Genomic DNA, 113,154 nt, shown 5'->3' with positions numbered 1-113,154 from the left:
CGCGCCCGTCACGATCAGCAGGTCGTTCGACAGGGTAAAGCCGATCATCGCCGCCGCCCAACCGGAATAGCTGTTCAGCATCGACACCACGACCGGCATGTCCGCGCCGCCGATGCCCATGATCAGGTGATAGCCGATGAAGAACGCCAGCAGCGTCACCAGGATCAGCCAGAACACCGCCGGACCGACGCCGGTGAAATACAGCACCCCGATCAGCAGCGACAGCGCCAGCGCGCCCGCGTTCAGCATGTGGCCGCCCGGCAGCTTCTTGGGCTTGCCGTCGACGCGGCCCGCCAGCTTGCCGAAGGCCACGACCGACCCGGTGAAGGTCACCGCGCCGATGAAGATGCCCAGGAAGACCTCGATCTTCAGCATGGCGATCTCGGGGGCAGTCTTGTGGGCCAGCAGGGCCGCAAAACCGGTCAGTTCAGCCTCGAACCCTTCGGCACGCAGGCGCAGGACGCGCGACAGCTCGATCTGGGCGTTAAAGCCGACGAAGACCGCGGCCAGACCGACCAGCGAATGCATCGCCGCGACCAGCTGGGGCATCTCGGTCATCTGCACGCGTTTGGCGACCAGCCAGCCGCCGGTGCCGCCGATGGCGATCATGATCAGCGACAGCAGCCAGTTGCCCGCGCCCGGCCCGAACAGCGTCGCCACGACCGCAAGGCCCATGCCGACGATGCCGTACCAGATCGCGCGCTTGGCGCTTTCCTGTCCCGACAGCCCGCCAAGCGACAGGATGAACAGGACCGAGGCGACCACATAGGCCGCAGTGGTGAATCCGTATTCCATTGTCCCGACCCCTTACGACTTCTGGAACATGGCAAGCATGCGCCGGGTGACCATGAAGCCACCAAAGATGTTGACCGATGCCATCAGCACGGCCAGCGCGCCAAGGATCACGACCCAGGCCGATCCCGACCCGATCTGCATCAGCGCGCCCAGGATGATGATCGAACTGATCGCATTCGTGATGGCCATCAGCGGCGTGTGCAGCGAATGCGCCACGTTCCAGATCACCCGGAAGCCCACGAAACAAGCCAGCACGAAGACGATGAAATGCGACATGAAGCTGGCAGGCGCGATCAGCCCGATCAGCAGCACGACCAGGCCACCGCCCAGCAGAAGCTTGATCTGGCTGGCGGTCTCGGCCTTGAAGGCCGCGGCGTCGGCGGCGCGGCGTTCGTCGGGCGTCAGCTCCTTCTTCTTCTCCTTGGGCTTCTGCGCCGCGATGGCGGCGACCCTGGGCGGCGGGGGCGGCCAGGTCACGTCATGGTCATGCACGACCGTCGCACCGCGGATGACGTCGTCCTCCATGTTGTGGACGATGACGCCATCCTTCTTGGGCGTCAGGTCGGCCACGAAATGGCGGATGTTGTTGCCGTACAGCTCGGAGGCCTGCGCGCCCATGCGCGACGGAAAGTCGGTATAGCCGACGATGACCACGCCGTTGTCGGTGACGATGCGTTCGTCCGGCACGGTCAGGTCGCAGTTGCCGCCCTTTTCGGCCGCCAGATCGATGATGACGCTGCCCTGCTTCATCATGGCCACCATGTCGGCGGTCCACAGCTTTGGCGCGTCGCGTCCGGGGATCAGCGCCGTGGTGATGACGATGTCCATCTGGGGTGCCAGTTCGCGGAACCGGGCCAACTGCTTCTCGCGGAACTCGGGGCTCGACGGCGCGGCATAACCGCCCGTGGCGGCGCCGTCCTGCGCGGGTGCGTCGAAGTCCAGATAGACGAACTCGGCACCCATCGATTCGATCTGTTCGGCCACTTCGGGGCGCACGTCAAAGGCATGGACCTGCGCGCCAAGGCTGACCGAGGTGCCGATGGCCGCAAGACCCGCGACCCCTGCCCCCACGACCAGCACCTTGGCCGGCGGGACCTTGCCTGCCGCCGTCACCTGTCCGGTGAAGAAGCGGCCAAAGTTGTTCGCCGCCTCGATGACGGCGCGGTAGCCGGCAATGTTGGCCATCGACGACAGCGCGTCCATCTTCTGCGCGCGGCTGATGCGCGGCACCATGTCCATGGCGATCGCGGTGATGCCCTGGTCCTTGGCCTGCGCCAGCAGTTCGGCGTTCTGCGCCGGATAGAAGAACGAGATCAGCGTCTGCCCCGCCTTCATCTGGCCGATCTCGGCCGTGGTCGGCTGGCGCACCTTGGCCACCACGTCCACCGCATCGATCAGCTCCGCCGCGGTCTGGCAGACCGTCACGCCGGCACTGCGATAGTCGTCGTCAGCGAAACCAGCGCGCGCGCCCGCGCCGCTTTCCACGAACACGTCATGTCCCAGCTTGCCCAGATGCGCGGCGGTGGATGGCGTGATCGCCACCCGCGCCTCGCCCTCGAAGCTTTCCCTCGTTGCGCCAATCTTCATGGCTCTGATGCCCCCCGGTCTGGTGATCTTTCGTCGCAGACGTCATAGCATCGCGAAATATTGTTTCACAAGGCTACGCTGTCGCGACCGGCTCGGAAAGACCATTGCGGGGGCTTGGGAACAACCGGTCCAGCGCATGTGAAAATGGCCCGGATGCGGATGCATCCGGGCCGTTCCGTGACCTGACCGGTCGGATCAGTTGGCCGGGGCCGGGGTCGTGGTGGTCGCCGGCGCGGTGGTCGCAGGCGCCGCAGGGGTGGTCGCGGGTTCTTCGACGCTGACGGCGTCGTCAACAGCGTCAGCCGCACTGTCGGCTGCCTCTGCTGCGGCATCCGCTGCGTTCGATGCGGCCTCGCCTGCACCGTCAACGGCGTTGTCGATCGCGGTGCCGGCTGCGTCGACTGCGTTGCCTGCAGCTTCGACCGCGCTGTCAGCAGCGGCGCCAGCGGCATCGGCTGCGTCGGCGGCACCGGCGCCGGCGTCATCAGCGGCCTCGGACGCGCTCTCGGCTGCAGCCTCTGCTTCGGCTGCCGCGTTGTCGGCAGCGGCTTCGGCCTCGGACGCCGCGGCATCGACTTCGGGTTCTTCGGCGACGGCAGGGGCCGTTGTCGTCTCAGGGGCGGGTTCGGTGGTCGTCACCGTCGTGGTGTCACCTTCGACGACGGTCGTGTCATCAGCCATGAAACGCTGCAGCACGAAATAGGCCAGCGCCAGCGCCAGCAGGACACCGATGATCAGCGGCAGCGCGGACGACTTGCGCTCCACCGGCTCGACATAGGTTTCCTTGGGGGTGGTGCCGGGTTTCACGCGGTTCGGATCGTTGGGATCATAGCTCATGCAGGTCTCCGATTCAGACTGTATTTTGACCGGGTTAAGTCGCGAAGCTGTGGCGTGTGACCGTTCGGCTGTCAACCGCCAACGCCCGACGCCACGCCTTGCGAGCCGGCGTTCAGGCGATTAACACCGACTAAAGGCCGGGGTTCCGCTTGCGGCCGCATTTTTACGAAAGGCCGCTGACCATGTCCGTCGAGAAACCGCAGCCTGTCCAGCACCTTGCCGATTACCGTCCCTGGCCGTTCACCCTGTCACAGACCCGGCTGGACGTGACCTTGGCCCCCCGTGACACGGTCGTTCTGACCGAACTGGACCTGGAACCGTCGGACCAGCCGGTCGATCTGGTGCTGGATGGCGGCGCGGGGCTGCGGTTGCAGTCGCTGCGCATCGACGGGCTGACCGTGGATCCGGCCCACGTCCTTCGCGATGACGAGACGCTGACCATCCGCGCCGCCGCCCTGCCCCGCGTGCCCTTCACGCTGGCGACCGACGTGCGCATTGATCCGCAGGACAACACCGCCTTCGAGGGGCTGTATCTGTCGGGCGGCATCTTCTGCACCCAGTGCGAGGCCGAGGGGTTTCGCCACATCACCTTCTACCCCGACCGCCCGGATGTGATGACCACGTTCCGCGTGACGCTGCGCAGCGACCTGCCGGTGCTGCTGTCGAACGGCAACCCCGTGCGCGCCCAGGACGGCGTCGCGGAATGGAACGACCCCTGGCCCAAGCCTGCCTATCTGTTCGCGCTGGTGGCGGGCGATCTGGTGGCGGTCAGCGACAGCTTTACCACCCGGTCGGGGCGCGCGGTCGATCTGAACGTCTGGGTCCGTCCCGGCGATCAGGACCGCGCGGGCTTTGCGATGGAGAGCCTGATCAAGTCGATGCGCTGGGACGAAGACGTCTATGGCCGCGAATATGACCTGGACGTCTTTAACATCGTCGCGGTTGACGATTTCAACATGGGCGCCATGGAAAACAAGGGGTTGAACATCTTCAACTCGAAACTGGTGCTGGCCTCTCCGGATACCGCAACCGATGGCGACTACGAGCGGATCGAGGCGGTGATCGCGCACGAGTATTTCCACAACTGGACCGGCAACCGCATCACCTGCCGCGACTGGTTCCAGCTGTGCCTCAAGGAGGGGCTAACGGTCTTTCGCGACCAGCAGTTCACCAGCGACCTGCGCTCGGCCGCGGTCAAGCGGATCGAGGATGTGCAGACCCTGCGCGCGCGGCAGTTCCGCGAGGATCAGGGTCCGCTGGCCCATCCCCCGCGTCCCGACCGGTACGAGGAGATCAACAACTTCTATACCGCGACGGTCTATGAGAAAGGCGCAGAGGTCATCGGCATGCTGAAGCGGCTGGTCGGCGACGACGGCTATGCCCGCGCGCTGGACCTGTACTTCGACCGCCACGACGGCGATGCCGCCACCATCGAGGATTGGCTGAAGGTCTTCGAGGATGCCACCGGCCGTGACCTTGCACAGTTCAAGCGCTGGTACACCGACGCCGGGACCCCTGTTCTGACCCTGCAGGAAACCTGGCAGGACGGCACGCTGACGCTGGACTTCACGCAGCAGACGCCGCCCACTCCCGGCCAACCCGACAAGCCGGCTCGGGTCATCCCGATCGCGGTCGGCCTGATCGGCCCAAACGGCGACGAGGTCGCGCCGACCCGCGTCCTGGAGATGACCGAGGATCGGCAAAGCTTCAGCTTCGAGGGTCTGGGTGCACGGCCCGTCGCCTCGGTCCTGCGCGGGTTCTCGGCCCCCGTGATGCTGCAGCGGCAGATGGACGATGCGACGCGGGCCTTCCTGCTGGCCCATGACACCGACCCCTTTGCCCGGTGGGAGGCAGGGCGCGAACTGGCGCTGTCCGCGTTGACCCAGCTGGCGCGCGGAATGGATGCGGGCGACGACTACATCACCGCGATCGGCGCGCTGGCCGGCGATGCCGAGGCCGATCCGGCATTCCGTGCGCTGTGCCTGAACCTGCCCGGCGAGGAGGAGATCGCGACCCGTTTGGCCGCCACCGGCACCACGCCCGACCCCGATGCGATCCACCAGGCGCGCGCGGGGCTGGCCCGCCGCATTGCCATGGCGCATCAGGATCTGCTGGCGGAACTGTACGACACGATGACCCTGCCGGGCGCCTATTCCCCCGATGCGGACGCGGCTGCGCGCCGGTCGCTGCGCATCGCGGCGCTGGGGTTGCTGGGGCGGATCGACGGCGGCGACCGGGCCGAGGTGCTGTTCGGCATCGCGGGCAACATGACCGAGCGCATGGCCGCACTGGCCGTGCTGTTGCGCCTTGGCCGCGGCGACAGCGCGTTGCGGATGCTGCACGACGAGTTCGCCGACAACCGGCTGGTCATGGACAAATGGTTCGGAATCCAGGTCATGGCCGCGCCCCCATCTGACGCCGTCGCCATCGCGGAACGGCTGGCCGCGCGCCCCGATTTCGACTGGAAGAACCCCAACCGCTTTCGCGCGCTGCTGGGCGGTCTGGCGGCGAACCATGCGGGCTTTCACGCGGCCGACGGGTCGGGCTATGCATTCACGGCGGATTGGCTGATGTGCATGGATGCGGTCAACCCCCAGATCGCCGCGCGCATGTCCACCGCGTTCGAGACATGGCCCCGCTATGACGCCGCGCGCCGCGATCACGCGCGCAATGCATTGGAACGGATCGCATCTCTCGCGGGTTTGAGCCGCAATACACGCGAGATGGTCTCGCGCATGATCGCTGCGGGACGCTGAGGGGGACGCGATGGGCAAGCATGAGGAGGCCCGCGCCGAGATGCAGGCGCGCCTGGACCCGCTGATCGCGGAGCGGGCGCCCTGGCTGTTTTCGGGCCGTCCCCGCGATCGCGTGGCGCGGTGGGCGATGATGCATCTTCTGCGCTATCCCCGCACCGTCGATCTGGGCGCCGAGTTTCGCGACCTGCCCCCGGCCGAGATATTCCGTCGGATGAGCGACCTGATCGTCCGCGATCTGCAGGTCGATGGGTTGGAGCATATCCCCGCCACCGGCCCTGCCCTGATCGTGGCCAACCATCCCACCGGCATCGCGGACGGGATCTTCCTGAATGCGGTGATCTCGCAGCTGCGCGACGACGTGTTCATCTATGCCAACCACGACATGATCCGCGTCTTGCCGCAGATGATCGACATGATCGCCCCGGTCGAATGGCGGGTCGAAAAGCGCAGCCATGCCAAGACCCGCGCGACGATGGACTATACTCGCGACGCGATTGCGGCGGGCCGGATCGGCCTGATATTTCCGTCGGGCCGCCTTGCCAAGCGCACCGGCCTGACCCTGAACGAGCGTCCCTGGATGGCGAGCGCCGCAATGATCGCCCGCAAGTTCGACCTGCCGGTGATCCCGCTGCGCATCCGGGCGCGAAATTCGGCGCTGTTCTATCTGTTCGACAAGATCCATCCGACGCTGCGCGACGTGACGCTGTTCAACGAGGTGTTGAATAAGACCGGCCAACCCTATCGCGTGACCATCGGCGCACCGATCATGCCAGCGGACCTGCCGCGCAGCAGCGACGAGGCGATCCTGGCATTGCGGCAGGCCGTCCTGTCGCTGCCCACGCCGGGCAGCACCGCGATCCGCCTGACCCGCAGCCGCGGCGTCGCCCGCCTGACAGGAGCCCGGCGCCCCGTAGGCGGCTGATTGCGTCCCGCGACGGCCGGGGGGCCAGCCCCCCGGACCCCCCGCCCGGTGCCTCTGCCCGACGGGACGTCAGACGTCCGTCACGTCACCATGTCATCGCGATGGATCAATGCCGCCCGACCGGGATAGCCCAGGATCGTCTCGATCTGTGCCGAGTGATGACCGGCGATGGCCCGCGCTTCGGTTGCGGTATAGCGGATCAGCCCGGTCGCCAGACGCTGGCCGGCGTGGTCGGTGATCGCCACCGGATCGCCGCGCCCGAAATCGCCCTGCACCTGCGTCACGCCCGCAGGCAGCAGCGATTTGCCACGGCCAAGCGCCAGGCGCGCACCATCGTCCACGATGACCGTGCCCTTGGGCTTCATCGCGGCGATCCAGCGCTTTCGGGCAAGCTGCGGATCCGCCTCGGGCAGGAACCACGTAGTCCGGGCGCCCTGTGCAACGGCCGACAGCGGGCGGAGGACCGACCCCTCGGCAATCGCCATCGCACACCCGCCCGCCACCGCGGTGCGCGCAGCCATCAGCTTGGTCTTCATGCCGCCCTTGGACAGGCCCGACACGGGGTCGCCGCCCATCGCCTCGATCTCGGGGGTGATCGTCTCGATCACCGGCAGATGGCGGGCAGTCGGATCGGTCTTGGGGTTTGCCGTATAGAGCCCGTCGACATCCGACAGCAGAAGCAGTTGGTCCGCGCCGCAGGTCACGGCGATCTGCGCGGCCAGGCGATCGTTGTCGCCAAAGCGGATCTCGTCGGTGGCGACGGTGTCGTTCTCGTTCACGATGGGCACGACGCCCAGGCCCAGCAGGGTCTGCATCGTCGCGCGGCTGTTCAGATAGCGGCGACGGTCGGCGCTGTCCTCCAGCGTCAGCAGCACCTGTGCAGTGATGACACCATGGGGTGCCAGGGCCTCCTCATAGGCGCGGGCCAGGCGGATCTGGCCCACGGCCGCCGCGGCCTGCGCCTGTTCCAGCGGCAGCGCGCCGGAAGGCAGGCCCAGCACCCGCCGCCCAAGTGCGATCGATCCCGAACTGACCAGCACGACGTCGCAGCCTTGCGCCCGCCATGCGGCTACGTCATCGCACAGACCGCGCAGCCAGTCGCCGCGCAGGCCCTCGGGGCCGACCAGCAGCGCCGAGCCGATCTTGACGACCAGCCTGCGGGCCCCGCCAAGCTGCGGCACGCTCACGGCTGCCATGTCCCCTCGGGCGTTTCGGGGGCGACGGGGGCGCGCGAGGGCTCGATCTGGGTCCACAGCGCGCGCAGCACGTCGGTCACGCCGGTCCGGGCCACGCCCGACATCAGCATGACCGGATGGCCCAGTTCTGCCTCCAGCGCGGCGCGGCGCTCGGCGATCTCCTCCTCCTCCAGCGCATCGATCTTGTTCAGCGCGGTCACGCGCGGCTTCTTCATCAGCACCGGCGAATAGGCCTCCAGTTCCGTCAGGATGGTGCGCGCATCCTCGGCCACGGTCTCGGATGTGCCGTCCACCAGATGCAGCAGCACGTTCGACCGTTCGACATGGCCCAGGAACTGATCGCCCAGGCCCCGGCCCTCGCTCGCGCCCTCGATCAGACCCGGAATGTCGGCCATCACGAATTCGCGCCCGTCCACGCCGACGACGCCAAGGTTGGGGTGCAGCGTGGTGAAGGGGTAGTCGGCGATCTTGGGACGCGCGTTCGACACGGCAGCCAGGAAGGTCGACTTGCCGGCATTGGGCAGGCCCACAAGGCCCGCATCCGCGATCAGCTTCAGCCGCAGCCAGATGGTCCGCTCGACCCCCTCCAGCCCAGGATTGGCAGTGCGCGGGCTGCGGTTGGTCGAGGACTTGAAATGCAGGTTCCCCCAGCCCCCGTTGCCGCCCTTGGCCAACAGCACGCGCTGTCCGACCTCGGTCATGTCCGCGATCACGGTCTCCTCGTCCTCGTCCAGGATCTCGGTGCCGACGGGCACCCGCAGCACGACGTCGTCGGCGGACTTGCCGGTCATCTGGCTGCCCATGCCGTGCTGGCCGGACTTGGCAAAGAAATGCTGCTGATAGCGGAAATCGATCAGGGTGTTCAGCCCATCGACCGCCTCGGCCCAGACATCGCCGCCGCGGCCGCCGTCACCACCATCGGGACCGCCGTATTCGATGAACTTCTCGCGGCGGAACGACACGCAGCCCGCGCCACCCCCGCCCGAGCGGATATAGACTTTGGCGAGGTCGAGAAATTTCATGGGACAGCTCCTTTTGCCGGATGCCGATACGCCCTTGACGCCTGTGGCGCAAGGGTTCCGGGCTGGCAATGCCGGGATGCGCGCCTATGTAATGGTCAAAGGAGACCGCGATGATCCGTTTCGACAACAGCTATGCCCGGATGCCGCAAGGGTTCTTTGCCCGCGTGGACCCCACCCCCGTGACCGCCCCCAGCCTGCTTGCGCTGAATGGACCTTTGGCGGATCGTCTAGGGCTGGACCGCGACGCGCTGACGGTCGAGATGCTGTCGGGCAATGCCGTCCCGCAGGGTGCGGCGCCGCTGGCCCAAGCCTATGCCGGGCACCAGTTCGGCGGCTTCGTGCCGCAGCTGGGCGACGGGCGCGCCGTCCTTCTGGGAGAGATCGTGGCCCCCGACGGGGCACGTTTTGACATCCAGCTGAAGGGGTCGGGGCCGACGCCCTTCTCTCGTCGCGGCGACGGGCGGGCCTGGATGGGGCCGGTGCTGCGCGAATACCTGGTCAGCGAATTCATGGCGGCGATGGGCGTGCCTACGACCCGTGCGCTGGCCGCCGTCGCCACCGGCGATCAGGTGTGGCGCGAACAGGGCGGCCTGCCCGGTGCCGTCCTGACCCGCGTCGCCGCCAGCCACATCCGCGTCGGCACGTTCCAGTACTTTGCCGTGCGCGACCGCAAGGATGCACTGGCGGCCCTGACCGACCACGTGATCGCGCGCCACTATCCTGACGCGGACGGCCCCCTGGCCCTGCTGGACCGGGTGGTCGCCGCGCAGGCTGAAACGATCGCGCAATGGATGGCGCTGGGCTTCATCCACGGGGTGATGAACACCGACAACATGGCGATCTCGGGCGAGACGATCGATTACGGGCCCTGTGCCTTCATGGATGTCTATCACCCCGATACGGTCTTTTCCTCGATCGACCGCCAGGGCCGCTATGCCTGGGCGAACCAGCCCCAGATCGCCGTCTGGAACCTGGCCCAGTTCGCGACCTGCCTGATCCCCCTGATGGGAGAGGAGGAGGCCGCGGTCGAGGCCGCGACCACCGCCGTCCATCGCTTTGCACCGCTGTATCAGGCCGCATGGCTGCGCCGGTTCGGCGACAAGCTGGGCATCGATGGTGCCGCGAACCAGTCGCTGATCGAGAGCCTGCTGCAGATGATGGCCGAACAGCGGGCCGATTTCACCCGTGTCTTCGCGGGCCTGTCGGACGGGACCGCGCGCGACGAATTCGCCGACCCCGCGGCCTTCGACACCTGGGCCCGCGACTGGCAGGCGCTGTCGCCCGACACGACCGCGATGGTCCGGGCCAACCCGCAGCGCATTCCGCGCAACCACCGGGTCGAACAGGCGATCGCATCCGCCGTGGCGGGCGACATGGCGCCTTTCGAACGACTGTTCGACGCGATCACCCATCCGCGCGACCTGCGCACCGATTGGGCAGATCTGGCGCAGGCACCGACACCTGCGCAGGCGGTTCGCCAGACGTTCTGCGGCACCTGACGGGGTTGTGCGCGCCTGCCCCTTGCGCGTGACGCGGACCCCGCCAAGATCACCCGCAACGCCAGCTCGGATGGATTGATGCTGAAGATCGCAAGCTACAACCTGCACAAGTGCCGCGGGATGACCGGCCCGCATGCGCCGCTGCGCAACCTGGCGGTGATCCGGTCGCTGGACCCGGACATCATCGCCCTGCAGGAGGTGGATTTTCGCCTTGGCGCCCGCCCCGAGGCCCTGCCGCGCAACCTGATCCAGTCGGAAACGGGTCTGGTGCCTGCCGACATCTACGGCACGACCGAAAGCAGCCTGGGTTGGCATGGCCAGACGATCCTGATGCGCCCGCATCTGGCCGAACAGGCGGTGCTGCGCCGCTTGCCCCTGCCGGGTCTGGAGCCGCGCGGCGCGGTGGCCCTGCGCCTGCCGGGCCTGACACTGATCGGCGCCCATCTGGGGCTGGCGCGATCGTCGCGGCGCGCGCAGCTGGCCCGGATCACCGCGCAGGCCTCTCGGATCGCGGACGACCACATCGTGATGATGGGCGATTTCAACGAATGGCGCGACGACCGGGGCCTTGAATCGCTGGCCGGGTTCAGGGTCGTGGCGCCGGGACCGTCCTGGCCCGCACCCCTGCCCCGGCTGCGGCTGGACCGGATGGCCCTGTCCACGAACCTGCACGTCCTGGAAACCGGCGTCTTCAACGAAGCGGGCGCGCGCGACGCGTCCGACCACCTGCCGATCTGGGCGCGCATCCGCTTTCCGTGAAGATTGCGAAACCGGGCTTGCGGCGCTAACAAGGCGCCAAGCATCAACCGGAGTGCGCTTATGACCGCCATCATCGACATCTTCGCCCGTGAAATCCTGGACAGCCGCGGCAACCCGACCGTCGAGGTCGACGTGACCCTGGAAGACGGCACCATGGGCCGCGCGGCCGTTCCCTCCGGCGCGTCGACCGGCGCGCACGAGGCAGTCGAAAAACGCGACGGTGACAAGTCCCGCTATATGGGCAAGGGCGTGCTGGAGGCGGTGGCCGCCGTCAACGGCGAGATCGCCGAGAACCTGGTGGGCGAGGATTCGACCGAACAGCGCGCCATCGACATGATGATGTGCGAGCTGGACGGCACGCCCAACAAGGGCCGCTTGGGCGCCAACGCGATCCTGGGCGTGTCGATGGCGGTGGCCAAGGCTGCGGCGGATGCGACCAACCAGCCGCTCTACCGCTATGTCGGCGGCACCAGCGCGCGCATCCTGCCGGTCCCGATGATGAACATCATCAACGGCGGCGAACATGCCGACAACCCGATCGACATCCAGGAATTCATGATCATGCCCGTCGCCGCGGAGAACATCCGCGAAGCCGTGCGCATGGGGTCGGAAATCTTCCACACGCTGAAGAAGGAGCTGTCGGCGGCGGGCCTGTCCACGGGTATCGGCGACGAGGGCGGCTTTGCCCCGAACCTGTCCTCGACCCGCGACGCCCTGGATTTCATCCTGAAGGCCATCGAGAAGGCCGGCTATCGTCCCGGCGACGACATCATGCTGGCGTTGGACTGCGCCTCCACCGAATACTTCAAGGGCGGCAAGTACGAGATGAAGGGCGAGGGCAAGTCCCTGTCTCCGGCCGAGAATGTTGATTACCTGGCCGCGCTCTGCGACGCCTATCCGATCCTGTCGATCGAGGATGGCTGCGCCGAGGATGACTGGGACGGCTGGAAGATGCTGACCGACCGTCTGGGCGACCGCGTGCAACTGGTCGGCGACGACCTGTTCGTGACCAACCCCGTGCGCCTGGCCCAGGGGATCGAGCGCGGCTGCGGCAACAGCCTGCTGGTCAAGGTCAACCAGATCGGCACGTTGTCTGAAACGCTGGACGCCGTGCGCATGGCCGACCGCGCGGGCTATACCAGCGTCATGTCGCACCGTTCGGGCGAGACCGAGGACGCGACCATCGCCGACCTGGCCGTCGCCACCAACTGTGGTCAGATCAAGACCGGTTCGCTGGCCCGTTCCGACCGGTTGGCGAAATACAACCAGCTGATCCGCATCGAGGAAATGCTGGGCGCCACCGCCGAATACGCAGGTCGCAGCATCCTACGCTGACCCCTCAGTCCGGCCCCGCCTCGGGGCCGGACCTTGCCATCTGGCCCAGGGTCTGCAGCGCGGCGGCCAGCCTGTCGCGCGGCATCCGACAGTTCAGCGCGATGCGCACTCCCTGCACCTGCTCCTGTGCCGGTCCGCAGAAATCCGACGACGGGCGCACGATCACCCCCGCCGCCGCCGCGCGCGACGCGAAATCGGCGGCCGTCCAGGGCGCGGGCAGCGGCAGCCAGACCATCGGCACGCCGGCCTGACCCCGCGCATCCAGACCCGCCAACGCCTCCTGCGCCAAGGCGAGCCGGTCCGCCACCTGCGCCTGAACCTCGCGGGCGATCCGATCGCCATCGCCGGACCGCAGCAGCCGCGTCACCAGCCCGGTGATCGGCTGTGACAGGCCCATATGACTGTGCTGCGCGGCGACGCGCCCCGCCTGGCCCATCCCCTCGGGGCAGATCAGCACGCCGAAGCGCAGGCCCGCGGCGATGATCTTCGACAGGCTGCTGACATGCCAGACCCGCTCGGGCGCCAGGGCGCGCAGGCTGGGGGGCGCATCGGGGCGCGGGCTGGGCGCATAGCATTCGTCCTCGATGATCTGCAGGTCGTGGCGGCGGGCCACTTCGACGATGCGGCCGCGGCGGGCGGCCCCCATCGACGCCAGCGTCGGGTTCTGTGCCGAGGGCGTCAGGCACACCAGCCGCGCCCCCGTGGCGCGGGCGACGCGGTCCAGATCCTCGGGGATCATGCCCTGATCGTCCAGCGCCACCGCCTGTGTCTGGGCGCGCATCAGGCGTGCCGCGTGGGTGATGCCGGGATAGGTCAGCGCCTCGACCATGACCTGCGCGGGCTGATCCGCCAGGCACAGCGCCATGACCAGGGTGATCGCGTGCTGACCACCGTGCGTCAGGACCATGTCGTGGTCGGCCACCGTCCCAAGGGGTCGGACGGACATCCAGTCCAGCGCCGCGCCCCGGCAATCCTGGTCGCGGCTGAGCGGGGTGTAATCCAGGACCGACGCGTCCATGTCCGCCGCCATCGCCGCCAGATGCGTGGCCAGGACCCGTGCCTGACCGCAATCGGGCAGCTGCGGAATGCGCAGGTCGGCCGGGCCCTGCGGCGATGCGGGGTGGTCCAGGCTTTCGTACAGCAGCGGCTGCGGCACCGGGCGACGGGGGCGCGCCGCGGCGATGAAGCTGCCGCGCCCCACATGGCTTTCCACGACGCCTTCGGCGGCGGCCACCTGATAGGCCCGGGCGACGGTTCCGGTCGTGACCTTCAGCCGCCAGGCCAGGTCGCGCATCGGCGGCAGGCGCGTGCCGGGCGCCAACTGGCCCGACCGCGCGGCCTCGCGCAGGGCGTTGGCCAGGGCGCGGAACTTGGGTCCGGGCTGGCCGGTCAGGTCGGGCTGCCAATCCTCGATGCGCATCTGAGCCTCCTTGCCGCGACATCCCTGATAATGCGCCGTTTTTGCGGGCACAATCGCCTGTGTGCGGTTGCGCGACCGCATCAGGGCCGGCGGCGTGAAATAACTTTGGGGGATCGGTCTCAGAACACTCGACAGGCCTGAAAGCGGGGCTAAACTGTCGGCCATGCAGGGTGGGAAGTTGCGGGCCGAGGGGGCCCACCGACCCAAGCGGAGGAGACAGAATGAAAGATTCCAAAGCGTTGGACCGGCGGTCCTTCATCGCGCGGGCGTCCATCGGCGGTGCTGCGGCGGCAGCTGGCAGCGTGCTGGCCGCGCCCGCCATCGCGCAAGAGGCACCGCAGATCAACTGGCGCCTGGCCTCCAGCTTTCCCAAGTCGCTGGACACCATCTATGGCGGCGCCGAGGAAATCTCTCAGCGCCTGTCCGAGGCGACCGACGGCCGCTTCCAGATCCAGGTGTTCTCGGCCGGAGAGATCGTGCCGGGCCTGGACGCCATCAACGCGACCACGGACGGCACCGTCGAATGTTCGCATTCGGTAGGCTACTACAACTGGGGCAAGGACCCGGCCTTCGCCTGCGGTGCCGACCTGCCGTTCACCTTCTCGGCCCGCGCCAAGAACGCCTACAACTATCAGGGCGGCGGCATCGAGAACTACAACACCTTCCTGGAAAAGTACAATCTGGTCAGCTATCCGGGCGGCAACACCGGCGTGCAGATGGGCGGCTGGTATCGTAAGGAAATCAACTCTCTGGCCGACATGCAGGGCCTGAAGATGCGCATTTCCGGCCTGGCGGGCCGGGTCGTCGAGAAGCTGGGCGTGGTGCCGCAGCAGATCGCCGGCGGCGACATCTATCCCTCGCTGGAGCGTGGGACGATCGACGCGGCCGAATGGGTCGGCCCCTATGACGACAGCAAGCTGGGCTTCCAGAAGGTCGCGCCCTACTACTACTATCCCGGGTTCTGGGAGGGTGGCCCGACGGTCAGCTTCTTCGTGAACAAGGGCAAATGGGACGAACTGCCGGAGAACTACAAGTCGCTGTTCCGGACCTGCGCCCAGGCTACCGACCAGAACATGCTGGCGAAATACGACATGAAGAACCCGACCGCGCTTAAGGAGCTGGTCGGTTCGGGCGCGCAGCTGCGCTCGTTCAGCGAGGAGGTGCTGGCCGCATCCTTCGCCGCCGCGAACGAGGTCTATGCCGAGGTCTCGGCCGAGAACGAGTCCTTCAAGACGCAGTACGAGGCGATGCTGCAGTTCCGCGACGACTGGTACCTGTACCAGCAGACCGCGGAATACACGTTCGACACCTTCATGATGATCCAGCAGCGCAACGGCACCCTGGCCGTCGGCGGCTGATCGGACGACCCCATCGGAATGCGAAACCCCCGCGCAGGTGCTGCGCGGGGGTTTTTCGTTGGTGCATCGGGCCCGCGGTGACGGGCCCGCCCGTCAGTTCCCCGACAGGCCCGGAGGAGGCCCGCCGAAGCCCAGGCCCATTCCGCCGGAGGGTGCCGCCGCCTCGGGGGTCGCGGCTTCCGGCGTAGGGTTGGCCGGTGCGGGTGCGTCCGGGGCGGTTGCGTCCGGGGTCGGCGTCGCCGGAGCCGGCTGCTGCTGGCCGAAAGGCGATCCGCCCAATCCGCCAAGCGTGCCGAACCCGCCGCTGCCACCCTGCGGGGCCGCGCCGCCGCCGCCCAGCCCACCACCGAGGCCACCACCCAGACCGCCGCCAAGCCCCCCACCAAGGCCGCCGCCCATGGGGATCTCGATCCGCATGTTCGACGTGTCCACGACCGGTCCCTTGTAGTGCATGACCATGCCCGGGAACGCGATTACCGCCGCGATCATCAGGACCTGAAGCCCCACGAAGGGAACCGCGCCGCGATAGATGTTCAGGGTGGTGATCGGGTCCATGATCAGACCGGTGATCTTGTCCCGATAGGATTTCCGCGGCGCGACCGAACGCAGATAGAACAGCGCAAAGCCCACGGGCGGCGTCAGGAACGATGTCTGCATCGTCACCGCCAGGATCACCCCGAACCAGACCAGGTCGACGCCAAGCGCATTCGCCGCCGGGATCAGCAGCGGCACGATGACGAAGGCCAGTTCGAAGAAGTCCAGGAAGAAGCCAAGGATGAAGATGATGATGCAGGACACGATCAGGAAGCCCGTGACCCCGCCGGGCAGCGCGGTCAGCAGGTCGCGCACCCAGATATGGCCGTTGACCGAATAGTAGGTCAGCGAGAAGACGGTCGCGCCCAGCAGGATGAACATCACGAAGGCCGACAGCTTGACCGTCGACAGCAGCGCCTGGTTCAGCACGTCGAAGCTGAGGCGGCGCTTGATCGCCGAAAGGATCAGCGCGCCCATCGCACCCATCGCGCCGCCTTCGGTAGGCGTGGCGATGCCCAGGAAGATCGTGCCCAGCACCAGGAAGACCAGCGCCAGGGGCGGGATCATCACGATGATGACCTGCCGCGTCATCGGCGACAGCCAGCGCCCGCCCGTGGCACGGTCGGCGACCGCCAGGATCAGCAGGGCCACGACCGCCAGGGTCGCCGCCCAGATGGGCGCGTTCGTGACGCCGTTGGCGTCCATCCAGCGGCTGGCCAGCTGGAAGATCGCGACGGCCAGCACGATCACCACGGCCAGCGACCAGCCGCCGCCGCCCAGGCTGCGCGCCTCCAGCGGCAGGGCGGGCATGGCCTTGGGGCGCAGGATCGACAGGATCAGGACATAGACGATGTAGACGCCGACCAGCGCCAGCGCCGGGACCATCGCCGCCTTGTACATGTCGCCGACGGAACGTCCCAGCTGGTCGGCCAGCACGATCAGCACCAGCGACGGCGGAATGATCTGCGCCAGCGTTCCCGACGCCGCGATCACGCCCGTCGACAGGCTTTTGTCATAGCCGTAGCGCATCATGATCGGCAGAGAGATCAGGCCCATCGAGATAACCGAGGCCGCGACCACGCCGGTCGTGGCCGCCAGCAGCGCGCCCACCAGGATCACGGCATAGGCAAGGCCGCCGCGGACCGGGCCGAACAGTTGGCCGATGGTGTCTAGCAGCTCCTCGGCCATGCGGGACCGTTCCAGCACGATCCCCATCAGCGTGAAGAACGGGATGGCCAGCAGCGTGTCGTTCCGCATCACGCCGAAGACGCGGTCCCCAAGCGCCCCCAGCAGGTTCCAGCCCAGGTTCACCTGGTCGGACAGGGGCGTCAGGAACACCCCGAAGAAGAAGAACAGCAGCCCGTTGGCCGCTAGCGCAAAGGCGATCGGATAGCCGAACAGCAGGAACGCCACCATCGAGAAGAACATGATGGGGGCAAGGTTGTGGGCGATAAGGTCGATCACGGGCGGCGCTCCGGTTCATCGGTCTGGTCGGTGCGGCCCGTCAGCATCAGCCCGGCCTCGTGATTGGCGGCCTCGTTCGGGCCGGTGTTCTGGTGCGGATCGGGAATGATGCCGCGCATGACGGCGATCTTTTTCACGATCTCGGACAGGCCCTGGGCGAACAGCAGGCCAAAGCCCACCACCAGCACGCCCCGCGCCGGCCAGAGCGGCAGGCCGCCCGCGTTCATCGAGATCTCTCCGGTGCGGATGCTGCCCATCAGGGCGGGCCAGGTCAGCCACAGCATGACCGTGGTGAAGGGCATCAGGAACAGGATCGTGCCCAGAAGGTCGATCCAGTGCTGCACCCGGCGCGACCAGCGGCCATAGATCACGTCGATGCGGATATGTTCGTTCTCGAGCAGCGTCCACGCCGAGGCCAGCATGAAGGCCGCGCCGAACAGGTACCACTGCGCCTCCAGCCAGGCGTTCGACGACATGCTGAACACCTTGCGGACGACCGCGTTGACGGCGCTGATGACGACGGCCAGCAGGATCAGCCAGGCGACGCTGCGCCCGATCAGCGTCGTGACGCGGTCGATGCCGCGCGAAAGGGCCAACAGGCCGCTCATGATATGCTCCTCCCTCAAGGTACGGCCTTTGGCCGCAGTCCGGTTGACCCGGTCGTTCTGGCTGGCAGGATATGCGGCAAGCGGCCTGCACGGGTCAAGGTTTTCCGCCAGTTGACCCTAGGTCAGCGCGGCCATCCCGACCAGCGCCGCACATTCCGCAAGCAGCACCGACGCGCCCAACACATCGCCCGTCTGCCCGCCCAGCAGACGGCAGGCGCGGCGCGAGACCGCCACGACCGACAGCCCGACCAGCGCCATCGCCAAGGTCGCGGCCCCCGGTCCCGGCGCACCCAGCAGCAGCGCCAGAACGCCCGTCAGCGTGGCCGCCACCACCGCCCGGCGCGAGGGTTGTCCGGCCCCCTGACCCAGCCCGTCGGTCCGCGCCGGCGGCAGGGCACGCATCAGCATCACCGGTGCCACTCGTCCCGCCGCGGCCGCCGCGATCAGCGCCAGCGGTCCAAGCGCCGCCAGCGCCGCCACGCGGATCACGCCCGTCGCCACCAGCGCGGCCGCGCCATAGCTGCCGATGGTCGATTCGCGCATGATCCGCAGCCGGTCGGCGCGGTCCCGTCCGCCGCCCGCATCGGCGAAATCGGCCAGCGCATCCTCGTGCAGCGCACCGGTCAGCCAGACGGCCAGGGCGACGGACAGCGCCGCCGGCAGCAGGCCCGTCCCCATGATCCACAGGGGCACCCCGGCCAGCAGTCCCAGCACCGCCCCCGCCAGCGGAAAGGCCCAGGCCGCGCGGGACAGCGGCAAAACCTCGGGCGGCAGGAGGCGGCCAAGCGGCAGCCGCGTCAGGAAAACCAGCGCCAGGACGATCTGGTGCGACCTAGACAATCCCGGCCTCGGCAAAGGTCGCCATGCCGTTGTGGCACTCCAGCGCGGCGCGCAGCACCAGAAGGGCCACGGCGGCGCCGGACCCCTCGCCCAAGCGCATGTCCAGCGACAGGACGGGCTGCATCGCCAGCGACGCGATCACGCGTCGGTGCCCCGGTTCGGCGCTTTCATGGCCGATTAGGCAGTGGGACAGTGCGTCGGGATCATCGCGGGTCAGCACGGCGGCGGCGGCGGTGCAGATGAACCCGTCCAGGATCACCGGAATGCGCAGGTCCCGTGCACGGCGTACCGCGCCGCAGATGGCCGCCTGTTCGCGACCGCCGAACGCGGCCAGCGTGTCGTGGGTGCCGGTCACGGCGTGGCGGGCCAGCCCTTCCGTCACGACGCGGACCTTGGCGGCCAGCATCGCGCCCTGCGCGCCGGTGCCGGGGCCGACCCAGTCCTCGGCCCGTCCGCCAAAGGTCGCCGCCGCCAATGCGGCCGAGGTGGTGGAATTGCCGATCCCCATCTCTCCCAGCAGCAGGACCTGGGCGGTGGAATCGACGGCGGCGGCGCCCTGCGCCATCGCATGGTCGACCTCGGCCGACGACATCGCGGGGCCTTGGGTGAAATCGGCCGTGGGCCGGTCCAGATCCAGCGCGACGATGCCCAGATCGGCCCCCGCCACACGGCACAGCTGATTGATCGCCGCGCCGCCTGCACGAAAGTTCGCGACCATCGCCGCCGTCACCGCGGGTGGAAAGGGCGTGACGCCCTGTGCCGTGATCCCGTGATTGCCCGCAAATACCAGCGCCTGCGCGCGGTCCAGCGTGGGGCGGTCGGTCCCCTGCCAGCCTGCCATGAACACGGCCAGCGCCTCCAGCCGGCCAAGCGATCCGGCGGGTTTCGTCAAGGTGGCCTGGCGCGCGGCGGCACCGTCGGCAGCGGTCTGGTCAAATCGGGTCATCGGGGCTCTCTGCCATGGGTTTCAGGCGCAGGGGCATGCCGCTGACGGCCATCCAGACCTGGTCGGCCAGTGCCGCCACCGCCTGGTTCATCCGGCCGTGATCGTCGCGGAACCGGCGGGCCAAGGCATTGTCCGGCACGATCCCCTGCCCCAATTCGTTGCTTACCAGCACGACAGGACAGCATTGCTGACGTAACGTCACCGTCAATGCGCCGATATCCGCCGAACCCATGCAGTTCGACATCCACAGCGTCAGGCAATCCACAAGGCGCACGCCCTGTCCGTCGGTCGCGCGCAGCGTGCCGGCCAGATCCAGCGGTTCTTCGATGGTGCGCCAGCCCTGTCCGCGATCCTGTTGATGCGCCTTGATTCTTTCACCCATCTCGGTGTCGCGGGCCTGGGCGGTGGCGATATAGATGCGCGGCATTGCATGGCGCAGGACAAGCCGCTCTGCCAGGGCCGACTTGCCCGACCGCGCGCCGCCCGTCACCAGCGTGATATGTCCCCGTTGCGTCATGCGGGCCTGTTTTCCACAGGGCGGTCGGGTTGGAAAGCGCGAAACGCCGCTTGCCCACACCCGTGCTTTCACTAAACCTCGCGCCATTCCGGTGCGAAACGACACCGACAGACAACTTGGAGGAGTTGGGATGACCAAGCTTTTCGCGACGACCGCCCTGCTGACCGCGCTGGCGATGCCCGCTTGGGCCGTGCAGCCTGCCGAAGGCGAGACCCTGGCCGAGAACCAGACCTATACCTATTGGCTGCTGGACGCGATCAAGTCGCTTGACCCGGCCAAGAACACCGACGTCGAGGGTTCGGACGCGCTGCGCTCGCTGTTCGAGGGCCTGATGATAGAGGATGCCGCGGGCAACATGATCCCCGGCGTCGCCGAAAGCCACGAGATGTCCGAGGACGGCCTGACCTACACCTTCACGCTGCGCGACGCCAAGTGGTCGAACGGCGACCCGGTGACGGCAGACGACTTCGTCTATGCCTGGCAGCGTGTCGTCACGCCCGAGACCGCGTCGGAATACGCCTGGTACATGGAGCTGATGAACCTGCAGAACGCCACGCAGATCATCGCGGGCGAGATGGAGCCCGACCAGCTGGGCGTCGTCGCGCTGGACGACAAGACGCTGCAGGTCACGCTGACCACGCCCACCCCCTATTTCCTGAACACCCTGTCGCACACCACGACCTATCCCGTGCCCCGCGCGGTGGTCGAGGAGCATGGTGATGCCTGGGTGCAGCCCGCCAACCTGGTCGGCAACGGGGCCTATACCCTGGCCAGCCACAATCTGGGCGTCGAGATCGTCTTCGAGAAGAACCCGGAATACTGGGATGCCGAGAACGTCGTGATGCAGACCGTCCGCGGCGTGACCGTCAACGACAACAACGTGGCCCTGACCCGCTATCAGGCCGGAGAGCTGGACCGCGTCCAGATCCCCGCCGGCCAGTACCCGCGCCTGTCCGAGGCATCCCCCGAAGAGGCCGTGTCTGTCCCCTACGGCTGCTCCTACGCCTATGTGTTCAACCTGTCGGAGAAGGGCCCCGAGGCGCTGAAGGACGAACGTGTCCGCGAGGCGCTGGCCCTGTCGCTGAACCGTGAGGTCATCGTGGATCAGGTCCTGCAGGGCGGACAGGAGCCCGCCTACACCTGGACGCACTGGGCCATCAACGGCTTTGCCGCGCCCGAGGGCGGCATGAAGGACATGTCGCAGGAAGACCGCATGGCCCGCGCCGCCGAGCTGTTGGCCGAGGCCGGTTACGGTCCCGACAACCCGGTGCGCCTGCAGCTGCAGTACAACACCGACGACAGCCACCGCCTGCTGGCCATCGCGGCCCAGCAGTTCTGGCGCCCCCTTGGCATCGAGATCGAGCTGAACAACGTCGAATGGGCCGTCCATACCGACCGCCTGCAGAACCAGGACTTCGAGATCGCACGCTATGCCTGGTGCGCCGACTACAACGAGGCGACGACCTTCCTGGACTGGTTCCGCACCGACGGCTACAACAGCGGCAAGTGGTCGAACGAGGAATACGACAAGCTGCTGGTCGAGGCCCGCACGGCAGAGGACACCACGCCCCTCTATCAGCGCGCCGAGGAGATCCTGGCCGACGAGAATCCGGCGGTCTTCGTCTATCACTATGCCAAGGTCGACATGATCAACCCGGCCATCAAGGGCCTGCCGCGCGAGAACCTGCTGAACACCTGGTACGCCAAGGACCTGTACCGCGTCGCGGAATAAGCAGCCATCCTGACCGGGGGCCGGGGCGGCACGACCGCCCCGGCCCTGTCATTTTTCAACCATCCCGCAGGGAAGGCCCCACGCGATGTTCGCATTCATCCTGCGACGGCTGGCGGTGGCGATACCCACGTTGCTTCTGCTGATCGTCTTCTCCTTCGTCCTGATGCAGATCGCACCGGGCGGACCTTTCACGGGCGAACGCGCCCTGCCCCCGGCCGTCCTTGCCAACCTGGAGGCGCAGTACGGTCTGAACGATCCGCTGTGGCTGCAGATCTGGAACTATCTGGTCAACGTGGTCGTGCATTTCGACTTCGGCCCCAGCTTCGTCTATCCCGACCGCACCGTGAACCAGCTGATCGCCAGCGGATTTCCGGTGACGCTGACCTATGGCGGGCTGTCCTTCGTGGCCGCCGTCGTCGTGGGCGTGGCCCTGGGGGTGGTGGCGGCGATCTGGCACAACAGCTGGGTCGACTATCTGGCCGTGGGCATGTCCATCGGCGCGCAGGTGCTGCCGAACTTCGTGATGGCACCGCTGTTGGTGCTGGTCCTGACCCTGTGGTACGGGCTGCTGCCGGGCGGCGGCTGGAGCTTCAGCAATCCCAGCTTCTGGATCATGCCGGTGATCGCACTGTCGACCAGCTACATGGCATCAATCGCGCGGATCACCCGGTCGTCGATGCTGGAGGTGCTGGGCTCGAACCACATCCGCACGGCGCGGGCCAAGGGAATGCCCGAACACCGCGTCATCATCCGCCACGCGCTGAAACCCGCGATGCTGCCGGTGATCAGCTATCTGGGGCCGGTCTTCGTGTCGATGATCACCGGGTCGGTGGTGATCGACATCTATTTCTCGACCGGCGGCATCGGCAAGGCCTTCGTGGACAGCGCGCTGAACCGCGACTATGCCGTGATGATGGGCGTCACCATCCTGGTGGGCGCGCTGACCATCCTCTTCAACCTCATCGTCGACGTGCTTTACGCATGGATCGACCCCAAGATCAGGTACTAGGTCATGGTCATCGATCAATCCAAGATGCAGTCCCTGTCCGACCGTTTCGTCGAGGCAGAGGTCCGCGGCCGCAGCCCCTGGGCCGACGCGCGTCGCCGCTTTTTTCGCAACCGGGCCGCGATGCTGGGCCTGACGATCCTGGTGCTGGTATCGCTGTTCGCGATCTTCGGCGGCTATCTCGCCCAATGGTCGAACGAGGAGCTGGATTTCAGCGTCATGGGCCAGGTTGCCCAGATGGGTCAGCCGTCCATGGAAAACGGCCACTTCTTCGGCACCGACAACCTGGGCCGCGACCTGTATGCACGCGTCGTGCAGGGCACGCGCATCAGCCTGATGGTCGGCGTCGTGGGGGCGGCCATCGCCGTCATCGTCGGCACGCTCTATGGCGCGACGGCGGGATATGTCGGCGGGCGCACCGACCAGATCATGATGCGGACGGTCGATATCCTGATGTCGATTCCCTACATGTTCGTGCTGATCCTGCTGTTGGTGATGTTCGGGCGGTCCATGTCGATGCTGTTCCTGGGCATCGGCCTGATCTCCTGGCTGGACATGAGCAGAATCGTTCGCGGCCAGACCCTTAGCCTCAAGAACCGAGAATTCATCGAGGCCGCGCGCGCCACCGGCGTCTCGTCCTTCCGCATCATCATCCGCCATATCGTCCCGAACCTTCTGGGCGTGGTCGCGGTCTATGCGACGCTCTTGGTGCCGCTGATGATCCTGACGGAAAGCTTCATCAGCTTCCTGGGCCTGGGCGTTCAGGAACCTCTGACCAGCTGGGGCGCGTTGATCTCGGAAGGCGCAGGCACGATGAACTATGGCACGCTGTGGCAGCTGGCCTTCCCGTTGTTCTTCTTCGTCATCACCCTGTTCGGCTTCTTCTTCGTGGGCGACGGCCTGCGCGATGCCCTCGACCCAAAGGAGCGCTGAGATGGCCCTTCTCGAATTGCGCGACCTTGCGGTCCGCTTCCAGACCAACGATGCCGAGGTGCGGGCCGTCAACGACGTGACCCTGTCCGTCGATGCGGGCGAAACCCTGGGCATCGTTGGCGAATCCGGCAGCGGCAAGTCGCAGCTGTCCTTCGCGATCATGGGGCTGCTGGCGCGCAACGGCCGCGCCTCGGGCAGCGTCCTGTTTGACGGGCAACAGATCCTGAACGCCCCGCCCAAGGTGCTGAACCGCATCCGGGCCGAACAGATCGCGATGATCTTTCAGGACCCGATGACCTCCCTGAACCCCTATATGCGGGTAGCCGACCAGATGGCCGAGGTGCTGACCCTGCACAAGGGTCTGTCGAAACGCGACGCCGTCGCGCAGGCCGTGCAGATGCTGGACGCGGTCAAGATTCCCGATGCCAAGGGGCGCGTGCGGCTTTATCCGCATGAATTCTCGGGCGGCATGCGGCAGCGGGTGATGATCGCCATGGCGCTGCTGTGCCGCCCCAAGCTGCTGATCGCGGATGAGCCCACGACCGCGCTGGACGTGACGGTGCAGGCGCAGATCATGGCCCTGCTGTCGGACCTGCAACGCGATTTCGGCATGGCCATGATCCTGATCACCCATGATCTGGGCGTGGTCGCGGGGTCATGCGAACGGGTTGCTGTCATGTATGGCGGCCGCATCCGGGAAACCGGGCCGGTGCGCCCGATCTTTGCCGAACCCACGCATCCCTACACCCAGGGCCTTCTAGACGCGATCCCGCGTGTTGATCAGGACGATGAGGACCTGCGCGCCATCCCCGGCCAGCCCCCGAACATGAGCCGCCCGCCCTCGGGCTGCGCGTTCGAGCCGCGCTGCCCCTATCGCCGCGAAGGCTGTGCCAGCATCGACCCAGCCCTGGAGGTCTTCGCCCCCGGCCGCGCCCGTGCCTGCCACGCCCCCGTGGCCGAGGTGCTGGCCCGGCGCATGATCGACGACCCGCAGCCCGACCTGGCCGCGGCTGGTGACACCCCGCCGCCGGACGACCACCTGCCCGAGGGCGCCGTCGCCGGTGCTGGTGCGGCCGGCGCCACCCAGACCCCCGGATCGGAGGCCAAGCCATGAGCGATCTTCTGAGCGTGCGCGACCTGCGCGTGACCTTCCAGATCCGCCCCGAGGGCGCGATGCCCTGGACGCGCCCCAACCCGCTGCGCGCGGTGAACGGCGTCGATTTCGCCCTGGCGCCCGGAGAGACCCTGGGCGTGGTGGGCGAATCCGGTTGCGGAAAATCGACCTTGGCCCGCGCCCTGATCGGGCTGGTCCCGGCCACGGGCCAAGCCGAATGGATCGACGGCAAGGACCTTCTGGCGCTGACGCCCCGCCAGATGATGGCCTATCGCCAGGACATCCAGATGGTGTTCCAGGACCCGCTGGCCAGCCTGAACCCGCGCATGACGGTGGGCCAGATCATCGCCGAACCCCTGACCACGCATCGCCCCGGCCTGCCCCGCGCCCAGGTGCGCGAGCGCGTCAAGGCGATGATGGAAAAGGTCGGCCTGCTGCCCAACCAGATCAACCGCTATCCCCATGAATTCAGCGGCGGCCAGTGCCAGCGCATCGGCATCGCCCGCGCCCTGATCGTGGAGCCCAAGCTGATCATCTGCGATGAGCCGGTATCCGCGCTGGACGTGTCGATCCAGGCACAGGTGATCAACCTGCTGATTCGGCTGCAAAAGGATCTGGGGCTGGCGCTGATCTTCATTGCACATGACCTGTCGGTGGTGAAACATATCAGCGACCGGGTGATGGTGCTGTATCTGGGCAAGGTGATGGAGATGGGTCCGGTGCAGGCGCTCTATGCCGACCCCCGGCACCCGTATACGCAGGCGCTGCTCTCGGCCGTGCCGGTGCCGGACCCCACGATCGAGACCGCCAAGACCATCGTGCCGCTGGCGGGCGACCTGCCCTCTCCCATGAACCCGCCCTCGGGCTGCGTGTTCCGGACGCGCTGTCCGCGGGCGCGGGCCGAATGCGCGGCATCGGTGCCGCAACTGACGGTCGGCGACCATCAGGTCGCCTGCCATTTCCCCGGCCCCCTGACGGACGCGGAAATCGCCCACGCCCGCCGGACCGAGGCCGCCTGAGATGCCGCCCGACGCGCCCGCATCCCCCGATTATGCGGCGCGTTGGGCGGCGCTGAAGAACATCCCGCCCTTCCTGGTGATGGTCTGGCGGGCCAGCCCCGCGCTGACGCTGGCCATGGTGGCGCTGCGCCTGATGCGGGCGCTGATGCCGGTCGCGATGTTGTGGGTCGGCAAGCTGATCATCGATCAGGTCGTGGCCCTGTCGGCCGCGGCCGGGCCGGACACGCTGGCCGGCTGGTGGGACAGCGGGCTGGCGCATCCGCTGATCGGGCTGGTGGCACTGGAACTGGCGCTGGCGATCGCGCAGGACGTGCTGGGGCGGCTGGTCGCCTATGTCGATGCGCTGCTGCAGGAGAAGCTGGTCATCGACATCTCGATCCGGCTGATGGATCACGCGGCGGATCTGGACCTGGCCTCCTTCGAGGATGCCAGCTTTCAGGACCGCCTGGACCGCGCGCGGCGCCAGACGATGGGGCGCATCCCCCTGCTGAACCAGTTGATGCAGCAGATGCAGGACAGCGTCACGGTCATCAGCTTCGGCGTGGGTCTGGTGGTCTACAATCCATGGTTGGTGGTGCTGCTGGCGCTGGCGCTGATCCCGTCCCTGATGGGAGAGATGCATTTCAACGCCCGCACCTATGCGCTGAACCACGCCCGCGCCGCAGACCGGCGCGAACGCGACTATCTGCGCATGATCGCAGCCACCGCCGAGACCGCGAAAGAGGTCAAGATCTTTAGCCTAAGCCCTTGGCTGCGCGACAGATATCTGACGCTGGCCCGGCGGTTCTATCTGGAGAACCGGGTGATCCAGCGCCGCCAGCTGTCGGTGATGGCGGTGCTGACCGCGCTTGGCACGCTGGCCTATTACGCGGCCTTTCTGTGGATCATCGCGCGCACGCTGACGGGGCAGCTGTCCATTGGCGATCTGACCTTCCTGTCAGGCAGCTTCCTGCGTCTGCGCGGTTTGCTGGAGGGGCTGCTATCGGGGTTCTCCAGCATGGCGGGTCAGGCCATGTATCTGGACGACCTGTTCGATTTCTTCACCGCCCGCCCGGCCATCGCCAGCCCCGCCGATCCGCTGCCGGTGCCGGTGCCCATCGCGCAGGGCTTCCGGTTCGAGAACGTGGGCTTCCGCTATCCGGGCCGCGACGATTGGGCGATCCGAGGCATGACGCTGGACCTGCGCGCCGGAGAGACGGTCGCCCTGGTCGGAGAGAACGGCGCGGGCAAGACCACCATCGTCAAGCTGCTGGCGCGTCTCTATGACCCGGACGAAGGCCGCATCACGCTGGATGGGCGCGACCTGCGCGACTATGACCTGGACCAGCTGCGCGGCACCGTGGGCGTGATCTTTCAGGACTTCGTTCGCTATGCGGTGACCGCGGCGGAAAACATCGCCATCGGCCGGATCGACGCGCGCGACGACCGCCCCCGCATCGTGACGGCGGCCGAACGGTCCCTGGCCGATCAGGTCATCGCCAAGCTGCCCAAGGGCTACGACCAGATGGTCGGCAAGCGGTTCGCCCGCGGCTTGGGCCTGTCGGGTGGCGAGTGGCAGAAGCTGGCCATCGCGCGTGCCTATATGCGCGATGCGCAGCTACTGGTGCTGGACGAACCCACCGCCGCGCTGGACGCGCGGGCGGAATACGAGGTCTTTCTGCGGTTCCGCGACCTGACGCAGGGGCGGACGGCGCTGCTGATCTCGCACCGCTTCTCATCGGTGCGGATGGCCGACCGGATCATCGTGCTGGAGGGCGGGCGCGTTCAGGATCAGGGCAGCCATGCCGAGCTGGTCGCCCGGCCCGGCCGCTATCGCGAACTGTTCGAGCTGCAGGCCCAAGGGTACCGTTAAAGCACGGTCCCCAGCACGATCACCGTGATCAGCGCGATGACCGGGATCAGCACCGCGACCACGAAGATGTCTGGATAGCTTTTCTTGTGGGTCAGCCCGGTGATGGCCAGCAGCGTGATGACCGCGCCGTTATGCGGCAGCGCGTCGAACCCGCCCGAGGACAGTGCCGTGACACGGTGCATCAGCTCCATGCTGATCCCCTGTTCCTGGCCCATCGTGGCGAACTGTTCACCAAGCGTGTTCAGCGCGATGGACATGCCGCCCGAGGCCGATCCGGTGATGCCGGCCAGCACGTTCACCGCCACCGACAGCGACGCCACCGGGTTGTTCGGGAACAGGCCCAGCACGGCGTCGCGGATCAGCGCAAAGGCCGGCAGCGAGGCGATGACGGCGCCATAGCCCACCTCGGACGCGGTGTTGAAGATCGGCAGCAGCGACCCCATCGTGCCGGAATTGACACTCTCGCGCAGGTTGGCAAAGCGGCGCAGGTTCAGGCCGACGGCCAGCAGGATCGACGCCACCAGCGACACGATGATCGCCCAGATGCCGGCGACCGAGGACAGGGTCGTCTCTCCATAGCGCGGTTCAGCCAGATAGTCCGCGGACATGTTCGGGAAGACGAACCAGGTCAGAACCGCGTTCAAGACGATCACCGACACCACAGGCAGGATCGCCAGCGCGAAGGGCGGCAGGTCCGCATCCTCGGGCAGGGTCGCGTCTGCGGCGGTGACGGGGTGGTCGCCGTAGCCCTCGGCCCCGGCGGCGCGGGCGCGGCGGTTCAGCCACATCGTGCCGCCCGCCAGCATGATGACCCCGGCCAGCGTGCCCAGCAGCGGCGCCGCGAAGACGTTCGTGCCGAAGAACGGCATCGGAATGGCGTTCTGGATCGCGGGCGTGCCGGGGAATGCCGTCATGGTGAAGGTGAACGACCCAAGCGCGATGGCCGCGGGCAGCAGGCGCTTGGGGATGTCGGCGCGGCGGAACAGCGCGTTGGCGATGGGATAGACCGCAAAGGCCACCACGAACAGCGACACCCCGCCAAAGGTCAGCACGCCGCAGGACAGGACGACCGCCAGCACTGCGCGCTGAGCGCCCAGCCTGTCGACGATCCATTCCGCGATCGATCGCGCGGCGCCGCTGTCGGCCATGACCTTGCCGAAGATCGCGCCCAGCAGGAACAGCGGGAAGTAGGTGATGACATAGCCGCCAAGCGAATTCATGAAGACCTGGGTATAGGTCGCCAGAACCGGCAGGTCCCCGGACATCACCACCGCCAGCAGCGCCAGCAGTGGCGCCAGGATCAGCACGTTGATCCCGCGATAGGCCAGATACATCAGCAGTATCAGCGACAGAAATATTCCCAGCAGGCCCATGCGGCGTCCCTCTCCCGGTTGCAATGGCGCGCATGGTCTCACGCGCGGGACGCGCTGCGCAAGATGCTGCAGTGCAGAAAGTGGTCGGATGCTGGGGAAAGGTGGTACCGCCTCCCCGGCTTGAACGGGGGACCTCTAGATCCACAATCTAGCGCTCTAACCAACTGAGCTAAGGCGGCACAGGGCGGTTCTTTAGCCCCGTGTCCGCAGGGTTGCAAGCCCCGCTTGCCGTGAAATTGCGTCCGCGATACATAAAGTTTCACCGCGAAAGGACAAGCCATGGGCATCAACAGCGAAAGCGACATCACCGCGAACATCCAGATCGGCCCGACCGACCTTGGGATGGTGCGGATCTATGTGCAGGGAGAGGGCGTGGACCTGCCTATGGATTTCGACCCCGAAGAAGCGACCGAGATCGCCGAAGAGCTGATGGCCGCGGCCGAGGCCGCCCGCGCCATGGCCCAGGGCGGCAAGCCTAAGAAGCCCCGGCGATAAGCGCGCCCGGGTCGCACATCACCTGCAACCGCAGGGCTGCGGCCCGCGCAAAGTCGCGCTGCACCTTGGTGCGGCGCGGACCCGCCAGGCGATGTTCGGGGGCCATGCGGGTGATCTCGGCGCCGAAGGCATCGGCATGGATCAGGCCGGTGTCATCGGGCAGCAGATCGGTCGGAAAGTCGCAGTCGACCGCCCAGAAATACCGGTCGCACCAGTCAAGGTACCCCTGCCACTTGCGGTCGGCCTGAAAATCGGCGCGACAGCTTTTGCATTCGACGACCCACAGCTCTCCCTTTGGGCCAAGGCTGATCAGGTCGACGCGCAGGCCCCGGACGGGGGTGAACTCGGTCAGCACCGCGTGGTCGAGGCTTCGCAGCAGCCGCCCCGTGCCGCGCGCAAGGCGCTGGCCGGGCATGGCGGGCAAGGGGGACAGGTCGGACATGGGCGCAGGATAGAACGCAACCGGAACGTCCGCAACCCGCCTTGCCGCCCCCGCGCCCCCCGTATAGCGTCCGCGCGCATATCGCCAAAGGAGAGCATCATGACCGATATCAAGCGTCTGGAAACCGGCCCCCGGATGAGCCAGGCGGTCATCGCCAACGGTTTCGTCTTTCTGGCAGGCCAGGTCGGAGAGCCGGGCACCTCGGTCACGGACCAGACCACCGCGATCCTGAACCAGATCGACGCGCTGCTGGCGCAGGCCGGGACCGACAAGACCCGCATCGTCTCTGCCCAGATCTGGATGGCCGACATGGCGAAATTCGCCGAGATGAACGCCGTCTGGGATGCCTGGGTGCCCCAGGGCCACACGCCCGCCCGCGCCACCGGCGAATCCGCGCTGGCGACCCCCGACTACGCGGTCGAGATCATCGTCACCGCGGTCCTGTAATCGTCTGAACGACAGAGCGCGCCGCGCGCAGGCCCGGCGCCTCTCCCCCCTTGCCCAAGCGGTCCATGGTCAGGTCCATGGCGTCCAGCTGGGCACCCCGCTTTGCACGATTCTCCAGCGCGTCCTGCAGCGCCTGTGCCATGGGGCCCGGCTGGCAGCGGCTGCCCAGGAACTCGGGCACGGCGCGCGTCTCGCTGACCAGGTTGACCAGCGTGACGGTGTCGGTGCGCAGCAGCGCCCCCACGATCAGGCGCGACAGCGGCGCCATGTCATAGCCGATGACCATCGGAATGCGGTTGGCCGCCAGTTCCAGGCTGACGGTCCCCGACGCCGCCAGCGCCAGATCGGCGGCGGCAAAGGCCGCACGCTTCTCGTCCGGCTCTTCGATCACGATGGGGGCTGTGGGCCAGCGACGGATCATGTCGCGGACCATCCCGGACACGCCCGGAACCGTCGGCAGCACCACGCGGACTTCGGGCACGCGGTCCCGCAGGCGGATCAGCGCCTCGTCGAAGCGCGGGCCAAGGCGGGTGACCTCTCCGCGGCGCGAACCGGGCAGGCACAGGACCACCGGCGCGTCGGGCGCGATGCCATGGGCGTTGCGGAACAGCTGCGCCTCGTCCGGGCCGGCCACGTCGGCGGTGGCAACGGGATGACCCACGAAATCGCAGGTCATGCCCGCGGCCCGCATCAGCGGCGGTTCGAACGGCAGGATCGCCAGCACGTGATCGATCACCTGCGCCATCTTCAGCGCCCGCCCCGGCCGCCAGGCCCACACAGAGGGTGCGACGTAATGCACCGTCCGCAGGTCGGGACGCTGCGCACGGACCAGACGCGCGACGCGCAGGCCGAAATCGGGGCTGTCGATGGTGATCAGGACGTCGGGGGCGGCATCGATGACCGCCTGTGCGGTCTGCGCGATGCGGCGTTTCAGGTGGCGGTATTTCGGAAGGACCTCCCAGATGCCCATGATCGACAGCTCGTCCATGGGGAACAGGCTGGTCAGGCCAAGGGGGGTCATCGCGGGGCCGCCGACGCCCAGGAACTCCGCCTGCGGATCAAGCTGCCGCAGTCCCGCCATCAGCGCGGCGCCCAACTGGTCGCCCGAAGCCTCGCCCGCGATCAGGAAATAACGCATGCCGTGCCGCCTTGTTGCTGCCAAGTCATGGGTATTGGGACCGACGCGAAAGGGCCAGTCTTTTCAGTCCAGCCCGCCTGCCGCCCACAGGAACAGGCCCGCCGCCTGTGCACGGCGCACCATTTCCGGGCGGTCCAGCAGGATCACCTGTCCCGCCGCCCAGGCAATGCCGGCAAGTCCCGCCGATACGGCCTGATCCACCGTGTCGGGCCCAAGGGTCGGCAGGTCGATGCGCAGATCCTGTCCCGGCTTCGGCGCCTTGTAGAGGACGCCGCGGGCGCCTTTGGGATTGGGGCGCAGGTCGGCATGACGCGCCGCGAAATCCAGCATCGCGGCAGTGCCAGGCAGCGTTTCCAGTGCCAGACACAGGCCCTGCGCAACGACCGCCCCTTGACCCAGGTCCAGCGGCCCGGTCTGGGCCAGAATCCGCGCGGCCCGGCCCGCGTCCCTGCGATCTGCATCGGTCGGATCTCCGGTCAGGATGCCTTCCGCCGTAATGAGATCGGGCACAATTTCGATGACGGAACAAACCGTAAGGTCATTCTCCTCGAAAATGTCGAGGACCGTTCGCAGTGCCGCGTCATCGCCCGACTGCATGGCGGTCAGGATGCGGGGGACAAGCTGCGCGGTTCGCGGGTCGAACGCCTCCGGGTCCAGCCGCGGCCGCCGGATCGCGCCGGCAAAGACCACGCGGGTCACCCCTTTGGCATGCAGATCATCCAGAAACGGTACCAGACGTTCCAGCTGGAACGTCGTGGCGGTCAGGCCGTCCGGGGCAAAGCCCGGCAAGGCGAAGACCAACGGATCGTCCAGGCAGGCGGCAACGGCCGGGGCCAGGGCGCCCTGCCCCGCAATGATGGCGATCCGGCTCATTCGGGTTTCGGCGCCAGAAAGCTGCGGTCGGACGGGCCAAGGATAAAGTCCAGCACGTCGCGTTCCATGCCGGTCACCTGCGCCTCGGCACGCGTACGGGCCGTATCGCGGAAGGATCCGCGGCCCAGGTCGCCCAGCAGGGACCGCAGCGCCGCGATGTCGGACCGGGTCGCGCCGCGACGCTTCAGCCCGATCAGGTTCAGGCCGTCCAGGTGCCCGCGCGGCCCCTGGACCAGGCCATAGGGGATCACGTCGGCAGTCACCATCGTAACCGCCCCGATCATCGCGCCGCGGCCGATGCGGACCCATTGATGCACGCCCGACAACCCGCCCACGATCACGTCATCCTCCAGCACGCAATGGCCCGCGATGGCCACGCTGTTGGCCAGGATCACCCGGTCGCCGATCCGGCAGTCATGGCCCACATGGCTGGACGCCATGAACAGCCCGTCATCGCCCACGGTGGTGACGCTGCCGCCGCCGGCGGTGCCGGGGTTCATCGTCACGTATTCGCGGATGCGGTTGCGGGCGCCGATCTGCAGGCGGACGTCCTCGCCCTTGAACTTCAGGTCCTGGGGGACCTCGCCGATGCTGGCGAAGGGAAAGATCACCGTCCCCTCGCCCACCGAGGTGTCGCCAGTCACGACGACATGGGATTTCAGCTCCACCCCGTCCGCCAGCCGGACCTTGGGTCCGACCACGCAGAACGGGCCAATGCGCACCCCCGCGCCGATCTGGGCGCCGGGTTCGATCACGGCCGAAGGGTGGATCAGGGCGTCAGCCATCCTTGCGGGCCATCATCGCAGTATATTCCGCCGACGCGCACAGCTGGCCGTCGACCATGGCCTTGCCCTCGAACTTCCAGATCTTGCCGCCGCCGCGGATGGCGCGGCAATGCAGTTCCAGGACGTCGCCCGGCACGACCATGCGGCGGAACTTGCAGTTGTCGATGCCCATGAAATAGGTCTGCATTTCCTCGTCGATGACGTTCATGCTGATGCCCACCACGACGGCCGCGGTCTGGGCCATCGCCTCGATGATGGTCACGCCGGGCATGATCGGGTGGTTGGGGAAATGGCCCTGGAAATGCGGCTCGTTGCTGGTCACGTTCTTGATGCCCACGGCACTCTCGAACGGGACGATGTCGCGCACCTTGTCGATGAACAGGAAGGGATAGCGGTGGGGGATGATCCGCTTGATCAGCGACAGGTCGGCCTCGGTATAGGGGGCGGGATTGCGCGTGTCGTCAGCCATTTGCGTTCCTTGAGACGGTTTCGTCGGGGTTACCAACCGGGGGGCCGGATGGCAAGCGGGTCAGGCGGGACGGCGCCGCCCCTCGGCCAGCCAGCCGGTCAGGATCAGCCCCGCGATCAGCGCCAGCCATGCCCAACCAGGCAGCAGCGGCCGGCGGTCCAGGCCGGTGACGGTCGCGGCATCACGCGGGGTGACGCCGATCCAGGGGCCGCCCAGGCCATCGCCGCTGGCCGCCCGGCCCGCACGCGTCTGGCGCAGGTCCGGCACGCCGTCGGACAGACGCTGAACCGACCCGCCGCTGGCCTCGACCACGGGTGCCAGCAGAGGCGCGTCGGCCACCGTCTCCTCGAATTCGCGGGGCGCCGCGGGGCCAAGCGCCAGCACGCGGCGCATGTCGCCATCCGCAAGGCGGTACAGGCCGGGTTCGGGCGCGGTCCAGTCCGCGACGAACCGGCCCGGCCCGTCGGCGGCCAACGGGACCTGACTGATGCTGCCGTCGGGGGCGGTGACCTGCAGCGGCCCGGCGCTGTCCTGCATCGTGCGGCGGGTGAACCGCACGGCCAGACCGTCGCGGACATCCGCCAGCAGGGCCTCCTCCTCCAGCTCGGGCTCCTTCATCGACCAGTGGGCGATGCGGCGCAGCAGCTCCAGCTGCGGGCCGCCCCCCTCGAACCCGCGCCCCCACAGCCAGACCTGGTCCGAGGTCAACAACGCGACGCGCCCCTCTCCGACCCGGTCCAGGATCAACAGCGGCTTGTCCTCGGCCCCGGTCATGGCGACCTGGGCGTCGCCGGTGGGCGTCACCTCGGACAGGCGCAGCCAGCGGCCCCAATCGGGCGCGTCGGGATCGGGGCCGCCCAGGTCCGCGGTCACCGGATGGCGCCGCCCGTCATCGGTCAGGCGCGGCGTGAACGGCTGGTCGATGACGCGACCGGTGGGCCGAGCAGGCAGGATCGGCCCCAGAGGCGACAGGTTCAGGCTTTCGACCGACGCCATCTCGGGGCCGGCCGACACCAGGATCGCGCCGCCTTCCTCGACGTATCGGGCGATGTTCATGTAGTATTCGGGCGGCAGGATGCCCCGCACGCTGTAGCGGTCAAAGATGATCAGGTCGAAATCATCGATCCGTTCCAGGAACAGCTCGCGCGTCGGAAAGGCGATCAGCGACAGCTCGTCCACCGGTACGCCGTCGAACTTGTCGGGCGGCCGCAGGATGGTGAAATGGATCAGATCGACCGCCGCGTCCGATTTCAGCAGGTTGCGCCAGGTGCGCTCGCCCGCATGGGGCTCTCCGGATACCAGCAGCACACGCAGGCGGTCTCGCACCCCGTTGATGCTGATGGCGGCGGCGTTGTTGCGGTCGGTCAGCTCTCCGGGTGCGTCGTCCAGCGCGATCTGCACGACGTTCTGGCCGGCGTGGCCGGGCGTCACCGGCAGGGACAGGCTGGTGTTCAGCGGCACGGCGACGGTCTGCTCGTCCTCGCCGTCCACGGACAGGCGCAGGGTGACGCTGCCGGTGCGGCTGGCCTCGGGGACCAGGCCCTGATCCTCGACGCGCAGGCGGATGGTGACCTCCTCCCCGATCAGGCCAAAGGCCGGGGCCTCCTCGATCACCAGGCGGCGGTCCCAGTCCTGCGGCTGACCGGTCAGCAGCACGTGCAGCGGCGCCGCCATCCCCTGCGGCAGCATCTGCGGGTCGTGCAGGCGGCCATCGGTGACGGCGATCACCCCGGCCAGCCTGGCATCGGGTTCGGCGGCGATGGCGCGCGACAGGGCGGTCGCCAGCGCCGTGCCGTCATCGCTGTCGCCCACGGTCACGCGGCGCAGGTCGGTCCCGGGCAATGCGGCGATGCCCGCGGACAGGTCGTCCACCGCCTGATCGACCTGTGCGGCGCGCCCCGGCAGGGCTTGGCTGGCAGAGCGGTCATCCAGCAGGATCACGATGTCGGACAGGGCCGCGCGGGTGCCCAGCTCCAACGCCGGACCGGCCAGGGCCAGCGCCGCGGCCAGCCCTGCCAAGCCGCGCCATGCCCAGCCCCGCATCCCGCGCCACAGCGCGAAGGCCGCGACCAGCACCGCCAGCGCGGCCAGCATGCCGATGGCCCACCACGGCAGGGCCGGGTCGAACCGCAGCTGGGTCAGGGATGTCATGGTGCCAGGATCTCCTCGGTCCGCAGGCGGTCCAGCAGGGCGGGCACATGCACCTGGTCGGATTTATAGTTTCCGGTCAGCACGTACATGACCAGGTTCACGCCGAACCGAGCCGCCATCTCTCTCTGGCGGTCACCCTCCCAGCCCTGTCCGATGGGATAGGCGGCATAGCCGTCGGCGTTGACCGCCCAGGCCTCGGCCCAGGAATTGCCGCCGATGATGACCGGGCTGACCCCGTCGTTCAGCTGGCGGAACGGCACGCCGGCCTCGGCCTGGGACGAGACGGTCGGGGCCTCGGCCCAGACCGGATTGCCCTGCCAGCGGCCTGGAAAGTCGTCCAGCAGATAGAATGTCCGCGTCAGCACGTGATCATCGGGAATAGGCGCCAGGGGCGGGATGTCCAGCGGCGCGGCCAAGCGGCGCAGCGCCTGCGACATGTCGGGGCCGCCGACACCCGCGATGTCGCCGTCGCGGGTGTCGAACAGGATCATTCCCCCCGATCGCAGAAAGGCGTTCAGCCGCAGATAGGCCTGTGGTGCGGGCGCGGGCTGTGCATCGGTGATGGGCCAGTACAGGAACGTCAGCAGCGACAGGTCGTCCTGGTCCAAATCGATCCCGATCGGCTGTCCCGGCTCGACCGAGGTGCGACTGCGCAGCGCCTGCGACAGCCCGGTCAGACCCTGTTCGGAGGCCTGATCGATCCGCGCGTCACCCGTCACGACATAGGCCAGCGCCACGTCGGCCGCGGCCCGCATCAGATCGGGGTCCAGATCCTGCGCCTGCGCCCGCGGGCCCGGCAGCATCGCCAAAACAAGCGCGACCGCCGCCATGGCCCCTCGCCTGCGTCCGCGCCCCAGCCAAGCCGACCCGATGGCATCCAGCGCCAGCAGCAGCGCCACCGCGGCCAGCAGCGCGCCCTTCAGGTCGCGTCCCGGCGTGGCGGCGACGGCCTCGACCGTGGCACCGGGCCAGGTCGCCCGCACGAAGGGACCGCCCGCGTTCAGCGCCCGGCGCCGCTCGCCCGCCGCATAGATGCCCGCGGGGCGGTCGGGGCCCGTCCCCTGCGCCAGATCGGCGGCGGGCACCGGGGTCAGGCCCTGGGCCTCGGCGGGACGCCCGAACCCGTCCAGCACGGCCTCGGGCGTCCAGAAGGTTTGGGTCAGGTCCTCGGTCGCAGCCTCGGACGGCGACAGGCGGGCGGTTGCGACAAGGCGCTCCATCATCTGCGGGAACAGGCCCGACAGCGGCAGGTTCGACCATTCGGCATTGGCTGTCACATGGACCAGCACGACCTGCCCCTGGCCAAGCCGGTCGCGGGTGATCAGCGGCGTGTTGTCGGACAGCGACGCGATGGTGCGCCCCGCCAGATCGGGCGCGGGCTGGGCCATCAGCTGCGCGCGGACGGACACATCATCCGGCACGGGTAGGCCCGCAAAGGGACCGTCATCGGGGAACGGCGCCAGCCCGCGCGGGTCGCCCCAGGACAGCGCACCGCCGATGTCGCGCCCGCCCTGGCGCAGCGCCACGGGCAGCAGCGGTTCTTCGGCCAGGCGGTCGTAACCGGCCATGCGCGGCCCCGCAAAGCGGATCAGCAGCCCGCCTTCGGCCACCCATTGCGTCAGGTCCAGCGTCTCAGCCAGCTGCACCTGATCGGCCAGCACGATCACGTCGGGCGCGGTGTCCAGGACATCGCCCAAAGCGCCTTCGACCAGGTCGGTCGTGGGGGCCAGCGCCTGGCGCAGATAGTGGGTCTGGGCCAACAGCTGCTGGCCTTCGGCAAGCGGATCGCCGACCAGGGCCACCTTGCGGCGGCGCACGCGGTCATCCGCCAGAACGACCGCGCCGGCATGGTTTTCGGCCTCGATCTGAAAGCGGGTGATCCGGTTGCGCAGTTCGGGCGGCAGGTCGATCGCCACGGGGCGGACGGTCAACCCGTCGGCATCCGTCGCGTCGCCGGGCGTGAGGCTGGCCAAGGCGCGTTCGATCCCTTGCGGATCGGGGCCGATGGCCTGGATCGCCGGGGCGGCATCATCAACCGAGGTCAGCGTCAGCGACGGCGTGTCGCCCGACGCCAGCGCCAGCGTCCGCAGCGGACGCGCGGGCGGCACGACCGTCACCGGGCCGCGATCCGCCAGGGCCGCCAGCCACGCCGCGCGGTTCGGATGATCGGTCCCGTCCGCGATCCACAGCGTCGACAGCGACCCCTCCGGCGCATCGGCCAGCGCGGCGCCCGGATCGTCGGGCAGGCGCGTCGACCAGGGTTGCGGCTGCGCGGCGCGCAGGCCGGACAGCAGGGCATCGGCGGGCTGGAACGCCAGCGCGCCCTGTCCCCGTCCGTCGGCCATCAGCAATGCCGCGGGCCGGCCCGCGGCGGCGGCATCCGTCAGGGCGGTTTCGACGCGCGTCTGGCGGGCCGCCCAATCGGGCGCGGCGGCAAAGCCCGCATCCATCACGATCAGCAACGGCCCGTCGGCCGCGGGCTGCACCACGGGGCGCCAGACGGGCCCCGCAAAGGCCAGGATCGCCGCCGCCACCGCCGCCAAGCGGATCAGCAGCAGCCACCATGGCGTGCGGCTGGCGATGGGCGCGCGATCGACAAGCCCCGCCAACAGGGCGACGCCCGGAAAGATCACCCGCCGCGGCGCGGGCGGCATGGCGCGCAGGATCACCCACAGGACCGGCAGCGCGATCAGCGCGCCCAGCAGCCATGGCGCGGCGAAACCCAAGGGCCCCAGCAGCAGCATCAGCGCGCCCCCTGCCCCAAAGCCTGCCACAGCCAGTTCAGCGCCTGTGCGGGGTCGGCGTCCGTCAGATGCGTGCCGAACTGCCAGCCTGCCCGCCGCGCCTGCCCCTCCAGCCAGGCCTGTCGTTCGGCCAGCCGGGCCAGATAGGCCGCGCGCAGCCCGCCGGCATCGCGGCTGTCATGCCGCAGGCTGCCAGAGCGGAACTCGACCGCGCCGTCATAGGGGAAATGCGCCTCGTCCGGGTCCAGGATCTGGAACAGCAGGCCCGACAGGCCCAGGCCCGCCGCCTGCCCTAGCATGTCCGCAACCCAGCCCGGATCGGTCAGGAAATCCGACAGGATCACCACCCGCAGGTTCGGTCGCAGGGCGTGGGCCGGGGCGGCATCCTCGGCGGCGGTACCCGTGGCCAGCTGTTCCGCCAGGCGGTCGGCCTGCATGCGGCCGGCCCGTGCGGGTTGGCCCAGCAGCCCGACCTTTTCCCCCCCGCGCAGCATCAGCATGCCAAGCGCCAGCGTCAGGATCTGACCGCGTTCGGCCTTGGTCGGGCGGTCGGGCCCGCCGGTGAAATCCATGCCGGGCGCGCGCGACAGCCACAGGGCGGCGGATTGCGCCGTCTGCGCCTCGCGGTCGCGCACGAACTGGCTGTCGGACCGGCCGGACCGCCGCCAGTCGATGCTGCGCGCCCCATCGCCCGCGCCCGCGGGGCGGTACTGCCAGAAATCCTCTCCGGGACCGGCGCGGCGCAGGCCATGGGCGCCCGGGGCCACCATCGCGGCCAGCCGTTCGGCCGACAGGATCAGGCCGGGCAGATGCCCGGCGACCCCTTCGGCCCGCGCGCGCAGATCGGTGGGCGTCACGCTCATGCGGCGCGACGGGTGCCGATGCGGTCGTCCAGCAGGCGGCCGATCACCGCGTCGACCGTCTCTCCGCGTGCGCGGGCGGCGAAGGACAGCGCCATGCGGTGGCGCAGCACGGGCGCCGCCATCGCGGCCACGTCGTCCAGCGTCGGCGCATAGCGGCCGTTCAGCACGGCACGCGCGCGGCTGACCAGCATCAGCGCCTGCGCGGCGCGCGGACCCGGCCCCCAGGTCAGCGCATCGGTGACGAAGGACGCGGCCTCGGGTGCACCGGGGCGAGCGGCGCGGACAAGGTCCAGGATCGCCTCGACCACGGTCTCTCCCACGGGCATCTGGCGGATCAGGCGCTGTGCCGCGATCAGCTGGTCGGGGGTGAAGGCCGCGTGCGGGGTGTCATCCTCCAGCCCCGTGGTGGCGATCAGGATCTGGCGTTCGGTGTCGCGGTCCGGGTAATCGACGTCGATCTGCAGCAGGAACCGGTCCAGCTGCGCCTCGGGCAGCGGATAGGTGCCCTCCTGCTCGATCGGGTTCTGGGTGGCCAGGACGTGGAACGGACGGCCCAGGGGGCGGTGCTGGCCGCTGATGGTGACCTCGCGCTCCTGCATGGCCTGCAGCAGGGCAGATTGGGTGCGGGGGCTGGCACGGTTGATTTCGTCGGCCATCAGCAGCTGGGTGAAGACCGGCCCCTCGATGAAACGGAACGCCCGACTTCCGTCGGGCCGCGCGTCCAGGACCTCGGACCCCAGGATGTCGGCGGGCATCAGGTCGGGCGTGAACTGGATGCGGGCGCTGTCCAGACCCAAGACGGTGGACAGCGTGTCGACCAGCATGGTCTTGCCCAGGCCCGGCTGCCCGATCAGCAGCGCGTGTCCCCCGGACAGGATCGACGCAAGGACCTGTTCGACCACCTCGTGCTGGCCCACGAAACGGCGTTCGACGCTGGCACGGGCATCCGACAGGCGGGCGGCCAGGGCCTGGACCTCTTGCACCAGAAATTCGTCCGACGTCATGACATTGCCCCCGCGCTGGTTTAAGGAAAGCATAGGCAGTCCAGACATAGGCGACCAGATCGAATGGCGGAAAACGGTGACAAAAGCGTGAACCCCGACGGGCTGGCCCAAGCCGCGGCGATCGCGGCCAAGGACGGGCCTGCGCCCGTGCATCTGTGGAACCCGCCCTATTGCGGAGAGATGGACCTGACCATCTGCGCGGACGGCACCTGGCTGCACGAAGGCACGCCCATCGGACGCCCCGCGATGGTGCGCCTGTTCGCCAGCATCCTGAAGCGTGAGGGCGACCGATTTTACCTGGTCTCTCCGGTCGAGAAGATCGGCATCCGGGTCGAGGATGCGCCCTTCCTGGTCACCGATGCCGACATCGCCCAGGACGTGATCACCTTCGTCACCAACATGGGCGAACGGGTGACGGCAGGTCCGGATCACGCGATCATCATCCGCGGCACGGCCGAGGTTCCGCGGCCCTATGTCCATGTGCGCGGCGGGTTGGAGGCGCTGATCGACCGCAAGACCTTCTACCGCCTGGCGGCCGCGGCCGATCCCGGGCCCGACGGGCGCGCGGCGGTGCGGTCCGGCAGACAGTCCTTCGCACTGGAGCCCTGAATGCCGCAGTTCGCAGCCAATCTGACGACACTGTTCACCGAACTGCAGATGATCGACCGCTTTGCCGCCGCGGCCGAGGCCGGGTTCACCGGGGTCGAGATCCTGTTCCCCTATGACATCGCGGCGCAGGACCTCTATCGCGCGTCGGTCAAGACGGGGCTGCCGATCGTGCTGATCAACGCGCCGCCGCCGAACTGGGCCGGCGGACCGCGCGGGTTTGCCGCCGTTCCGGGGCTGGAGGATCGCTTTCGTCGCGATTTCGAACGCAGCCTGCGCGTGGCGCAGGCGCTGCGCGCGCGTCACATCCACGTTATGGCCGGTCGCGCCGAGGGTGCTCAGGCGCTGGAGACCCTTGTCGCGAACCTGTCCTGGGCCGCGGACCGCGCCCCCCATGCCAGCCTGACGATCGAACCCGTGAACGACACCGACATGCCGGGATATTTCCTGACCGATTACGGCATGGCCATCGACATCATCGACCGCATCGCCGCGCCGAACCTTGGGCTGCAGCTGGACACCTATCACGCACAGGTCATCACGGGCGACATGCAGGCCTGCTGGCGCAAGGTCGCCCCGCTGGTGCGCCACATCCAGATCGCGGGCCATCCCGGTCGGAACGAGCCCGACGTCGGCACCCTGGATTATCCCTCCCTGTTCGCGGAGCTGGACGACTGGGGGTATCGCGGCTGGGTGTCGGCCGAATACGCCCCCGTCCGAACCACCCAGTCCGGATTGGGGTGGCTGCACGTCGCCGGTTGAACCCACGCAACATCCGGTCGGATTTTCCTGTGCAACAGGGAACTTGCGCGCAGCGTGGTCCGTTTGCTGACAGATGCGTCGCCGTGTCGCGCCCCCGCGCGCGGCAGACGCCCAAAGCAAAGGGAAAATGCCATGAACTCGATCATCTACATTGTCGGCCTGGTTGTCGTCGTCCTGTTCGTCCTGTCGTTCCTCGGCCTGCGTTGAGGGTTAACAGCATGAACGAAAACCTCGAAGCAGCCGGCACCGGCTCGCGCCCCCATGTCGACTGGGCATCCATCCTTGCCGGTGCGGCCATCGCCGCGGGCGCCTCGGTCGTCTTCACGGGCTTCACGGCTGCCATCGGCCTTGGTTCCGTCTCGGCAGAGCCGGGCGAAGGTCTGGGCACGTTCGCCCTGATCCTGGTCGGCCTGTTCGCCTTCGCGTCCATGGTGGCCGTCTATGGCCTGGGTGGATACGTGTCGGGGCGGATGCGCCGTCGCACTCATTCCGGTGAGGACCAGACGGATGCACGCGACGGCATCCATGGCCTGACCGTTTGGGCGATCGGCATGATCCTGACCGGCATCCTGGCCGCAGGCGCGGTGTCCAGCGGCGTCCGCGCGGCCGGCAACGCGGCTTCGACCGCGGTCGAAGCTGCAGGTTCCGCCGTGGGTGGTGCCGTGCAGGGCGCGGGCCAACTGGCCGGCGGCGTGGTCGGTGGCGTTGGCCAGATCGCTGGCGGTGCCGTCAGCGGCGTCGGTCAGTTGGCTGGCGGCGCGATCTCGGGCGCCGGTGAGGCCGCTGGTGGTCAGGACATGGGCGGCAATCCGCTGGACTATGTGACCGACCGTCTGCTGCGCAGCGAGGCTGCGGCACCGGATCAGTTCTCGAACGAGGCGATCCGCAACGAGGTCACCGGCATCCTGGGCACCGTTCTGCGCACGGGCGAGGTGGCCGATGACGATCTTGACTATCTGCGCGACGCGCTTGCCGCCCGTACCGACCTGACCCCGGCCCAGATCGACGCCCGCGTCGAAGAAGCCGTGACCCAGGCTCAGGACCTGCGTGCCGAAGCCGAAGCCCGTATCGAAGAAGCGCGGACCCAAGCCGAGGAAGCCGTAGCCGCTGCCGAACAGCGCGCCCAGGAACTGCAGGCGCAAGCCGAACAACAGCTGCAGGAGGCACAGGATGCCGCCATCGCCGCTGCCGAATCCGCCCGCCGCGGTGCGGTGTGGAGCGCGCTGTTCCTGGCCGTGTCGTCGCTGGTTGCCGGTCTGGCCGCCTGGATGGGCGCAATCAAGGGCGGTTCGGACCGCGATGCCGGTCGCGTCTGGGGTGGCCTGTCGCGTCGCCGCACCTGACGGACGTCTTCGTCCGACGCGACGGAAATGTGACAAGCATGGCCCCCGACCCCCGTGTCGGGGGCCATGCGCATTTGCGGGCTGGCATTCGCGGCCCTTATCGGCTAGGGCAGCCGCGAAACCTACAGATTAAGGCCGTCATGGATATCCGCAACATCGCCATCATCGCTCACGTCGACCACGGCAAAACCACCCTGGTGGACCAGCTGCTGCGTCAGTCGGGCTCCTTCCGCGACAACCAGGCCGTCGCGGAACGCGCGATGGACAGCAACGACATCGAACGTGAACGCGGCATCACCATTTTGGCCAAGGCAACCTCGGTCGAATGGAAGGGCACGCGCATCAACATCGTCGACACGCCCGGCCACGCTGATTTCGGCGGCGAGGTCGAACGCATCCTGTCGATGGTGGACGGCGTCTGCCTGCTGGTCGACGCGGCCGAAGGCCCGATGCCCCAGACCAAGTTCGTGACCTCCAAGGCACTGGCCCTGGGCCTGCGCCCGATCGTCGTGCTGAACAAGGTCGACAAGCCCGCAGCCGAGCCCGACGAGACGCTGAACGACGTGTTCGACCTGTTCGCCAACCTGGGCGCCAGCGACGAGCAGCTGGACTTTCCGCATGTCTATGCCTCGGGCATCGGCGGTTGGGCCGACGCGACGCTGGACGGCGAGCGCAAGAACATGGACGCGCTGTTCGACCTGATCCTGAAGCACGTCCAGCCGCCCAAGCAGATCACTCGCGCGGACGAGCCGTTCCAGATGCTGGCGACCACGCTTGGCGCCGACGCCTTTCTGGGCCGTCTGCTGACCGGTCGCGTCGAGGCGGGCACCGCCAAGGCCGGCGACACGCTGAAGGCGCTGTCGCGCGACGGCGAGCGGCTGGAGCAGTTCCGCATCAGCAAGATCATGGCGTTCCGCGGCCTAACACAGACCCCGATCGACGTGGCCGAGGCCGGTGACATCGTGACGATCGCGGGCATGGCCAAGGCCACCGTGGCCGACACGCTGTGCCACCCGGACGTGATGGAGGCCCTGCCCTCGCAGCCGATCGATCCCCCGACCATCAGCGTCACCTTCGGCATCAACGACAGCCCGCTGGCCGGCAAGGACGGCAAGAAGGTCCAGAGCCGCGTGATCCGCGAGCGCCTGATGAAGGAAGCCGAGATCAACGTCGCCATCAAGGTCGAGGACACCCCCGGCGGCGAGGCCTTCGTTGTCTCGGGTCGCGGCGAACTGCAGATGGGCGTCCTGATCGAGAACATGCGCCGTGAAGGGTTCGAGCTGTCGATCAGCCGCCCGCGCGTGATCTACAAGGAAGAGGACGGCCAGCGCCTTGAGCCGATCGAAGAAGTCATCATCGACGTCGATGACGAATACACCGGCGTGGTGATCGAGAAGCTGACCGGCGACCGCAAGGGCGACCTGGTCGAGATGCGTCCCGCCGGCGTCGGCAAGACGCGCATCGTGGCCCATGTCCCGTCGCGTGGCCTGATCGGCTATCAAGGCGAGTTCATGACCGATACGCGCGGCAACGGCGTGCTGAACCGCATCTTCCACGGTTGGGCGCCGCACAAGGGTGCCATCCAGGGCCGTCGCCAGGGCGTGCTGATCAGCATGGAGAACGGCGTGTCCGTATCCTATGCGCTGTGGAAGCTGGAAGATCGCGGCAAGTTCTTCATCGGCGCGCAGGAAGAGCTGTACCAGGGCATGATCATCGGCGAACACAGCCGGGACAACGACCTTGAGGTGAACCCGCTGAAGGGCAAGCAGCTGACCAACGTCCGTGCCTCCGGCACAGACGAGGCCGTCCGCCTGACGCCCCCGGTCCGCCAGTCGCTGGAAGAGGCGATCGCCTATATCAACGACGACGAGCTGGTCGAGGTCACGCCCAAGAACATCCGCCTGCGCAAGCGGCACCTGGATCCGCACGAACGCAAGCGCGTCGCACGGTCCGGCGCCTGATACGCATCCACCGCAAGGTTGCTGAAATCACAGGTCCGCGTGCCCCCCGGCACGCGGACCTGTCCATTTAGATATGTCGCCAAGGCGACACTTCGTGCTATGATTGTCTTATCCGAATTGCGCACCCGTTTAAGATGCACAAATTTGGTTGCTACATAGATTCCACGGCTGCTTTTCTGGGGCATTCTGGCCCTAAATCACATTCAAGTCATCTGTTTTCGTTTGGCCCACCCCGCAACGGATCGGATTGCATCGTGATGAAACACCTGTCGGAACGCCGTGACCCCAGGGGTCTGCACGACCGCGCCATCAGTGCCGCGATGACGCTTGTCCTGGACCAACGCCGCCAGCCCCCCACGATTGCCGATATTGCCGAAGCCGTCGACGAACCCGTCGAACGGGTCCGTGCCTTGTTCGCCGATGAACGCGCCCTGCTGGTGGCCAGCGTCGAACAGGCGCTGGTCGTGCTGATCGACAGCTGCACCCGCGCGGTGGTCCGCGTCGATCCCGACGACCCCGTCGCGCAGTTCCTGAGCCTGGGCGACACCTATCTGGATTGGGCCTGCCGCTATCCCGCGCAGTTCAGGCTGCTGCAGGACTGCGATCTGACCAACGCGCGGCACGAACCCATCCTGCGGCGCTATACCGACAGCATCGCCGATCTGACGCTGCGCATGCTGGCGCGGGCCCGCGATACCGGTCGCCTGCACCCGCGCGAGGATATCGCGATGCTGGCCCTGTCCGCGCGCTGCTATGTGGTGGGGCTTGCGCGGCTGGTTCTGGACGGCCGCCTGAAGGATTGGACCGAAGAGCGCGATTCCCTGACCACCGCCAAGCATCTGACGCATGATTTCGTGCATCGGATGGCGCGCAGCAGCCAGCCCCATATGGCCGGCATGTGACGGATTAGCCCCTTTCGGACCCATGGTGCTTGCGGTATCCCGGTTGCAACCTGTGAATGACCGAAGAGAGCAGCCGTGACCGATTACATCATCAAGGACATTGCGCTGGCCGAATACGGCCGCAAGGAACTGGACATCGCCGAGACGGAAATGCCCGGCCTGATGGCGCTGCGTTCCGAATACGGCGAGGCCAAGCCGCTGGCGGGCGCCCGGATCGTCGGCAGCCTGCACATGACCATCCAGACCGCCGTCCTGATCGAGACGCTGACCCATCTGGGCGCGGATGTCCGTTGGGCGTCCTGCAACATCTACTCGACCCAGGATCACGCTGCTGCCGCCATCGCCGCCGCGGGTGTCCCGGTCTTCGCCATCAAGGGGCAGAGCCTGCCCGAGCATTGGGATTACCTTGATCGCTCGTTCCAGTTCCCCGAAGGCCCGAACCTGATCCTGGATGATGGCGGCGATGCGACGCTGTATATCCTGCTGGGTGCCCGCGCCGAGGCCGGCGAGGACGTGATCCCCGTGCCGCAGTCGGACGAGGAAACCGTCATCAAGGCGCAGATCGCCAAGCGCCTGGCGCAGTCGCCCGGCTGGTTCACGAAGATGCGCGACCAGATCGTTGGCGTGTCCGAGGAGACGACAACCGGCGTCCACCGCCTGTACGATCTGCAGAAGAACGGCCAGCTGCCCTTCCCCGCGATCAACGTGAACGACAGCGTGACCAAATCGAAATTCGACAACAAGTACGGCTGCAAGGAATCGCTGGTCGACGGCATCCGCCGTGCCACCGACGTGATGATGGCGGGCAAGGTCGCCGTCGTCTGCGGCTATGGCGACGTGGGCAAGGGCTCGGCCGCCAGCCTTCAGGGCGCCGGCGCCCGCGTGAAGGTGACCGAGGTCGATCCGATCTGCGCGCTGCAGGCCGCGATGGACGGGTTCGAGGTCGTGACCCTGGAGGATGTGGCCGACAGCGCTGACATCTTCATCACCACTACCGGCAACCGCGACGTGATCCGGCTGGAGCATATGCGCGCCATGAAGGACATGGCGATCGTCGGCAACATCGGCCATTTCGACAACGAGATTCAGGTCGCGGCGCTGCGCAACCACAAATGGACCAATATCAAGGACCAGGTGGACATGATCGAGATGCCGTCGGGCAATCGCATCATCCTGCTGTCGCAGGGGCGCCTGCTGAACCTGGGCAATGCCACGGGCCACCCGTCCTTCGTGATGTCGGCCAGCTTCACCAACCAGGTGCTGGCGCAGATCGAGCTGTGGACCAAGGGCGACGACTACAAGCCCGGCGTCTACATCCTGCCCAAGGCGCTGGACGAAAAGGTCGCGCGACTGCACCTGGACAAGATCGGTGCGAAGCTGTCCGTGCTGTCGTCCGAACAGGCCGCCTATATCGGCGTGACGCCGGAGGGCCCCTTCAAATCCGACCATTACCGGTATTGATGTCATGACAGAATATTCGACCTTCACCTCGGAATCCGTGTCCGAGGGCCATCCCGACAAGATCGCCGACCAGATTTCGGACGCGATCCTGGACGCCATCCTGGCCGAGGACGCGCGCGCCCGCGTTGCGTGCGAGACCATGGTCAAGACCGGCGTCGCCATCATCTCGGGAGAGATCACCACCAGTGCCTGGGTGGATCTGGAATCCATCGTGCGCGGTGTGATCACCGACATCGGCTATAATTCGTCGGATGTGGGCTTTGACGGGGCGACCTGTTCGGTCATCAACATCATCGGCAAGCAGTCGCCCGAGATCAACCAGGGCGTCGACCGCGCCAGCCTTGAGGAGCAGGGCGCAGGCGACCAGGGCCTGATGTTCGGCTATGCCAGCGACGAGACCGACGTGCTGATGCCCGCCGCGATCACCTATGCCCATCGCCTGGTCGAACGCCAGGCGGCGGTGCGGCGCGACGGCACCCTGCCCTGGCTGCGCCCGGATGCCAAATCGCAGCTGACGCTGCGCTATGACGCCGACGGCCGCCCCGAGGGGATCGACGCGGTCGTGCTGTCCACCCAGCACAACCCCGAGATCAGCCTGGCCGACCTGCGCGAGGCGGTGATCGAGGAGATCATCCGCCCGGTCCTGCCCGCGGAATGGCTGTCGGATGCGACCAAGTTCTTCATCAACCCCACCGGCAAGTTCGTCATCGGCGGTCCCGTCGGCGATTGCGGCCTGACCGGGCGCAAGATCATCGTCGACAGCTATGGCGGCATGGCCCGTCATGGCGGCGGCGCGTTCTCGGGCAAGGATCCGTCCAAGGTCGACCGCTCGGCGGCCTATGCCGGCCGTTGGGTTGCCAAGAACATCGTGGCGGCCGGTCTGGCCAAGCGCTGCGAGATCCAGGTCAGCTATGCGATCGGCGTGGCCGAGCCCACCTCGATCAGCCTGAACTGCTTCGGGACCGAAACCGTGCCGGTCGACCGGATCGTGGCGGCTGTGCGCGAGGTGTTCGACCTGCGCCCGTTCGCGATCATCCGCGAACTGGACCTGCTGCATCCGATCTATCGCCCGACGGCCAGCTATGGCCATTTCGGTCGCGAACCCTATGCGTTGAACGGGGCGACCGCGTTCAGCTGGGAACGCACCGACAAGGCAGAAGCGCTGAAATCGGCGCTGAGCTGAATGACGAAGGCCGCCCCACAGGGCGGCCTTTTTCCTTGTCATCCATACAGCTTGCGGGCTCGATCCTCGAAAGCGCGGACGATGCGGGACATCGCCTCGTGGAAGACGACGCCGATCAGGCGCTGCAGGATCGCGTTCTTGAATTCAAAATCGACGAAGAACTCGACATGACAGCCCCCTTCCGGGCGATCCTTGAAGGACCAGCCGCTGCGCATGTACTTGAACGGGCCGTCCAGATATTCCGTGTCGATCTTCCAGACGCCGTCCTGTTCGGGCCACAGGACGACCCGGCTTCCAAAGCGTTCGCGAAAGACCTTGAAGCTGATCACCAGATCGGCGGCGATCTCCTCCGCGCCGTCGGGGCGGGTGGTGCGCGTCCGGATGCGGGCCGCGCTGTTCCAGGGCAGGAACTGCGGATAGCTTTCGATGTCGGCCACCAGATCGTACATCTGGCGGGCACTGTAGGGAAGGTTGCGGCTGTCGCGGTGGTTCGGCACGGGCTATCGCTCTTGAGTTTCGTCGCGGCGTCTGTTTCGATTCGGCACCGATTTAACAGGCAGGACGCGCGATGAACATGATATGGCTGCTGCGTGCGGCAAAATGGGCGCGCAACCCTCCCAGTGCTAGGATGGTCAAGCTGGTGATCGCCGTGATCGCGTTCGGGCTTGCGCTGCTGGCGCTGGAAAAGCTGGGCTGGTGGCCGGACTGGGCCACGCAGGACCAGCGACCGCACCGCCTGCCCCGCTGACGGTCAGTCGCGATCGCGAATGGCGACCGGACGGGGCTTGGGCGCGCCTAGGGCCAAGGTGATGGCGAAAGCGGTCAGAAGGCCCGCGAAAGTCAGGATCAGGGTCATCATTTCCTCCGGTCTGTTTGGTGTCGGGATCACAGGGCCCCGGCACCGAACGTGTCACACTGTCTCATGTCGCCCGAGTCGAACCCGCGCATCAGCCATTCCTGACGTTGCGCCGCACTGCCGTGGGTGAAGCTGTCGGGCATGGGGGTCCGGCCCGCACTGGCCTGGATCACGTCATCGCCGACGGCCTCTGCTGCGCGCATCGCCTCGTCCAGATCGCCAACGTCCAGGGTGCCGAAACGTTCCTGCGCCTGGCGCGCCCAGATGCCGGCATAGCAGTCGGCCTGCAGCTCGGTTGCGACGGACAACTGGTTGGCCTGCGTTTCCGAAAGGCCCGGCTGCTGCGCGGCGCCAAGGGTGCCGGTCAGGTTCTGGACGTGATGCCCCACCTCGTGTGCGATGACATAGGCTGCGGCGAAATCGCCCCCTGCACCCATGCGGTCCGCCATCATGTCGAAAAAGTCGGTGTCCAGATAGACGCGCTGATCTCCGGGGCAGTAGAACGGACCCATGGCCGACGACGCACCACCGCAGGCCGACTGCACCACGCCGCTGAACAGGACCAGGGTCGGATCCTGATAGGCGACGCCCGTCTGCTGCTGCAGCACGGGCTGCCAGACCTCTTCGGTGTCGGCCAGAACCACGCTGACGAATTCGCCCCATTCCTGGTCGCGCTGGCTCAGTTCGGTGGGCTGCCCGCCGCCCTGATCCAGGCCTTGGACCAGCGGCGTCACGTCGATCCCGAAGAAATAGCCGACCGCCAGCACCACCAGCGTGCCCGCCACGCCCAATCCGCCGACCCCGGCACGGCCCATGCCCCGCCGATCCTCGACATTTCCGCTGCCCCGTCGTCCGCGCCACTGCATGCCCTGGTCCCCCTGCTGGCTGTCGCCCCGAACGCCCCGCCCCGCCGGGGGTTCCCGCCAACCATCACAGCGCCGCGACGGGCGTGCAAGGCGCTTGACGCGACGGTCCTGCGGGGGGATGCACGGGGCACGCGACAAAGGGGCGGACATGCTGCGCAGGCTATACGACTGGACCATGGGGCTGGCGTCGCATCGCCACGCGAACGCGTCGCTGTTCACGGTCAGCTTCATCGAAAGTTCGGTGTTTCCGATCCCGCCCGACGTGCTGATGATCCCGATGGTGCTGGCGCAGCGGGCGCGGGCCTGGGCCATTGCCTTCATCGCCACGGCGGGGTCGGTTCTGGGCGCGCTGCTGGGATACGCGATCGGCGCGATCCTGATGGACAGCCTCGGCATGTGGGTTCTGACCATGTACGGCAAGGAGGCCGCGTTCGACGACCTGGCCGCGCGCTTTGCCGAGTTCGGCGGTTGGGCGGTGCTGGTCGCGGCGCTGACGCCCTTTCCGTTCAAGGTCATCACCATCTTTTCCGGCGCCGTGGGCTTTTCGTTGCCCCTGTTCGTGCTGACCAGCATCATCGGCCGCGCGGGGCGGTTCTATGTCGTGGCCGGACTGCTGTGGCGGTTCGGGCCGCCGATTCGCGATTTCATCGAACGTCGGCTCGGGCTGATGTTCTCCATCTTCATGGCCTGCCTGATCGGCGGCTTTGCGGCGGTGAGGTACCTGTGACGGGCATCAGGCTTTCCCTTATGGCGGGCGCGGGGTCCGCGCTGCTGCTGATCGCGGCGCTTGGCTTCCAGGCGGCGGGCTATGCGCCGTGCGAGCTGTGCATCCTGCAGCGCTGGCCGCATGTGGCGGCGGCGGGCATCGCGGCGCTGATCTGGCTGACCGGCCGGGTGCGGGCGCTGGCGGTTCTGGGGATGATCGCGGCGGGTGCGGCGATGGGGCTTGCGATCTATCACGTCGGGGTCGAGATGACCTGGTGGGCCGGACCGGCGCATTGTTCGGGCGGCGTGGGCGATCTGTCGCGGATGACCACGCAGGACCTTATGACCCGCCTGCAATCCGCCCCCGTGGTCCGCTGCGACGAGATCGCATGGCAGTTCATGGGCGTGTCGATGGCGGGCTGGAACGCGATCCTGTCGGCGGGTCTGGCGGGCCTGTGGGCAGTGGCCGCGCGCAAGGGCGCCTGAGACCCCCGCAAGGCGTGATTTCCTGACCTTGGGGGCGGGGCGCGATTGCCCCCTGCGGCAGGCTCGGCTATACCGAACCCCAACTAGATGTTGAGGAATACCCGTGGCCGACACCCCAGAAGACGATCTGCCCGAAACCCCCGAAGACGGTGCCGCGGGCCGCGTCGTGATGCATCACGACGGCCCCATGATCGACATCAGCGCCGAGATGCGGACCTCGTATCTGGACTATGCCATGTCGGTGATCGTCAGCCGGGCGATCCCCGACCTGCGCGACGGCCTGAAGCCGGTTCACCGCCGCATCCTCTATGCGATGGACGAAAGCGGCAACACCGCTGACAAGCCCTATCGCAAGTCCGCGCGGTCCGTGGGCGACGTGATGGGCAAGTATCACCCCCATGGCGACAGTGCGATCTATGACGCGCTGGTGCGGATGGCGCAGACGTTCTCGATGTCGCTGCCACTGCTGGACGGTCAGGGCAACTTCGGGTCGATGGACGGCGATCCGGCCGCGGCCATGCGCTATACCGAAGTGCGGATGGACAAGCCCGCCAACTTCCTGCTGATGGATATCGACAAGGACACCGTCGATTTCCAAGACAACTATGACGGCAAGGACCGCGAGCCCACCGTCCTTCCGGCGCGGTTTCCGAACATGCTGGTCAACGGCGCGGGCGGCATTGCCGTTGGCATGGCGACCAACATTCCGCCGCACAACCTGGGCGAGGTCATCGACGCCACGCTGGAGCTGATCGCCGATCCCGACCTGCCCACCGAGCGCCTGCTGGAAATCATCCCGGGCCCCGACTTTCCCACGGGCGCCACGATCCTGGGCCGGTCCGGGGCGCGCAAGGCCTATCTGGAAGGTCGCGGCAGCGTCATGATCCGCGCCAAGACCCATATCGAGGAACCGCGCAAGGACCGCTTTGCCATCGTCATCGACGAGATCCCGTATCAGGTGAACAAGTCGACCCTGATCGAGCGGATCGCCGAACTGGCCAAGGAGAAGAAGGTCGAGGGCATCGCCACCGTCCAAGACGAATCCGACCGCCACGGCGTGCGCGTCGTGGTCGAACTGAAGCGTGATGCGACCCCTGACGTGGTGCTGAACCAGCTGTTCCGCTTTACCCAGCTGCAGACGACTTTTGGCTGCAACATGCTGGCGCTGAACGGCGGCAAGCCCGAACAGCTGGCGCTGCGCGACTTCCTGACCTACTTCATCAGCTTCCGCGAGGAGGTTGTCGCCCGCCGCACCGCCTACGAGCTGCGCCGCGCCCGCGAACGCAGCCATGTGCTGTGCGGCCTGGCCGTCGCAGTCAGCAATGTCGACGAGGTCGTGGCCACCATCCGCGGCAGCGCCGATGCCGCCGAGGCCCGCGAGAAGCTGATGGAGCGGCGCTGGCCCGCCCATGACATCGTCGAATACCTGCGCCTGATCGACGATCCGCTGCATCCGGTGAACGAGGACGGGACCTACAACCTGTCGGAGACGCAGGCCCGTGCCATCCTGGAACTGCGCCTGCAGCGTCTGACCCAGCTGGGCGTCAAGGAAATCACGGACGAGCTGCAGTCGCTGGCCGACAGCATCCGCGACTATCTGGCGATCCTGGCGTCGCGCGAACGGATTATGGCGATCATCGCGGACGAGCTGCGCGAGGTCCGCAATCTGTTCGCCGTGCCGCGCCGCACCGAGATCGTCGATTGGTCCGGCGACATGATGGACGAGGACCTGATCGAGCGCGAGGACATGGTCGTCACCATCACCTCTGGCGGCTACATCAAGCGGACCGCGCTGGCCGAATTCCGCGCGCAGCGGCGCGGCGGCAAGGGTCTGTCCAGCATGGCCACCAAGGAAGACGACGTGGTCACCACGCTGTTCGTGGCCAACACCCATACCGAGCTGCTGTTCTTCACGACCGACGGCATGGTCTATCGGATGAAGACCTGGCGCCTGCCGTTGGCGGGCCGCACCTCCAAGGGCAAGGCGATGGTCAATATCCTGCCCATCGGCGCGGGCGTCAGCATCGCGGCGCTGCTGCCGATGGATGCGCCGGAGACGGAATGGGACACTTATCAGGTGGTCTTTGCCACGGATGACGGCGACGTGCGTCGCAACGCGCTGTCCGATTTCGGCAGCGTGCGCGCGAACGGCAAGATCGCGATGAAGCTGCCCGAGGGCGTCACGCTGGTGAACGTGCGGATGGCGACCGAGCAGGACGACGTGATGCTGGTGACCGCCCAGGGCCGCGCGATCCGCTTCCCGACTACGGCGGTACGGGTCTTCAAGGGCCGCGATTCCACCGGCGTCCGGGGCATCCGTCTGGCCGAGGGCGACAAGGTCGTCAGCATGTCGGTCATCCGCCATTTCGAGGCGGACCCGTCCGAACGCGTGGCCTATCTGAAGATGCGGCGTGCGGTTGCCGGTGCGTTGGATGACGGCGCCGAGGCGGACGAGGATGACGACACCCCCGAGGGCACCGTCACCCAGGAACGCTACATCGAGATGTCGGCGGCCGAGGATCTGATCCTGACCATCACCGCTAAGGGATCGGGCAAGATCAGCAGCAGCCACGACTATCCGGTCCGTGGCCGTGGGGGCCAGGGCGTGATGGCGATGGACCGCGCCATGCGGGGCGGCCCGCTGGTCGCCAGCTTCCCGGTCGAAAGCTTTGACCAGATCATGCTGGCGACATCCACCGGACAGTCGATCCGGGTCCCGGTGCAGGGCATCAGCTTCCGCTCGCGCAGCGCGGGCGGGGTGCGGGTCTTCAACACAGCCGCCGGAGAGGTCGTCGTCTCGGTCGCGCGGATTGCCGAACAGGGCGACGCGGTCGACCTGGACGAGGGCGATCCCGGCCAGACCGCGCCCGCGCAGGACTGACATCATCGACCCGACCCCGGCCGCCGGGGTCGGGTTTTTCCGATCCGCAGGGGCGTCATTTGGACCATTCGAACGAGACCGTGCTGAGAGAGCGCCTGCAGACCGGGTTTCTGGGGCTGATCGCATTCTCGCTGCTGATGTTCATGCTGGTGCAGGCCAAGTTCATCCTGATCTCTCTGGCGATCGCGATCATCCTGTTCTCGCTGACCTCGGATGCGATCCATGCCATCTCGACCCGGCTTCGGGTGCCGAACTGGTTGGCGACCACGCTGGCGCTGATCGGCATCGCGCTTGGGCTGCTGTGGGTGTCGACCACCATCGTCGCGCAGGTGAACGAGGTTGTGTTCCTGGCGATCAGCTATGCCGAACGGGCGCAGGCCGCCCTGCCCGCCCTGACCGAGCGTCTTGGCCCCGAGGCGCAGGAACGCATCATCACGGCGCTGACCAACTTCAACATCACCGGCTGGATCCGTTCGCTGGCGGGACAGGCTTCCGGGCTGCTGTCGGGCAGCGTGCTGGTGATCCTGTTCGTAGGATTCATGTTCGCCGAACAGGTGTGGTTCCCGCTCAAGATCGAGCGTCTGGCCAATGATGCCGACCACGCGCGCCAGATCCGCCGCATCATCGCGTCGATCATGCACCGCGTGAACCGCTATCTGGTGGTCAAGACCGGGGTCAGCGCGGTCACGGCCTTGATCGTCTGGCTGATCTTTTGGACGATGGGGCTGGAGCTGGCCACCGCGGTGGCCCTGCTGACCTTCGTCCTGAACTTCATCCCGTCGGTCGGGTCGATCATCGCGACGCTGATCGCGGTCCTTCTGGCCTTCGTGCTGACCGGCGACCCGACGGCCACGGTGATCGTGGGCGTGCTGTGCGCGGTCACGCAGTTCCTGATCGGGAACATCATCGATCCGATGCTGCTGGGCCAGACGCTGCGGCTGTCCAGTTTCGGCATCATCCTGTCGCTGGCCTTCTGGGGGGCGATCTGGGGGGTGCCGGGGATGTTCCTGGCGGTTCCGATCATGGTCGCGCTGATGATCATCTGCGCCCATATCCCCTGGCTGCGGGGCGTTGCCGTGATGCTGTCGCGCGAAGGGTTGCCCGATGACGGTGACAACGACGTTCAATCCGACCGGATGGCGGCCTGATCCGGGGCATGCGGCGCCTGGCTCCATGCCCCGGAGGGTCGATCAGCGGCTGTCGCCGTCGTCCGGCAGGCCCGGCGCCTCATCGGCGTCATCGCGGGTCAGTTCGGGGCTGACGGTCGTGGGTGCCGTCAAGGCGCCCGGCTGCGCGTTCCGCGACGCGGGCCCGTGCGACTGACCGGGCAGCGCCTCAGGGTTGCGCAGCCAGATGTCGCGTTGGGCGAAGGGGATCTCGATCCCCTCCGCGCCAAAGCGCTGGACGATGGAGTGCAGCAGGTCCGACGTCACGCCCAGCCCCGTGCCGACATCTGCAAGGATCGCCCGGATCTCGAAGTTCAGGGCATCCGCCCCAAGGCCCCGGAACAGGATCGCCGGTGCCGGGTCGATGGAGACCAACGGGTGATCCTCGACGATCTCGCGCAGGACATTCTCGACCTTCTTCGTGTCGCTGCCATAGGCAACGCCGACGGGGATGATGATCCGGCCGACCTTGTTGTGACGCGTCCAGTTGGTCACCGGCTGGCTGATCAGGTCGCTGTTCGGGACGATCACCTCGGTCTTGTCGAAGGTCTCGACCAAGGTGGCGCGGACCGAGATCTTCTTGACGATGCCCTGCTGGCCGCCGGCGCTGATCCAATCGCCGACGCTGACCGGACGTTCGATCAGCAGGATGATCCCGCTGACGAAGTTCGACACGATGTTCTGCAGGCCGAAACCGATACCGACCGACAGGGCACCCGCGACGATCGCAAAGGACGACATGTCGATCCCGGCCGAGGTGATGGCCAACAGCGCCGCCAGGAAGATCCCGACATAGCCCAGGCCCGACACCACGGCGTTCTGTCCGCCCGCATCCAGCCGCGTCTTGGGCAGGATCGACGTGCGCAGCATCCCCTGCACCCCGCGCGTCAGCGCATAGCCGATGGCGAAGATGATCAGGAAGGTCAGGATCGCGCCCGGCGACAGGTTCACCCCGCCCAGGCTGATGCCCTGGCGGAACCGGACCCAGTATTCGGCAAGTTCGGCGCCGGACGACCCCCAGATGATCAGGAAGATCGGGATCGACGCCAAGACCAGGCCGAACCCGGTCAGCAGCGGGGCCAGCCCCTCGCGGGCGCCTTCGGCCCCGCGCTGCATCATGTTGAACAGGTCGGCGGTGAAGTCCTGCAGCAGGATCAGCAGCCCCACCAGCGCCAGCGAGAACAGCCACGGCCAGACCAGAAGGTTGCCCAGGTTGACGAAACCGGCCGCCGTCAGCAGCACTGCGATCGGCGCGATGATGCGCGTCAGACGCCCCGCCCAGGCCGCGATCCAGTGGCGATAGGACAGGTCCTGCGTCACGGCATCGCGCGTCAGCCGCCGCAGGATGTTGCCAAGCCGGAACATCGCCAGCGCGGCCAGCACGATCAGCACAAGGTGCCAGACGCCGGCCGACGCCTCTCCGAACTGAACGGGGACACGGCCGACCTGCGCCTCGCCCTGTTCATATAGGCCAGATAGCGGCAGCATGGCGCGCGACAGGATGTGGTGGATGGCCATCAGCAGGGCCAGCGTCTGGACCATGCGACCTGCCGAGACGCGAGCCTCCTCGGTCATCTGCAGTGAGGTATAGGCGATGGCGGTGCGCGGGAACAGCGCACGGGCCATCCAGATCCCGCCGAACAGGATCACCGCCGCCACCGGCAGCGCGTTCAGGAACGGCGTCGTCCAGGGTCCGGGCAGACCGGTGGCCTGGATGGCGCTGATGCCCAGATAGACACCCGCCATCGGCACGGCGATCTGGCCAAGGGACACGACGAAGGCCAGCACCGCCTTGGAATATTCCGACGCCCGGCTGGACAGGCGGGTGGGCAGTGCCACAATCCATGCCCGGCCATAGGTCAGGATCAGCAGCGCCGCGATCAGGTATCCCGCTACGTAGGGCAGCCGCGGACGCAGGTCGGCCCAGATTTCGGGCGTGGCGTCCTGGCCCGACACCTCTCCTCCGACACCCTCCAGCAGCGCAAGGCCGTCCGTCGCCGCCGCGGCCCACGATGCGGGCAGAACCGGCGACGGCGTCTGCTTGGCCAATTCCAGCGCCTGACGTTGCCGCACGATCTCGTCGATCTGGCCGATGATGGAGTTGGCACGGCTGGTGGCCTCGGTCGCGGCGATGCGGGGGGCCTGGGCGGTGGACAGCTGCTGATTCAGCTCGGTCCGCCGGTTTGCGACCTCCTCGTCCTCGGTCGCGCCTTCTGCGGGCGCGGGGCCAAGGGCCTCGATCTGGTTGCGCAGGGTGGCGATGCGGTCGCCGTTGGCGTTCTGACCCTCCTGCAGCCGATCCCGCCAGTCGACGATCCGCGCCCGTGTGCGGGCCAGCTCCTCGTTGGTGGCCTGGGGGTTCGCGGTCAGCGCCTCGGCGCGTTCGGCGACCTGGTTCCAGGTGTCATAGTTTACGGATTGGGCGATGGCGGGCGCGGCTGTCAGGGCCAGCAGCGCCACCAGGAACGTTGCAATCAGATGTCGCATGAAACCTTTCAGTCTTCGTATACCTGCGGCAGATCCGGCGCCGGACGGGTCAGCCATTCCGGTACGGGAAGGCCCTTGGCGCGCAGAAAGTCGGGGTTGAACAGCTTTGTCTGATAGCGGGTTCCGTAATCGCACAGGATGGTGACGATCGTGTGGCCCGGCCCCATCTCGCGCGCCATGCGGATGGCGCCCGCGATGTTGATGCCGGACGATCCGCCCAGGCACAGACCCTCGTCCTTCAGCAGATCAAAGACGATGGGCAGCGCTTCCTCGTCGGGGATGCGCCAGCTGTAATCGGGGGTGAACCCCTCCAGGTTGGCCGTGATGCGGCCCTGGCCGATGCCTTCGGTGATCGAACTGCCGGGGCTGTCGAACTCTCCGGTGGTGTAGAACGAATGCAGGGCCGCGCCTTCGGGATCGGCAAGGCCGATCTTGACGCCCTTGGGCTGGAGCGCGTCCGCGACGCCCGCCAGCGTGCCGCCGGAGCCCACCGCGCAGATGAACCCGTCGACCTTGCCGTCGGTCTGGTCCCAGATCTCGGGTCCGGTCGTCTCGACATGGGCCTGGCGGTTGGCCACGTTGTCGAATTGATTGGCCCAGATGGCCCCGTTCGGCTCGGTGCGCGCCAGCGCTTCGGCCAGACGGCCGGAATATCGGACATAGTTGTTGGGGTTCTTGTACGGGGCGGCTGGAACCTCGACCAGGGTCGCGCCGGCCAGCCGCAGCATGTCCTTCTTTTCCTGGCTTTGGGTCTCGGGGATGACGATCACCGACTTGAACCCCATCGATGCGCCGACCAGCGCCAGGCCGATGCCGGTATTGCCGGCCGTCCCCTCGACGATGGTGCCGCCGGGGCGCAGCGCGCCGCGCGCGACCGCATCCTTGATGATGTACAGCGCCGCGCGGTCCTTGACCGACTGGCCGGGATTCATGAATTCGGCCTTGCCGAGGATCTCGCAGCCGGTCTCCTCGCTGGCGCGGTTCAGGCGGATCAACGGGGTGTTGCCGATCGCGTCGGCCAGATCAGAATAGATTCGCATGGCGATCGACCCTTTGTTCACAGGTGCAGGACTTTCCATTTACCTATACGCCCCCGGGTTGGAGGGGCAACCCCGCCCTGCCCCTCAGACCTGCGCCCGCAGCCGGTCCCGCCGCGCGTCCAGCCACAGGGACAGGGTGGCCAGCGGCCCATTGGCGACCTGTCCCGCATCCACCAGCGCGGACAGCGTTTCGCGGTCCATCAGGTGGCCGCGAATATCCTCCGCCTCGGAATCCAGCCCGTGGACACCGGCGCAGCCGTCCGGCAAGTCCGCGATGCCGACATAGTGATACAGAAACTCGCACAGCGCGCCGGGGCTGGGATAGGCGTTGAAGGCCGGGATCAGCCGCGTGACCTGCAGCCCCGCTTCCTCCTGCGCCTCGCGCAGGATCGCGGCCTCGGGGGTCTCACCGGCGTCCACGCGACCCGCGACCGGCTCCAGCAGCCATGGCTGCGGATCGCCGCGAAGGGCGGGGGCCATGCGGAACTGCTCGATCACCAGGACGCGGTCGCGGACCGGGTCCCAAGGCAGCATGACGGCAGCATCGCCCGACAGGAACGCCTCGCGGGTCATGGGGGCGGTCTGGCCACCCTGATGCAGGGCATGGGTCAGCACCTGCCGTTCCACCCCGAAGAACCCCAGGAACGGCTGACTGCGCTGCTGAACGCGCAACGCATCGGCGGGACGCTGCCGGACGATCCCCTGCCCCGACGGCGCCGATGCGCGGGCGCGCAGCCGGCTGCCCGCCCAGATCCCCATCATCGGCAGCCGCCATGCCAGCAGGTTTGCCCCGGTTCCGGCGGGTGCCTGCAGGATCTGGACCGCGATTTCGGCGGCGATCGCGTCACGGTCGACGATCGGCGCGTGATCCGCGGCGGGTCCGGATCCGATGCCCATGACCTGCATCCCGCCCACCTCCTGCACCGTCAGGCCCATCACCGCGGCATAGCGGTCCAGCTGCGGCGTCGGCTGTATGGCCAACCCCGGAATTGTCCCCGGCGCAGGCAGCAGCGCAGGCCAGCCGTCAAGCACGACCCCCGCCCGGTGGCCGCCAGTCAGGACGCCCGGCACCTCGACCAGCGTTCCTTCAACGCCCAGCACGGCGCCCAGCTGCGGCTGCGCCAATGCCCCGACGGCGACGATCAAAGCTGCTGCCCCTGACCGCGAAGCGCCGCGGCCATGCCCATGTCATACGAGGTCTGTCCGAAAACCCGGTCGAACCCCGCAAACAGCAACTGCGACAGCGCCTGCCCCTCTGCCGATGCGGCGTGCTGGGCGTAATCCGCAAGTTCGGCGTCACTCAGCGGGCCATAGGCCAGCATCAGGAAACCCTGCAGCCAGACCGTCGCCTCCGCCTCGATCTGGTCGCGCTGCGCCCAGGCATCGGCCATCAGCTGCTGTTGATCCGGGGCCATGTCGAACCCGCCCCCTTCGGCATAGCCGCGGGAAAAGGCGATGGCCGCGTTCAGGCCACCCGCGACATTGGGTGCGATCAGGTCTGCCCCGTCGATCAACTGGACGATCTGTTCCGCACGCGGATCACCATTGCGCAGGGCGCGGGCAAAGTCCGCCCGGGCCTGATCCTCCACCCCGTCCTCCAGCAGGGCGCGCCGCGCGGACCCCTCCAGGCGGATGACCCGCTGGCCCAGGCCGGACCCGTGAAAGGCCAGTGCCCGATCCACCAGCTGCGGGTCCATGCGCGCGGCGGCGTCGCGGACGCCCGCCCGGAACAGCGCCTCCATCCGCGGGGTGTCGTGGATTCGCGCGACCACGCGGGCCCATGGCAGGCCGCCCCCGGCGATCAGCCCCTCGCCCTCCATCCGGGCGGCCTCGGTCACGGCCTCCTCCTGCAGGATCGGCATCAGCGCGGCCAGGTCCAGGGTGCGCCACATGCGGTCGGCCGGGTCCTGCTGCATCTGCACCAGATGGACGTCCGCGGGCGGCGGCACCGCCGGTACAGGAGGTGCCAGAACGGCAAGCAATCCCAGAATGGTCAGCATGTCCCGCACCTTTCGCGAAAAATTTCGACGGTCGGGATTTTTTCGTCCAAACCCTCTTGCGCTTCAACCCCCACCCCTCTAATTCCGCGTCACCACACCAAGAAGCGCGGAGAGGTGCCGGAGTGGTCGAACGGGGCGGTCTCGAAAACCGTTGAGCCTGCAAGGGTTCCGTGGGTTCGAATCCCACCCTCTCCGCCATTTTCCATCAGTTCAGCTCCGATGGTCAAAGTGGCATTTTTCGACATGCTCGTGCTGATGTCCCATTTCGGGGCAATGCTGTCGTGATGTCGAAAATGATGCATGGTGGCCCGTGAGAGATTCGAACTCCCGACCGGCCCGGTGTAAACGGGACGCTCTACCACTGAGCTAACGGGCCACGCTCGCCGCGCATAAAACCGATTTGGGTACCGCTTGGCAAGGGCAGATCAGACATCATCCACGTGGCGCATGACGGTTTCCGCACCGTTGCGGATCATGTGGATTCCACCTTGGTGAATCACCCCTTGGGCCAGATGTGCGGGGGCTTGGCCCAACGCAAGGCAGCGCAGCATGCGCAGGGTGATGCCATGTGTCACGACCAGTGTGGCGCCGGTCAGGTCCATCAGGAATGCACGGCACCGTGCCTCCAGTGCGGCGAACCCTTCGCCGCCCGGGCAGCGGTCGTACCACGCCAAGTCGCCACCTCGGAACAGGTCGGGATAGCGGCCGCGAAGATCACGTTCCAGATGCCCAGCAAAATTGCCGACGCAGATTTCGGACAGGCGCGCATCATGCCGGAACCTGTCGCCGAACACGATCCGCGCCGTCTGGTCGGCCCGTCCAAGCGGGCTGGAGACGCGAAAGCCGTCGATCCCGCGCGTCAGATGCGCCAGCCATCCGGCCTGACGTATCCCGCAGTCGGACAAGGGGGAATCGCCGCGGCCCTGCAGGCGGCCCTCGACGTTCCAGAGCGTCTCGCCATGGCGCATCAGATACAGATCGGGAAGTGGAGCGGGTGAAGGGAATCGAACCCTCGTCGTAAGCTTGGGAAGCTTCTGCTCTACCATTGAGCTACACCCGCATCGTTCGTTCGGATAGCGGCTGGCCGCAATCCCGTCAAGCCTCAGCGCAGGCCCATATCCGCCAAGGCGGCAGCGATGGCGGGGGGCAAGGCCTCTTCCAGCGCGCGGCCTGCGGGCAGGTCCGGTGGCGCATCCGCAGCGGCCAGATAACGCCAGCCTTGGAACTGACGGCGCGGAACGGCCGCAACCCGAACCAGGTCGCGGTCCAACACGATGCCGCAGCGCTGGATGCCGTCGGCACCCTCGACCCGTTCCAGGGTCAGGATGCGCTGGCGGGCCATCATGACGCCCTTGAAGACCCAGAATATCGACCCGCCTTCCAGCAGCTCCACCTCGCGCTTGGGCCACATGCGGGTGACGTGCCGCGCCGGGCCGGACCCGAACCGGGTCTGCCACGCAGCAAGCTCATCGGGGCCTTCGGCACCCACGCAAAGTTTCATCAGGTGAAGGCTTGTCGTCATGGCGATCACCTAGTCGCGCCCGACCCGTCCATCAAGCCCCGAACGCAAAAGGGCCGCATCCGAAGATGCGGCCCCTGCGCGGTCAGTGGACCGAAATCACAGCTCGTCCAGCGCCTCGACGGCCTTTTCCAGCTCTGCCTTGGTCACGGTCTTCTCTTCGACCTTGGCCTTTTCGGCGATCAGGTCGACGACCTTATCCTCGAAGATCGGCGCGCGCAGCTGCTGCTGGGCGGCCTGGTTCTGCTGGATGAACTCGAAGAACTGACGCTCCTGGCCCGGATACTGACGGGCGGCGCGCAGCACAGCTTGGGTCATCTCCTGGTCGGTCACGGTCACCTCGGCCTTCTGGCCGATCTCGGCCAGCAGCAGGCCAAGACGCACGCGGCGCTCGGCCAGGGTCTTGTGCTCTTCGGTCGGCTCGATGGCATCGTGGTTGTGGCCCTGAACCTCGGGGTTCTCCTCGTGCCACAGCTGGTGCGCGATCTGGGCGGCCTCGGCCTCGACCAGCGACTTGGGCAGGTCGAATTTGACCGCCGCATCCAGCTGGTCCAGCAGCGAACGCTTCATGATGGCGCGGGCGGCGCCGGCATACTCGGCCTCCAGACGCTCGGTGATCTGCTTCTTCAGACCGTCCAGGTCGTCGGCGCCGAACTTCTTGGCCAGCTCGTCGTCGATCTCGGCCTCTTTCGGGGCCTTGACCGCCTTGACCGTGCATTCGAAGGTGGCGTCCTTGCCGGCCAGGTGCGGTGCGCCGTATTCCTCGGGGAACTTGACCTCGACCTTGACCTCGTCACCGGCCTTCACGCCGACCAGCTGGTCTTCGAAGCCGGGGATGAAGCTGTTCGAACCCAGGACCAGCGGATAGTCCTCGGCCGCGCCGCCCTCGAAGGCCTCGCCGTCGACGAAACCCTTGAAGTCGATGGTGACCTGGTCACCGTCCTTGGCCTTGGAGCCCTTCTTGCGGTCCTCGAAGGACTGCGACGACTTGGCCAGGTTCTCCAGCGCCTCTGTGACGGCCGCGTCCTCGGCGGGCACGGTCAGCTTTTCCAGCGACAGCGCGGTCAGGTCGACCTCGGGGATCGCGGGCAGCGTCTCGTAGGTCACGTTAACCACGACGTCGTTGCCCTCTTTCCAGGTCTCGCCGTTCTCCATCTCGACCTTGGGTTGGGCGGCGGGGCGGTCGCCCGACTTCTCCAGGTGGTCCTTCAGCGCGCCGTCGATGGCGTCCTGCATGGCCTCGCCCAGGATGCGCGGGCCGAACTGCTTCTTCAGCATCGCCATGGGCACCTTGCCCTTGCGAAAGCCCTTCATCTCGACTTCCGGCTGAGCTTCTTTCAGCTTGGCGTCGACGGCTTTGGCCAGGTCTGCTGCGGGCAGCGTGAACTGATACCCGCGCTGAAGACCGTCGTTCTGCGTTTCCTTGACCTGCATCATCGTCCTCATAGAAAGAAGGGCCACCGATCCGGCGGCCTGAAAATTTGAGCCGTTCTAGTCGCCGTGCCGCTGGCCTGCAAGCAGATTGCGGTCACCAGGCGCTGGAACATCCCCGCCGCTGCGCTATGCTGCGTCCAACCGACAGGAGTCCCCATGACCGCCACCGACATGCAAGAACCGCGCCTGACATCCTTGGCCCATGGCGGCGGCTGCGGCTGCAAGATCGCACCGGGCGTCCTGTCGAACCTGCTGCGAGGCAGCGCCGCCCTGCCCGTCCCCCCCGAACTGCTGGTGGGGATCGAAACGTCGGACGATGCGGCCGTCTACAAGCTGAATGACCGGCAGGCGCTGGTGGCGACGACCGACTTCTTCATGCCCGTGGTGGACGATCCGCATGATTTCGGTCGCATCGCGGCGACCAACGCCATCAGCGACGTCTATGCGATGGGCGCGACGCCCATCCTGGCGTTGGCGGTGGTGGGCATGCCGATCAACGCGATCTCTCATGCGACGATCGCGGCGATCCTGGATGGCGGCGCTTCGATCTGTCGCGAGGCGGGCATCCCCATCGCCGGCGGCCACACCATCGATTCGGTCGAGCCGATCTATGGCCTGGTCGCCCTGGGCCTGATCGACCCTGCCCTGCTGAAGCGCAATGCCGAGGCACAGCCGGGCGATCTGTTGGTGCTGGGCAAGCCACTGGGTGTCGGGGTCATGTCGGCGGCGCTGAAGAAGGGTCAACTGGATGACCAGGGCTATGCCCGCATGATCGAGGTCACGACCAAGCTGAACCGCCCCGGCCCGGACCTTGCCGCCATCGAGGGCGTGCATGCGATGACCGATGTCACCGGCTTTGGTCTGGGCGGCCACGGGTTGGAGATGGCGCGCGGATCGGGCTGCGATCTGATGATCGACTGGTCCGCCGTGCCGCGCCTGCCGGGCATCGACGCTCTGATCGCTGCGGGCCATGTCACGGGCGCCTCGGGCCGCAACTGGGCCAGCTATGGCGAGGGCGTGGCCCTGCCCCAGGGCTTCGGCGATGCCGAACGCGCGCTGCTGACCGATCCCCAGACCAGCGGCGGGCTGATGGTCGCCTGCGCCCCGGACGCGCTGGAGGCGGTGCAGGCGGCCTTTGCGCGTCACGGTTTCGCGGATGCCGCCGTCATCGGCGAGGTCGGCCCGCACAGCGACGCACCCCGCGTCATTCTGCGCTAAAAGCGCAGGCCGACGCTGATCGCGGCCCCTTCGGAGCCGATGCCAAAGCTGGCCGCGCCGAAGCTGATCCCGATCAGCGCACCGGCCAGCGCCTGATCGGCCGTATGTTCGCCCGCCTGCACACGGCTGAAAGCGGTCAGCCCTGCGGCGCCATAGGCGGCAGCGCCCAAAGCGGGATCGTCCTCCCAGCACTTGCCGGCCAGATCCGCGGCCCCGAACCCCGTGGCGGCGGAATGCCCCGACGGGAAACCCCGCCCCTCTCCGGTCGGACGGGTGCCCAGGGGCGATCCGTCGAACACCGCCTTGAGGCCCAGCACCACCGCTGCCTGCAGGGCACCGCGCACGGCGAAATCCTCCAGCCGATCCTGATCGGCCGCGCAGACGGCGGCCGCCAGCGGCAGCGCATATTTCATCGTGGTCCCGAACCGTTCCAGCCCGTCAGCACCCGCAGGCACGGCCAGCATGCAGGTCAGCCCGACAATTGCCGCGCGCATGGCTTTAGCGCTGCAGGGTCTGGAGGTAATCCGCCAGCGCGACCAACCGCGCGGGCGTGGCGACGCGCTGGCCGGAGCCGTCGTCATACATGACGACCGGCCCCTCGCGCAGGACCTCAAAGATCGGCATGTGCGATTCGCTGCGCCCCATCGTGTATCCGACCAGCTGGCCCATTACGCGGGTCTTGGGGAAGACGCCCCCATCCTGTGCGGCCAGCATGGTCAGGTCCGCCGGCGCGGGCACCATGCCCACGGCGGCGGGCCCGTTGCCCCGCCCGCCCGGCCCGTGACAGCTTGCACAGTAATCCGCGTAATCGCGCGCCGCGCCCGTCGGTTGCGCCTCGGGCGCGCAAGCGGCGACCAGCCCCGCCAGCGCCAATCCCGCCGCCCCTGCCATCATCACTGCCCGCATCGTCCGTGCCCCCGTCGGTTATCGTTTGGTCCAGCATGCACCCGCGCGCGGGGCGGTGCAACGATCAGGCAGCGGTCAGGCGCACCACGCGGTCCATCCGTGCGGCCAAGGCATGGTTATGCGTGGCGATCAGCGCCGACAGGCCGGTATCGCGCACCAGCCCCATCAGCACGTCGAAGACCCTGTCCGACGTCTCGGGGTCCAGGTTGCCCGTGGGTTCGTCCGCCAGCAGCAGCGCGGGCTGGTTCGCCAGCGCCCGGCAAAAGGCCACGCGCTGCTGCTCTCCGCCCGACATCTGCGCGGGGCGGTGATCCGCGCGATGCGCCAGGCCGACGCGGTTCAGCAGGTCGGCGGCCCGGGCCTGCGCGTCGCGGGGGGCTGTGCCATTGGCCAGCTGCGGCAGGACGATGTTCTCGGCCGCGCTGAATTCGGGCAGCAGGTGGTGAAACTGATAGACGAAGCCCAGCTCATGCCGCCGCGCCTCGGTCCGCGCGCGGTCCGGCAGGCCGGTCATGTCGCGCCCGGCCAGCCAGACGCGGCCCGCATCGGGCGTGTCCAACAGTCCCGCGATATGCAGCAATGTCGATTTCCCCGCCCCCGACGGGGCGACCAGCGCCACGACCTCTCCGCGCGCGACGGTCAGGTCCAGCCCGTCCAGCACCGTCACAGGCGCGGGACCGTCCTTGGCATAGGTCTTGCCCACGCCCTCCAGCCGCAACACGTCACTCATAGCGCAGGGCCTCCACCGGGTTCATGCGCGCGGCGCGGCGCGCGGGAAAGATCGTCACGACGAAGGACAGCGTCAGCGACAGACCCACCGCGCGGAAGATGTCCCAGGCCCGCAGGTCGGCGGGCAGACGATAGATGCCGCGTACCTCGGGCTGCCATGCGCCACCCCCGGTCAGCGCGTTCAGGGCCGCCATGATGTTGTCCACGTTCAGCGCCAGCGCCACGCCCAGGATCACCCCCGCGATCGTGCCGATGATCCCGGTGAAGGCACCGCACAGGAAGAAGACCCGCAGGATCGATCCTTCGGTCAGGCCCATCGTGCGCAGGATGCCTATGTCGCGGCCCTTGTTCTTGACCAGCATGATCAACCCGCTGGTGATGTTCATCGACGCGATCAGGACCAGCACCGACAGGATGACGAACATCACGTCATCCTCCATGTCCAGCGCTGACAGGAACGACCCGGAACTGTCGCGCCAGGACCAGGTCTGCGCGCCCTCTCCGGCGGCGCTCATCAGGGGCAGCGTCCAGTCGTCCACGCGTTCGGGGTCGTCGACGAAGACCTCTATCTCGTCCGCGACACCCTCTCGGTTGAAATAGGACTGTGCCTCGGCAAGGGGCATGTAGACCCGCGTGCGGTCGATGTCATAGCGCCCGGCGCTGAAGATATAGGTCACCTCATAGGCGTTCACCCGCGGGGTCGTGCCCATGGCGGTGCGCGCACCCTCGGGGGCGATCAGGCGGATGCGGTCGCCCACCCCCACGCCCAGTTCGCGCGCGATGCCCGACCCGATGGCGATGCCCTGATCGAACCCGGCAAGGTCACCCTCGGAGGTGGCGGGGTCGACGATCCGGGGCATCGCCTCCAGGTCGGCCCGCGTGACGCCGAAGACCTCGGCCACGTTGGAGGAGTCGTTGGCGCTGGCCATCACCTGACCCTTGATGATCGCCGCGGTGCGGGTGACGCCCGGAACCTCGGCCAGCCGCGCGGCCATGGCCTCATAGTCGGTGATCCGTCCAGGCACGACATAGACGTCGTCGGTGAACTCGTTGGTGATGGTCTGCGGCGCCATGTAGACTGTCGTGTGCGCATTCGCGCCCAAGATCGTGTCCACGAACTCGGCCCGGAAGCCCGCGCGGACGGCCAGCGTGGCGATCAGCGCCATGACGCCCAGGGCGATGCCGATCAGGCTGATCCAGGTCATGACGCTGACGCCGCCCTCGGCGCGCCGCGCCCGCAGGTACCGCCATGCGATCATGAATTCGAAACGCGAAAAGCCTATCGCCATGGTCCAAGCCCCTGAATTTCCGCCCGGACCCTGCCCCCGCCGACCCCGAAATTCAACCCGACAAAGGCGTGAATGCCTTGCATTCGTGCTAATACCCACCTTGCGACGCCCGCGCCCCGGTGCGACATGAGGGGCATGGCAAAAGCGACAACAGCCTTCACCTGCACCGCCTGCGGCGCCGCCCACAAGAAATGGGCCGGGCGCTGCGACGCCTGTGGCGCCTGGAACACCATCATCGAGGAAGCACCCCTGTCCCAGGGCCCCGGCCGGGGACTGGGCGCGGCAAAGGGTCGGGCCGTACCCCTGTCGGGCCTTTCGACCAGCGAACCGCCCCCGCCCCGCTTCCTGTCGGGCATCGACGAGCTGGACCGCGTGCTGGGCGGCGGCCTGGTTCCCGGCTCGGCACTGCTGGTCGGCGGCGATCCGGGCATCGGTAAGTCGACGATCCTGCTGCAGGCGGCCGCCGCGTTTTCGCGTGCGAACTATCAAGCGATCTATTTCTCGGGCGAGGAGGCCAGCGCACAGGTGCGGATGCGCGCCGTGCGCCTTGGGCTGGCCGAGGCACCGATGCGCCTGGGGGCCGAGACGAACCTCAGGAACATCCTGACCACGCTGGACGCCGAACGCCCCGACGTGGCGGTGATCGATTCGATCCAGACCCTGTGGTCCGACACCGTCGAGGCCGCACCGGGCAGTGTGGCACAGGTCCGCGCCGCCGCCCACGAGCTTGTGACATTCGCCAAAAGCCGCGGCGTTGCGGTGATCCTGGTGGGGCATGTCACCAAGGACGGCCAGATCGCGGGCCCCCGCGTGGTCGAGCACATGGTCGATTGCGTCCTGTATTTCGAAGGCGAACGCGGCCACCAGTTCCGCATCCTGCGCAGCGTCAAGAACCGCTTTGGCCCGTCCGGAGAGATCGGCGTGTTCGAGATGACCGGCAGTGGCCTGGCCGAGGTCACGAACCCGTCTGCGCTGTTCCTGTCGGAACGCGGCCAGCCCATTGCCGGCAGCGCGGTCTTTGCGGGCATCGAAGGCACCCGCCCGGTCCTGACAGAGGTTCAGGCGCTGGTGGCGCCATCGACGCTTGCCAGCCCCCGGCGCACCGTCGTGGGCCTGGACAGCGGCCGCGTCAGCACGATCCTGGCGGTCCTTGAGGCACGCTGCGGGATACCCTTCGCGGGGTTGGACGTGTTCCTGAACGTCGCGGGCGGCATGAAGGTTGCGGAACCCGCGGCAGACCTGGCCATCGCCGGCGCGCTTCTGTCGGCGCGTGAAGACAACGCCCTGCCTCCGGAGGCCGTGCTTTTCGGCGAAATCAGCCTGTCGGGGGCGCTGCGCCCCGTGTCGCAGACCGAAAACAGGTTGAAAGAGGCGCAGAAACTTGGTTTTTCACAGGCTATCCTGCCCGACGCCTCCAAGGTCGAGGGCCAGTCGGGGATGGCCCTTCGGCGCATCACCGATCTGACCGCATTTGTGGGCGAGGTCTTCGGCGCCGGCTGAACCGCCTGATACTGAACGACAACCGGCGCAAGGGGCGGTTTTATGGACGGATTTACGATCATTGATGCGGTGGTGGCGGCTGTCATCATCCTGTCGGCCATCCTGGCGTGGTCGCGCGGTTTCGTGCGCGAATCGCTGGCGATCCTGGGCTGGATCGGGGCGGCCGTGCTGGCCTTCCTGTTCGCGCCCACGGTGCGGCCGATGGTGGCGCAGCTGCCGGTGCTGGACCGCTTCATGGGCGACAGCTGCGAGCTGGCGACGATCGCGGGCTTTGCCGTCGTCTTCGCGCTGGCGCTGGTGATCTTCTCGATCATCACGCCGCTGTTCTCCTCGGTCGTGCAACGCTCGGCCCTGGGTGGCGTGGACCAGGGGATGGGCTTCCTGTTCGGCGTGGCGCGCGGCATCCTGCTGGTCGCGATCGCCTTCATCGTCTATGACCGCGTGATGACCACGCAGGACGTCCCGATGGTCGAGAATTCGCGTTCGGCCCAAGTCTTCGAGCGCATGCGCGGCCAGATGGACGACCAGATCCCCGCCGACGCGCCGGGCTGGATCGTGACCCGCTATGAACAGATGGTCATGGGCTGCACCGCCACCGGCACCCCCGTCACGACCGAAGCGCCCGCCGCGAACTGATCCGCCATGACAGGCAGATGACGAAAAAGCGCCCCTGCGGAACCGCGGGGGCGTGACTTTGTCGGCCGTCGGCACTACATGTCCCCCGACAGCACGACGACATCAGCCCCCACAGATCGAGGCCCGCGCGATGCAACCTTTCCTGGCCCATCCGTTCGATTCGGACCGTCTGCACGAGGAGTGCGGCATCTTTGGCGCGATCGGCGTGGTCGATGCCTCGAACTTCGTGGCCCTGGGGCTGCATGCGCTGCAGCATCGCGGACAGGAAGCGGGCGGCATCGTCGCCCACCATCCCGACTTCGGGTTCAACAGCGCCCACCGGTTCGGCTATGTCCGTGACAATTTCACGAAGCCCGACCTGATGGCGACGCTGCCGGGACAACTGGCCATCGGCCATGTCCGCTATTCCACCGCCGGAACCAAGGCCAACACCGCGATCCGCGACGTGCAGCCGTTCTTCGGCGAGTTCCACATGGGCGGCTGCGCGATCGCGCATAACGGCAACATCACCAATGCCGCCGCTTTGCGCCGCGAACTGATCGAGCGCGGCTCGATCTTCCAGTCGTCGTCGGACAGCGAATGCATCATCCACCTGATGGCCCGGTCGATCCAGCGCAACATCCCCGAGCGGATGAAGGACGCGCTGCGCCGGGTCGAGGGCGCGTTCAGCGTCATCGCCATGACCCGCACCAAGCTGATCGGCGTCCGCGACGCCCTGGGCGTGCGTCCGCTGGTGCTGGGCCGCGTGGGCGAGGACGGGTACGTCCTGGCGTCAGAGACCTGCGCGCTGGACATCATCGGCGCCGAATTCCTGCGCGAGATCGAGCCCGGAGAGATGGTCGTCATCTCCAAGGGCCAGATCGAATCGTCGCGGCCCTTCGGCCCGTCGACCGGGCGCTTCTGCATCTTCGAGCACGTGTATTTCTCGCGCCCCGATTCGATCATCGGCGGGCGGTCGGTCTATGAGACCCGCCGCCAGATCGGCGTGGAACTGGCCCGCGAAGCACCGGTCGAGGCTGATCTGGTCTGCCCGGTTCCCGACAGCGGCACGCCCGCGGCGATCGGCTTTGCGCAGGAATCGGGCATTCCCTATGGCATGGGGATCATCCGCAACCAGTACATGGGCCGCACCTTCATCGAGCCCACCGACCAGATCCGCAACATGGGCGTCCGGTTGAAGCTGAACGTGAACCGGGCACTGATCCGCGGCAAGCGGGTCGTGCTGGTCGACGACAGCGTGGTCCGCGGCACCACCAGCCGGAAGATAAAGGACATGATCCTCGATGCGGGCGCGGCCGAGGTGCATTTCCGGATCGCGTCGCCCCCGACCGCTTGGCCCTGCTTCTATGGCGTGGACACGCCCGACCGCGACAAGCTGCTGGCGGCGAACATGTCGCCGGAACAGATGCGCGAATGGATCGGCGTCGACAGCCTGTCTTTCGTGTCGCTTGACGGGCTGTACCGCGCGGCGGGCGAGGCTGCGGGGCGCGACCCGCAGGCGCCCCGCTATTGCGACGCCTGTTTTTCCGGCGACTATCCGGTGGCGCCCTTCGATCAGCTGGAGCGCGGATTCCGCATGAAGGTCGGATCCGAGACCGCGGTCAAGCAAGCCGCCGAGTAGGTGCGTCCCGCGACGGCCGGGGGGCCAGCCCCCCGGGCCCCCCGCCGTGGTTCCGCATCAGCCGACGATCCGCTCCAGCGGGTCGTATCGTGCCGTGCCATCTCCCCATATCGCATCCCCCAGCATATCGGGCTTGTGCCGCAACGTGGTCAGTTCGGCACGGGTGACCCATCGCGCACGGTTCACGACGCCTTCGGGATCGGTCAGCGTCAACACGTCGGGCCCTGTCAGCGTGGCGCGGAAATGCACCTCGACCTGGTGAAACCGCCGGGAGGGGTCGTGGAATTCGTTCACCAAGAAGGGATCACCGACGGCGATGGTCAGGCTCGTCTCCTCCAAAACCTCGCGCGCCAGATTGTCGGGCAGTGAGGCGTGCGGGTCGACCCCGCCGCCCGGCAGGCACCACAGGTCGGACTGCTGCCCCGGATAGGCATTCACCACCAGCACGCGATCGCGATGCAGGATCGCCGCGCGCACCGCCAGTCGGATCATCCGGCGATCCGGTTCACATGGCCCATCTTGCGGCCCGGCCGCGCCTGCCCCTTGCCATAGAGGTGAACCTGCGTCCGCGGCTGTGCCAGCAGCGCGGACACACGGTCCATGTCGTCGCCGATCAGGTTCTCCATCACCACGTCCACATGACGCTTGCCGTCGCCCAAGGGCAGTCCTGCCACGGCGCGGATATGCTGTTCGAACTGATCCACCGCGCAACCCGCCTGCGTCCAGTGGCCGGAGTTGTGCACGCGCGGCGCGATCTCATTCACGATCAGGCCCTCCGGGGTCACGAACAGCTCGACCCCCAGCACGCCGACATAATCCAGCGCGTTGGCGATGCGCGCGGCGATCAGCACCGCGTCGGTGGTCACCCGCCCGGGCAGGCCGCAGGGCACCGTGGTGGTGCGCAGGATGCCGCCCTCATGGACGTTCAGGCCCGGATCGAAGGCCGCCACCTGGCCATCGGTGCCGCGTGCGATGATCACGCTGATCTCGGCAGTGAAATCGACGAACCCCTCCAGGACCGACGGTGCGCCGGTCCAGTCGGCCGGACCCTCTCCGATGCGCACCTGCCCCTTGCCGTCATAGCCCATGCGGCGGGTCTTTAGGATCGACGGGCGACCGATCCGCGCGATGGCGTCGTCCAGCGCGCCCTGATCCGGCACGTCGGCAAAGGGCGCGACGGTCAGGCCGATGTCGGTCAGGAAGGTCTTTTCGGTCAACCGGTCCTGCGACACGGCCAGCGCGCGCCGCCCCGGGCGTATGGGGCGCAGGCTTTCCAGCAGATCCAGTGCGCTGGTCGGCACATTCTCGAATTCATAGGTGATGACGTCGACGCTTTCCGCAAAGGAGCGCAGTGCGGCCTCGTCCTCATAGGGGGCGGTCGTCACGCGCCAGGCGACGTCACCCGCAGGGGCGGCGCCCGGTTCGAAGATGTGACAGCGCAGGCCAAGGCGGCTTGCGGCCGCCGACAGCATCCGGCCCAGCTGGCCGCCGCCCAGGATCCCGATGGTACGGACCTCAGTCATCGGCGGGCTCCTCTGGGATCGAGGCCGACAGCGCCATGCGCCAGTCGTCCAGCCGCTGCGCCAGCGCCGGGTCGTTCAGCGCCAGGATGCCCGCGGCCATCAGCCCCGCATTGGCGGCACCCGCCGCCCCGATCGCCATCGTCGCGACCGGATAGCCCTTGGGCATCTGCACGATCGAATACAGCGAATCGACGCCGGACAGCGCCTTGGTCTGGATCGGCACCCCGATCACCGGGACGCGGGTCTTGGACGCCATCATGCCGGGCAGATGGGCCGCGCCCCCTGCCCCCGCAATGATCACGCGCAGACCACGCCCGACCGCCGACTTGCCATAGTCCCACAGCCGATCCGGGGTCCGGTGCGCACTGACGATGCGAGTGTGATAGGGCACGCCCAGTTCGTCCAGGATCTGTGCCGCCTCGCGCATGGTCGGCCAGTCGGACTGGCTGCCCATGATGATTCCCACCGCTTCGGTCATCTGTCGTCCCCGTATTGTGCGCCGCGTGCCTGTCCTAGCGCGGGTCCGCGCGGGTCGCAATCAGGCGATGATGTCGGGGGTCAGCTCATCCTCCAGCCGGGCGATGCGATCCTTCAGCGACAGTTTCTGCTTCTTCAGCCGCTGCAGGGCGACGGAGGCGGTCAGCTGGCCCTGAAGGGCGGCGATGGCCTCGTCCAGGTCGCGATGCTCGCAGCGCAGGGCCGCAAGACGGGCGCGGCTGATCTCGTCGTGGTTCATCGAATGCTGCATGTTCATCGGGCGGGCTCTTGGGAAATGCCGTGGTTCCGACTTATAGCGCGTCGCGCGGCATCTGTTAAGCTGGCATGGACAAACCACACGGCTCACGCCATCGTGAGGGCGTGTCCCGGAGGGTTGCCATGTCGCGGCTTGCCACCATCCTTGCGCTGATGATCGCCGGCCCCGCCGCGGGCCAGGCTGATGGCAATGTCACCTGGAACACGGGGCGCCTGCCCGACGGGCCCGGCCACGCCGCCGAGATCGCCTATGAGGGACGCAGGCTCAGCTATGTCTGCCGGCCCGGTGATGAGGGACGGCTGGTGATCGACGGGATGGGACAGACCGATGATCCGATCGTCGTCCTGGTCGACGGACAGCGGATCGCCGTGCCGTCCGACATGACAAACGGCGTCCATTCGATCGCCGCCGATCCCGGATCGCAGCTGTTGTCGGCGCTGACCGGGGGGCGGCAGGTCACCCTGCTGGCCGGGCCGGTGACGCTCAGCCTGCCGTTGGAGGGGTCTCGGCGCGCGATCGGACAGGCGATGGAGGCCTGCGACCTTCGGCCCTGACAGCGCGGATCTTGCAAAACGATGCCGTCCTTTCCATATCTTGCGCAGGACGGAGGCCGCCGCAACGGGACCCCGGACCTGCAGTCGCTGCAACGCAAAGGGCTGAGATGACGAAGATTTCCTTAGGGGCACATCCCTATCTGCTGGGGTTCGACCAGCTTGAACGCCTGGTGGAACGGGCCTCCAAGGGGGCCGAGGGCTATCCGCCCTATAACATCGAACACCTGCCGCCCGATGCTTTCCGCATCACCCTGGCCGTCGCCGGCTTTGCCGAGGACGACCTGGCCATCACGACCGAGGACCGCCAGCTGGTGATCCGCGGCCGGCAACCCGAACCGGACGACGCCCGCGTCTATCTGCATCGCGGCATCGCCGCCCGCGCCTTTCAGCGCAGCTTCGTGCTGGCTGACGGGGTCGAGGTGACGTCCGCCGCGATGGAAAACGGGCTTCTGCACATCGACCTGCGCCGGGTGAACCCGCAGCAGGTCGTCAAGACCATTCCGATCAGCCGCAAGCAAGGGGATCATCATGGATAGTAAATTCGATTTCGGAGGCGGTACGTCCGCCCAGACCGTCTACATCCGGCAGGTCGCCGCCGCGACCCTGCCCCGCGACGTTCAGGACCAACTGCCCGGCGTTCAGACCTTGTACGCCGTCCACGACACCGACGGCGAACGGCTGGCCTTGGTCCAGGACCGCGCCTTGGCCTTCACCCTGGCACGCGAGAACGAGCTGCGGCCCGTCAGCGTCCATTAGGCATAGCGCATAAACGCGAAGGCCCGCCCATCGGGCGACCAGCAGGGCACGTTCAGCGTGCCCTGCCCACCGAACAGGTCGCACAGCTTGCGCCGTCCCGTCCCGTCCGGCGCCATGATCCACAGGGACACGTTCCGGTCGCGCGGATGTTCCAGCGTACCGGGCGCATAGGCCAGATAGACGACATGGCGCCCGCAGGGCGACGGATGCGGGAACCAGTTCACCGCGTCGTCGCGAAAGACCGGCGCGGCGTCCAATCCATCGACGCGCACCTTCCAGATCTGCGCGTGACCGGTCGCGTCGCTGTTGAACCAGATCCAGTTGCCACACGCACTGAAATCGGGACCGTCATGATGGGCGACGTCCGGGGTCAGCACCCGTTCGCCGCTGCCATCCATGGCGCAGGTGGCGATGCGCACCACGCGGTCGCCCCGCGCGCAGGCATAGACCAGCCGGTCGCCGTGCGCGCCGTGCCACCAGCTTGGGCGCTGCGTGCCCACCGGTTGGGTTGTCGCGCCGTCCCAGACATGCATCCCGGCCCCGGTCCCGTCATGTGCGGAAAAGATCACCCGCCCGTCGGGCAGAAAGCCGTGGTCGTTGTTGCACCGTTCGGCGCAGCCGGTCTGCAGCAGCTGCAGACCGTGGGCATCGGCGCGCCACAGGCGCCCCTCTCCGTTCACAAGAAACCAGCCGTCAGGGTGCCAGTTCGGCGCCTCGATCAACATCGGGGTGCGCAGGATCACGCGGGACTGCCCGGTGGCGACATCCCAGACCTCCAGGGACGACCGCCAGCTCATGGCGTCACCGCCCAGCGGTCACCGCGCCATTGGCGCAGCGCCAGCACCGTCAGGATCGCCGCAAAGACGCTGATCTGATAGGACAGCGCGTGGCCGATGGCCGCGGCATGGTCCTGATCAACGCGCAGGCGGACAAAGAACAGGCTGCTGACGATGGCAATGCCGATGGCCGCGCCGATCTGTTGAAACGCCTGCATGCCGCCCGTCGCGGCCCCCGCGATGCGCCCAGGCACGTCGCGCAGCACCAGTTGGAACAGGGGAGAGATCGCCAGACCCATCCCCAAGCCGTTCATCGCCAAAGGCCCGGCCAGCGTACCGGGGCCAAGATCGGCAGGCGGGTGGCCTGCTGCGTGGCGCAACCAGATCATCCCGGCCAGCATCACCGCCGCGCCCAGGGCGACCCGCCCCACCAGCGCCCGCGTCCCGAACCGCCCCGTGACATAGCTGCCCAGCATGATGCCCAATGGGAACGGCGCCGTGGCGACGCCCGATTCCAGCGGCGTCAGGCCAAAGCCGGTCTGGAAATAGATGGCCAGGACCAGAAACATTCCCGGAATGGCCGAGAAATGCAGCATCACCACCGCCACCCCGGACAGAAAGCCCCGATCCCGCAGCAACACCATCGGCAGCAGCTGTTCCCGGCCCTCTGCCTCCAGCGCGTGCTGGCGCCGCAGGAACAGCGCCCCGACGGGGATTGCCGCGACCAGGGTGACCAGCGTCCACCACGGCCAGCCCAGCAGCGGTCCCTCTATCATTGGCAGGACGACCAGCGTGATGGCCAGACCGAACAGGCCCACGCCCCACCAGTCGATCGCCATGTCGCGCGACGATTCCAGCCGCGGGATCAGCCAGAACCCCGCCAATACGACCAGCAGCCCCACAGGCAGGTTGACCAGGAAGATGGGCCGCCATTCAAGGCCGTAGAAGTTCCCGCTGATCAGCACGCCGCCCAGCAGCGGCCCCGTGACCGCGCCCAGGCTGATGACCACGCCCGCCAGCGCGAATGCCTTGGCCTTCTGTTCGGGGGGAAAGATCACGTGCATGATCGCCATGACCTGCGGCACCATCATCGCCCCGCCGATGCCCTGCAGCGCACGCGCGCCGATCAGGACGTTGATGTCGGGCGCCAGCCCGCACAGGACGGATGCCAGCGTGAACAGCCCCACGCCCGACAGGAACAGCCGCTTGCGTCCCAGCTTGTCCCCGAAGCGCCCGCAGGGCAGCAGGCCCACCGCAAAGGCCAGCACATAGGCCGCCGAGATCCATTCGATCTGCGTCTCGCTGGCGCCAAGATCGGTGCGGATCGAGGGCAACGCCACGTTGACGATGCTGACATCGATCAGGTTCATGAAATTGCCCATCAGCAACAGCACGGTTGCTGCCCAGGGGTTGACGCCCTTGGGCGGGCTGGCGGGATGGGGCATCGGGCAACTCCGTTGACGGTCAGCGCGGAACCATCCGCAGGCGCGCAAGGTTCCGGACGCCAAACGGCCCCGGTGTCGCACCGGGGCCGTTCGTATCACTGCGGCAGGGATCAGGACAGGCCGATCAGGCCCATGCTCTCCAGCTTAAGCAGCACCTGATGGGCGGCGCTGTCCACGTCGATGTCGGTCGTGTCGACGCGCAGTTCGGGGTTGGCCGGTTCTTCATAGGGATCGGAAATTCCGGTGAACTCCTTGATCTTGCCTTCCCGCGCCAGCTTGTAGAGGCCCTTGCGGTCGCGGCGTTCGCATTCCTCCAGGGGCGTGGCGACATGGACCTCGACGAAGGCGCCGCCGGCCTCGACCATCTCGCGCACGGCGCGGCGGGTCGCGGTATAGGGCGCGATCGGCGCGCAGATCGCGATGCCGCCGTTCTTGGTGATCTCGGACGCGACATAGCCGATGCGCTTGATGTTGATGTCGCGATGCTCCTTGCTGAACCCCAGCTCGGACGACAGGTGCTTGCGGACCACGTCACCGTCCAGCAGCGACACGGGACGACCGCCCATCTCCATCAGCTTGACCATCAGCGCGTTGGCAACCGTCGACTTGCCCGACCCCGACAGGCCGGTGAAGAACACGGTGAAGCCCTGGTTGGCGCGCGGGGGCGAGGTGCGGCGCAGCTGCTGCACGACCTCGGGGAAGCTGAACCATTCCGGGATGTCCAGCCCCTCGCGCAGGCGGCGGCGCAGTTCGGTGCCGCTGATGTCCAGAACCGTGCTGCCCTCGGGGATCTCGTTCGCGGGGAAATACTGCGCCTTTTCCTGCACATAGACCATGTGTTTGAAGTCGACCATCTCGACGCCGATTTCCGACTGGTGGGCCTTGAACAGCTCCTGCGCGTCATAGGGGCCATAGAAGTCCTGGCCCTGGCTGTTCTTGCCGGGTCCGGCATGGTCGCGGCCGACGATGAAGTGGGTGACGCCGTGGTTGGCCCGGATCAGGCCGTGCCACACAGCCTCGCGCGGGCCGGCCATGCGCATCGCCAGGTTCAGCAGCGACAGGTTGGTGGTGGCCGCCGGATACTTGTCCAGCACCGCCTCGTAGCAGCGGACGCGGGTGAAGTGGTCGACGTCGCCCGGCTTGGTCATGCCGACGACCGGATGGATCAGCAGGTTCGCCTGAGCCTCGCGGGCGGCACGGAAGGTCAGCTCTTGGTGCGCGCGGTGCAGCGGGTTGCGGGTCTGGAACGCGACGACGCGGCTCCAGCCCAGCTTCTTGAACATGGTGCGCAGTTCGTTGGGCGTGTTGCGGCGGGCGCGGAAATCGTAATGCGTCGGCGCCTGCAGGCCCTTGACCGGGCCGCCCAGATAGACCGGGCCCGCGACGTTGTGCAGATAGTTCACCGCCGGATGCGCCAGGTCGTCGGCGCCGAACACCTTTTCGGCCTCCAGCGCCTTGTTGGGCACCCATTTGTCGGTCAGCGACATGATTGCCAGGATCACGCCCTCCTGGTCGCGCAGGGCGATGTCGGTGCCCGGCTCCAGCCCTTCGGCGAACTTTTCGGAGACGTCCAGCGTGATGGGCATCGGCCACAGCGCGCCCGACGTCAGGCGCATGTCGCTGACGACGCCGTCATAGTCGGCTTGGGTCAGAAAGCCCTTCAGCGGGTTGAAGCCGCCGTTCATCAGCAGCTCCAGATCGCAGATCTGGCGCGGCGTCAGGTCCCAGCTGGGCATCCGCCCGGCATCGTCCTTGAGCGCGGCGGCCGACGCCTCGGAGACATAGAGTTCGGGAATGGGGGCATGCTTGGGCAGGGTCATGGTCACGACTCGTGGGTTGCGCAGAAACGGATCAACACGCGACCCTGCGGGGATCGCGCGACTCGAGGCGACGCATAGCCCCCATGAAAGCGATATTCAAGTCTGGGAAAACGCTTTTCGCTTCCGGCATGCCGCGGGGAACCCGACCACACGCGTCACGTTGGGTCCGCGAACCGCAACGACAGGAGCGCATGATGACCGACCAGACCACCGCAAGCCAGGAAGAGCAGCGCGCCTTGTCCCAGGATGAACTGGAGCTGGCGAACCAGACCCGACAACCGGCCTTGGGCCGTTTGTCCGACAAGGAGTTGTCCGATCTGGTGGGGCTGCTGCGTGTCCGTCGCAACCGCGCGCGCGACATTGCGGCCCGCCAAGGGCGCGAGGCGCGCGGAAAGGCCGGGCCCAAGGGCACAAACCCTGCGGCCGGCAACGCGGGCACGCGCAGCAAGGCCGAGTTCCTGACCGCCGCCCTGGACCGGGCGACGGCCGAACGCGAACGGCGCGAAGGCGATGCCGATCCCAGCCAGAAGGATCTGGCCCAGAAAGCTGCCGCACTGAAGGACGACGCCACCAACGCGATGATGGAGGCCGGTGGACCGCTGCACCCGAACGACCCCGATGCCGACCCCGGCAAGGCCGGCTTGGCAGAGACGCAGCGTGACGCCGCACCGTCGGGTGCCTTGGATCACGCGGGCGAGTTGCCGGCCCGCGAACGCTCGCGCGAGCGCGGGTGAGCCGTCAGTAGATGACGGCGACCCGCTGCTCAGGCTCCAGCTCGACCTCGCCCTGAGCCTCGAGGAAATGCGCGGCATCCAGCGCGGCCATGCATCCCATGCCCGCGCTTGTCACAGCCTGACGATAGATGTGATCGGTCAGGTCGCCCGCCGCGAACACGCCGGGGATCGAGGTGCGCGTGCTGCCTGCCTCGACCTTGACGTAACCGCCGTTGTGCAGCTCTAGCTGATCCTTGACCAGTTCGCTGGCCGGTGCATGGCCGATCGCCACGAACACGCCGTCAGCCTTGATCGTCTGCGTCGTTCCGTCAACAAGGTTGCGCAGCGTGGCGCCGCTGACGCCGACCGGGGTTTCGGTCCCGGTGACCTCTGCCAGTTCGCTGTTCCAGATCACCTCGACCTTGGGATGGGCGAACAGGCGGTTCTGCAGGATCTTCTCGGCCCGCAGGCTGTCGCGGCGGTGCACCAGCGTCACCTTGCTGGCGAACTTGGTCAGGAACAGCGCCTCCTCGACCGCGGTGTTCCCGCCGCCGATCACCACGACCTCGCGATTGCGATAGAAGAAACCGTCACAGGTGGCGCAGGCACTGACGCCGAAACCCTTGAACTTCTCCTCGGACGGCAGGCCAAGCCAGCGCGCCTGCGCCCCCGTGGCAAGGATCACCGCGTCTGCGGTGACCACCCGACCGCTGTCGCAGGTCGCCGTGAAGGGACGCTTCTGCAGGTCCAGCGCGGTCACAAGATCGGTCACGATCTCGGCACCCATCGCACGGGCGTGGGTCTCCATCTTGACCATCAGGTCGGGGCCCTGGATCTCGGTGTCGCCGGGCCAGTTCTCGACTTCGGTCGTGATGGTCAGCTGCCCGCCGGGCTGCATCCCCTGGATCAGCATCGGCTCCAGCATGGCGCGGGAGGCGTAGACGGCGGCGGTGTATCCCGCCGGGCCCGATCCCACGATCAAAAGTTTCACATGGCTGCGTTCGGTCATCTTGCGCCCCTTTCGCGGTTTGTGCATGAGGTAGTCCCTCATGCGCCGGACTGCAACGCATCCCCGCCACGGACCGACGTCGATAAGATTGTTGCGCCGGACGGGGCGGCATTGTAGTTTCCGGCAACGCCAAGACCTGATAGAAGAAAGACAACCATGGCCGGCGCCAAACTGGACGACATCGACCGCAAGATCCTGGCCGAACTTCAGGCCGACGGGCGCATGACCAATGTCGAACTGGCCCGCCGGGTGGGCATCTCGGCGCCGCCCTGCCTGCGCCGCGTCCGCACGCTGGAGGAGTTGGGCTATATCCGCGGATATCATGCCGACATCGACGCCCGCGAACTGGGGTTCGAGGTGCAGGTTTTTGCTATGGTGCGCCTTGCGTCACAATCCGAACGCGACCTGTCGGCCTTCGAGGCGCTGGTCCAGGAATGGCCGCTAGTCCGCGAATGCCACATGCTGAACGGAGAGATCGATTTCATCCTGAAATGCATCTCTCCGGACCTGTCGACCTTCCAGCGCTTCCTGACCAACAGCTTGACCGCCGCGCCGAACGTGGCATCGGTCAAGACGTCGCTGGTGATCCGGGGCGCCAAGGACGAACCCGCCGTCCCCTTCGAGATCGTCGAGGAACGTGTCCGCGAAGCAGGCTGATCCTTGCGCAGGCTGGCCCGCCTGACGCTGCTGATCTGGTCGCTGGCGACGGTCGCGGTGACGGGTTGGATGCTGTCGCAGAACCCCTTTGCCGCTCCGCTGGTCGATCGCGGCCTGGATCAGGCCCGTGCGGCCCTGACGCGCGCCGTGGCCGACCGCGCGACCCCGGACTGGCTGATCCCCCGCCTGACCGCCGCGCTGGATGCAGGCGACCGCCAGCAGGTGCAGATGCTGATGGATCTGGCCCGCGATCAGGGCATGCCGCTGCCACCCGACCTGCGCGCCCGTGCCGACGCCGCGCTGGCGGTCGGCATGCTGGACACGCTGTCCGATTGCGGCACCTGCATGCGCGACGTGACCGCCTGTCCCAGCCTGTCCCTGGTCGCCGCCTGCACCCTGCCGTTCGAACTGTCGCCCGCAGGCGATGCCGCCGCGCTGATCCGGCAGGGCGGCACCTGGGCTACCGGAGGCGACCCCGACGGCATCGAGGCTGCGCTGGCCACCCTAGGCCTTGCCGCGACCGCCGGAACCTTGGTCACGGCGGGCAGCAGTCTGTCGATCAAGGGCGCGGCCACCACGCTGCGCGTCGCGCGTCGCGCCGATGCGTTGTCACCCGGCATGACGCGGGCCCTGTCCGCCGCAGCGCGCAGTCCCGCGCCCACCCGGGCCCTGTCCGGCATAGCCGGTGATCTGCGGACGATCGGGCGACAGGCTTCGGTTCCGGAACTGCTGCCGATCCTGCGGCTGGCCGACGATCCGGACGACCTGCGCCGCCTGGCGCGTCTGTCAGAAGCCGCGGGGCCGGACACCACCCGCGTCCTGACAGTGCTGGGCAAATCCGACAGCCTGCGCCTGATGCGGCGCCTGGCCGACGCCGCCATGGCCGCAGCCGCCCTGATCGCGCTGGTTTTGGGACAGATGGCGGCGTTGCTGGGCGCCGGGGTTCAGATGGCCCTGCGCCGCGGCCTGCGCCCGAACCCTGCGCGGCGGATGCCGCCTCCGTTGCGTTCAGTTGCGGTCGGGCGCTAGAGCGAGATGGCGCTGATCAGCCGACCGTAATCGGCCTGGCCCTCATGCGTGGACCGGCGATAGCTGAAGAAACGGTCGGGGTCGGAATAGGTGCAGTGCCGCGACCATTCCGCCTGCACGCCAGCTGCGCGCAGGCGTGACAGCCCGAACGCGGGAAGGTCGAACATCGGCCGACCATTCGGACCGCCGGAAAAGAACCGGTCATTGGCCGTATCGTCAGCCAGAAACTCATCCATGAATTCGGGACTGACCTCATAGGCGCGCTGGCTGATCGTGGGACCGATCACCGCGCGGATGTCGGTCGCGCCCAGATCGCGCATGGCAGCCACCGTCGCCTCGATCACGCCAGCGATGGCGCCGCGCCAACCGGCGTGACAGGCGCCGACGACGCCGGCCGCGGCATCGGCCAGCAGCACGGGCTGGCAATCGGCGGTCAGCACAGCCAGGGCCACGTCGCGCCGGGCGGTGACCAGCCCGTCGGCCTTGATGTCCTTGACCACATCGACATCGTGATCGTCCATTAAGGTGACCACGTCCGCCGAATGGATCTGCTTGACGGTCGCCAGCGGCAGGCCCATCGCGCCCGCAACGCGGGCCCGGTTAACCAGCACCATCTCGCTTTGGTCCGAAGAGCGGCGCCCACAGTTCAGACCTGCGAACAACCCGGAGGATGCCCCACCCTTTCGCGTGAAAAATCCGTGCCTAACGTCGTAAAGCAACGGGTGGGTCAGGATCTCAAGCGTGGTCTGCATGGGCCTCCAGCGCGACAAATCCGGGCACGGGCGGCGCGCCCTTGGGCCAGATCGCGATTACCTTGAACAAGTGACCCATTTCGTCGGGGTGGGTCAAGCGCCGAAGCGCGGCCATCGCGCCCCCGTCACCCGCAGCGGCAAGCCGGGCGGCCCGTGCCTCGGCCCCCAGGGCGCGCAGCCAATCGCCCTGCCGCACCGGACGCGACGCCACCGCCCCGCCCCGGATGGCCGCAGCTGCCAAAAGCGCGAAGTCAACATGCGCCGTCAGGTCGGCCTGCCCCGGATGCGCCAGCGGATCTTCGGGGGCATGGTTGCGCAGAGCCTGAAACGTGTCGCCGAAGCCGTTCCACCCGCCATAATCGATCAGGATCGCGCAGCCGCCATGGGTCGCGATGTGGCGGGCAGCGGCCTCGACAAAGGCCGCGCCTTCGGGACATTCCTCGACGATGTCGCCCACGGACCCCGTCCGGGCCAGCGACACGACGGGGCCAAGTCCCATGCGCAGACCATCATCCGACAGCCCGACCAGACGCTCTCTCCAGCCATCGTCGGTCCGCTGGTACTGACGGATCGGGAGGGCGTCGATGAACTCGTTTCCTATCATAAACAAAGGTTTGGAACCTATATCCTCGATCCGGTCGAGATGCGTGAGGGGACCAAGGCGATCGCGCTGAACGCCGCGCAGATGCGGCGAGGCCTCGATCAGGGCAACGTCGGCGGCCTGGTGCAGGCCTGGCACCTGCCGCATCGCGCGCAGCATGTCGGCCATCAGCGTCCCGCGGCCCGGTCCCGGCTCGACCAAGGCGAACGGGGCCGGGGCACCCTGGTCCAGCCAAGCCTGCGCCAGCGCAAGGCCGCACAGTTCGCCGAACATCTGGTGGATCTCCGGGGCGGTCGTGAAATCACCCGCGATGCCGAAGGGATCGCGCGTCGCGTAATAGCCGTGACGACTGTCCATCAGGCAGACCTGCATGTACTCGGCCAGGCTGATCGGCCCCGTCGCGCGGATGCGCGCCGCGATGATCGCGGCCAGCGGCGTCATGCGGCGACATGCGGGCGGCGCCGCGCGTAAGCCACCAGCGCCAGCCCGATCAGGACCATCGGCAGCGACAGCGTCTGCCCCATCGTCAGGCCGATTACAGGGCCGCCCAAGACGTGGCCAAGCGGGTTGTCCGGCGTGATGAACTGGGCATCGGCGACGCGGAACAGTTCGACGAACATGCGCGCAAGCCCATAGCCGGCAAGGAAAACCCCGAACGCAAGGCCCGGGCGGCGCAGCCCTCCGGCGCGAACCAGGACCAGCAGGATCAGGCCCAGCAGCAGGCCCTCAAGTCCCGCCTCGTACAGCTGGCTGGGGTGGCGGGCGCAGGGTCCGACGATGCCGGGACAGGTCTGCGCCGCCTCGCCGGGAAAGACCACGCCCCACGGCAGGTCGGTGGGGCGGCCCCACAGTTCGGCGTTGATGAAGTTGGCGATGCGCCCGAAGAAGATGCCGATCGGCGCCACGACGGCCATCGCGTCGGCCAGCCGCAGGACGGGCACGCCCTGGCTGCGCGACCAGGCCCAGGTCGCCACGATCACGCCGGCAAAGCCGCCGTGAAAGCTCATCCCGCCCTGCCAGACCTGCAGGATCTGCCCGGGGTTCGACAGATAGTAGGCGGGCTCGTAGAACAGCACGAACCCCAGACGCCCGCCCAGGATCACCCCCAGGATGACCCAGGTCAGCAGGTGGTCGACCCGGTCGGGCGCGGTGGGCGGGGTGCCGCCCCACAGCGCGGGACGGCGCATCATCGCGACGATCAGCCGCCAGCCCAGGATCAGGCCGGCCAGATAGGCCAGCGCATACCAGCGCAGCGAGAACGAGAACCCGCCCAGGGTGATCGTGAAGATTTCGGGGGCGATGTCGGGAAACGGGATCATGAGGCCTCGGGTCTGCGATTTGCCGCGCACGCTAGTCGCCAAAGCCGCACTGTCAACATTGAACCCGGGACCGCACCGGACCATATAGGACGCAACGCAAGACAGAAGGGCACCGCCAGATGACCACCCAGAACCGTTTCTTCGACGACATGTCCAAGCTGATGACCAATGCGATGGGCGTGGCGCAAGGCGCCCGCAGCGAGGCCGAGACGGCCATGAAGGGCTGGATCGACCGCTGGCTGGCCGACCGCGACTTTGTCACCCGCGAGGAGTTCGAGGCCGTGCGCGAGATGGCGATCAAGGCCCGCACCGAGAATGCCGAACTGAAGGCGCGGCTGGACGCCCTGTCCGCGGGTGCCGACAAGCCTCAGGGCTGAAGCACCGTCTGTCCCATCAGCGTTCCCGCGCGGTCATAGACCAGCACCCGGTCGTCCGTCGTCAGCACGACGATCCGATCGGTCGCGAAGGTCACCGCGCGGGTTTGCGCATCTTGGGGCAGCGTGATCGCATCTGGCAGTTCGGGCAGCACGGGCTGGTTCAGCCGCACCCACAGCAGCGCCACGACCGCGATCATCCCCACCCCCATGACCAGCGTCAGCCCCGTCACCAGCGTCTTTAGAAAGCGCAGTTCCGGGACGGCTTTCGCCGCCACCTTCCAATCGGTATCATCCTGCGCCATGTCGATCCTTTCCGTGACCATTCCGGCCAACCCGCCCGACCGACTTGATAAGGCGCTTGCCATGGCGGTGCCAGAGGATGCGGCCCTGTCGCGGTCGCGCCTGGCGCGGCTGATCGCTGACGGTGCGGTAAGCGGTCCGGACGGCCCCGCACGCGATGTCAAGGCGCGTGTCGCCGAGGGTCAGGAATACCGCATCGCCCTGGCCCCGCCCGAGCCTGTCGAGACGCGGGCCGAGGCCATTCCGCTGGTCATCGCGCATGAGGATGATGACCTGATCGTGATCGACAAGCCCGCCGGGATGGTCGTCCATCCCGCGCCGGGCAGCCCCACCGGCACGCTGGTCAATGCGCTGCTGGCCCATTGCGGCGATTCGCTGTCGGGCATCGGGGGTGAAAAGCGCCCCGGCATCGTGCACCGCATCGACAAGGACACGTCGGGCCTGCTAGTCGTCGCCAAGTCGGACCGCGCGCATCACGGCCTTGCCGCCCAGTTCGAGGCGCACACGGCCAACCGGCGCTATCTTGCGCTGGCGCACGGGGCGATCGACGCGGCCGACCCGCGTCTGCGTGGCACGCCCGGCGTCTCGTTCGAGGCAGGTCTGGTGCTGCGGATCGCCACGCACCTATCGCGCCACCCGACCGACCGCCAACGTCAGGCGGTCTTTGCCGACAAGGGCCGTCATGCCGTAACCCGCGCGCGGCTGCTGGAACGGTTCGGCACGCCACCTTCGGCCATGCTGGTGGAATGCCGGCTGGAGACAGGGCGCACCCACCAGATCCGGGTGCACATGGCCCATTGCGGCCTGGGACTGATCGGCGATCCGGTCTATGGCGGGTCGCGACGCGCCTCTGCCAAGGCGCTTGGCACCGCGGCGGCAGCGGTCCAGGCGTTTTCGCGACAGGCGTTGCACGCCGCGCATCTGGGGTTCGTCCATCCGGTCACTGGGGTCGAGATGGGGTTCGACAGTCCCCTGCCCGACGACATGCAGGCCCTTCTGGACGCCCTTCGCACCGCCCCTTGACGAAAGCGTGAGCCGACCACACATGACACTGCCCGCGCGGATGCGGCATTCTGTCCCGGAACCGGGCTGTTCGACGCTGCGTTAACCGGTCTCTGCGAAAGGCGAACATCATGGCGACTTATGGAAATCTTCCCGCCCCAAGCCCGGAACAGGGTCTGAACCGCTATCTGCAGGAGATCCGCAAGTTTCCGCTGCTGGAACCCGAACAGGAATACATGCTGGCCAAGGCATGGGCCGATCACGAAGACAGCGACGCCGCGCATCAGCTGGTCACCAGTCACCTGCGTCTGGCCGCAAAGATCGCGATGGGCTATCGCGGCTATGGCTTGCCGCAGGCAGAGGTGATCAGCGAGGCGAATGTCGGCTTGATGCAGGCGGTCAAGCGGTTTGACCCGGAACGTGGCTTCCGCCTTGCCACCTATGCAATGTGGTGGATCCGCGCTTCGATCCAGGAATACATCCTGCGGTCCTGGTCCTTGGTCAAGATGGGCACCACAAGCGCGCAGAAGAAGCTGTTCTTCAACCTCCGCAAGGCCAAGTCCAAGATCGGCGCCCTGGAAGAAGGCGATCTTCGTCCCGAGAACGTTGCTCAGATCGCCACCGAACTGAACGTCACCGAAAAAGAGGTCGTCGACATGAACCGCCGGCTTTCCGGTGGTGATGCCTCGCTGAATGCGCAGGTCGGGTCGGGCGATGGCGAATCGTCGGCGCAGTGGCAGGACTGGCTGGAGGACACGAACGCCAATCAAGCCGAGGCCTATGCGGAATCGGAGGAGTTGGACACGCGTCGCCAGATGCTGATCGACGCGATGGATGCGCTGAACGAGCGTGAGAAGGACATCCTGATGGAGCGTCGTCTGCGCGACGACCCGATGACGCTGGAGGATCTGTCCAGCCGCTACAGCGTATCGCGCGAACGTATCCGTCAGATCGAGGTGCGCGCGTTCGAGAAGCTGCAGGAACGGATGCGCACCCTGGCCCGCGACAAGGGCATGCGGATCGCCGATACGGTCGAGTGACCCGCGCCGCATTGACGCAACGCGGCGCGGCGCTATGGTCTGGGCACCCTGCAGGATGACCCTAGACCATGCCCGCCCCCGTGACTGCCCTGACTGAATTCCAGCGCCTTGAGGCGCAGGGCTCGTGGCGCGAGACGCCCGAATCACGGCTGCGCGAGGTCATCGTCTCGGTGGGCGCCGCGACGCTGACGATGATGGACCCGAAATCGGACCGACCTCTGTCGCACTGGTCGCTGCCTGCGGTGACGCGGATCAATCCCGGTCAACTGCCCGCGATCTATACCCCGAACGGCCAGGCACCAGACGAAACCGTCGAGATCGATGATCCGCTGATGATCGAGGGGATCGAACGCGTCCAACGGGCCATCGCCATCCACCGTGCCGTGCCGGGCCGCCTGCGCGGCGTCGTCACGGTGCTGGGCGCTGTCGCCATGCTGGCTGCCCTGACATTCTGGCTGCCCGACGCGCTGATCCGCCATGCGGCCCGGATCGCTCCCCCTGCACAAGCGCGCACGATCGGACTGGCCGTGCTGGCCGATCTGGAGCACAGCGCCGGTGCCGTCTGCCGTCGGCGGTCAGGCCAGCAGGTGCTGGACTGGATCGCACCCCAGTTGATCGGCGACCAGGCCCTGGTGCAGGTCGTGCCCGCGCCGCTGAACGGGGCGCGTCGCCTGCCGGGTGATCTTTACGTGTTGGGCAACGACCTGTTGGTCACCACCCCCGGGCCTGAAGCCTCTGCCGGTCACCTGATCGCCGCCCGTCTGGCGGTCGAGGACAAGCAGGCGACGCTGGATGCGCTGCGGCATGCGGGTCTGATGAACTCACTGCGCCTGATGACGCTTGGGACGCTCTCGCGCGACGCGATGCAGGGCTATGGAGAGACGCTGCTGTCGCAGTCTTTGCCCCGGCCTGACCTCGCCACCCTGCCCCCGGCCTTTGCGGAACGCGGGCTGTCGACCGAACCCTATGCGCGCAGCATCGATCCGACCGGCGCCGCCGTCCTGCCACTGATCGAGGCCGACCCGATCCGTCAGGGAACCACGCCTGCCCGCCTGCTGACCGACGAACAGTGGCTGGCGCTGCAGCAGATCTGCGCGGGCTGACGCCCTTTTAGACGAACTGTTCGCGCAGCAGGCGTTCGTCCAGCCCATGGCCCGGATCGAACAGCAGGCGGTGACGGATGTCGTCGGCGCTGCGGATTTCGACCTGCGTCACGTGGCGGACAGAACGGCTGTCGGCATCGGCCATGACAGGGCGGCGGTCGGCGTTCAGCACCTCGATCACCACGGATGCACCCTTGGGCAGAAGCGCCCCCCGCCAGCGGCGCGGACGGAAAGGCGCGATGGCGGTCAGGGCCAGCACCTCTGATCCGATCGGCAGGATCGGCCCGTGCGCGGAGTAGTTGTAGGCCGTGGATCCCGCCGGGGTGGAGACCAGCGCACCGTCGCAGACCAGTTCCTCCATCCGCAGCCGCCCGTCGACATGGATGCGCAGCTTGGCGGCCTGCGGCCCCTCGCGCAGCAGGCTGACCTCGTTGATCGCCAGGGCCTCGGTGCAGGTGCCGTCGGCACAGGTGGCGCGCATGCGCAGCGGGTTGATGACCGTCTCCTCGGCCAAGGCAAGGCGGTCGGTCAGGTCGTCCTGGGCATAGGCGTTCATCAGGAACCCCACCGTGCCACGGTTCATGCCATAGACCGGCAGCCCCCGACCCTGCGTCGCGTGCAGGGTCTGCAGCATGAACCCGTCCCCGCCCAGGGCCACCACGACGTCGGCCTCCGCCAGCGGGGCCTGGCCATAGCGCGCCGTCAGCACGGACAGAGCCGCCCGGGCGGTCTCGGCGTGGCTTGCGGTGAAATGCACGTTGCGTGTCATCGGCCGTCCTGTCCCCTGATGGACCCGCACCATCACGCGCGACAGGCATGATGACAAGCGCATTCCGCAGCGCGTCGCAACGGGCGGGATGCGGGTCGTTTTGTCACTTTCGGCATGCGCGACGTTGCGTTAAAAGACGCAAACTCAAGCCGCCCCAGCCCAAAAAGGACGAAAGACCGATGAACGCACCGACCCGCGACAACGGCTTCTTCACCGAAACCCTGGCCAGCCGTGACCCCGACATTGCCAAGGCGATCACCCAGGAATTGGGCCGCCAGCGCGACGAGATCGAGCTGATCGCCTCCGAGAACATCGTCAGCCGCGCCGTGATGGAGGCCCAGGGGTCCGTCCTGACCAACAAGTATGCCGAGGGCTATCCGGGCAAGCGCTATTACGGCGGCTGCCAGTATGTCGACATCGCCGAGAACCTGGCGATCGAGCGTGCCAAGCAGCTGTTCGGCTGCGAATACGCCAACGTCCAGCCCAACAGCGGCAGCCAGATGAACCAGGCCGTGTTCCTGGCGCTGCTGCAGCCGGGCGACACCTTCATGGGCCTGGACCTGAATTCGGGCGGTCACCTGACCCACGGATCGCCGGTCAACATGTCGGGCAAGTGGTTCAACGTCGTCAGCTATGGCGTGCGTGCGCAGGACCATCAGCTGGACATGGACGCGATCGCCGAAAGCGCCCGCCAGCACAAGCCCAAGCTGATCATCGCGGGCGGCACCGCCTATAGCCGCAGCTGGGACTGGGCCGCCTTCCGCGCCATCGCGGATGAGGTCGGCGCCTATCTGATGGTCGACATGGCGCATATCGCGGGCCTGGTCGCGGGCGGCGCGCATGCCTCGCCCGTGCCGCACGCGCATGTCGTGACCTCGACCACGCACAAGTCGCTGCGCGGTCCCCGGGGCGGCCTGATCCTGACCAACGACGCGGACATCGCCAAGAAGATCAACAGCGCCGTGTTCCCCGGCCTGCAGGGTGGCCCGCTGATGCACGTGATCGCCGCCAAGGCCGTGGCCTTTGGCGAGGCGCTGCGCCCCGAGTTCAAGACCTATGCCCAGCAGGTCGTCAAGAACGCCGCCGCCATGGCGGACGAGCTGATGAAGGGCGGCATCGACATCGTATCGGGCGGCACCGACAACCACCTGTGCCTGGCCGACCTGCGCCCCAAGGGCGTGACCGGCAAGGCGACCGAGGCCGCCTTGGGCCGTGCGCACATCACCTGCAACAAGAACGGCGTGCCGTTCGACCCTGAAAAGCCGTTCGTGACCTCGGGGATCCGTCTTGGCGCGCCCGCAGGCACCACCCGCGGCTTTGCCGAGCCCGAGTTCCGCCAGATCGCCCGCTGGATCGTCGAGGTCGTCGACGGGCTGGCCGCCAATGGCGAGGAGGGCAATGCCGCGGTCGAGGACAAGGTCCGCGCCGAGGTCAGCCAGCTCTGCGCCCGCTTCCCGCTGTACCAGGGCATGTGATCGCCCGACACCGGTGACCTGAACGCCCCGCCGCGCCCCCGCGCGGCGGGGTTTTCCGTTTGTGCCATTTGCGCATCCTGCAGTTTCGGGTCATGGTTTGCGCGGACATTTAGGGATGAGGACAGATGACACCACCCAATCGCCCCCAGGCCGAACCGCGCTGGAGCCTGGTCGGACCCGGCCTGGTCGTGGCCGCAACCGGCGTCGGCGCAGCCGACCTGATCGCCACGACCGTCGCGGGCAGCAAATACGGCTATGCCCTGCTGTGGGCCGTCGTTGCGGGCTGCATCATGAAGATCGTGCTGGTCGAGGGTGCCGGCCGCTACAGCCTGGCCACCGGCAACACCATCTTCGAGGGATGGAGCACGCTTGGCAAATGGACCAGTTGGTATTTCGGCCCCTACATCGTGATCTGGGGCTTTGTCTATGGCGCGGCGGCGATGGCCGGGACGGGACTGGCGCTGACCTCGCTGATGCCGTTCCTGGGCGTTCCGGCCTGGGGCATCCTGTCGGGCCTGTTGGGCCTGGCGCTGGTCTGGTCAGGCCGCTACGACCTGTTCGAACGGGTGCTGACCGCGATGGTCATCCTGATGTTCATCGCCATGGTCCTGGCGGCCGCAGCCACCCTGCCCAACCTTGGCGAGGTCCTGACCGGCCTTGCCCCGATGATCCCGGATGGCGCGATGATCAACGTCCTGTCCGTCGCGGGCGGCGTCGGTGGCACGATCACGCTGGCGGCCTATGGCTACTGGCTGCGCGAGAAGGGCTGGGACAGCCCGCGCTTCATGTCGGTCATGCGCATCGACAACGCGGTCGCCTATCTGGTGACCGGCCTGTTCGTCGTGGCGACGCTGATCGTGGGAGCGGAACTGCTCTACTCAGCGGGCATCGCCATTGGCGGCGGCGATCAGGGCATGGTCGACCTCTCCCGCGTCCTGGGTGAACGCTATGGCCCCTGGCTCAGCAAGCTGTTCCTGATCGGGTTCTTCGCGGCATCATTCAGCTCGCTGATCGGGGTGTGGAACGGGGTCAGCCTGATGTTTGCGGACTTCATGGGCCATGTGCAGGGCAAGCCGCACGCCCATCCCGACCGCCTGGCGGGCGGGCGCTACTATCGCGCCTACATCGTCTGGCTGACCATCCCGCCCATGGCGATGCTGTTCTTGGGCCAGCCGGTGCTGCTGATCCTGGCTTACGGCGTGCTGGGCGCGCTGTTCATGCCATTCATGTCGGTCACGCTGCTGTGGATCCTGAACACCGACCGCGTACCCGCCGAATGGCGCAACAAGCCGCTGACCAACATCCTGCTGGTCATCTGCACGCTGGCCTTTGCCGCACTGGCCGTCGATCAGCTGCGCAGCTCGATCATGCGGCTGTTCTAGGACTGCCAGGCGGGCTTGCGCTTCTCGAAGAAGGCCGAGATCCCCTCGGGGGCCTCGGCACCCTGCCAGACGGCGACCAGGCGGTCGATGCTGTCTTCGATGACGGCGGCGTCGATGCGCGGACCAAGCGCGCGGCACTGCGCCTTGGCCGCCGCGACCGCCCCCGGTGCCGCCTGCAGGAAGGGGGCCACCTCGGCCTCCACCGCCGCATCCAGATCCGCCGCCGCGACCCGGCGCGACACTAGGTTCAGGTCCACGGCCTCCGCGGCATCGAACAGGCGCGCCGAAAAGAACACCCGCCGCGCCGCGGGCTCGCCCATGCGGGCCAGCACATAAGGGCCGATGGTCGCGGGGATCAGGCCCAGCCTGACCTCGGTCAGCCCGAACCGCGCCGTGTCGGCGGCCACCACGATGTCGCTGACCGCCATCATGCCCACGCCCCCGCCAAAGGCATTGCCCTGAACCCGCGCGATCAGCGGCTTGGGCAGCAGGTTCAGCGCCGAGAGCATCCCGGCCAGCGCCCGCGCCCCCTCGCGCCGCGTGGCGTCATCCGCGGCCATCTGCTCGCGCATCCAGCCCAGATCGCCGCCCGCGCAGAAACTGCCGCCTTCGGCCGCCAGAACCACCACGCGTACCGACGCATCCGCGCCCAGATCGGCGGCGGCCCGGGTCAGCTCGTCCATCATCGGGCGGGACAGGGCGTTGTGCTTTTCCGCACGCGTCAGCCACAGGGTCGCCACGCCACGGTCGTCGCGGTCGATGCGGATGGTCTCAGGCATCGGGGGTCTCCCTCAGGGCGCGGGCCATGGCAGCGGCGCGGGTGATGATGTCCATGTCCAGCCCATGCGCGAAACCGCGCCTGTCCAGATGGCGGGCCAGCGCCTCTGTCGCGACGTTGCCCGCGGCGCCCGGCGCATAGGGGCAACCACCCAGGCCGCCGACCGCGGCGTCGAAGACCCGCAACCCACGCTCCAGGCTGACATCCACGTTCTGCAGCGCCCGCCCCGCGGTGTCGTGGTAATGCCCGGCCAGGCGGCCGGCGGGCAGTTCCTCCAGCACGGCGGCCAGCATGGCGTCGATGGTCTCGGGGCGGCCCTGCCCGATCGTGTCGCCCAGGCTGATCTGCTGACACCCCATGTCGCGCAGCGCGGCGGCCACGCGGGCCACGGCGGCGGGGGCCACCGGCCCGTCGAAGGGACAGTCGGTCACCACGCTGACATAGCCGCGCAGGGTGACGCCGTCGGCCTGCGCCTGCGCCGCAACCGGTGCCATCCGCGCTAGGCTGTCGGCGATGCTGGCGTTCAGGTTCGCCCGGCTGAATCCCTCCGAGGCGCTGGCAAAGACCGCGACCGTGTCGGCCTGCGCCGCCCGCGCCGCCTGATAGCCGCGCAGGTTCGGCGTCAGCACCGCATAGCGCGTGCCGGGGCGGCGGGTGATGCCCGCCATCACCTCGGCCCCGTCCGCCATCTGGGGCACCCAGGCCGCGGGAACGAAACTGGTGACCTCGATATCCGCAAAGCCCGCCTGGCTCAGCAGGTCGACCAGGGCGATCTTGTCGGCGGTGGGGATCAGCCGCTTCTCGTTCTGCAAACCGTCGCGGGGGCCCATCTCGAAGATCCGGACATGCTCAGCCATCGGCGGGCTCCAGCCGGATCAGCGGTGCGCCGGCCTCGACCTGGTCGCCGGCTTGGGCCAGCACCTCGGCCACCACGCCATCGGCGGCGGCGGTCAGGCTGTGCTCCATCTTCATGGCCTCCAACACGGCCAGCCGGTCGCCCGCGGCGACGGTCTGTCCCGCCGTCACATGCACCGCCTTGACCAGCCCCGGCATGGGTGACCGGGTCATCCCGTCCCCCGCCCCGTCGGCCGCCTTGCGCGCCAGCGGGTCCAGCGGGGTCAGGTGCACCACGCGGCCGCCAAAGACGCCGACGCCCGCCGGGTGAACCACGACGCGGTGGCGGCAGGGCTGCCCGTCCACCCACCAGCGCCCCGACTGCCAGCGCACCTCATGCGCGCGGTCCAGCGTGACGCGCGCCGCACCCGGCCCGGTCACCTCCAGCATCGCCTCACCGCCCTCCCACGCGATCGTGCGGCGCAGCGGCTGCCACAGGGTCGCGCCGCCGCGAATGTCGGGATCGGCCAGCCCCGCCAACCCGATGACGCCCAGAACCAGGGCGGCGCGATCCTCGGCCCCGCCATCCAGTAGCGACGGCAGGTCGCGGGCGATCAGGCCCGTGTCGACCTCGCCACGCTTGAACCCGGCATGACGGGTCAGCGCGATCAGAAAGTCCAGGTTGGTGACCGAACCCGCAACCTCGGTATCGACCAGCGCCTGCTCCAGCGCGCGCAGCGCGATGGCGCGGGTCGCACCCCACGTGACCACCTTTGCGATCATCGGGTCGTACCACGGGCTGATCGTATCGCCCGGACGTACACCCGTCTCGATCCGGGCACCGTCGGGAAAGCGCAGATGGGACAGCCGGCCGGTAGCAGGCAGAAAGCCTGCGGGCACATCTTCGGCATACAGTCGTGCCTCAAAAGCGTGGCCGGCAGTTACGATCAAGCGCTGTTCGCGGGGAAGCGGCTCTCCGCTGGCCACGCGCAGCTGCCATTCGACCAGATCGATGCCGGTCACGGCCTCGGTCACGGGGTGTTCGACCTGCAGGCGGGTGTTCATCTCCATGAACCAGAACCCGTCGGGCCGCAGCCCATCCGCACCGTCCACGATGAACTCGATCGTACCCGCCCCGGCATAGCCGATGGCCTCGGCCGCGCGCACCGCCGCACCGCCCATCGCCGCCCGCATCTCGGGCGTCATGCCGGGGGCCGGGGCCTCCTCAATCACCTTCTGGTGGCGGCGCTGCAGGCTGCAGTCGCGTTCATAGAGATGCACCGCGCGGGTGCCGTCGCCGAAGACCTGCACCTCGATATGGCGTGGCTGCAGGATGTATTTCTCGATCAGCACGGCGGGGTTGCCGAAGGCGCCCTGCGCCTCGGACCGGGCGCTGTCCAGCGCATCGCGGAACTGCGCCGGGTCGTCCACGCGCCGCATCCCCTTGCCGCCGCCCCCCGCCACCGCCTTGATCAGCACCGGATAGCCGATCCGCGCGGCTTCGGCGGCCAGATGGTCCGGGTCCTGGTCCGCGCCGTGATAGCCGGGCACGACCGGCACGCCCGCCTTCTCCATCAGCGCCTTGGCCGCGTCCTTGAGCCCCATAGCGCGGATCGCCGCCGCCGACGGGCCGATAAAGACCAGCCCCGCGGCCACCACCGCATCGACGAAGTCGGGGTTCTCGGACAGGAAGCCGTAGCCCGGATGGATCGCCTGCGCGCCGGTGGCCTGGGCCGCCGCGATGACCCTGTCGCCCCGCAGATAGCTTTCGGCGGGGGCCGGGCCGCCCAGATGCACGGCCTGATCGGCCATCTGCACATGGCGCGCATCACGGTCGGCGTCGGAATAGACCGCGACCGTCGCCACGCCCAAGCGGCGGCAGGTGTCGATGACGCGGCAGGCGATCTCGCCCCGGTTGGCGATCAGGATCTTGTCGAACATGTCGTGCCCCTCACATGCGGAACAGGCCGAACCGCGTCGGCTGGATGGGTGCGTTCAGGCTGGCGCGCAGCGACAGGGCCAGGATGTCGCGCGATTGGCGCGGATCGATGATCCCGTCGTCCCACAGCCTTGCGGAGGCATAGAGGGGATGGGACTGGCGCTCGAACATCTCGACCGTGGGGCGCTTGAACTCGGCCTCGTCTTCGGGCGACCACTGGCCGCCGGCACGTTCGATGCCGTCGCGGCGGACGGTGGCCAGGACGCCCGCGGCCTGTTCGCCGCCCATCACGCTGATGCGGCTGTTGGGCCAGGTCCACAGGAAGCGCGGGGAATAGGCCCGCCCCGCCATGCCGTAATTGCCCGCGCCGAAGCTGCCGCCGACCAGCATGGTGATCTTGGGCACGTTGGTGGTGGCGACCGCTGTAACCATCTTGGCGCCGTGGCGGGCGATGCCCTCGTTCTCGTATTTGCGGCCGACCATGAAGCCGGTGATGTTCTGCAGGAACACCAGCGGAATGTTGCGGGCGCTGCACAGTTCGATGAAATGCGCGCCCTTCTGTGCGGCCTCTGAAAACAGCACGCCGTTGTTGGCGATGATGCCCACCGGGCAGCCGTCGACATGGGCAAAGCCCGTGACCAGCGTCTCGCCGAAGCGGGCCTTGAATTCGTCAAAGCGGCTGCCGTCGACGATGCGGGCGATGACCTCGCGGATGTCATAGGGGGTGCGCAGGTCGGCCGGCACCACGCCCAGGATCTCCTCGGGGTCATAGGCGGGCGGTTCCGGGGACTGCCAGACGACGGTGTCGGGACGGCGGCGGTTCAGGTTGGCGATGGCGCGGCGGGCCTGGGCCAGCGCGTGAGCGTCGTCCTCGGCCAGGTAATCGGCCACGCCGGACAGACGGGTGTGCACGTCACCGCCGCCCAGATCCTCGGACGTGACCACCTCGCCGGTGGCTGCCTTGACCAGCGGCGGACCGGCCAGAAAGATCGTCCCCTGGCCGCGCACGATGATCGTCACGTCGGACATGGCGGGAACATAGGCGCCGCCCGCGGTGCAGGACCCCATGACGACGGCGATCTGCGGGATGCCCTTAGCGCTCATCCGGGCCTGGTTGAAGAAGATGCGGCCGAAATGGTCGCGGTCGGGAAACACCTCGTCCTGGTTGGGCAGGTTCGCGCCGCCGCTGTCGACCAGATAGACGCAGGGCAGGCCGCATTCCTCGGCGATCTCCTGGGCGCGCAGGTGCTTCTTGACCGTCATCGGGTAATAGGTGCCGCCCTTGACCGTCGCGTCATTGGCCACGACCATCACGTCCTGGCCATGCACCCGCCCGACCCCGGCGATGACCCCCGCACAGGGCGCGGCCCCGTCGTACAGGCCATGTGCCGCCAGCGCGCCGATCTCCAGGAACGGGCTGCCGGGGTCCAGAAGGTTGGCCACCCGTTCGCGCGGGGGCATCTTGCCGCGGCTGACGTGGCGCTCCAGCGCCTTGGGGCCACCGCCGGCGATGGCAGCCTCCGCGGCCTCGCGGGCGGTCTCCAGCAGGGCCAGATGCGCGGTGCGGTTGGCGCGGAACCCCTCGGACGAAGGCAGCGCGGTCGAGGTCAGTTTCATCGTGTAGTCTCCTCGGCCAGGTCCAGATCGCGCAGCGCGCGACGCATGACCTTGCCGGTCACGGTCATGGGCAGGGCATCCAGAAAGGCGATCTCTCGGGGATAGGAATGGGCGGCGGACCGGCTGCGGGCATGGGCCTGCAGGTCGGCGGCAAGGTCGGGCGACGGTTCATGGCCGGGCCGCAGCACGACGTAGGCCGTGACGATTTCGGTACGCAGCGCACAGGGCTTGCCGACCACGGCGACCTGCGCCACGGCGGGATGGCGCAGCAGGCAGTCCTCGACCTCGGACGGCCCGATGCGGTACCCGGCCGAGGTGATGACGTCGTCGTCGCGTCCGACGAACTGGACATGGCCGTCCCGGATGACGCCCCGGTCGCCTGTCACCAGCCAGTCGCCGCGGAACTTGGCTGCGGTGGCCTGCGGGTTCCGCCAGTATTCCAGCATCATGCTGCCGGCGCCGCGGCGGATGGCGATGTCGCCCTCGGCATCGGTTGGCCGGCCCTGCGCGTCGATCACCGCCAAGTCGAACCCGGGCACCGCGCGCCCGATGGCGCCGGGACGGGCCGGAAACATCGCGCCGCTGCCCGATGCGACCATGTTGCATTCGGTCTGACCATAGAATTCGTTGATCTGCAGGCCGAATGCCTCCCGGCCCCAGTCCAGCATGGGGGCGCCAAGCGTCTCTCCGCCCGATGCGACGCTGCGCAGGCCGGGCAGGCGTACCCCCGCGACCTTGAGCATCCTCAACGCGGTGGGCGGCAGGAACACGTTGCGGATGCCGCAGTCGCGGATCAGGCCCGCGACGGCATGCGGATCGAACTTGGCCATCGGGGTGGCGACCACGGGCACGCCAAGCGCAAGCCCCGGCATCGCCACGTCGAACAGACCGCCGATCCAGGCCCAGTCCGCGGGCGTCCAGATGACGTCGCCCGGCTGGCCCAGCAGGTCGTGGCTCATCTCGACCCCCGGCAGGTGACCGGTCAGCATGCGATGCCCGTGCAACGCGCCCTTGGGCGTGCCTGTCGTCCCCGAAGTATAGATGATCACCGCCGGGTCTTCCGGCCCGGTGTCGCGCGTGGCGAAGGGCCCGGCATCGGGCAGGCCGTCCTCGGGGACGATCACCCGCAGATGGGGGAACGGGGCCAGCATCCGGCGCCCTTGGGCGTCGGTGATGACGGTCGAGATACCCGCGTCGCGCAAACGCAGGTCCAGCGCATCCGGGCCGAACAGCTTGAACAGCGGGACAGAGATCGCGGCCGATTTCCACACCGCCAGATGCGCGGCCGCCGTCCAGGACGATTGCGTGCGCAGGATGCCGATCCGGTCGCCGCGATCGGCCCCAAGCGCGTGGGCCAGCGCATCGGTCATTGCCTCCAGCGTGGCGAAGGTCACCGGGTGCGGGGCGCCGTCATGGTCGATGATCGCCACCCGGTCCGGGGCATGGGCCAGGCACTGGTCGGCCATGTTCAGCCGCGCGGGGTACTGCCAGCAGAAGTCCCGGCACAGCCGCGCGTGGTCCGCGTGATGCAGCAGGCGTGCCATCTCACGGGCCTTCGCGCAGATAGCCGTCCAGTTGGTTCGCCTGACGGGCGGTCAGGGTCAGTGCGCATTGCGCGGCCGCGGGCCCCGCGCCGGTGCCGCCGCCCCATCGCGTCGCCTCGTATTCGCAGGCAGCGTCGCGGAAGGCGATCCAGGCGCGCTGCATGTCGCGCAGGGCACCCGCTTGACGCGGACTCGCGGCGTCCAAGCTGTCCAGTTCCGCATCGCCTGCCTCTGCCCGCGTCATCACCTCGCCATAGGCGGTGTTCAGTCGATCGTCCCACCAGTCACGTTCGGCGCCCAGGCAGAACCCCATGCCGACCGTGCTGGACCCGCCCTCGCCCTCCATGCAGGCATTCGCGGCCAGGCCCGCACAGCTGTCGGGCGCCGCATCGCTGTCAAGGCATGCCAGCACGGGCGCGGGGTCAAAGGACGGCGCGTCCTGCGCCATCGCGGGGGCCGCCAACAGCGCCAGGGCAAACAGGATGCGCATCAGACCAGTCCCATCAGTTCGCGCCCGATCAGCATGCGGCGGATCTCGCTGGTGCCGGCCCCGATCTCCATCAGCTTGGCGTCGCGGAACAGGCGGCTGACGACGCTGTCGGACAGGAACCCGGCCCCGCCAAGCGCCTGCACGGCTTGATGCGCCTGCACCATCGCCTGTTCGCTGGCATACAGAACCGCACCCGCCGCGTCCTGCCGCGTGACCTTGCCCGCGTCGCAGGCCCGCGCGACCTCGTAGACATAGGCGCGGGCGGTGTTCAGCGCGACATACATGTCGGCGATCTTGCCCTGCATCAGCTGGAACGACCCCACCGGCTGGCCGAACTGCTTGCGTTCCGCCACATAGGGCAGGACCTGATCCAGGCAGGCCGCCATGATACCGGTGCCGATGCCGGCCAGAACCACCCTCTCGTAGTCCAGGCCCGACATCAGCACCCGAACGCCCCGGCCCTCCTCGCCCAGGACGTTCTCGAACGGGATCTCGACATTGTCGAAGATCAACTCGCCCGTGTTCGATCCGCGCATCCCCAGCTTGTCGAAATGCGGGCTGGTGGTGAAACCGGCCATGTCGCGCTCGACGATGAATGCCGTGATGCCCTTCGACCCGGCCTCGGGGTCGGTCTTGGCATAGACCACCAGCGTCTGCGCGTCGGGCGCGTTGGTGATCCAGTACTTGCTGCCGTTCAGCACATAGCGGTCGTTCTTCTTCTCGGCGCGCAGGCGCATCGCTACGACGTCGCTGCCCGCGCTTTCCTCGGACATGGCCAGGGCGCCGACGGCCTTGCCGCTGCACAGGTCGGGCAGGTATTTCGCACGCTGCGCATCGGTGCCGTTCAGCTTGATCTGGTTCACGCACAGGTTCGAATGCGCGCCATAGGACAGGCTGATCGACGCGCTGGCCCGCGCGATCTCCTCGACCGCGATCACATGCGCCAGATAGCCCATGCCCGACCCGCCGTACTGTTCATCCACCGTGATGCCCAGCAGGCCCAGATCGCCCATCTCGGTCCACAGCTGGTTGGGAAAAGCGTTGGTGCGGTCGGTCTCGGCCGCCAGGGGCGCGACGCGATCGGTGGCCCATCCGTGGACCATCTCGCGCAGCGCGTTCACATCCTCGCCCAGATCGAATTCCATGCCCCGCGTGAACATCGCGATCCCCCCTCCCCAGTTATTGAACGCTTGTTCATTTCCATAGCGCAGGCCGCGCGCGCCCGTCAAGCAGGCTGCGCCGGTTGGGCCGATGCGTCAAGCGCGGGGCTTGTCCCTGCCCGCCCGACGCGCCAAAGGAGGGCGATGCGACTGATGATCCTGCGCCATGCCCCCAGTCTTGCCGACGGCCTGCTGGCCGGCCGGCGCGATGTGCCTGCCGATTGCGGCGATGCTGCCGCATTCGCGCGCCAGGCGGCCCGCCTGCGTCCCGCCCAGGTCATCGCCAGCCCGGCGCTGCGCTGTCGTCAGACGGCCACCGCCCTGGGGCTTGTGCCCGACAGGCTGGAGCCCGCGCTGTGGGAACAGGACCTGGGCGCGTGGGAGGGGATGGACCCGTCACTCCTGCCCGACCTTGGTCCCCTGCCCCTCGATGCCTTGGCCCGCCACCGCCCCGACGGCGGTGAAAGCTTCGATGACATGGCCGCGCGGGTGATCCCGGTCCTGCAGGCGCTGCAGCGGGACACGGTGATCGTGGCGCATGCGGGCACCGTGCGTGCGGCACTGTCCATCGTGGTCGGGCCTGCCGCCCTGTCCTTCGCGGTGGCGCCCCTGTCGCTGACCGTGCTGCAGCGCGCCGGTGCCGATTGGGCGGTGCAGACCGTCAACCTCTGCGCAGGAGACTAGGATGGCCGTGATCGCCCTGCTGGCGCTGATGCTGGATGTGCTGATCGGTTGGCCCGATGCGGTCTATCGCCAGGTCGGGCATCCGGTGACCTGGGCCGGGCGTCTGATCGCGGCGCTGGATCGCGCGCTGAACAAGGGCCGGGCGCGGCGCGCCAAGGGTGCGCTGACCGTGGTTGTCGTCCTGTTGGCGGCCATGATACCCGCGGTCCTGATCCAAGCATGGCTGGGCCCGTGGGTCGCGGCCGTGCTGGCGTGGCCGCTGGTCGCGGCGCGGTCGCTGGACCAGCACCTACGCGCGGTGGCCGTCCCCCTGGCGGCGGGCGATCTGGCCGCCGCTCGCGGTGCGACCGCGATGATCGTGGGGCGCGACGTCACCCGCGCCGATACGCCCGCGCTGTCCCGCGCCAGCCTGGAAAGCCTGGCCGAGAATTTCAGCGACGGCGTCATCGCGCCGCTGTTCTGGGCGGCGGTCGGCGGGCTGCCGGGCATCGCGGCCTACAAGGCGATCAACACGATGGATTCGATGATCGGCCACCGCACCCCACGGCACGAGGCATTCGGAATGATCGCCGCGCGCCTGGACGACGTGGCGAACCTGATCCCCGCGCGGCTGTCGGCGGGGCTGATCGCGATCGCGTCCGGTCGGCGCGCGGGTGCGGCGCTGCGGGTGGCGCTGCGCGACGCGTCTGCCCATCGGTCGCCCAACGCCGGCTGGCCCGAGGGCGCGATGGCAGGCGCCCTGGACTGCCGGTTGTCCGGTCCGCGCGTCTATGCCGACCGGGTCGCGGCCGAGCCGTGGCTGAATGCCGCCGCGCCCGACCCGGATGCGGCGGACCTGCGCCGGGGCATCGCGCTGATCCGTCGCGCCACGGTGGTCGCGGCGCTGCTGCTGGCCACGGCGGCGCTGGTCTGAGGGATCAGAACAGCATGACCTCGACGCTTTGCGTGCGCAGTTCCGCGACCGAGTTCGTGGTCAGGAACGCCACGTCCGCCGCGTCGCGCCCGACCGCGACCAGGGCCATCTGGTCCGCATGGGCCATGCCGGTCGGATCAACCAGGTGCCAGTCGCCGCCCAGATAGACCTGCACGACCGCGTGGAAATCCTGCGGCTGGACATGGGGGGCATAGACGCTGGCGATGCGCGCGGGGATCTGCTGCGCGCGGCACAGCGCGATCAGCAGATGCGCATAGTCCCGGCAGACGCCGCGCCGATCCAGGAAGGTGTCCGCCGCCGTTGTATCCCCGTCGCTGGTTCCGGCGACATAGTCCAGGTTGCGTTCCACCCAATCGCGCATCGCGGCGACCAGCGGGCCGCCCGTCAGCCCCTCGAACCGAGAGCCGGTGAAATGGCCGAACCGTTCCGACTGGCAATAGCGCGACGGCAGAAGATAGCGCAGCGCGTCGCCGGGCATGTCCTCGACCTCGACGGCCTGCAGGCTCGCCAGATCGGGACGCGGGCGGGTCACCTGGACCTCGGCCGAATAACGGCAGGTCAGCCGGTCCTGCAGGCGCATGACGATGCGTTCGCCGATGCCCTCCTCGGCCGGAACGCGGGCCAGCTTCAGGGGCTGGCCCAAGTCGATGTTGGTGCGGTTCAGGATCTGTCCGTGAACGCCCGCCGCCTCGATCAGCAGCAGCGCGGGCCCGGGCGCTTCCAGCGCATAGTCAAGCGTCACGTCGATCTTCATCCGCATCGGCGGCTCCTGTCAGGTTGGGGTGGGTCGGGAAAGGGGCAGAGCCGTGCCCGCTTGCGCGGCCATTGTCAATCGTCAAGCGGCGGCTTGGTTCCGCGGGCGTCAGGATGACGCAGCCGCATCCAGCATCACGGTGACGCGGAACCGGGCACCGCCCCGGTCAGAGGCACCGTGATCCAGCCCACCGCCCATCTGGCGGGCATAGATCAGGCAGATCTGCATGCCCAGCCCGCGCGCCGCATCCGGGTCGAACCCGGCAGGCAGGCCCGGCCCGTCATCCGACAACGTGACGCTCAACGCGCCCGCGTTCTCCGCCAGGTCCAGCCACAGCCCCGGCCGCCGGCCCGGATGCGCGTGCTTGACGGCATTGCCGATCAGTTCGGCCAGGATCTGGCCGATCGCTGCCGCCTGCCCCGCCGTCACCCGCAGATCGCGCGCCAGCGCGTCGTTCACGGTGATCGCCGCCTCCAGCGCCTGCGCCAGATCGGTCGCCAGCGCCCCGACATAATCGCGCAGGCTGACATCGCGGCTGCCCGGGTCCAGGTGCAGCTGGTCGTGCACCCGCGCCAGGGTCGAGATGCGGTTCGCCGCATCGGACAGCTGCGCGCCCGCCGGGCCGCCGGCCTGCTGGCGCGCCTGCATCCGCAGAAGAGCGATGACCGCAGCAAAGCTGTTCTTCACCCGGTGGTCGATCTCTCCCATCAGGATGTGCTGACGGGCGATGGCCTCGTCCTTGCGGGCGATCTCCTGCTGCAGCTGCCGTCGGATGGTCACGCTGTCGGTCACGTCGCGCGACGACGCCAGGATGCGCACCACGCGGCCCGCCGCGTCCCGGACCCCCGACACGGTGACGTGCCACCAGCGCGGCGTGCCGCGCGCGGTCGGGCAGAAGGCCTCGAACCGGGTCACGGCGCCGGTCAGCGCCGCCTGCATCGCGTCGTTCAGCATCCGGTCCGCCTCGGGCGGCCACATCGACGGCCAGGGCCGCTGATCGACACTGGCGAAATCGTCGATCTCCATCGCGCACAACCCGTTGCCGTTCATGAAGATCAGCCGCCCCTCGGGGTCCAGCAGCTTGATGCAATCCGGCGAGGCATCCAGAACCGACAGCGCGAATCCCGCTTCGGACCCGGCCAGCAGGTCGATCGCGCGCAAATTCGGATCGGTTGGAACCATGAATGAACCCGACAGTGACGCGGGCCTGTCCCGGCCCGCCGCTTGACGTCCCGCTTGGCCCTCCGGCCCGGTCACGTCAAGGACCAATCCGGACGGCACGGAAACGTTAGCCAAGGCCCGCCGCGCCGCGCAAGGGACATGTGCGGGCCAGATCGCGCGCCTGATGCGACACGCCCCGCGCCAGCGGCAGCAGGTCCGCCTGCAGCGCGTGATAGATGTCGGGCTTGCCCCGGAACTGCGTCGCGGCCGGGCGGTCGTCATCGCCCAGTTCGGGGAACCACCCGCCGCGGGCGTGGTCGATCAGATGCCCGTCCGCAAAGGCCCACAGGCGGCGGTACCAGTCGCCGTCGCCGGGTCGGGGGTCCAGCTTGATCAGGGCCGCCAGCGCGCCGATCGCCTCGGTCACCGGCCACCAATAGCGCGCCGGATTGTCCACGCGACCGTCGCGCAGCGTGTAGGCCAGCCCGCCCCGGTCGGCCCAGGCATCCGCCAGCGCAGTATCGACCAGCGCACGCGCCTGCGCGACCGCGCCTGTGTCGGGGCGCCCGGCCAGATCCCACCAGTGCAGCAGCAGGCGCGCCATCTCGAAGCTGTGGCCCGGCGTGGTGCCGGCGGGGCGGAACATCGGGTTGCCGGCATAGGCATGGTCGGGCCGCCAGCGGTCGTCGTAATGTTCCGGGATGCGCCAGCCATGCGCCGCCGCCTGCCCCGCGATGAAGAAATCCAGGATCCGCCCGGCACGGTCCAGATGGACGGGCGCGCCGGTCGCCTCGAACGCGGCCAGCAGCGCCTCGACCCCGTGCATGTTGGCGTTCATGCCGCGATAGGTCGAGAACGCCTGCCAGTCGCGCGTGAACTCGTCGCGGAACAGTCCCGCGTCGTCGTCCCAATAGTGGCGGTCCAGTACCCGCGTGATGGCGGTCAGCAGGCGATCCGCATCCGGGTGCCCGATCATCTTGGCGCTGGACGCGGCCAGCAGCACGAACACATGGCCATAGGCCAGCTTGGGCCCCTCGACCGGCGCGGTGCCGTCCACGGCCCACAGATAGCCGCCGTGATCGGTGTCGCGATGCGCGCGCCACAGCCAGTCCATGCCCTGATCCACGATCCCCGCACGGTCCGGCCGCCCGGCCATCTGCGCCAGCGCATAGGAATGGACCAGCCGCGTGGTCGTGTGCAGCTCCTGCACCGTGCCCGGCAGAGGCGTGCCGTCCAGGTCCAGCACATGAAAGCCGCCCTCGGGCCGGATGCTGGCATCGAAGAAGTCCAGCGCCCGGTGCGCGTCGCGCGCCAGAAAGGCGCGGTGATCGGTGTCGTCAAGCACGCTCATGGCCATCCTCTCAGCGTTTGCGCAGCGCGTCGGCCAGGGCCGAGCCGAATGCGCCCGCCCCCTTGGGCGCGGCCTGCGCCGCACGGGGCGCGGGCTTCGCAGCCTCGCGCGCGGGGCGGTCGGTGGGGGCGTTGTCCTTGCGCATGGTCAGGCCGATGCGCTTGCGGGCCACGTCCACCTCGGTCACGCGGACGCGGACCACGTCGCCGGCCTTGACCACCTCGTGGGGGTCCTTCACGAAGCGGTCGGCCAGCTGGCTGACATGGACCAGCCCGTCCTGATGCACCCCGATATCGACGAAGGCGCCAAAGGCCGCGACGTTCGTCACCGTCCCCTCCAGCGACATGCCGGGGCGCAGGTCGCCGATCGCCTCGACGCCGTCGGCAAAGGTCGCGGTGACGAAACCGGGGCGCGGGTCGCGGCCGGGCTTTTCCAGCTCCGACAGGATGTCGCGCACGGTGGGCAGGCCGAAATCCTCGGTGACGAAATCCTGCGCCCGCACCGATTTGAGCGTCGTGCTGTCGCCCATCAGCGACCGCAGATCACGCCCGCAGGCGGCCACGATCTTGCGCGCGACGCCGTAAGCTTCGGGATGGACGGCGGATGCGTCCAGCGGTTCGGACCCTTGGACGCGCAGGAACCCCGCGCATTGCTGGAACGCCTTGGGACCCAGGCCCGCGACCTTCTTCAGCGCGGCGCGGGACGGAAAGGCGCCGGTCGCATCCCGATGCGCGACGATGGCCTGCGCCAGCGACGGCCCCAGCCCCGCCACATGCGTCAGCAGCGCCGCAGAGGCCGTGTTCAGATCGACGCCCACCGCGTTCACGGCATCCTCGACCACGGCCTCCAGCGATTTTGCCAGCTGCCGTTGGTCCACGTCATGCTGGTATTGCCCCACGCCGATGGACTGCGGCGGCACCTTGACCAGTTCGGCCAGCGGGTCCTGCAACCGGCGCGCGATGCTGACCGCGCCGCGCAGGGAGACGTCAAGGCCGGGAAACTCCTTCGCGGCCAGTTCTGACGCGGAATAGACCGAGGCCCCGGCCTCGGAGACGATCACCTTGGTCGGCGCCTTGACCCCCTTGGGCAGGCGCTTCAGCACATCGGCGACCAGACGCTCGCTCTCGCGGCTGGCGGTGCCGTTGCCGATGGCGATCAGGTCGACGCCATGCCTGGCGATCAGCGCCGCCAGCGTGGCCTCTGCCCCGCGCAGGTCGTTCTTGGGCTGGAACGGATAGATGGTCGCGGTGTCCAGCAGCTTGCCGGTGCCGTCCACGACCGCGATCTTGCAGCCGGTGCGGATGCCCGGGTCCAGCCCCAGGGTCGCGCGCGGCCCGGCAGGTGCCGCCAGCAGCAGGTCGCGCAGGTTGCGGGCAAAGACCTGGATCGCCTCGGCATGGGCACGGGCGCGCAATTCGGTCAGCAGGTCGATATACATCGTGTTCGACAGCCGCACCCGCCAGGCCCAGCCCGCGACGCCGCGCAGCCAGTCGGCGCCCGGCCCCTGCCCGACCGCGCCCAGACCCCGCGCCACGATCCCCTCGGCCCGCGCGGTACCGGTCTCGGGTTCGGGGGCGATGTCGATGGTCACGACCTCCTCCTTGGCGGCGCGCAGGATGGCCAGCGCGCGGTGGCCTGGAATGCCCGACCAGGTTTCCGAATGCGCGAAATAGTCGCTGAACTTGGCGCCCGCCTCCTCCTTGCCGGCCACCACGCGGGCGGCGATCACCGCATTGCCGCGCATGAACTCGCGCAGCGGCCCCAGAACCTCGGCATTTTCCGATAGCTCCTCGACCAGGATGTCGCGGGCGCCGTCCAACGCGGCCTTGGGCGTCTCGACCGCGCCCGTCACATAGGTGGGCGCAAGGGTCGCCGGATCGCGCGACGGATCGGCCTGGATCGCGCGCAGCAGCGGCTCCAGACCGTTCTCGCGCGCGATCATCGCCTTGGTCCGGCGCTTTGGCTTGAAGGGCAGATAGATGTCCTCCAGCGCGGCCTTGGTCTCGGCCCCGCCGATGGCACGGGACAGATCGTCGGTCAGCTTGCCCTGGTCGCGGATCGATCCCAGGATCGCCGCACGCCGCGCCTCCATCTCTCGCAGATAGGACAGGCGGTCAGCCAGGGTCCGCAGCTGCGTGTCGTCCAGGCCCCCCGTCACCTCCTTGCGGTAACGTGCGACAAAGGGAACCGTCGCGCCCCCGTCCAGCAGGTCGGAGGCGGCCGTGACCTGCGCGGGGCTGGCGCCGATCTCTGTCGCGATCTGGCGGGCGATGCGGGTGGCGGTCTGGGCAGAGATGTCCATGCGTGGGGGGCCTTGTCGTCCGTGGGTCTTGCGCCCCGGTCTAGCCGCTTGCGGCGGTCTCGCCAAGCGGGGCGTCCTGGGCCAGTTCGGGCATGCGCAGAACCTCTCCGGCAACGGTCTTGCCGACGACGCTGTCGCGCACCGCCTTGCGCAGGGCGGCGGACCGTTTCAGCAGGCGGCGGAACCCGGCCTCGTCCAGCACCAACAGCGTGCTGGGGGTGATCGCGCGGACCTCCGCCTTGCGGATGCGGCGGGTCAGCACGCCCATCTGGCCGAACATCTCTCCGCGGCCAAGGCGCGCGGTCTGGCCCGCGACCTCCTGCTCGACCGCGCCCGAAGCCACGAAGAAGACCGACCGCGCGGGCGTGTCCTTGCGGGTGATCACATGGCCCGCATTGACGTAACGCGTGCGGATCTCTCGGCTCAAGCGCTTCAGTTCGGCATCGTCCAGATCGGCGAACAGCGGGAATTGCCGCACGACCTGGTTCTTGCGCAGGGCCAGGTCCAGCTTGGGGCGGCCTTCGGACTGCTGGCGCCGCTGGCGGACATCGTCCATCAGCTGGATGTGCACCTCGGCGCCGATCAGGCCGTCGTCGCGAAGGGCGTTGTACTCGCGCTCCTCCAGCCGCAGGGCGGTGCGGCGGATGAAGCGGCGCTCCAGCTCCTCGGCATAGCCGGGAAACTGCAGGCGCAGACCCTCCAAGGCGGTCTCCACCGCCTCGATCCGCCGCTGCAGCAATTCGTGCAGCAGTTCGGCCACGCGCCGGCCGTGAATCCGCCGGATGCGGCGATCGATGAACCCATGAAGATCCCGCAGGATCAGACGCTTGCCCAGCAACATCTCGAACCGGTCCGCGGTCATGCGGGCCAGCGGGCCGGCCACGCCGATGCGATTGCGCAGGAAGGCCGCGAACCGGAACGCCGGGCCATAGCGCAGATTGCGCCGTGCCGCGCGCTGATAGCCTGTGCGGCCGCCAGAGCGCGCACCCTCGATGACCCGGTCGGCGTCGAACAGCGCCTGCTCCGACAGTCGCGCCGAGATTGCCCGCTCGCGGAACCGCTGGACGATCATCTCGCGCTCGTGCGCGGCCAGGGCGATCAGGCCCAGGGTGATGCGGTCGCGGTCCAGGATCTCGGCATTGTCCTCGGCCTCGGCGGCCTCGACGGCAGTGTCCAGCCGTGCGGCAAAGCGCTTGGCCTCGGAGCGCACCGTCTCTCGGGTCAGGTCATAGTTCTCGGTGACCGAGGCGACGCCCTCGCGCACCGACTGCAGCGCCACGGCGACGACCTGGTTCGACAGCGCCCGGTCCAGCGGCGACAGCTTGTCCAGGCCCAGAAGGGCGATGACACCGCGCAGCGTGGTGCCCTGCACGATCAGCGTGAACAGGGTGAAGCCGGTGGCCAGGATGCCGACGATGCGCTTCGTCTCGACCGGCACGCGCAGGTTCTCGGTCACCGCCAGGGCCAGCGCCAGGGTCACCGCGCCGCGCAGTCCGCCCCACATGATCGCCACGCGATAGGGTCGTTGGATCTTGGGCGACAGGCGCAGCGTGGTCAGCATCGGCAGCAGCACGAACAGGATCAGCGCCCGCGCGACAAAGGCCGCGATCACTACCACGCCGACCAGGAACAGGTCGTTCAGCCGCACCTCGCCCAGCAGGCGCGGGATCAGCAGCGCCGCCAGGATGAAGATCAGCGCCCCGGCCCAATGCGCCAGCAGGCCCCAGACCTCCTTGAGGTTGACCCAGAACGCAGGCGCCAGGCGGCCCGGACCCATCAGGTTCAGCGTCAGGCCGGACACCACGACCGCGATCACGCCCGACGCGCCCAGCAGCTGTTCCGCGCCGATATAGGCCAGGTAAGGGACCGCGACCGAGACGGATATCTGCGCCGTCTCGAACCGCCCGAACAGGCTCATCAACGCCAGCGCGATCCGCGCAACCAGCCACCCGGCCAGCACGCCGCCCACGATCAGGCCGGGGAACTGGCCCAGGGCCTCGCCCAACTGCGGGTTCGGGACCCCCAGCATGACATAGGTCAGGAACAGGCCGAACAACGCGATGGCGGCGGCGTCGTTCAACAGCGACTCGCCCTCGACGATGCGGGACAGGCGCTTGGGCGCGGACAGGCTGCGGAAGATGCTGACGACCGCCGAGGGGTCGGTGGTCGACACGATCGCCCCGATCAGCAGGCCCACCATCAGCGGCAGCCCCCCGATCCAGTGCAGCGCGAAACCGATGGTCAGGGTCGCCGCCACCACGGCCACCACGGCCAGTGTCAGGATCGGCACCCAGTCATCCATCATCCGCCGGATGTTCATCTCCAGCGTCGCCTGAAAGATCAGCGTCGGCAGGAAGACGTACATGAACACGCTGGACCGGATCGGCAGCGACAGGATGCCGACCGCCACCGGATTCAGCGTCTCTGTCACGTTGGTGCGCAGCAGGAACAGGGCACCGCCGCCGATCAGGATACCCACCGCCGCCAGCATCACGCTGAACGGCAGGCGCAGGCGCGCGGCCAAGGGTTCCGCTGCTGCGATCAGCAGGAACAGCACCGCGGTAAAGGCAGTCAGCAACATGATATCCATGGCTTTCTGGATAGTCGCGGACCGACCGACATGGAAGGCCAACCCCGCCGCCCGCGCGCGTTTTTCCGCGCCGGTGACGGCGATGTGACGACGCGGCAGGCGGCCTTGAAATCGGGTCGCGTCACACACAGCTGAAGGCCCGTGGGGCGCAGGGCGCCCCGCACTGACATTCCGGGCCGGACGGCCCCACAAGCAAGATCAAGAAAGGAGGACCCGCATGTCCTCGATGTTCGAACCCGTGACCCTGGGGGCGGTGACGCTGCGCAACCGGATCGTGATGGCCCCGCTGACCCGGTCGCGGGCGGGCGATGCACGCGTGCCCAACGACCTGATGGTCGAATACTATCGCCAGCGCGCCGGCGCCGGCCTGATCCTGTCCGAGGCGACCAGCATCATGCCGATGGGCGTGGGATACGAGGCGACGCCCGGCATCTGGAACGACGACCAGATCGCCGGCTGGTCGAAGGTGACCCAGGCCGTGCACGAACGCGACGGCCTGATCTACCTGCAGCTGTGGCATGTGGGCCGCATTTCCGACCCGCAGCTGCTGGGCGGGCAGCTGCCGGTGGCGCCGTCGTCGATCCAGCCGGACGGGCATGTCAGCCTGCTGCGTCCCAAGCGCGCCTATGTCACGCCCCGCGCCCTGACCACCGAGGAGATCCCCGGCATCGTCGAGGCCTATCGTCAGGCGGCCGAAAACGCGCGCCACGCGGGCTTTGACGGGGTCGAGATCCACGCCGCGAACGGCTATCTGATCGACCAGTTCCTGCAGGACCGCAGCAACACCCGCACCGACCAGTATGGCGGCGACATCCAGAACCGCGTCCGCTTCCTGAACGAAATCACCGATGCGGTGGTCGGCGTCTGGGGCGGCGACCGGGTCGGTGTCCACCTGGCGCCCCGCGGCGACAGCCATGACATGGGCGACAGCGATGCCCGCGCGCTGTTCACGCAGGTCGCCCGCGACATGCGCGCGCGCGGCGTGGCCTTCCTGTGCCTGCGCGAACGCGTGGCCGAGGACAGCCTGCTGGACGACATCCGCGACGCCTTCGGCGGCCCGGTCATCGCGAACGAGGGCCTAACCCGCGAAAGCGCCGAGGCCCTGCTGGCCGAGGGTCGCGCCGATGCCGTGGCCTTCGGGCGCGATTTCATCGCGACGCCGGACCTGCCTGAACGGTTCCGCAGCGGCCTGCCGCTGAACGACCAGGACCCGGCCACATTCTATGCAGGCGGCGCCGAGGGATACACCGACTATCCCACCGCCACCGACATCGCCGCGGAATGATCCGGCGTCACGCATGACAAAGGGGGCGGCCCATCGGACCGCCCCCTTTCTGCAACGCTGACGACGATCAGCTGTCGTCGCGGCTGGACCGCATGGCCGCGTCACCGGCCGACGGCAGCAGCGTGACGGACACGACATCGTCGGCCATCAGATTGCGCTGGCCCAGTTCGCGGGCGGTGAACA

Annotated in this window: 105 protein-coding genes and 4 tRNA genes (2 of these 109 only partly in view); 46 read left to right on the top strand and 63 right to left on the bottom strand. The window is 67.9% G+C overall.

Features of this window, described 5'->3' with window-relative positions:
• From SY26_RS03145 to SY26_RS03135, 3 genes are all read right to left on the bottom strand, one after another.
• On the bottom strand, nt 1–795 hold the 5' portion of the coding sequence (locus tag SY26_RS03145) for an NAD(P)(+) transhydrogenase (Re/Si-specific) subunit beta (RefSeq protein WP_045980869.1). It extends 648 nt beyond the left edge of the window; only the first 795 of its 1,443 coding nucleotides appear in the window; the start codon lies at nt 793–795; the stop codon falls past the left edge of the window.
• Between the two features lie 12 nt (nt 796–807).
• Nucleotides 808–2,382, bottom strand: a complete 1,575-nt coding sequence (locus SY26_RS03140) for a Re/Si-specific NAD(P)(+) transhydrogenase subunit alpha (RefSeq protein ID WP_045999216.1) — start codon at nt 2,380–2,382, stop codon at nt 808–810.
• A 195-nt stretch (nt 2,383–2,577) separates the two neighbouring features.
• Nucleotides 2,578–3,219 (bottom strand): hypothetical protein, encoded by a 642-nt coding sequence (locus tag SY26_RS03135; protein ID WP_045999215.1) that lies wholly within the window; start codon nt 3,217–3,219, stop codon nt 2,578–2,580.
• Between the two features lie 182 nt (nt 3,220–3,401).
• On the opposite strand from SY26_RS03135, the gene pepN reads away from it, so the two are divergent.
• Together pepN and SY26_RS03125 are read left to right on the top strand one after the other, a co-directional pair.
• Nucleotides 3,402–5,975, top strand: a complete 2,574-nt coding sequence (gene pepN / locus SY26_RS03130) for an aminopeptidase N (RefSeq protein ID WP_045999214.1) — start codon at nt 3,402–3,404, stop codon at nt 5,973–5,975.
• A 10-nt stretch (nt 5,976–5,985) separates the two neighbouring features.
• Nucleotides 5,986–6,897 (top strand): 1-acyl-sn-glycerol-3-phosphate acyltransferase, encoded by a 912-nt coding sequence (locus tag SY26_RS03125; RefSeq protein ID WP_045999213.1) that lies wholly within the window; start codon nt 5,986–5,988, stop codon nt 6,895–6,897.
• An 80-nt stretch (nt 6,898–6,977) separates the two neighbouring features.
• On the opposite strand, the gene proB is transcribed toward SY26_RS03125, so the two are convergent.
• Nucleotides 6,978–8,093: a glutamate 5-kinase gene (gene proB / locus SY26_RS03120; RefSeq protein WP_045999212.1), complete on the bottom strand. Its 1,116-nt coding sequence runs from the start codon at nt 8,091–8,093 to the stop codon at nt 6,978–6,980.
• The gene (obgE, locus tag SY26_RS03115) at nt 8,081–9,115 is read right to left on the bottom strand and encodes a GTPase ObgE (RefSeq protein WP_045999211.1); all 1,035 of its coding nucleotides are present in this window, start codon (nt 9,113–9,115) and stop codon (nt 8,081–8,083) included. Before obgE ends, proB begins: the two co-directional genes overlap by 13 nt.
• 110 nt (nt 9,116–9,225) lie before the next feature.
• On the opposite strand from obgE, the gene SY26_RS03110 reads away from it, so the two are divergent.
• The 3 genes from SY26_RS03110 (at nt 9,226) to eno (ending at nt 12,708) form a co-directional block, all read left to right on the top strand.
• Nucleotides 9,226–10,614 carry a YdiU family protein gene (locus tag SY26_RS03110; RefSeq protein WP_045999210.1) on the top strand — a complete coding sequence of 463 codons (1,389 nt, stop codon included), beginning with the start codon at nt 9,226–9,228 and terminating at the stop codon, nt 10,612–10,614.
• Between the two features lie 78 nt (nt 10,615–10,692).
• Entirely contained in the window at nt 10,693–11,373 is a 681-nt protein-coding gene (locus SY26_RS03105) for an endonuclease/exonuclease/phosphatase family protein (RefSeq protein ID WP_045981399.1), read from the top strand.
• Between the two features lie 60 nt (nt 11,374–11,433).
• Nucleotides 11,434–12,708 (top strand): phosphopyruvate hydratase, encoded by a 1,275-nt coding sequence (eno, locus tag SY26_RS03100; RefSeq protein WP_045999209.1) that lies wholly within the window; start codon nt 11,434–11,436, stop codon nt 12,706–12,708.
• Between the two features lie 4 nt (nt 12,709–12,712).
• Here eno and SY26_RS03095 read toward each other — a convergent pair whose 3' ends face one another.
• Nucleotides 12,713–14,128 carry a PLP-dependent aminotransferase family protein gene (locus tag SY26_RS03095; protein ID WP_045999208.1) on the bottom strand — a complete coding sequence of 472 codons (1,416 nt, stop codon included), beginning with the start codon at nt 14,126–14,128 and terminating at the stop codon, nt 12,713–12,715.
• Nucleotides 14,129–14,367: 239 nt separating this feature from the next.
• Between SY26_RS03095 and SY26_RS03090 the strand changes: the two genes are divergently transcribed.
• Entirely contained in the window at nt 14,368–15,486 is a 1,119-nt protein-coding gene (locus SY26_RS03090; protein ID WP_139598623.1) for a TRAP transporter substrate-binding protein, read from the top strand.
• A 93-nt stretch (nt 15,487–15,579) separates the two neighbouring features.
• Here the strand turns inward: SY26_RS03090 and SY26_RS03085 are convergent, their stop codons facing one another.
• The 5 genes from SY26_RS03085 to cobU form a co-directional block, all read right to left on the bottom strand.
• Nucleotides 15,580–17,484, bottom strand: coding sequence for a TRAP transporter large permease subunit (locus tag SY26_RS03085; RefSeq protein WP_045999206.1), 1,905 nt, complete (start codon nt 17,482–17,484; stop codon nt 15,580–15,582).
• Nucleotides 17,481–18,092 (bottom strand): TRAP transporter small permease subunit, encoded by a 612-nt coding sequence (locus SY26_RS03080; RefSeq protein ID WP_045981404.1) that lies wholly within the window; start codon nt 18,090–18,092, stop codon nt 17,481–17,483. Before SY26_RS03080 ends, SY26_RS03085 begins: the two co-directional genes overlap by 4 nt.
• Nucleotides 18,093–18,209: 117 nt before the next feature.
• Nucleotides 18,210–18,932, bottom strand: a complete 723-nt coding sequence (cobS, locus tag SY26_RS03075; protein ID WP_052715092.1) for an adenosylcobinamide-GDP ribazoletransferase — start codon at nt 18,930–18,932, stop codon at nt 18,210–18,212.
• Nucleotides 18,925–19,878: a nicotinate-nucleotide--dimethylbenzimidazole phosphoribosyltransferase gene (cobT, locus tag SY26_RS03070; protein WP_045999204.1), complete on the bottom strand. Its 954-nt coding sequence runs from the start codon at nt 19,876–19,878 to the stop codon at nt 18,925–18,927. Before cobT ends, cobS begins: the two co-directional genes overlap by 8 nt.
• Nucleotides 19,865–20,395: a bifunctional adenosylcobinamide kinase/adenosylcobinamide-phosphate guanylyltransferase gene (gene cobU, locus SY26_RS03065; RefSeq protein WP_045999203.1), complete on the bottom strand. Its 531-nt coding sequence runs from the start codon at nt 20,393–20,395 to the stop codon at nt 19,865–19,867. Before cobU ends, cobT begins: the two co-directional genes overlap by 14 nt.
• 130 nt (nt 20,396–20,525) lie before the next feature.
• Between cobU and SY26_RS03060 the strand changes: the two genes are divergently transcribed.
• The 6 genes from SY26_RS03060 to SY26_RS03035 all read left to right on the top strand — a co-directional run bounded on the left by SY26_RS03060 (nt 20,526) and on the right by SY26_RS03035 (nt 28,051).
• Nucleotides 20,526–22,127, top strand: a complete 1,602-nt coding sequence (locus tag SY26_RS03060; protein WP_045981408.1) for a peptide ABC transporter substrate-binding protein — start codon at nt 20,526–20,528, stop codon at nt 22,125–22,127.
• A gap of 85 nt (nt 22,128–22,212) precedes the next feature.
• Nucleotides 22,213–23,136: an oligopeptide ABC transporter permease OppB gene (gene oppB / locus SY26_RS03055; RefSeq protein WP_045999202.1), complete on the top strand. Its 924-nt coding sequence runs from the start codon at nt 22,213–22,215 to the stop codon at nt 23,134–23,136.
• A gap of 3 nt (nt 23,137–23,139) precedes the next feature.
• A complete protein-coding gene (locus SY26_RS03050) occupies nt 23,140–24,066 on the top strand; it encodes an ABC transporter permease subunit (protein WP_176695095.1) in 927 nt (308 codons plus the stop codon).
• Between the two features lies 1 nt (nt 24,067).
• Nucleotides 24,068–25,180 carry an oligopeptide/dipeptide ABC transporter ATP-binding protein gene (locus SY26_RS03045; RefSeq protein ID WP_084693655.1) on the top strand — a complete coding sequence of 371 codons (1,113 nt, stop codon included), beginning with the start codon at nt 24,068–24,070 and terminating at the stop codon, nt 25,178–25,180.
• A complete protein-coding gene (locus SY26_RS03040) occupies nt 25,177–26,199 on the top strand; it encodes an oligopeptide/dipeptide ABC transporter ATP-binding protein (protein WP_045999201.1) in 1,023 nt (340 codons plus the stop codon). Before SY26_RS03045 ends, SY26_RS03040 begins: the two co-directional genes overlap by 4 nt.
• A 1-nt stretch (nt 26,200) precedes the next feature.
• Nucleotides 26,201–28,051: an ABC transporter ATP-binding protein gene (locus SY26_RS03035; RefSeq protein WP_045999200.1), complete on the top strand. Its 1,851-nt coding sequence runs from the start codon at nt 26,201–26,203 to the stop codon at nt 28,049–28,051.
• Here SY26_RS03035 and SY26_RS03030 read toward each other — a convergent pair.
• Nucleotides 28,048–29,424, bottom strand: a complete 1,377-nt coding sequence (locus SY26_RS03030) for a GntP family permease (RefSeq protein WP_045999199.1) — start codon at nt 29,422–29,424, stop codon at nt 28,048–28,050. The two genes, SY26_RS03035 and SY26_RS03030, sit on opposite strands and share 4 nt — an antisense overlap.
• A gap of 102 nt (nt 29,425–29,526) precedes the next feature.
• Nucleotides 29,527–29,603: transfer RNA gene (locus tag SY26_RS03025), tRNA-His, on the bottom strand.
• 100 nt (nt 29,604–29,703) lie between these two features.
• On the opposite strand from SY26_RS03025, the gene SY26_RS03020 reads away from it, so the two are divergent.
• Entirely contained in the window at nt 29,704–29,919 is a 216-nt protein-coding gene (locus SY26_RS03020) for a DUF6324 family protein (protein WP_045999198.1), read from the top strand.
• On the opposite strand, the gene SY26_RS03015 is transcribed toward SY26_RS03020, so the two are convergent.
• The gene (locus SY26_RS03015; RefSeq protein WP_045999197.1) at nt 29,900–30,361 is read right to left on the bottom strand and encodes an MmcB family DNA repair protein; all 462 of its coding nucleotides are present in this window, start codon (nt 30,359–30,361) and stop codon (nt 29,900–29,902) included. The genes SY26_RS03020 and SY26_RS03015 overlap by 20 nt on opposite strands.
• A gap of 99 nt (nt 30,362–30,460) precedes the next feature.
• Between SY26_RS03015 and SY26_RS03010 the strand changes: the two genes are divergently transcribed.
• The gene (locus tag SY26_RS03010; protein ID WP_045981415.1) at nt 30,461–30,808 is read left to right on the top strand and encodes a RidA family protein; all 348 of its coding nucleotides are present in this window, start codon (nt 30,461–30,463) and stop codon (nt 30,806–30,808) included.
• Here SY26_RS03010 and lpxB read toward each other — a convergent pair.
• From lpxB to SY26_RS02970, 8 genes are all read right to left on the bottom strand, one after another.
• Nucleotides 30,792–31,946 carry a lipid-A-disaccharide synthase gene (gene lpxB, locus SY26_RS03005; RefSeq protein ID WP_045999196.1) on the bottom strand — a complete coding sequence of 385 codons (1,155 nt, stop codon included), beginning with the start codon at nt 31,944–31,946 and terminating at the stop codon, nt 30,792–30,794. The genes SY26_RS03010 and lpxB overlap by 17 nt on opposite strands.
• A 63-nt stretch (nt 31,947–32,009) precedes the next feature.
• Nucleotides 32,010–32,819 (bottom strand): LpxI family protein, encoded by an 810-nt coding sequence (locus SY26_RS03000; RefSeq protein WP_045999195.1) that lies wholly within the window; start codon nt 32,817–32,819, stop codon nt 32,010–32,012.
• The gene (gene lpxA, locus SY26_RS02995) at nt 32,816–33,604 is read right to left on the bottom strand and encodes an acyl-ACP--UDP-N-acetylglucosamine O-acyltransferase (protein WP_045981418.1); all 789 of its coding nucleotides are present in this window, start codon (nt 33,602–33,604) and stop codon (nt 32,816–32,818) included. Before lpxA ends, SY26_RS03000 begins: the two co-directional genes overlap by 4 nt.
• Nucleotides 33,597–34,073, bottom strand: coding sequence for a 3-hydroxyacyl-ACP dehydratase FabZ (gene fabZ / locus SY26_RS02990; RefSeq protein WP_045981419.1), 477 nt, complete (start codon nt 34,071–34,073; stop codon nt 33,597–33,599). The genes lpxA and fabZ overlap by 8 nt, the downstream gene beginning before the upstream one ends.
• Nucleotides 34,074–34,133: 60 nt before the next feature.
• Entirely contained in the window at nt 34,134–36,224 is a 2,091-nt protein-coding gene (locus SY26_RS02985; RefSeq protein ID WP_045999194.1) for a membrane protein, read from the bottom strand.
• The gene (locus SY26_RS02980; RefSeq protein WP_045999628.1) at nt 36,221–38,968 is read right to left on the bottom strand and encodes a DUF4159 domain-containing protein; all 2,748 of its coding nucleotides are present in this window, start codon (nt 38,966–38,968) and stop codon (nt 36,221–36,223) included. The genes SY26_RS02985 and SY26_RS02980 overlap by 4 nt, the downstream gene beginning before the upstream one ends.
• Nucleotides 38,968–39,831: a DUF58 domain-containing protein gene (locus tag SY26_RS02975; protein ID WP_045999193.1), complete on the bottom strand. Its 864-nt coding sequence runs from the start codon at nt 39,829–39,831 to the stop codon at nt 38,968–38,970. Before SY26_RS02975 ends, SY26_RS02980 begins: the two co-directional genes overlap by 1 nt.
• Complete coding sequence (locus SY26_RS02970; RefSeq protein ID WP_045980722.1) at nt 39,828–40,835, bottom strand: MoxR family ATPase; 1,008 nt, start codon at nt 40,833–40,835, stop codon at nt 39,828–39,830. The genes SY26_RS02975 and SY26_RS02970 overlap by 4 nt, the downstream gene beginning before the upstream one ends.
• A 63-nt stretch (nt 40,836–40,898) precedes the next feature.
• On the opposite strand from SY26_RS02970, the gene SY26_RS02965 reads away from it, so the two are divergent.
• From SY26_RS02965 to metK, 7 genes are all read left to right on the top strand, one after another.
• Nucleotides 40,899–41,444, top strand: coding sequence for a DUF1285 domain-containing protein (locus tag SY26_RS02965; RefSeq protein ID WP_045999192.1), 546 nt, complete (start codon nt 40,899–40,901; stop codon nt 41,442–41,444).
• On the top strand, nt 41,445–42,203 hold the full coding sequence (locus tag SY26_RS02960; protein ID WP_045999191.1) for a hydroxypyruvate isomerase family protein: 759 nt from the start codon (nt 41,445–41,447) through the stop codon (nt 42,201–42,203).
• A gap of 218 nt (nt 42,204–42,421) precedes the next feature.
• Entirely contained in the window at nt 42,422–43,546 is a 1,125-nt protein-coding gene (locus SY26_RS02955) for a hypothetical protein (RefSeq protein ID WP_045980725.1), read from the top strand.
• Nucleotides 43,547–43,686: 140 nt separating this feature from the next.
• On the top strand, nt 43,687–45,507 hold the full coding sequence (gene typA / locus SY26_RS02950; RefSeq protein ID WP_045999190.1) for a translational GTPase TypA: 1,821 nt from the start codon (nt 43,687–43,689) through the stop codon (nt 45,505–45,507).
• Between the two features lie 257 nt (nt 45,508–45,764).
• Entirely contained in the window at nt 45,765–46,409 is a 645-nt protein-coding gene (locus tag SY26_RS02945; protein WP_045999189.1) for a TetR/AcrR family transcriptional regulator, read from the top strand.
• A 75-nt stretch (nt 46,410–46,484) separates the two neighbouring features.
• Nucleotides 46,485–47,870: an adenosylhomocysteinase gene (ahcY, locus tag SY26_RS02940; RefSeq protein ID WP_045999188.1), complete on the top strand. Its 1,386-nt coding sequence runs from the start codon at nt 46,485–46,487 to the stop codon at nt 47,868–47,870.
• A 4-nt stretch (nt 47,871–47,874) separates the two neighbouring features.
• On the top strand, nt 47,875–49,053 hold the full coding sequence (gene metK, locus SY26_RS02935; RefSeq protein ID WP_045999187.1) for a methionine adenosyltransferase: 1,179 nt from the start codon (nt 47,875–47,877) through the stop codon (nt 49,051–49,053).
• A 38-nt stretch (nt 49,054–49,091) separates the two neighbouring features.
• Here metK and SY26_RS02930 read toward each other — a convergent pair whose 3' ends face one another.
• A complete protein-coding gene (locus tag SY26_RS02930) occupies nt 49,092–49,550 on the bottom strand; it encodes a type II toxin-antitoxin system RatA family toxin (protein WP_045999186.1) in 459 nt (152 codons plus the stop codon).
• Between the two features lie 71 nt (nt 49,551–49,621).
• Between SY26_RS02930 and SY26_RS02925 the strand changes: the two genes are divergently transcribed.
• The gene (locus tag SY26_RS02925; protein WP_045999185.1) at nt 49,622–49,801 is read left to right on the top strand and encodes a hypothetical protein; all 180 of its coding nucleotides are present in this window, start codon (nt 49,622–49,624) and stop codon (nt 49,799–49,801) included.
• Nucleotides 49,802–49,938: 137 nt separating this feature from the next.
• Here SY26_RS02925 and SY26_RS02920 read toward each other — a convergent pair whose 3' ends face one another.
• On the bottom strand, nt 49,939–50,775 hold the full coding sequence (locus SY26_RS02920) for a neutral zinc metallopeptidase (RefSeq protein WP_045999184.1): 837 nt from the start codon (nt 50,773–50,775) through the stop codon (nt 49,939–49,941).
• A gap of 148 nt (nt 50,776–50,923) precedes the next feature.
• Here SY26_RS02920 and SY26_RS02915 point away from each other — a divergent pair, with 148 nt between their 5' ends.
• The 4 genes from SY26_RS02915 to SY26_RS02900 all read left to right on the top strand — a co-directional run bounded on the left by SY26_RS02915 (nt 50,924) and on the right by SY26_RS02900 (nt 55,995).
• Nucleotides 50,924–51,502 (top strand): YqaA family protein, encoded by a 579-nt coding sequence (locus SY26_RS02915; protein WP_045999183.1) that lies wholly within the window; start codon nt 50,924–50,926, stop codon nt 51,500–51,502.
• 20 nt (nt 51,503–51,522) lie between these two features.
• Entirely contained in the window at nt 51,523–51,966 is a 444-nt protein-coding gene (locus tag SY26_RS02910; protein WP_045999182.1) for a disulfide bond formation protein B, read from the top strand.
• 103 nt (nt 51,967–52,069) lie between these two features.
• Nucleotides 52,070–54,847: a DNA gyrase subunit A gene (gene gyrA / locus SY26_RS02905; RefSeq protein ID WP_369799388.1), complete on the top strand. Its 2,778-nt coding sequence runs from the start codon at nt 52,070–52,072 to the stop codon at nt 54,845–54,847.
• A 59-nt stretch (nt 54,848–54,906) separates the two neighbouring features.
• Nucleotides 54,907–55,995, top strand: coding sequence for an AI-2E family transporter (locus tag SY26_RS02900; protein ID WP_084693652.1), 1,089 nt, complete (start codon nt 54,907–54,909; stop codon nt 55,993–55,995).
• Between the two features lie 42 nt (nt 55,996–56,037).
• On the opposite strand, the gene SY26_RS02895 is transcribed toward SY26_RS02900, so the two are convergent.
• The 4 genes from SY26_RS02895 to SY26_RS02880 form a co-directional block, all read right to left on the bottom strand.
• Entirely contained in the window at nt 56,038–58,500 is a 2,463-nt protein-coding gene (locus tag SY26_RS02895) for a DUF3772 domain-containing protein (protein WP_052715091.1), read from the bottom strand.
• Nucleotides 58,501–58,508: 8 nt separating this feature from the next.
• A complete protein-coding gene (locus tag SY26_RS02890; RefSeq protein WP_045999181.1) occupies nt 58,509–59,540 on the bottom strand; it encodes a cysteine synthase A in 1,032 nt (343 codons plus the stop codon).
• Nucleotides 59,541–59,624: 84 nt separating this feature from the next.
• Entirely contained in the window at nt 59,625–60,686 is a 1,062-nt protein-coding gene (locus SY26_RS02885) for an NUDIX domain-containing protein (RefSeq protein ID WP_045999180.1), read from the bottom strand.
• Entirely contained in the window at nt 60,683–61,540 is an 858-nt protein-coding gene (locus SY26_RS02880; RefSeq protein WP_052715090.1) for a hypothetical protein, read from the bottom strand. Before SY26_RS02880 ends, SY26_RS02885 begins: the two co-directional genes overlap by 4 nt.
• A 108-nt stretch (nt 61,541–61,648) precedes the next feature.
• On the opposite strand from SY26_RS02880, the gene SY26_RS02875 reads away from it, so the two are divergent.
• Nucleotides 61,649–61,738: transfer RNA gene (locus SY26_RS02875), tRNA-Ser, on the top strand.
• Between the two features lie 103 nt (nt 61,739–61,841).
• Here the strand turns inward: SY26_RS02875 and SY26_RS02870 are convergent.
• The 5 genes from SY26_RS02870 to tig form a co-directional block, all read right to left on the bottom strand.
• Nucleotides 61,842–61,916, bottom strand: a tRNA-Val gene (locus tag SY26_RS02870).
• 49 nt (nt 61,917–61,965) lie between these two features.
• Nucleotides 61,966–62,508 carry a histidine phosphatase family protein gene (locus tag SY26_RS02865; RefSeq protein WP_045999623.1) on the bottom strand — a complete coding sequence of 181 codons (543 nt, stop codon included), beginning with the start codon at nt 62,506–62,508 and terminating at the stop codon, nt 61,966–61,968.
• 18 nt (nt 62,509–62,526) lie between these two features.
• A tRNA-Gly gene (locus tag SY26_RS02860) sits at nt 62,527–62,600 on the bottom strand.
• A 42-nt stretch (nt 62,601–62,642) separates the two neighbouring features.
• Nucleotides 62,643–63,062 (bottom strand): DUF1489 family protein, encoded by a 420-nt coding sequence (locus SY26_RS02855; protein WP_045999179.1) that lies wholly within the window; start codon nt 63,060–63,062, stop codon nt 62,643–62,645.
• 96 nt (nt 63,063–63,158) lie between these two features.
• The gene (tig, locus tag SY26_RS02850; protein WP_045980797.1) at nt 63,159–64,493 is read right to left on the bottom strand and encodes a trigger factor; all 1,335 of its coding nucleotides are present in this window, start codon (nt 64,491–64,493) and stop codon (nt 63,159–63,161) included.
• Nucleotides 64,494–64,649: 156 nt separating this feature from the next.
• On the opposite strand from tig, the gene selD reads away from it, so the two are divergent.
• A complete protein-coding gene (selD, locus tag SY26_RS02845) occupies nt 64,650–65,711 on the top strand; it encodes a selenide, water dikinase SelD (RefSeq protein WP_045999178.1) in 1,062 nt (353 codons plus the stop codon).
• Here selD and SY26_RS02840 read toward each other — a convergent pair.
• The 4 genes from SY26_RS02840 to SY26_RS02825 all read right to left on the bottom strand — a co-directional run bounded on the left by SY26_RS02840 (nt 65,708) and on the right by SY26_RS02825 (nt 68,635).
• A complete protein-coding gene (locus SY26_RS02840) occupies nt 65,708–66,205 on the bottom strand; it encodes a phosphatase PAP2 family protein (protein WP_045999177.1) in 498 nt (165 codons plus the stop codon). The two genes, selD and SY26_RS02840, sit on opposite strands and share 4 nt — an antisense overlap.
• 4 nt (nt 66,206–66,209) lie before the next feature.
• Entirely contained in the window at nt 66,210–66,617 is a 408-nt protein-coding gene (locus tag SY26_RS02835) for a c-type cytochrome (RefSeq protein WP_045999176.1), read from the bottom strand.
• 64 nt (nt 66,618–66,681) lie between these two features.
• Complete coding sequence (locus SY26_RS02830) at nt 66,682–67,347, bottom strand: ABC transporter ATP-binding protein (RefSeq protein WP_045999175.1); 666 nt, start codon at nt 67,345–67,347, stop codon at nt 66,682–66,684.
• Complete coding sequence (locus SY26_RS02825) at nt 67,340–68,635, bottom strand: lipoprotein-releasing ABC transporter permease subunit (protein ID WP_045999174.1); 1,296 nt, start codon at nt 68,633–68,635, stop codon at nt 67,340–67,342. Before SY26_RS02825 ends, SY26_RS02830 begins: the two co-directional genes overlap by 8 nt.
• Before the next feature lie 135 nt (nt 68,636–68,770).
• Between SY26_RS02825 and radA the strand changes: the two genes are divergently transcribed.
• From radA to purF, 3 genes are all read left to right on the top strand, one after another.
• Nucleotides 68,771–70,135 (top strand): DNA repair protein RadA, encoded by a 1,365-nt coding sequence (gene radA, locus SY26_RS02820; protein ID WP_045999173.1) that lies wholly within the window; start codon nt 68,771–68,773, stop codon nt 70,133–70,135.
• Nucleotides 70,136–70,177: 42 nt separating this feature from the next.
• The gene (locus tag SY26_RS02815; protein WP_045980780.1) at nt 70,178–70,771 is read left to right on the top strand and encodes a CvpA family protein; all 594 of its coding nucleotides are present in this window, start codon (nt 70,178–70,180) and stop codon (nt 70,769–70,771) included.
• A gap of 130 nt (nt 70,772–70,901) precedes the next feature.
• Nucleotides 70,902–72,392, top strand: a complete 1,491-nt coding sequence (gene purF / locus SY26_RS02810) for an amidophosphoribosyltransferase (protein WP_045980781.1) — start codon at nt 70,902–70,904, stop codon at nt 72,390–72,392.
• 57 nt (nt 72,393–72,449) lie between these two features.
• Here the strand turns inward: purF and SY26_RS02805 are convergent, their stop codons facing one another.
• From SY26_RS02805 to SY26_RS02790, 4 genes are read right to left on the bottom strand one after another with little or no spacing between them, the layout of a single operon-like run.
• Nucleotides 72,450–72,884 (bottom strand): NUDIX domain-containing protein, encoded by a 435-nt coding sequence (locus tag SY26_RS02805; RefSeq protein ID WP_045999172.1) that lies wholly within the window; start codon nt 72,882–72,884, stop codon nt 72,450–72,452.
• Nucleotides 72,881–73,915 (bottom strand): 5-(carboxyamino)imidazole ribonucleotide synthase, encoded by a 1,035-nt coding sequence (locus SY26_RS02800; RefSeq protein WP_045999171.1) that lies wholly within the window; start codon nt 73,913–73,915, stop codon nt 72,881–72,883. The genes SY26_RS02805 and SY26_RS02800 overlap by 4 nt, the downstream gene beginning before the upstream one ends.
• Nucleotides 73,908–74,393, bottom strand: coding sequence for a 5-(carboxyamino)imidazole ribonucleotide mutase (gene purE, locus SY26_RS02795; RefSeq protein WP_045983048.1), 486 nt, complete (start codon nt 74,391–74,393; stop codon nt 73,908–73,910). Before purE ends, SY26_RS02800 begins: the two co-directional genes overlap by 8 nt.
• Before the next feature lie 60 nt (nt 74,394–74,453).
• Nucleotides 74,454–74,669 (bottom strand): YdcH family protein, encoded by a 216-nt coding sequence (locus SY26_RS02790; protein WP_045983047.1) that lies wholly within the window; start codon nt 74,667–74,669, stop codon nt 74,454–74,456.
• A 122-nt stretch (nt 74,670–74,791) separates the two neighbouring features.
• On the opposite strand from SY26_RS02790, the gene SY26_RS02785 reads away from it, so the two are divergent.
• The 3 genes from SY26_RS02785 (at nt 74,792) to SY26_RS02775 (ending at nt 75,979) form a co-directional block, all read left to right on the top strand.
• Nucleotides 74,792–75,223, top strand: coding sequence for a hypothetical protein (locus SY26_RS02785; RefSeq protein ID WP_045999170.1), 432 nt, complete (start codon nt 74,792–74,794; stop codon nt 75,221–75,223).
• Between the two features lie 107 nt (nt 75,224–75,330).
• Nucleotides 75,331–75,759, top strand: a complete 429-nt coding sequence (locus tag SY26_RS02780) for an Hsp20 family protein (RefSeq protein WP_045983045.1) — start codon at nt 75,331–75,333, stop codon at nt 75,757–75,759.
• A complete protein-coding gene (locus tag SY26_RS02775; RefSeq protein WP_045999169.1) occupies nt 75,752–75,979 on the top strand; it encodes a DUF1150 family protein in 228 nt (75 codons plus the stop codon). The genes SY26_RS02780 and SY26_RS02775 overlap by 8 nt, the downstream gene beginning before the upstream one ends.
• Here SY26_RS02775 and SY26_RS02770 read toward each other — a convergent pair.
• The 3 genes from SY26_RS02770 to SY26_RS02760 all read right to left on the bottom strand — a co-directional run bounded on the left by SY26_RS02770 (nt 75,976) and on the right by SY26_RS02760 (nt 80,020).
• A complete protein-coding gene (locus tag SY26_RS02770) occupies nt 75,976–76,776 on the bottom strand; it encodes a hypothetical protein (protein ID WP_045999168.1) in 801 nt (266 codons plus the stop codon). The genes SY26_RS02775 and SY26_RS02770 overlap by 4 nt on opposite strands.
• Nucleotides 76,773–78,200 carry an MFS transporter gene (locus tag SY26_RS02765; protein WP_045999167.1) on the bottom strand — a complete coding sequence of 476 codons (1,428 nt, stop codon included), beginning with the start codon at nt 78,198–78,200 and terminating at the stop codon, nt 76,773–76,775. Before SY26_RS02765 ends, SY26_RS02770 begins: the two co-directional genes overlap by 4 nt.
• 110 nt (nt 78,201–78,310) lie before the next feature.
• Entirely contained in the window at nt 78,311–80,020 is a 1,710-nt protein-coding gene (locus SY26_RS02760) for a bifunctional sulfate adenylyltransferase/adenylylsulfate kinase (RefSeq protein WP_045999166.1), read from the bottom strand.
• Between the two features lie 191 nt (nt 80,021–80,211).
• On the opposite strand from SY26_RS02760, the gene SY26_RS02755 reads away from it, so the two are divergent.
• Nucleotides 80,212–80,754 carry a hypothetical protein gene (locus SY26_RS02755; protein WP_232303248.1) on the top strand — a complete coding sequence of 181 codons (543 nt, stop codon included), beginning with the start codon at nt 80,212–80,214 and terminating at the stop codon, nt 80,752–80,754.
• 4 nt (nt 80,755–80,758) lie between these two features.
• On the opposite strand, the gene trxB is transcribed toward SY26_RS02755, so the two are convergent.
• Nucleotides 80,759–81,742, bottom strand: coding sequence for a thioredoxin-disulfide reductase (gene trxB, locus SY26_RS02750; protein ID WP_084693651.1), 984 nt, complete (start codon nt 81,740–81,742; stop codon nt 80,759–80,761).
• A 156-nt stretch (nt 81,743–81,898) separates the two neighbouring features.
• On the opposite strand from trxB, the gene SY26_RS02745 reads away from it, so the two are divergent.
• Nucleotides 81,899–82,399 (top strand): Lrp/AsnC family transcriptional regulator, encoded by a 501-nt coding sequence (locus SY26_RS02745; protein ID WP_045999164.1) that lies wholly within the window; start codon nt 81,899–81,901, stop codon nt 82,397–82,399.
• A 3-nt stretch (nt 82,400–82,402) separates the two neighbouring features.
• Nucleotides 82,403–83,428 carry a hypothetical protein gene (locus SY26_RS02740; RefSeq protein WP_045999163.1) on the top strand — a complete coding sequence of 342 codons (1,026 nt, stop codon included), beginning with the start codon at nt 82,403–82,405 and terminating at the stop codon, nt 83,426–83,428.
• On the opposite strand, the gene pgeF is transcribed toward SY26_RS02740, so the two are convergent.
• The 3 genes from pgeF to lgt are packed head-to-tail and all read right to left on the bottom strand — an operon-like array spanning nt 83,425 to nt 86,100.
• Nucleotides 83,425–84,180, bottom strand: a complete 756-nt coding sequence (pgeF, locus tag SY26_RS02735; protein ID WP_045999162.1) for a peptidoglycan editing factor PgeF — start codon at nt 84,178–84,180, stop codon at nt 83,425–83,427. The two genes, SY26_RS02740 and pgeF, sit on opposite strands and share 4 nt — an antisense overlap.
• Nucleotides 84,164–85,222 carry a class I SAM-dependent methyltransferase gene (locus SY26_RS02730; protein WP_045999161.1) on the bottom strand — a complete coding sequence of 353 codons (1,059 nt, stop codon included), beginning with the start codon at nt 85,220–85,222 and terminating at the stop codon, nt 84,164–84,166. Before SY26_RS02730 ends, pgeF begins: the two co-directional genes overlap by 17 nt.
• Nucleotides 85,219–86,100 carry a prolipoprotein diacylglyceryl transferase gene (gene lgt, locus SY26_RS02725; protein ID WP_045999160.1) on the bottom strand — a complete coding sequence of 294 codons (882 nt, stop codon included), beginning with the start codon at nt 86,098–86,100 and terminating at the stop codon, nt 85,219–85,221. Before lgt ends, SY26_RS02730 begins: the two co-directional genes overlap by 4 nt.
• A gap of 119 nt (nt 86,101–86,219) precedes the next feature.
• Between lgt and SY26_RS02720 the strand changes: the two genes are divergently transcribed.
• A complete protein-coding gene (locus SY26_RS02720) occupies nt 86,220–86,477 on the top strand; it encodes an accessory factor UbiK family protein (protein ID WP_045983033.1) in 258 nt (85 codons plus the stop codon).
• Here the strand turns inward: SY26_RS02720 and SY26_RS02715 are convergent.
• The gene (locus SY26_RS02715) at nt 86,468–86,779 is read right to left on the bottom strand and encodes a DUF6476 family protein (RefSeq protein ID WP_045999159.1); all 312 of its coding nucleotides are present in this window, start codon (nt 86,777–86,779) and stop codon (nt 86,468–86,470) included. The genes SY26_RS02720 and SY26_RS02715 overlap by 10 nt on opposite strands.
• On the opposite strand from SY26_RS02715, the gene SY26_RS02710 reads away from it, so the two are divergent.
• The 3 genes from SY26_RS02710 (at nt 86,778) to SY26_RS02700 (ending at nt 89,922) form a co-directional block, all read left to right on the top strand.
• Entirely contained in the window at nt 86,778–87,800 is a 1,023-nt protein-coding gene (locus tag SY26_RS02710; protein ID WP_045999158.1) for an RluA family pseudouridine synthase, read from the top strand. The two genes, SY26_RS02715 and SY26_RS02710, sit on opposite strands and share 2 nt — an antisense overlap.
• A gap of 110 nt (nt 87,801–87,910) precedes the next feature.
• Nucleotides 87,911–88,819, top strand: coding sequence for an RNA polymerase sigma factor RpoH (gene rpoH / locus SY26_RS02705; protein WP_045999157.1), 909 nt, complete (start codon nt 87,911–87,913; stop codon nt 88,817–88,819).
• A 68-nt stretch (nt 88,820–88,887) separates the two neighbouring features.
• On the top strand, nt 88,888–89,922 hold the full coding sequence (locus SY26_RS02700; RefSeq protein WP_232303247.1) for a hypothetical protein: 1,035 nt from the start codon (nt 88,888–88,890) through the stop codon (nt 89,920–89,922).
• A 7-nt stretch (nt 89,923–89,929) separates the two neighbouring features.
• Here the strand turns inward: SY26_RS02700 and SY26_RS02695 are convergent, their stop codons facing one another.
• Nucleotides 89,930–90,754 (bottom strand): NAD kinase, encoded by an 825-nt coding sequence (locus tag SY26_RS02695; protein WP_084693650.1) that lies wholly within the window; start codon nt 90,752–90,754, stop codon nt 89,930–89,932.
• A 116-nt stretch (nt 90,755–90,870) separates the two neighbouring features.
• Between SY26_RS02695 and glyA the strand changes: the two genes are divergently transcribed.
• Nucleotides 90,871–92,166 (top strand): serine hydroxymethyltransferase, encoded by a 1,296-nt coding sequence (gene glyA, locus SY26_RS02690; RefSeq protein WP_045999155.1) that lies wholly within the window; start codon nt 90,871–90,873, stop codon nt 92,164–92,166.
• Nucleotides 92,167–92,291: 125 nt separating this feature from the next.
• Nucleotides 92,292–93,548, top strand: coding sequence for an Nramp family divalent metal transporter (locus SY26_RS02685; RefSeq protein WP_045999154.1), 1,257 nt, complete (start codon nt 92,292–92,294; stop codon nt 93,546–93,548).
• Here the strand turns inward: SY26_RS02685 and SY26_RS02680 are convergent.
• Genes SY26_RS02680 through SY26_RS02650 form a run of 7 tightly spaced genes read right to left on the bottom strand, consistent with a single transcriptional unit; the run spans nt 93,545 to nt 101,910 of the window.
• Entirely contained in the window at nt 93,545–94,327 is a 783-nt protein-coding gene (locus SY26_RS02680) for a crotonase/enoyl-CoA hydratase family protein (RefSeq protein WP_045999153.1), read from the bottom strand. The two genes, SY26_RS02685 and SY26_RS02680, sit on opposite strands and share 4 nt — an antisense overlap.
• On the bottom strand, nt 94,320–95,183 hold the full coding sequence (locus SY26_RS02675) for a hydroxymethylglutaryl-CoA lyase (protein WP_045999152.1): 864 nt from the start codon (nt 95,181–95,183) through the stop codon (nt 94,320–94,322). Before SY26_RS02675 ends, SY26_RS02680 begins: the two co-directional genes overlap by 8 nt.
• Entirely contained in the window at nt 95,176–97,101 is a 1,926-nt protein-coding gene (locus SY26_RS02670) for a biotin carboxylase N-terminal domain-containing protein (protein ID WP_045999151.1), read from the bottom strand. The genes SY26_RS02675 and SY26_RS02670 overlap by 8 nt, the downstream gene beginning before the upstream one ends.
• A 10-nt stretch (nt 97,102–97,111) precedes the next feature.
• Nucleotides 97,112–98,716, bottom strand: a complete 1,605-nt coding sequence (locus SY26_RS02665; RefSeq protein ID WP_045999150.1) for a carboxyl transferase domain-containing protein — start codon at nt 98,714–98,716, stop codon at nt 97,112–97,114.
• Nucleotides 98,713–100,260, bottom strand: coding sequence for an AMP-binding protein (locus SY26_RS02660; protein ID WP_045999149.1), 1,548 nt, complete (start codon nt 100,258–100,260; stop codon nt 98,713–98,715). The genes SY26_RS02665 and SY26_RS02660 overlap by 4 nt, the downstream gene beginning before the upstream one ends.
• Nucleotide 100,261: 1 nt before the next feature.
• Entirely contained in the window at nt 100,262–100,750 is a 489-nt protein-coding gene (locus tag SY26_RS02655) for a lysozyme inhibitor LprI family protein (protein ID WP_045999148.1), read from the bottom strand.
• Nucleotides 100,750–101,910, bottom strand: coding sequence for an isovaleryl-CoA dehydrogenase (locus SY26_RS02650; RefSeq protein ID WP_045983020.1), 1,161 nt, complete (start codon nt 101,908–101,910; stop codon nt 100,750–100,752). The genes SY26_RS02655 and SY26_RS02650 overlap by 1 nt, the downstream gene beginning before the upstream one ends.
• A gap of 144 nt (nt 101,911–102,054) precedes the next feature.
• Here SY26_RS02650 and SY26_RS02645 point away from each other — a divergent pair, with 144 nt between their 5' ends.
• Nucleotides 102,055–102,594: a histidine phosphatase family protein gene (locus tag SY26_RS02645; RefSeq protein WP_045999147.1), complete on the top strand. Its 540-nt coding sequence runs from the start codon at nt 102,055–102,057 to the stop codon at nt 102,592–102,594.
• Between the two features lies 1 nt (nt 102,595).
• Nucleotides 102,596–103,507: an adenosylcobinamide-phosphate synthase CbiB gene (cbiB, locus tag SY26_RS02640; RefSeq protein WP_045999146.1), complete on the top strand. Its 912-nt coding sequence runs from the start codon at nt 102,596–102,598 to the stop codon at nt 103,505–103,507.
• 4 nt (nt 103,508–103,511) lie between these two features.
• Here the strand turns inward: cbiB and SY26_RS02635 are convergent, their stop codons facing one another.
• The 5 genes from SY26_RS02635 to SY26_RS02615 form a co-directional block, all read right to left on the bottom strand.
• Nucleotides 103,512–104,288: a transglutaminase family protein gene (locus tag SY26_RS02635; RefSeq protein ID WP_045999145.1), complete on the bottom strand. Its 777-nt coding sequence runs from the start codon at nt 104,286–104,288 to the stop codon at nt 103,512–103,514.
• 102 nt (nt 104,289–104,390) lie between these two features.
• A complete protein-coding gene (locus SY26_RS02630; protein ID WP_045999144.1) occupies nt 104,391–105,464 on the bottom strand; it encodes a sensor histidine kinase in 1,074 nt (357 codons plus the stop codon).
• 106 nt (nt 105,465–105,570) lie between these two features.
• The gene (locus SY26_RS02625) at nt 105,571–106,794 is read right to left on the bottom strand and encodes an AGE family epimerase/isomerase (RefSeq protein ID WP_369799387.1); all 1,224 of its coding nucleotides are present in this window, start codon (nt 106,792–106,794) and stop codon (nt 105,571–105,573) included.
• Between the two features lie 10 nt (nt 106,795–106,804).
• Nucleotides 106,805–109,096 (bottom strand): Tex family protein, encoded by a 2,292-nt coding sequence (locus SY26_RS02620; protein WP_045999142.1) that lies wholly within the window; start codon nt 109,094–109,096, stop codon nt 106,805–106,807.
• Between the two features lie 40 nt (nt 109,097–109,136).
• Nucleotides 109,137–111,686: a cation:proton antiporter gene (locus SY26_RS02615; RefSeq protein WP_045999141.1), complete on the bottom strand. Its 2,550-nt coding sequence runs from the start codon at nt 111,684–111,686 to the stop codon at nt 109,137–109,139.
• A 217-nt stretch (nt 111,687–111,903) separates the two neighbouring features.
• On the opposite strand from SY26_RS02615, the gene SY26_RS02610 reads away from it, so the two are divergent.
• Nucleotides 111,904–112,971, top strand: coding sequence for an alkene reductase (locus tag SY26_RS02610; RefSeq protein WP_045999140.1), 1,068 nt, complete (start codon nt 111,904–111,906; stop codon nt 112,969–112,971).
• Nucleotides 112,972–113,038: 67 nt separating this feature from the next.
• On the opposite strand, the gene SY26_RS02605 is transcribed toward SY26_RS02610, so the two are convergent.
• Nucleotides 113,039–113,154 carry the 3' portion of a hypothetical protein gene (locus SY26_RS02605; protein WP_045999139.1) on the bottom strand. The gene runs 154 nt beyond the window's last position, so only the last 116 of its 270 coding nucleotides appear in the window; its start codon lies beyond the right edge, outside the window; the stop codon is at nt 113,039–113,041.

The sequence above is a fragment of the Paracoccus sp. 228 genome, assembly GCF_000967825.1.
GTDB lineage: Bacteria > Pseudomonadota > Alphaproteobacteria > Rhodobacterales > Rhodobacteraceae > Paracoccus > Paracoccus marcusii.
Note: the sequence above shows the minus strand (reverse complement) of the source record. Positions and strands in the feature narration are given on the sequence as shown.

Excerpts from the sequence above, each read along its gene's own strand:
- SY26_RS03140 (WP_045999216.1), bottom strand. The coding sequence starts at position 2,382 with ATGAAGATTGGCGCAACGAGGGAAAGCTTCGAGGGCGAGGCGCGGGTG.
- SY26_RS03135 (WP_045999215.1), bottom strand. The coding sequence starts at position 3,219 with ATGAGCTATGATCCCAACGATCCGAACCGCGTGAAACCCGGCACCACC.
- pepN (WP_045999214.1), top strand. The coding sequence starts at position 3,402 with ATGTCCGTCGAGAAACCGCAGCCTGTCCAGCACCTTGCCGATTACCGT.
- SY26_RS03125 (WP_045999213.1), top strand. The coding sequence starts at position 5,986 with ATGGGCAAGCATGAGGAGGCCCGCGCCGAGATGCAGGCGCGCCTGGAC.
- proB (WP_045999212.1), bottom strand. The coding sequence starts at position 8,093 with ATGGCAGCCGTGAGCGTGCCGCAGCTTGGCGGGGCCCGCAGGCTGGTC.
- obgE (WP_045999211.1), bottom strand. The coding sequence starts at position 9,115 with ATGAAATTTCTCGACCTCGCCAAAGTCTATATCCGCTCGGGCGGGGGT.
- SY26_RS03110 (WP_045999210.1), top strand. The coding sequence starts at position 9,226 with ATGATCCGTTTCGACAACAGCTATGCCCGGATGCCGCAAGGGTTCTTT.
- SY26_RS03105 (WP_045981399.1), top strand. The coding sequence starts at position 10,693 with ATGCTGAAGATCGCAAGCTACAACCTGCACAAGTGCCGCGGGATGACC.
- eno (WP_045999209.1), top strand. The coding sequence starts at position 11,434 with ATGACCGCCATCATCGACATCTTCGCCCGTGAAATCCTGGACAGCCGC.
- SY26_RS03095 (WP_045999208.1), bottom strand. The coding sequence starts at position 14,128 with ATGCGCATCGAGGATTGGCAGCCCGACCTGACCGGCCAGCCCGGACCC.
- SY26_RS03080 (WP_045981404.1), bottom strand. The coding sequence starts at position 18,092 with ATGAGCGGCCTGTTGGCCCTTTCGCGCGGCATCGACCGCGTCACGACG.
- cobT (WP_045999204.1), bottom strand. The coding sequence starts at position 19,878 with ATGACCCGATTTGACCAGACCGCTGCCGACGGTGCCGCCGCGCGCCAG.
- cobU (WP_045999203.1), bottom strand. The coding sequence starts at position 20,395 with ATGACGCAACGGGGACATATCACGCTGGTGACGGGCGGCGCGCGGTCG.
- SY26_RS03060 (WP_045981408.1), top strand. The coding sequence starts at position 20,526 with ATGACCAAGCTTTTCGCGACGACCGCCCTGCTGACCGCGCTGGCGATG.
- oppB (WP_045999202.1), top strand. The coding sequence starts at position 22,213 with ATGTTCGCATTCATCCTGCGACGGCTGGCGGTGGCGATACCCACGTTG.
- SY26_RS03050 (WP_176695095.1), top strand. The coding sequence starts at position 23,140 with ATGGTCATCGATCAATCCAAGATGCAGTCCCTGTCCGACCGTTTCGTC.
- SY26_RS03045 (WP_084693655.1), top strand. The coding sequence starts at position 24,068 with ATGGCCCTTCTCGAATTGCGCGACCTTGCGGTCCGCTTCCAGACCAAC.
- SY26_RS03040 (WP_045999201.1), top strand. The coding sequence starts at position 25,177 with ATGAGCGATCTTCTGAGCGTGCGCGACCTGCGCGTGACCTTCCAGATC.
- SY26_RS03035 (WP_045999200.1), top strand. The coding sequence starts at position 26,201 with ATGCCGCCCGACGCGCCCGCATCCCCCGATTATGCGGCGCGTTGGGCG.
- SY26_RS03030 (WP_045999199.1), bottom strand. The coding sequence starts at position 29,424 with ATGGGCCTGCTGGGAATATTTCTGTCGCTGATACTGCTGATGTATCTG.
- SY26_RS03020 (WP_045999198.1), top strand. The coding sequence starts at position 29,704 with ATGGGCATCAACAGCGAAAGCGACATCACCGCGAACATCCAGATCGGC.
- SY26_RS03015 (WP_045999197.1), bottom strand. The coding sequence starts at position 30,361 with ATGTCCGACCTGTCCCCCTTGCCCGCCATGCCCGGCCAGCGCCTTGCG.
- SY26_RS03010 (WP_045981415.1), top strand. The coding sequence starts at position 30,461 with ATGACCGATATCAAGCGTCTGGAAACCGGCCCCCGGATGAGCCAGGCG.
- lpxB (WP_045999196.1), bottom strand. The coding sequence starts at position 31,946 with ATGCGTTATTTCCTGATCGCGGGCGAGGCTTCGGGCGACCAGTTGGGC.
- SY26_RS03000 (WP_045999195.1), bottom strand. The coding sequence starts at position 32,819 with ATGAGCCGGATCGCCATCATTGCGGGGCAGGGCGCCCTGGCCCCGGCC.
- lpxA (WP_045981418.1), bottom strand. The coding sequence starts at position 33,604 with ATGGCTGACGCCCTGATCCACCCTTCGGCCGTGATCGAACCCGGCGCC.
- fabZ (WP_045981419.1), bottom strand. The coding sequence starts at position 34,073 with ATGGCTGACGACACGCGCAATCCCGCCCCCTATACCGAGGCCGACCTG.
- SY26_RS02985 (WP_045999194.1), bottom strand. The coding sequence starts at position 36,224 with ATGACATCCCTGACCCAGCTGCGGTTCGACCCGGCCCTGCCGTGGTGG.
- SY26_RS02980 (WP_045999628.1), bottom strand. The coding sequence starts at position 38,968 with ATGCTGCTGCTGGGGCCCTTGGGTTTCGCCGCGCCATGGCTGCTGGGC.
- SY26_RS02975 (WP_045999193.1), bottom strand. The coding sequence starts at position 39,831 with ATGAGCGTGACGCCCACCGATCTGCGCGCGCGGGCCGAAGGGGTCGCC.
- SY26_RS02970 (WP_045980722.1), bottom strand. The coding sequence starts at position 40,835 with ATGACGTCGGACGAATTTCTGGTGCAAGAGGTCCAGGCCCTGGCCGCC.
- SY26_RS02965 (WP_045999192.1), top strand. The coding sequence starts at position 40,899 with ATGGCGGAAAACGGTGACAAAAGCGTGAACCCCGACGGGCTGGCCCAA.
- SY26_RS02960 (WP_045999191.1), top strand. The coding sequence starts at position 41,445 with ATGCCGCAGTTCGCAGCCAATCTGACGACACTGTTCACCGAACTGCAG.
- SY26_RS02955 (WP_045980725.1), top strand. The coding sequence starts at position 42,422 with ATGAACGAAAACCTCGAAGCAGCCGGCACCGGCTCGCGCCCCCATGTC.
- typA (WP_045999190.1), top strand. The coding sequence starts at position 43,687 with ATGGATATCCGCAACATCGCCATCATCGCTCACGTCGACCACGGCAAA.
- SY26_RS02945 (WP_045999189.1), top strand. The coding sequence starts at position 45,765 with ATGAAACACCTGTCGGAACGCCGTGACCCCAGGGGTCTGCACGACCGC.
- metK (WP_045999187.1), top strand. The coding sequence starts at position 47,875 with ATGACAGAATATTCGACCTTCACCTCGGAATCCGTGTCCGAGGGCCAT.
- SY26_RS02925 (WP_045999185.1), top strand. The coding sequence starts at position 49,622 with ATGAACATGATATGGCTGCTGCGTGCGGCAAAATGGGCGCGCAACCCT.
- SY26_RS02920 (WP_045999184.1), bottom strand. The coding sequence starts at position 50,775 with ATGCAGTGGCGCGGACGACGGGGCAGCGGAAATGTCGAGGATCGGCGG.
- SY26_RS02915 (WP_045999183.1), top strand. The coding sequence starts at position 50,924 with ATGCTGCGCAGGCTATACGACTGGACCATGGGGCTGGCGTCGCATCGC.
- SY26_RS02910 (WP_045999182.1), top strand. The coding sequence starts at position 51,523 with ATGGCGGGCGCGGGGTCCGCGCTGCTGCTGATCGCGGCGCTTGGCTTC.
- SY26_RS02895 (WP_052715091.1), bottom strand. The coding sequence starts at position 58,500 with ATGCGACATCTGATTGCAACGTTCCTGGTGGCGCTGCTGGCCCTGACA.
- SY26_RS02890 (WP_045999181.1), bottom strand. The coding sequence starts at position 59,540 with ATGCGAATCTATTCTGATCTGGCCGACGCGATCGGCAACACCCCGTTG.
- SY26_RS02880 (WP_052715090.1), bottom strand. The coding sequence starts at position 61,540 with ATGCTGACCATTCTGGGATTGCTTGCCGTTCTGGCACCTCCTGTACCG.
- SY26_RS02865 (WP_045999623.1), bottom strand. The coding sequence starts at position 62,508 with ATGCGCCATGGCGAGACGCTCTGGAACGTCGAGGGCCGCCTGCAGGGC.
- SY26_RS02855 (WP_045999179.1), bottom strand. The coding sequence starts at position 63,062 with ATGACGACAAGCCTTCACCTGATGAAACTTTGCGTGGGTGCCGAAGGC.
- tig (WP_045980797.1), bottom strand. The coding sequence starts at position 64,493 with ATGCAGGTCAAGGAAACGCAGAACGACGGTCTTCAGCGCGGGTATCAG.
- selD (WP_045999178.1), top strand. The coding sequence starts at position 64,650 with ATGACCGCCACCGACATGCAAGAACCGCGCCTGACATCCTTGGCCCAT.
- SY26_RS02840 (WP_045999177.1), bottom strand. The coding sequence starts at position 66,205 with ATGCGCGCGGCAATTGTCGGGCTGACCTGCATGCTGGCCGTGCCTGCG.
- SY26_RS02835 (WP_045999176.1), bottom strand. The coding sequence starts at position 66,617 with ATGCGGGCAGTGATGATGGCAGGGGCGGCGGGATTGGCGCTGGCGGGG.
- SY26_RS02830 (WP_045999175.1), bottom strand. The coding sequence starts at position 67,347 with ATGAGTGACGTGTTGCGGCTGGAGGGCGTGGGCAAGACCTATGCCAAG.
- SY26_RS02825 (WP_045999174.1), bottom strand. The coding sequence starts at position 68,635 with ATGGCGATAGGCTTTTCGCGTTTCGAATTCATGATCGCATGGCGGTAC.
- radA (WP_045999173.1), top strand. The coding sequence starts at position 68,771 with ATGGCAAAAGCGACAACAGCCTTCACCTGCACCGCCTGCGGCGCCGCC.
- SY26_RS02815 (WP_045980780.1), top strand. The coding sequence starts at position 70,178 with ATGGACGGATTTACGATCATTGATGCGGTGGTGGCGGCTGTCATCATC.
- purF (WP_045980781.1), top strand. The coding sequence starts at position 70,902 with ATGCAACCTTTCCTGGCCCATCCGTTCGATTCGGACCGTCTGCACGAG.
- SY26_RS02805 (WP_045999172.1), bottom strand. The coding sequence starts at position 72,884 with ATGATCCGACTGGCGGTGCGCGCGGCGATCCTGCATCGCGATCGCGTG.
- SY26_RS02800 (WP_045999171.1), bottom strand. The coding sequence starts at position 73,915 with ATGACTGAGGTCCGTACCATCGGGATCCTGGGCGGCGGCCAGCTGGGC.
- purE (WP_045983048.1), bottom strand. The coding sequence starts at position 74,393 with ATGACCGAAGCGGTGGGAATCATCATGGGCAGCCAGTCCGACTGGCCG.
- SY26_RS02790 (WP_045983047.1), bottom strand. The coding sequence starts at position 74,669 with ATGAACATGCAGCATTCGATGAACCACGACGAGATCAGCCGCGCCCGT.
- SY26_RS02785 (WP_045999170.1), top strand. The coding sequence starts at position 74,792 with ATGTCGCGGCTTGCCACCATCCTTGCGCTGATGATCGCCGGCCCCGCC.
- SY26_RS02780 (WP_045983045.1), top strand. The coding sequence starts at position 75,331 with ATGACGAAGATTTCCTTAGGGGCACATCCCTATCTGCTGGGGTTCGAC.
- SY26_RS02775 (WP_045999169.1), top strand. The coding sequence starts at position 75,752 with ATGGATAGTAAATTCGATTTCGGAGGCGGTACGTCCGCCCAGACCGTC.
- SY26_RS02770 (WP_045999168.1), bottom strand. The coding sequence starts at position 76,776 with ATGAGCTGGCGGTCGTCCCTGGAGGTCTGGGATGTCGCCACCGGGCAG.
- SY26_RS02765 (WP_045999167.1), bottom strand. The coding sequence starts at position 78,200 with ATGCCCCATCCCGCCAGCCCGCCCAAGGGCGTCAACCCCTGGGCAGCA.
- SY26_RS02760 (WP_045999166.1), bottom strand. The coding sequence starts at position 80,020 with ATGACCCTGCCCAAGCATGCCCCCATTCCCGAACTCTATGTCTCCGAG.
- SY26_RS02755 (WP_232303248.1), top strand. The coding sequence starts at position 80,212 with ATGATGACCGACCAGACCACCGCAAGCCAGGAAGAGCAGCGCGCCTTG.
- trxB (WP_084693651.1), bottom strand. The coding sequence starts at position 81,742 with ATGACCGAACGCAGCCATGTGAAACTTTTGATCGTGGGATCGGGCCCG.
- SY26_RS02745 (WP_045999164.1), top strand. The coding sequence starts at position 81,899 with ATGGCCGGCGCCAAACTGGACGACATCGACCGCAAGATCCTGGCCGAA.
- pgeF (WP_045999162.1), bottom strand. The coding sequence starts at position 84,180 with ATGCAGACCACGCTTGAGATCCTGACCCACCCGTTGCTTTACGACGTT.
- SY26_RS02730 (WP_045999161.1), bottom strand. The coding sequence starts at position 85,222 with ATGACGCCGCTGGCCGCGATCATCGCGGCGCGCATCCGCGCGACGGGG.
- lgt (WP_045999160.1), bottom strand. The coding sequence starts at position 86,100 with ATGATCCCGTTTCCCGACATCGCCCCCGAAATCTTCACGATCACCCTG.
- SY26_RS02720 (WP_045983033.1), top strand. The coding sequence starts at position 86,220 with ATGACCACCCAGAACCGTTTCTTCGACGACATGTCCAAGCTGATGACC.
- SY26_RS02710 (WP_045999158.1), top strand. The coding sequence starts at position 86,778 with ATGTCGATCCTTTCCGTGACCATTCCGGCCAACCCGCCCGACCGACTT.
- SY26_RS02715 (WP_045999159.1), bottom strand. The coding sequence starts at position 86,779 with ATGGCGCAGGATGATACCGATTGGAAGGTGGCGGCGAAAGCCGTCCCG.
- rpoH (WP_045999157.1), top strand. The coding sequence starts at position 87,911 with ATGGCGACTTATGGAAATCTTCCCGCCCCAAGCCCGGAACAGGGTCTG.
- SY26_RS02700 (WP_232303247.1), top strand. The coding sequence starts at position 88,888 with ATGCCCGCCCCCGTGACTGCCCTGACTGAATTCCAGCGCCTTGAGGCG.
- SY26_RS02695 (WP_084693650.1), bottom strand. The coding sequence starts at position 90,754 with ATGCGCTTGTCATCATGCCTGTCGCGCGTGATGGTGCGGGTCCATCAG.
- glyA (WP_045999155.1), top strand. The coding sequence starts at position 90,871 with ATGAACGCACCGACCCGCGACAACGGCTTCTTCACCGAAACCCTGGCC.
- SY26_RS02685 (WP_045999154.1), top strand. The coding sequence starts at position 92,292 with ATGACACCACCCAATCGCCCCCAGGCCGAACCGCGCTGGAGCCTGGTC.
- SY26_RS02680 (WP_045999153.1), bottom strand. The coding sequence starts at position 94,327 with ATGCCTGAGACCATCCGCATCGACCGCGACGACCGTGGCGTGGCGACC.
- SY26_RS02675 (WP_045999152.1), bottom strand. The coding sequence starts at position 95,183 with ATGGCTGAGCATGTCCGGATCTTCGAGATGGGCCCCCGCGACGGTTTG.
- SY26_RS02670 (WP_045999151.1), bottom strand. The coding sequence starts at position 97,101 with ATGTTCGACAAGATCCTGATCGCCAACCGGGGCGAGATCGCCTGCCGC.
- SY26_RS02665 (WP_045999150.1), bottom strand. The coding sequence starts at position 98,716 with ATGAAACTGACCTCGACCGCGCTGCCTTCGTCCGAGGGGTTCCGCGCC.
- SY26_RS02660 (WP_045999149.1), bottom strand. The coding sequence starts at position 100,260 with ATGGCACGCCTGCTGCATCACGCGGACCACGCGCGGCTGTGCCGGGAC.
- SY26_RS02655 (WP_045999148.1), bottom strand. The coding sequence starts at position 100,750 with ATGCGCATCCTGTTTGCCCTGGCGCTGTTGGCGGCCCCCGCGATGGCG.
- SY26_RS02650 (WP_045983020.1), bottom strand. The coding sequence starts at position 101,910 with ATGTTCACGCGGGGCATGGAATTCGATCTGGGCGAGGATGTGAACGCG.
- SY26_RS02645 (WP_045999147.1), top strand. The coding sequence starts at position 102,055 with ATGCGACTGATGATCCTGCGCCATGCCCCCAGTCTTGCCGACGGCCTG.
- cbiB (WP_045999146.1), top strand. The coding sequence starts at position 102,596 with ATGGCCGTGATCGCCCTGCTGGCGCTGATGCTGGATGTGCTGATCGGT.
- SY26_RS02635 (WP_045999145.1), bottom strand. The coding sequence starts at position 104,288 with ATGCGGATGAAGATCGACGTGACGCTTGACTATGCGCTGGAAGCGCCC.
- SY26_RS02630 (WP_045999144.1), bottom strand. The coding sequence starts at position 105,464 with ATGGTTCCAACCGATCCGAATTTGCGCGCGATCGACCTGCTGGCCGGG.
- SY26_RS02625 (WP_369799387.1), bottom strand. The coding sequence starts at position 106,794 with ATGAGCGTGCTTGACGACACCGATCACCGCGCCTTTCTGGCGCGCGAC.
- SY26_RS02620 (WP_045999142.1), bottom strand. The coding sequence starts at position 109,096 with ATGGACATCTCTGCCCAGACCGCCACCCGCATCGCCCGCCAGATCGCG.
- SY26_RS02615 (WP_045999141.1), bottom strand. The coding sequence starts at position 111,686 with ATGGATATCATGTTGCTGACTGCCTTTACCGCGGTGCTGTTCCTGCTG.
- SY26_RS02610 (WP_045999140.1), top strand. The coding sequence starts at position 111,904 with ATGTCCTCGATGTTCGAACCCGTGACCCTGGGGGCGGTGACGCTGCGC.